At 47.2% G+C, this 115,343-nt stretch carries 95 protein-coding genes, 3 pseudogenes and 1 riboswitch (2 of these 99 running past the window's edge); of the genes and pseudogenes, 22 read left to right on the plus strand and 76 right to left on the minus strand.

From position 1 onward, the window contains the following. The 5 genes from DCC85_RS16035 to DCC85_RS16055 form a co-directional block, all read right to left on the minus strand. Nucleotides 1-92, minus strand: partial view of an ATPase gene (locus DCC85_RS16035; RefSeq protein WP_108466486.1) — the 5' portion only. Its footprint begins 514 nt before the window's first position; only the first 92 of its 606 coding nucleotides appear in the window; its start codon is at nt 90-92; its stop codon lies off the left edge, out of view. Continuing rightward, nucleotides 85-264: a hypothetical protein gene (locus DCC85_RS16040; RefSeq protein ID WP_108467916.1), complete on the minus strand. Its 180-nt coding sequence runs from the start codon at nt 262-264 to the stop codon at nt 85-87. The genes DCC85_RS16035 and DCC85_RS16040 overlap by 8 nt, the downstream gene beginning before the upstream one ends. Before the next feature lie 265 nt (nt 265-529). Then, nucleotides 530-1,228: an RNA polymerase sporulation sigma factor SigK gene (gene sigK / locus DCC85_RS16045; protein ID WP_108466487.1), complete on the minus strand. Its 699-nt coding sequence runs from the start codon at nt 1,226-1,228 to the stop codon at nt 530-532. 257 nt (nt 1,229-1,485) lie between these two features. Further along, nucleotides 1,486-2,019 carry an MFS transporter gene (locus DCC85_RS16050; protein WP_108466488.1) on the minus strand — a complete coding sequence of 178 codons (534 nt, stop codon included), beginning with the start codon at nt 2,017-2,019 and terminating at the stop codon, nt 1,486-1,488. Between the two features lie 12 nt (nt 2,020-2,031). Continuing rightward, nucleotides 2,032-2,385, minus strand: a complete 354-nt coding sequence (locus DCC85_RS16055; RefSeq protein ID WP_159081899.1) for a hypothetical protein — start codon at nt 2,383-2,385, stop codon at nt 2,032-2,034. A gap of 291 nt (nt 2,386-2,676) precedes the next feature. Between DCC85_RS16055 and DCC85_RS16060 the strand changes: the two genes are divergently transcribed. After that, nucleotides 2,677-4,107 carry a S8 family serine peptidase gene (locus tag DCC85_RS16060; RefSeq protein ID WP_108466490.1) on the plus strand — a complete coding sequence of 477 codons (1,431 nt, stop codon included), beginning with the start codon at nt 2,677-2,679 and terminating at the stop codon, nt 4,105-4,107. Between the two features lie 39 nt (nt 4,108-4,146). On the opposite strand, the gene DCC85_RS16065 is transcribed toward DCC85_RS16060, so the two are convergent. The 6 genes from DCC85_RS16065 to DCC85_RS23735 all read right to left on the minus strand — a co-directional run bounded on the left by DCC85_RS16065 (nt 4,147) and on the right by DCC85_RS23735 (nt 10,015). Further along, nucleotides 4,147-4,995 (minus strand): hypothetical protein, encoded by an 849-nt coding sequence (locus tag DCC85_RS16065; protein WP_159081900.1) that lies wholly within the window; start codon nt 4,993-4,995, stop codon nt 4,147-4,149. Nucleotides 4,996-5,075: 80 nt separating this feature from the next. Next, complete coding sequence (locus tag DCC85_RS16070) at nt 5,076-6,866, minus strand: ABC transporter ATP-binding protein (RefSeq protein WP_159081901.1); 1,791 nt, start codon at nt 6,864-6,866, stop codon at nt 5,076-5,078. 25 nt (nt 6,867-6,891) lie between these two features. Further along, nucleotides 6,892-7,149, minus strand: a complete 258-nt coding sequence (locus DCC85_RS16075) for a hypothetical protein (RefSeq protein WP_108466493.1) — start codon at nt 7,147-7,149, stop codon at nt 6,892-6,894. Nucleotides 7,150-7,161: 12 nt separating this feature from the next. Next, nucleotides 7,162-8,241 carry a TIGR04066 family peptide maturation system protein gene (locus tag DCC85_RS16080; RefSeq protein WP_159081902.1) on the minus strand — a complete coding sequence of 360 codons (1,080 nt, stop codon included), beginning with the start codon at nt 8,239-8,241 and terminating at the stop codon, nt 7,162-7,164. A gap of 17 nt (nt 8,242-8,258) precedes the next feature. Next, entirely contained in the window at nt 8,259-9,704 is a 1,446-nt protein-coding gene (gene ccpM, locus DCC85_RS16085) for a Cys-rich peptide radical SAM maturase CcpM (protein ID WP_108466495.1), read from the minus strand. An 80-nt stretch (nt 9,705-9,784) separates the two neighbouring features. Then, entirely contained in the window at nt 9,785-10,015 is a 231-nt protein-coding gene (locus DCC85_RS23735; RefSeq protein ID WP_442789499.1) for a CLI_3235 family bacteriocin precursor, read from the minus strand. Nucleotides 10,016-10,305: 290 nt separating this feature from the next. Here DCC85_RS23735 and DCC85_RS16095 point away from each other — a divergent pair. Continuing rightward, a pseudogene (locus DCC85_RS16095) lies at nt 10,306-11,240 on the plus strand (IS630 family transposase). A 67-nt stretch (nt 11,241-11,307) separates the two neighbouring features. Here the strand turns inward: DCC85_RS16095 and DCC85_RS16100 are convergent. From DCC85_RS16100 to DCC85_RS16110, 3 genes are read right to left on the minus strand one after another with little or no spacing between them, the layout of a single operon-like run. Further along, entirely contained in the window at nt 11,308-12,042 is a 735-nt protein-coding gene (locus DCC85_RS16100) for an ABC transporter permease (RefSeq protein ID WP_108466497.1), read from the minus strand. Nucleotides 12,043-12,054: 12 nt separating this feature from the next. Beyond that, nucleotides 12,055-12,813: an ABC transporter permease gene (locus DCC85_RS16105; RefSeq protein ID WP_108466498.1), complete on the minus strand. Its 759-nt coding sequence runs from the start codon at nt 12,811-12,813 to the stop codon at nt 12,055-12,057. After that, a complete protein-coding gene (locus DCC85_RS16110; RefSeq protein ID WP_108466499.1) occupies nt 12,810-13,721 on the minus strand; it encodes an ABC transporter ATP-binding protein in 912 nt (303 codons plus the stop codon). Before DCC85_RS16110 ends, DCC85_RS16105 begins: the two co-directional genes overlap by 4 nt. Nucleotides 13,722-14,001: 280 nt before the next feature. On the opposite strand from DCC85_RS16110, the gene DCC85_RS16115 reads away from it, so the two are divergent. Both DCC85_RS16115 and DCC85_RS16120 read left to right on the plus strand, forming a co-directional pair. Then, nucleotides 14,002-14,694 (plus strand): response regulator transcription factor, encoded by a 693-nt coding sequence (locus tag DCC85_RS16115; protein ID WP_108467917.1) that lies wholly within the window; start codon nt 14,002-14,004, stop codon nt 14,692-14,694. Further along, entirely contained in the window at nt 14,691-16,109 is a 1,419-nt protein-coding gene (locus DCC85_RS16120; protein WP_108466500.1) for a sensor histidine kinase, read from the plus strand. Before DCC85_RS16115 ends, DCC85_RS16120 begins: the two co-directional genes overlap by 4 nt. A gap of 376 nt (nt 16,110-16,485) precedes the next feature. Here the strand turns inward: DCC85_RS16120 and DCC85_RS16125 are convergent, their stop codons facing one another. The 7 genes and pseudogenes from DCC85_RS16125 to DCC85_RS16155 all read right to left on the minus strand — a co-directional run bounded on the left by DCC85_RS16125 (nt 16,486) and on the right by DCC85_RS16155 (nt 25,093). Further along, entirely contained in the window at nt 16,486-17,112 is a 627-nt protein-coding gene (locus DCC85_RS16125; protein ID WP_108466501.1) for a polysaccharide deacetylase family protein, read from the minus strand. Nucleotides 17,113-17,136: 24 nt separating this feature from the next. Next, nucleotides 17,137-18,445 (minus strand): annotated as a pseudogene (locus tag DCC85_RS16130) (alpha-N-arabinofuranosidase); the annotation flags it as partial. Nucleotides 18,446-18,449: 4 nt separating this feature from the next. Then, entirely contained in the window at nt 18,450-19,307 is an 858-nt protein-coding gene (locus tag DCC85_RS16135) for a carbohydrate ABC transporter permease (RefSeq protein WP_199909930.1), read from the minus strand. A gap of 11 nt (nt 19,308-19,318) precedes the next feature. After that, nucleotides 19,319-20,188 carry a carbohydrate ABC transporter permease gene (locus DCC85_RS16140; protein ID WP_108466502.1) on the minus strand — a complete coding sequence of 290 codons (870 nt, stop codon included), beginning with the start codon at nt 20,186-20,188 and terminating at the stop codon, nt 19,319-19,321. A 74-nt stretch (nt 20,189-20,262) separates the two neighbouring features. Next, nucleotides 20,263-21,576: an extracellular solute-binding protein gene (locus DCC85_RS16145; protein ID WP_108466503.1), complete on the minus strand. Its 1,314-nt coding sequence runs from the start codon at nt 21,574-21,576 to the stop codon at nt 20,263-20,265. A 116-nt stretch (nt 21,577-21,692) separates the two neighbouring features. Then, nucleotides 21,693-23,276 carry a response regulator gene (locus tag DCC85_RS16150; protein WP_108466504.1) on the minus strand — a complete coding sequence of 528 codons (1,584 nt, stop codon included), beginning with the start codon at nt 23,274-23,276 and terminating at the stop codon, nt 21,693-21,695. Continuing rightward, nucleotides 23,264-25,093: a sensor histidine kinase gene (locus DCC85_RS16155; RefSeq protein ID WP_234414207.1), complete on the minus strand. Its 1,830-nt coding sequence runs from the start codon at nt 25,091-25,093 to the stop codon at nt 23,264-23,266. Before DCC85_RS16155 ends, DCC85_RS16150 begins: the two co-directional genes overlap by 13 nt. A gap of 214 nt (nt 25,094-25,307) precedes the next feature. Between DCC85_RS16155 and DCC85_RS16160 the strand changes: the two are divergent. Then, nucleotides 25,308-26,266, plus strand: a pseudogene (locus DCC85_RS16160) (cation diffusion facilitator family transporter). A 121-nt stretch (nt 26,267-26,387) separates the two neighbouring features. Here the strand turns inward: DCC85_RS16160 and DCC85_RS16165 are convergent. From DCC85_RS16165 to DCC85_RS16175, 3 genes are all read right to left on the minus strand, one after another. After that, a complete protein-coding gene (locus tag DCC85_RS16165; protein WP_108467920.1) occupies nt 26,388-27,452 on the minus strand; it encodes a flavin-containing monooxygenase in 1,065 nt (354 codons plus the stop codon). A gap of 157 nt (nt 27,453-27,609) precedes the next feature. Further along, nucleotides 27,610-27,966: an ArsR/SmtB family transcription factor gene (locus DCC85_RS16170; RefSeq protein WP_108466505.1), complete on the minus strand. Its 357-nt coding sequence runs from the start codon at nt 27,964-27,966 to the stop codon at nt 27,610-27,612. A 273-nt stretch (nt 27,967-28,239) separates the two neighbouring features. Further along, entirely contained in the window at nt 28,240-30,324 is a 2,085-nt protein-coding gene (locus tag DCC85_RS16175) for a methyl-accepting chemotaxis protein (RefSeq protein ID WP_108466506.1), read from the minus strand. A gap of 241 nt (nt 30,325-30,565) precedes the next feature. On the opposite strand from DCC85_RS16175, the gene DCC85_RS16180 reads away from it, so the two are divergent. Together DCC85_RS16180 and DCC85_RS16185 are read left to right on the plus strand one after the other, a co-directional pair. Beyond that, complete coding sequence (locus tag DCC85_RS16180; protein WP_108466507.1) at nt 30,566-31,420, plus strand: AraC family transcriptional regulator; 855 nt, start codon at nt 30,566-30,568, stop codon at nt 31,418-31,420. Between the two features lie 131 nt (nt 31,421-31,551). Continuing rightward, entirely contained in the window at nt 31,552-32,529 is a 978-nt protein-coding gene (locus DCC85_RS16185; protein WP_108466508.1) for an alpha/beta hydrolase family protein, read from the plus strand. A 522-nt stretch (nt 32,530-33,051) separates the two neighbouring features. Here the strand turns inward: DCC85_RS16185 and DCC85_RS16195 are convergent. Next, nucleotides 33,052-33,354: a hypothetical protein gene (locus tag DCC85_RS16195; protein WP_108466509.1), complete on the minus strand. Its 303-nt coding sequence runs from the start codon at nt 33,352-33,354 to the stop codon at nt 33,052-33,054. 14 nt (nt 33,355-33,368) lie between these two features. Then, nucleotides 33,369-34,145, minus strand: coding sequence for a polymorphic toxin-type HINT domain-containing protein (locus DCC85_RS16200; RefSeq protein WP_442789500.1), 777 nt, complete (start codon nt 34,143-34,145; stop codon nt 33,369-33,371). Between the two features lie 991 nt (nt 34,146-35,136). On the opposite strand from DCC85_RS16200, the gene DCC85_RS16210 reads away from it, so the two are divergent. Then, on the plus strand, nt 35,137-35,940 hold the full coding sequence (locus tag DCC85_RS16210; protein ID WP_108466510.1) for an IclR family transcriptional regulator: 804 nt from the start codon (nt 35,137-35,139) through the stop codon (nt 35,938-35,940). A 38-nt stretch (nt 35,941-35,978) separates the two neighbouring features. Here the strand turns inward: DCC85_RS16210 and DCC85_RS16215 are convergent, their stop codons facing one another. From DCC85_RS16215 to DCC85_RS16250, 8 genes are all read right to left on the minus strand, one after another. Next, nucleotides 35,979-37,220, minus strand: coding sequence for a Zn-dependent hydrolase (locus DCC85_RS16215; RefSeq protein ID WP_199910028.1), 1,242 nt, complete (start codon nt 37,218-37,220; stop codon nt 35,979-35,981). Then, on the minus strand, nt 37,210-37,797 hold the full coding sequence (locus DCC85_RS16220) for an L-2-amino-thiazoline-4-carboxylic acid hydrolase (protein ID WP_108466511.1): 588 nt from the start codon (nt 37,795-37,797) through the stop codon (nt 37,210-37,212). Before DCC85_RS16220 ends, DCC85_RS16215 begins: the two co-directional genes overlap by 11 nt. Nucleotides 37,798-37,827: 30 nt before the next feature. Continuing rightward, nucleotides 37,828-38,538 (minus strand): ABC transporter ATP-binding protein, encoded by a 711-nt coding sequence (locus DCC85_RS16225; protein ID WP_108467923.1) that lies wholly within the window; start codon nt 38,536-38,538, stop codon nt 37,828-37,830. Nucleotides 38,539-38,561: 23 nt separating this feature from the next. Then, complete coding sequence (locus DCC85_RS16230) at nt 38,562-39,341, minus strand: ABC transporter ATP-binding protein (RefSeq protein ID WP_108466512.1); 780 nt, start codon at nt 39,339-39,341, stop codon at nt 38,562-38,564. Beyond that, nucleotides 39,341-40,303 (minus strand): branched-chain amino acid ABC transporter permease, encoded by a 963-nt coding sequence (locus tag DCC85_RS16235; RefSeq protein ID WP_108466513.1) that lies wholly within the window; start codon nt 40,301-40,303, stop codon nt 39,341-39,343. Before DCC85_RS16235 ends, DCC85_RS16230 begins: the two co-directional genes overlap by 1 nt. Nucleotides 40,304-40,312: 9 nt before the next feature. Then, complete coding sequence (locus DCC85_RS16240; protein ID WP_108466514.1) at nt 40,313-41,185, minus strand: branched-chain amino acid ABC transporter permease; 873 nt, start codon at nt 41,183-41,185, stop codon at nt 40,313-40,315. Between the two features lie 63 nt (nt 41,186-41,248). Beyond that, nucleotides 41,249-42,376, minus strand: a complete 1,128-nt coding sequence (locus DCC85_RS16245) for an ABC transporter substrate-binding protein (RefSeq protein ID WP_108466515.1) — start codon at nt 42,374-42,376, stop codon at nt 41,249-41,251. Between the two features lie 353 nt (nt 42,377-42,729). Further along, nucleotides 42,730-44,805 carry a serine hydrolase domain-containing protein gene (locus DCC85_RS16250; RefSeq protein WP_108466516.1) on the minus strand — a complete coding sequence of 692 codons (2,076 nt, stop codon included), beginning with the start codon at nt 44,803-44,805 and terminating at the stop codon, nt 42,730-42,732. 205 nt (nt 44,806-45,010) lie between these two features. Between DCC85_RS16250 and DCC85_RS16255 the strand changes: the two genes are divergently transcribed. Then, on the plus strand, nt 45,011-45,352 hold the full coding sequence (locus DCC85_RS16255; RefSeq protein ID WP_108466517.1) for a cupin domain-containing protein: 342 nt from the start codon (nt 45,011-45,013) through the stop codon (nt 45,350-45,352). A 31-nt stretch (nt 45,353-45,383) separates the two neighbouring features. Then, the gene (locus tag DCC85_RS23040) at nt 45,384-45,659 is read left to right on the plus strand and encodes a hypothetical protein (RefSeq protein ID WP_159081905.1); all 276 of its coding nucleotides are present in this window, start codon (nt 45,384-45,386) and stop codon (nt 45,657-45,659) included. Nucleotides 45,660-45,722: 63 nt separating this feature from the next. Here the strand turns inward: DCC85_RS23040 and DCC85_RS16265 are convergent, their stop codons facing one another. Then, nucleotides 45,723-46,250: a hypothetical protein gene (locus tag DCC85_RS16265; RefSeq protein WP_108466518.1), complete on the minus strand. Its 528-nt coding sequence runs from the start codon at nt 46,248-46,250 to the stop codon at nt 45,723-45,725. A 117-nt stretch (nt 46,251-46,367) separates the two neighbouring features. Between DCC85_RS16265 and DCC85_RS16270 the strand changes: the two genes are divergently transcribed. Then, nucleotides 46,368-46,913: a GNAT family N-acetyltransferase gene (locus DCC85_RS16270; protein ID WP_108466519.1), complete on the plus strand. Its 546-nt coding sequence runs from the start codon at nt 46,368-46,370 to the stop codon at nt 46,911-46,913. Between the two features lie 194 nt (nt 46,914-47,107). Here the strand turns inward: DCC85_RS16270 and DCC85_RS16275 are convergent, their stop codons facing one another. The 4 genes from DCC85_RS16275 to DCC85_RS16290 form a co-directional block, all read right to left on the minus strand. Beyond that, nucleotides 47,108-47,392 (minus strand): histidine phosphatase family protein, encoded by a 285-nt coding sequence (locus tag DCC85_RS16275; RefSeq protein WP_108466520.1) that lies wholly within the window; start codon nt 47,390-47,392, stop codon nt 47,108-47,110. Between the two features lie 53 nt (nt 47,393-47,445). Then, nucleotides 47,446-49,059, minus strand: coding sequence for a hypothetical protein (locus DCC85_RS16280; RefSeq protein WP_108466521.1), 1,614 nt, complete (start codon nt 49,057-49,059; stop codon nt 47,446-47,448). Beyond that, entirely contained in the window at nt 49,043-49,759 is a 717-nt protein-coding gene (locus DCC85_RS16285) for an ABC transporter ATP-binding protein (protein WP_108466522.1), read from the minus strand. The genes DCC85_RS16280 and DCC85_RS16285 overlap by 17 nt, the downstream gene beginning before the upstream one ends. Before the next feature lie 117 nt (nt 49,760-49,876). Then, entirely contained in the window at nt 49,877-50,770 is an 894-nt protein-coding gene (locus DCC85_RS16290; RefSeq protein WP_108466523.1) for an AraC family transcriptional regulator, read from the minus strand. 145 nt (nt 50,771-50,915) lie between these two features. Between DCC85_RS16290 and DCC85_RS16295 the strand changes: the two genes are divergently transcribed. The 3 genes from DCC85_RS16295 to DCC85_RS16305 all read left to right on the plus strand — a co-directional run bounded on the left by DCC85_RS16295 (nt 50,916) and on the right by DCC85_RS16305 (nt 57,950). After that, nucleotides 50,916-53,165 (plus strand): glycoside hydrolase family 127 protein, encoded by a 2,250-nt coding sequence (locus tag DCC85_RS16295; RefSeq protein ID WP_108466524.1) that lies wholly within the window; start codon nt 50,916-50,918, stop codon nt 53,163-53,165. 544 nt (nt 53,166-53,709) lie between these two features. Then, a complete protein-coding gene (locus tag DCC85_RS16300; protein WP_159081906.1) occupies nt 53,710-54,636 on the plus strand; it encodes a copper amine oxidase N-terminal domain-containing protein in 927 nt (308 codons plus the stop codon). 269 nt (nt 54,637-54,905) lie between these two features. Then, nucleotides 54,906-57,950, plus strand: a complete 3,045-nt coding sequence (locus tag DCC85_RS16305; protein ID WP_234414208.1) for a DUF5704 domain-containing protein — start codon at nt 54,906-54,908, stop codon at nt 57,948-57,950. Between the two features lie 148 nt (nt 57,951-58,098). Here the strand turns inward: DCC85_RS16305 and DCC85_RS16310 are convergent, their stop codons facing one another. From DCC85_RS16310 to DCC85_RS16370, 13 genes are all read right to left on the minus strand, one after another. Continuing rightward, nucleotides 58,099-60,078, minus strand: a complete 1,980-nt coding sequence (locus DCC85_RS16310) for an Mbeg1-like protein (protein WP_108466527.1) — start codon at nt 60,076-60,078, stop codon at nt 58,099-58,101. A 13-nt stretch (nt 60,079-60,091) separates the two neighbouring features. Next, complete coding sequence (locus DCC85_RS16315; protein ID WP_159081907.1) at nt 60,092-60,799, minus strand: hypothetical protein; 708 nt, start codon at nt 60,797-60,799, stop codon at nt 60,092-60,094. A gap of 98 nt (nt 60,800-60,897) precedes the next feature. Then, the gene (locus DCC85_RS16320; RefSeq protein ID WP_108466529.1) at nt 60,898-62,067 is read right to left on the minus strand and encodes a hypothetical protein; all 1,170 of its coding nucleotides are present in this window, start codon (nt 62,065-62,067) and stop codon (nt 60,898-60,900) included. A gap of 31 nt (nt 62,068-62,098) precedes the next feature. Further along, complete coding sequence (locus tag DCC85_RS16325) at nt 62,099-62,410, minus strand: WXG100 family type VII secretion target (RefSeq protein WP_159081908.1); 312 nt, start codon at nt 62,408-62,410, stop codon at nt 62,099-62,101. Nucleotides 62,411-62,722: 312 nt separating this feature from the next. Continuing rightward, nucleotides 62,723-63,931 carry an alginate O-acetyltransferase AlgX-related protein gene (locus DCC85_RS16330; RefSeq protein ID WP_108466531.1) on the minus strand — a complete coding sequence of 403 codons (1,209 nt, stop codon included), beginning with the start codon at nt 63,929-63,931 and terminating at the stop codon, nt 62,723-62,725. Nucleotides 63,932-63,948: 17 nt separating this feature from the next. Further along, complete coding sequence (locus DCC85_RS16335) at nt 63,949-65,370, minus strand: MBOAT family O-acyltransferase (RefSeq protein WP_108466532.1); 1,422 nt, start codon at nt 65,368-65,370, stop codon at nt 63,949-63,951. A 49-nt stretch (nt 65,371-65,419) separates the two neighbouring features. Further along, nucleotides 65,420-66,550: a hypothetical protein gene (locus DCC85_RS16340; RefSeq protein ID WP_108466533.1), complete on the minus strand. Its 1,131-nt coding sequence runs from the start codon at nt 66,548-66,550 to the stop codon at nt 65,420-65,422. A gap of 13 nt (nt 66,551-66,563) precedes the next feature. Further along, a complete protein-coding gene (locus DCC85_RS16345; RefSeq protein ID WP_108466534.1) occupies nt 66,564-68,864 on the minus strand; it encodes a glycosyltransferase in 2,301 nt (766 codons plus the stop codon). 249 nt (nt 68,865-69,113) lie between these two features. Beyond that, complete coding sequence (locus DCC85_RS16350; RefSeq protein WP_108466535.1) at nt 69,114-70,070, minus strand: 3'-5' exoribonuclease YhaM family protein; 957 nt, start codon at nt 70,068-70,070, stop codon at nt 69,114-69,116. Between the two features lie 269 nt (nt 70,071-70,339). After that, entirely contained in the window at nt 70,340-71,206 is an 867-nt protein-coding gene (locus DCC85_RS16355) for a formate/nitrite transporter family protein (protein ID WP_108466536.1), read from the minus strand. 286 nt (nt 71,207-71,492) lie between these two features. Continuing rightward, complete coding sequence (gene moaA, locus DCC85_RS16360) at nt 71,493-72,512, minus strand: GTP 3',8-cyclase MoaA (protein ID WP_108466537.1); 1,020 nt, start codon at nt 72,510-72,512, stop codon at nt 71,493-71,495. A gap of 55 nt (nt 72,513-72,567) precedes the next feature. Then, complete coding sequence (fdhD, locus tag DCC85_RS16365) at nt 72,568-73,371, minus strand: formate dehydrogenase accessory sulfurtransferase FdhD (RefSeq protein WP_108466538.1); 804 nt, start codon at nt 73,369-73,371, stop codon at nt 72,568-72,570. Nucleotides 73,372-73,377: 6 nt separating this feature from the next. Continuing rightward, the gene (locus tag DCC85_RS16370; RefSeq protein ID WP_442789546.1) at nt 73,378-73,731 is read right to left on the minus strand and encodes a Na-translocating system protein MpsC family protein; all 354 of its coding nucleotides are present in this window, start codon (nt 73,729-73,731) and stop codon (nt 73,378-73,380) included. 302 nt (nt 73,732-74,033) lie between these two features. Between DCC85_RS16370 and fdhF the strand changes: the two genes are divergently transcribed. The 3 genes from fdhF to DCC85_RS16385 all read left to right on the plus strand — a co-directional run bounded on the left by fdhF (nt 74,034) and on the right by DCC85_RS16385 (nt 79,007). After that, nucleotides 74,034-76,970, plus strand: a complete 2,937-nt coding sequence (gene fdhF, locus DCC85_RS16375) for a formate dehydrogenase subunit alpha (RefSeq protein ID WP_108466540.1) — start codon at nt 74,034-74,036, stop codon at nt 76,968-76,970. Between the two features lie 21 nt (nt 76,971-76,991). Then, nucleotides 76,992-77,489, plus strand: coding sequence for a helical membrane plugin domain-containing protein (locus DCC85_RS16380; RefSeq protein ID WP_108466541.1), 498 nt, complete (start codon nt 76,992-76,994; stop codon nt 77,487-77,489). A gap of 258 nt (nt 77,490-77,747) precedes the next feature. Beyond that, nucleotides 77,748-79,007, plus strand: a complete 1,260-nt coding sequence (locus DCC85_RS16385; RefSeq protein WP_159081909.1) for a helix-turn-helix domain-containing protein — start codon at nt 77,748-77,750, stop codon at nt 79,005-79,007. Between the two features lies 1 nt (nt 79,008). Here the strand turns inward: DCC85_RS16385 and DCC85_RS16390 are convergent, their stop codons facing one another. From DCC85_RS16390 to DCC85_RS16430, 9 genes are all read right to left on the minus strand, one after another. Beyond that, nucleotides 79,009-79,371: a hypothetical protein gene (locus DCC85_RS16390; protein ID WP_108466543.1), complete on the minus strand. Its 363-nt coding sequence runs from the start codon at nt 79,369-79,371 to the stop codon at nt 79,009-79,011. Nucleotides 79,372-79,410: 39 nt separating this feature from the next. Then, nucleotides 79,411-81,348 (minus strand): AMP-binding protein, encoded by a 1,938-nt coding sequence (locus tag DCC85_RS16395; RefSeq protein WP_159081910.1) that lies wholly within the window; start codon nt 81,346-81,348, stop codon nt 79,411-79,413. 95 nt (nt 81,349-81,443) lie between these two features. Beyond that, a riboswitch (cyclic di-GMP riboswitch) is annotated at nt 81,444-81,534 on the minus strand. A 257-nt stretch (nt 81,535-81,791) separates the two neighbouring features. Continuing rightward, nucleotides 81,792-82,094 (minus strand): hypothetical protein, encoded by a 303-nt coding sequence (locus DCC85_RS16400; RefSeq protein WP_108466545.1) that lies wholly within the window; start codon nt 82,092-82,094, stop codon nt 81,792-81,794. Nucleotides 82,095-82,507: 413 nt separating this feature from the next. After that, nucleotides 82,508-83,326, minus strand: a complete 819-nt coding sequence (locus DCC85_RS16405; protein ID WP_108466546.1) for a helix-turn-helix domain-containing protein — start codon at nt 83,324-83,326, stop codon at nt 82,508-82,510. 231 nt (nt 83,327-83,557) lie between these two features. Beyond that, nucleotides 83,558-84,061: a PTS sugar transporter subunit IIA gene (locus DCC85_RS16410; RefSeq protein WP_108466547.1), complete on the minus strand. Its 504-nt coding sequence runs from the start codon at nt 84,059-84,061 to the stop codon at nt 83,558-83,560. Between the two features lie 13 nt (nt 84,062-84,074). Then, a complete protein-coding gene (locus DCC85_RS16415) occupies nt 84,075-85,448 on the minus strand; it encodes a glycoside hydrolase family 32 protein (protein ID WP_108467924.1) in 1,374 nt (457 codons plus the stop codon). Nucleotides 85,449-85,450: 2 nt separating this feature from the next. Beyond that, a complete protein-coding gene (gene bglX, locus DCC85_RS16420; RefSeq protein WP_108466548.1) occupies nt 85,451-87,697 on the minus strand; it encodes a beta-glucosidase BglX in 2,247 nt (748 codons plus the stop codon). Between the two features lie 26 nt (nt 87,698-87,723). Next, nucleotides 87,724-89,133 carry a sucrose-specific PTS transporter subunit IIBC gene (locus DCC85_RS16425; RefSeq protein ID WP_108466549.1) on the minus strand — a complete coding sequence of 470 codons (1,410 nt, stop codon included), beginning with the start codon at nt 89,131-89,133 and terminating at the stop codon, nt 87,724-87,726. A 294-nt stretch (nt 89,134-89,427) separates the two neighbouring features. Then, entirely contained in the window at nt 89,428-90,264 is an 837-nt protein-coding gene (locus DCC85_RS16430) for a helix-turn-helix transcriptional regulator (protein ID WP_108466550.1), read from the minus strand. A 122-nt stretch (nt 90,265-90,386) separates the two neighbouring features. On the opposite strand from DCC85_RS16430, the gene DCC85_RS16435 reads away from it, so the two are divergent. After that, on the plus strand, nt 90,387-91,613 hold the full coding sequence (locus DCC85_RS16435) for an MFS transporter (protein ID WP_108466551.1): 1,227 nt from the start codon (nt 90,387-90,389) through the stop codon (nt 91,611-91,613). Between the two features lie 6 nt (nt 91,614-91,619). Next, complete coding sequence (locus DCC85_RS16440; protein ID WP_108466552.1) at nt 91,620-92,015, plus strand: carboxymuconolactone decarboxylase family protein; 396 nt, start codon at nt 91,620-91,622, stop codon at nt 92,013-92,015. A gap of 207 nt (nt 92,016-92,222) precedes the next feature. On the opposite strand, the gene DCC85_RS16445 is transcribed toward DCC85_RS16440, so the two are convergent. From DCC85_RS16445 to DCC85_RS16475, 7 genes are all read right to left on the minus strand, one after another. Further along, on the minus strand, nt 92,223-92,591 hold the full coding sequence (locus DCC85_RS16445) for a winged helix-turn-helix transcriptional regulator (RefSeq protein ID WP_108466553.1): 369 nt from the start codon (nt 92,589-92,591) through the stop codon (nt 92,223-92,225). A 153-nt stretch (nt 92,592-92,744) separates the two neighbouring features. Further along, a complete protein-coding gene (hxlB, locus tag DCC85_RS16450; protein ID WP_108466554.1) occupies nt 92,745-93,299 on the minus strand; it encodes a 6-phospho-3-hexuloisomerase in 555 nt (184 codons plus the stop codon). 11 nt (nt 93,300-93,310) lie between these two features. Then, the gene (gene hxlA / locus DCC85_RS16455) at nt 93,311-93,943 is read right to left on the minus strand and encodes a 3-hexulose-6-phosphate synthase (protein ID WP_108466555.1); all 633 of its coding nucleotides are present in this window, start codon (nt 93,941-93,943) and stop codon (nt 93,311-93,313) included. Nucleotides 93,944-94,092: 149 nt separating this feature from the next. Beyond that, nucleotides 94,093-95,412, minus strand: coding sequence for a F390 synthetase-related protein (locus DCC85_RS16460; protein ID WP_108466556.1), 1,320 nt, complete (start codon nt 95,410-95,412; stop codon nt 94,093-94,095). A 5-nt stretch (nt 95,413-95,417) separates the two neighbouring features. Then, entirely contained in the window at nt 95,418-96,257 is an 840-nt protein-coding gene (locus DCC85_RS16465; protein ID WP_108466557.1) for an MBL fold metallo-hydrolase, read from the minus strand. Then, nucleotides 96,254-97,255 carry an NAD-dependent epimerase/dehydratase family protein gene (locus DCC85_RS16470; protein ID WP_108466558.1) on the minus strand — a complete coding sequence of 334 codons (1,002 nt, stop codon included), beginning with the start codon at nt 97,253-97,255 and terminating at the stop codon, nt 96,254-96,256. Before DCC85_RS16470 ends, DCC85_RS16465 begins: the two co-directional genes overlap by 4 nt. A gap of 132 nt (nt 97,256-97,387) precedes the next feature. Continuing rightward, entirely contained in the window at nt 97,388-98,386 is a 999-nt protein-coding gene (locus DCC85_RS16475) for a beta-ketoacyl-ACP synthase III (protein WP_108466559.1), read from the minus strand. Between the two features lie 309 nt (nt 98,387-98,695). Between DCC85_RS16475 and DCC85_RS16480 the strand changes: the two genes are divergently transcribed. Next, nucleotides 98,696-99,343 carry a metal-dependent hydrolase gene (locus DCC85_RS16480; RefSeq protein WP_108466560.1) on the plus strand — a complete coding sequence of 216 codons (648 nt, stop codon included), beginning with the start codon at nt 98,696-98,698 and terminating at the stop codon, nt 99,341-99,343. Between the two features lie 117 nt (nt 99,344-99,460). On the opposite strand, the gene DCC85_RS16485 is transcribed toward DCC85_RS16480, so the two are convergent. After that, complete coding sequence (locus DCC85_RS16485; protein WP_108466561.1) at nt 99,461-100,372, minus strand: hypothetical protein; 912 nt, start codon at nt 100,370-100,372, stop codon at nt 99,461-99,463. A gap of 148 nt (nt 100,373-100,520) precedes the next feature. Here DCC85_RS16485 and DCC85_RS16490 point away from each other — a divergent pair, with 148 nt between their 5' ends. Then, nucleotides 100,521-100,820, plus strand: a complete 300-nt coding sequence (locus tag DCC85_RS16490; protein ID WP_108466562.1) for a hypothetical protein — start codon at nt 100,521-100,523, stop codon at nt 100,818-100,820. Nucleotides 100,821-100,844: 24 nt separating this feature from the next. On the opposite strand, the gene DCC85_RS16495 is transcribed toward DCC85_RS16490, so the two are convergent. From DCC85_RS16495 to DCC85_RS16515, 5 genes are all read right to left on the minus strand, one after another. Continuing rightward, entirely contained in the window at nt 100,845-101,615 is a 771-nt protein-coding gene (locus DCC85_RS16495) for a Cof-type HAD-IIB family hydrolase (RefSeq protein WP_108466563.1), read from the minus strand. Nucleotides 101,616-101,714: 99 nt separating this feature from the next. Next, complete coding sequence (locus tag DCC85_RS16500; RefSeq protein WP_108466564.1) at nt 101,715-102,194, minus strand: disulfide oxidoreductase; 480 nt, start codon at nt 102,192-102,194, stop codon at nt 101,715-101,717. After that, nucleotides 102,191-102,781, minus strand: a complete 591-nt coding sequence (locus DCC85_RS16505) for a DsbA family protein (RefSeq protein ID WP_234414210.1) — start codon at nt 102,779-102,781, stop codon at nt 102,191-102,193. Before DCC85_RS16505 ends, DCC85_RS16500 begins: the two co-directional genes overlap by 4 nt. Before the next feature lie 293 nt (nt 102,782-103,074). Beyond that, entirely contained in the window at nt 103,075-109,953 is a 6,879-nt protein-coding gene (locus DCC85_RS16510) for a WIAG-tail domain (RefSeq protein WP_108466566.1), read from the minus strand. 164 nt (nt 109,954-110,117) lie between these two features. Continuing rightward, nucleotides 110,118-110,741 carry a 50S ribosomal protein L25 gene (locus DCC85_RS16515; RefSeq protein WP_108466567.1) on the minus strand — a complete coding sequence of 208 codons (624 nt, stop codon included), beginning with the start codon at nt 110,739-110,741 and terminating at the stop codon, nt 110,118-110,120. 263 nt (nt 110,742-111,004) lie between these two features. Between DCC85_RS16515 and ppk1 the strand changes: the two genes are divergently transcribed. Continuing rightward, the gene (gene ppk1 / locus DCC85_RS16520; RefSeq protein ID WP_108466568.1) at nt 111,005-113,101 is read left to right on the plus strand and encodes a polyphosphate kinase 1; all 2,097 of its coding nucleotides are present in this window, start codon (nt 111,005-111,007) and stop codon (nt 113,099-113,101) included. Here ppk1 and DCC85_RS16525 read toward each other — a convergent pair. Then, entirely contained in the window at nt 113,061-114,593 is a 1,533-nt protein-coding gene (locus tag DCC85_RS16525; RefSeq protein WP_108466569.1) for a Ppx/GppA family phosphatase, read from the minus strand. The genes ppk1 and DCC85_RS16525 overlap by 41 nt on opposite strands. 235 nt (nt 114,594-114,828) lie before the next feature. Then, nucleotides 114,829-115,343, minus strand: the end of a protein-coding gene (ptsP, locus tag DCC85_RS16530) for a phosphoenolpyruvate--protein phosphotransferase (protein ID WP_108466570.1). Its footprint extends 1,198 nt past the window's final position; 515 of the gene's 1,713 nt are visible here — the last part of the coding sequence; its start codon lies beyond the right edge, outside the window; its stop codon occupies nt 114,829-114,831.

Here is a 115,343-nt window from a genome sequence, read left to right on the forward strand (position 1 = left end):
CCAATCCGGTCAACAATCAAGTTACGGATTGTGCTCTTACCGCTTCCATTATTACCAGCAAAAACAAACATCGTTGCAGTTGTCTCATTCATGAGTAAAGTCCCGTTCCTTCAATTTCTCAATTTTACCCGTGCTATATTCTTTAACGATTTGCCCCTCATTTGTCTTATATACAATATATGTCCCATTTGCTTTAGCATCCAATTTCGCACGTTCTCCCGTTAATCGAATCAATTTAGCAAGGTCCTGAGTAAAATTATTCATCATTATACATACACCTCATTTTCACTTATAATTCGATTATACCACAGCGTCATTTACATCAGCTTAATTCGTGTGCACCGGAGGATTCATACAATCGACAAAAGGGCCAAATTCTTGTCCCAAGAATAGAACAGGAATTTGACCACAAAATTTTATGGTATGCTCTCACCGACATGTTTTTGTGAAAAGTGTTTATTCTTCTTCTTGTAGAATCAGCAAGAATCCTTCTATATTCAACACAGAATCTGCAGCCCATTAAACTCCTTCACTTCTTCTTATAAAACTCATGATACAGCTTCATGAGCGCCCTCTTCTCAATCCGCGACACATAGCTGCGGCTGATGCCCAGCTCCTTGGCGATCTCGCGCTGCGTGCGCTCTTCCCCGCCATGCTCCAGGCCGAACCGGCCCTTGATTACCTCTTGCTCCCGCTCATCTAGAATATCAAGATTCTGATAAATCTTGCTCTTCTCCATCTTCAGCTGCACACGTTCGACGACATCATCTGCCTCTGTGCCAAGGATGTCAATCAATGTAATTTCATTTCCTTCTTTATCTGTCCCGATCGGATCGTGAAGGGAGACGTCCTTGCGGGTTTTCTTCAGAGAGCGAAGGTGCATGAGAATTTCATTCTCTATACAGCGGGCTGCGAACGTAGCCAGCTTAGTTCCCTTCCCCATGCGAAAGCTCTCAATGGCCTTGATCAGGCCAATCGTTCCGATGGAGATGAGGTCCTCGGCGTCTTCTCCGGTATTATCGAATTTTTTGACGATATGGGCTACAAGCCTCAAATTATGCTCAATCAGAATATTACGGCTGTCAGGATCTCCTTCAGCCATCCTCAGTAAATGCCTCGTCTCCTCCTCCTCTGTTAGAGGCTGGGGAAACGCATTATTTTTCACATACGAGACAAGCAGGGTAAGCTGTTTGATGAACAAGGCAATTGCGCTGAACAGTCCGGGCAATGTCGACACCTCCTGAAGAATACGTGCGGCTTTTGCTCTACGTCTGTTCATTGTATGTGGGCCCGTGCCTACTCGTGCCTGTACGGGGGAAAAAGAAATAACTGTATCAAAAAGTTATCGCTTTGGTATCGTATTGCATAAGTCTTGTTAGGGGCGTTGATCTATCGTCCGGTACACAAAAAAACAGAGAACCCCGTCCTAAACCAAGGACAGGGTTCCCGATGATTGCTCTACATTCGTGCAGGAGATTTTTTCGTTCAAAAATGGCCTGGCTTTATCACGCTGTCTTCCTTCATAACATGGGGCATCTTGGGAAGTGCGGCGAGCAGCAAGGGGATCAATACCGCCATTCCTACTGCAAACACAATATATGGGATCGTATGACCGAAGGAATCGAACAAAAATCCTCCTAGCGCTGCTCCGAGAATAGCCCCGATATTGGCGCCTGTTGAATATTTGCCGTAGTCATCACCAATGCTGTGCCCGGAAATACCCTTCATAAACATCGCATCCAGCGAAAAGGCAAGCATAGAAGAGGAGAGGTTAAAGAGCGTCCAAAACAAAGTGAACATGCTGAGCTTGGAGGACAACAGAACGGCGACAATTGTTACGACAGACAACACAGCGGATACAATGACCGCCCTGCGGTGCCCCATCCGATCGCCAAGTCTGCCAAGATATGTACCCGAGAATGAGAATATCAGCAAGGGCAGCAAGAAAGTAATGGCGATTTCTTCAATGTCAGCATCAAATACATCTTGCAAATAAGGGATCAATAAGACGGTGATCATGCTGGAGATAAGCTAGATCAGCAAATCCATCATCCAGATTCTGCGCTTCTCAGGGGATAAAACAACCCTTTGTGTTTGGGATTTCACCAATCGCTTTGGCTCCGCCGTTCTAATCGTTAAGGTGTACAAAAGGGTCAGTAAGGCGGCTGCTCCACAGACCGTATACAGTACCTTCCAGCCAGGTAGCAACTCATAATTGCTTAAGATGTAAAAGCTCAATCCGACACCGATGAGCCCGCCAAGATTGCTGTTGCTGCTGAAGCGTCCCAGCTGCTGGGCGTAATTCGTATTCGTATCAGCTATGATTCCATATATGGAGATGCCTAGAAAAATACTTGCAATCGCGCTCAGCACTCTTGCCGTCATTAGCAGCGAAAATTGATCGGCCCAAACCTTCCGAAGAATGCCTCCCTCATGTGATTGGTTGCCTATCTTAAGTATTTGTGTGCTTGAGCCTGCCACCTACCGTATAAACACTTCTATCTCTTCTTCCAAATCCGCCTCCCATACACTTCCCCTGAACAGAGTTAGTTGAGAATTTCAATATATTTCATGAAGCCATAAAATCAAAGGGATTATATATGTAATTCTCCCATTTTTATGCTATAGTTTGTTTCATACGGCATTAAAAAATTCAAATATACCCTAGGAGCTCATATGGTTATCGCTATTATAGATGACGGTGTTCATGCGCCCACACCGAATAATTTAATATTCTCCTTGGCCGTCGATGAGCATGGAGGAATTGCACCACATACCGGCTACACAGACGTTCTAAGCCACGGAAGCATATGCGCAGCCATTGTTCGGAAGTACGCTCCAGATGTAAGAATAGGAAGTATAAAAATCTTGGACAGCACAACAAGAAAAGGGGACTGCGCAAATCTCGTAACAGCAATCTATTGGTGCATTGAGCATCATATAACCATTATTCATTTAAGCTTAGGAACAGTAGCCGCCTATGATTATCCGCCCCTGCTAAATGCAGTCAATGCCGCGTATCAGCACGGAATCATCATCGTCTCTGCCTGTAAAAATGGTAGTCCCAGCTCCTACCCTGCCTCCTTCTCCAATGCTATTGGTGTTCAATGTGATTGTGCTCTTGAAGCTGATGACTACTACGCGCGCGAACCGAATGATCATGGCATTGATTTTTCCGCTAGTGCTAAGCATAAAATACAGGAACTTATTCCCACACCCTTTCAAGGATCAACCCCAGTTTGTAATAGCTACGCTGCTCCAGTAATTACTGCAAGGGTTTATAATATATTGTCGAACTATCCGAACCTGACTTTAGATCAAGTCAAAAGAGAACTGAATAACACCAGCAGACAGGTTGTCTCCTCGTATAACCCTTTGCTTTATAAGCAGTCAGATTGGTTCCATCGTGTCAAGCTACTGGTCGTAAGTGACGCACCTGTACCTCTAGACAATCTACGTCAATGGAATGTAGATCACATCGTACCTGTTCAATCCGAGTCAGCATTGCAGAATCTGCTTTCTTCCAGCTCAGACAGTTTACCTGCGGCCATTCACTCCAGCCAGCTCTTACACCCGGACCAATGGATCGCAGCGGCCACCTCTCCACTGATCTTTCTAAACAGACCACACATTCAAGACTGGAAAGCACAGAAGGATCGTATCTATATTCCAACCTTAATCGATGATTATGCTACGAGACAACCCATTCATAATGAACGTCCTGTCATCGCCATACTTCAGGATATTAGCCATTCAGATTATCCGCTCGGCTCCAGGCTAAAGGAAATGTTTATTCAAAATCATTACTCGGCTTTGTACTTTTCAGAATTCCCGATTGATATTCTTATTGGTGCTGTGTACATAGACAATCCGGAATTTTACTCCTACCACTGCTTGAATATGGCTGAGTGCTTAGGTGCGGATTTACTTCTTATGCATACGACGATGGAGAATATTCAAACACTCCATCCGGATGTTATCCTCTGTGATGATTCTCATGCTAGTTATCTAACCAATGAATTAAGGAACGACGCTCAAGTTATATTTACAAATTCCCATAGCCTCGAACAATTATTTCACAGCCTTTGTGCAGTCATTTGTGAATAAAAAAACAACGAGGATTAGTTTAATCCTCGCTGCTCATTTTTAAATGATAAATCCACTGTCGGTTTTACGATTTAGTCCGAAGTTATACAGCTCATATACATAGTTATAATTATATTCAAGAGCTGCTGTTTGGGTCTGATTTAGTGGTGTTGATAAGGCAGCCATAGAACCCAAATTAGATTCAGTCGCTAATAAGCCTAATTTCTTGTTTGTTTGGTTTGTCTTAACTCCTTCGTTCATGGTATCCTCGCCCGACTTTTTTTTGGACTTGGCAGGTCCATCACACACCGTTTCGTGAAATCCAATTTCACCATCAGCTGTAATCGTTACTAACTGCGACATACTTTTCACGGACTCTGGATCAATGGCGGCATTAAGACGAACATCATCATCGAAATATTTTTGAACCTTTGCGGCGATTTCTTTAGCGTATTCTGGATCTCTGTCCATTTTCCCTTGAACACTAGGATGGATCATAACAACATGAAGACCATTTGGAATCCTTTCCAAATCACTTTGTACCCAAGGCTCATATCCTGTAGCTAGGCTCGCTTTGGGCCTCCAGGATTTCAGTTCGTTAATCGTACTGTCTGTAATTTTATCCCCGTAAAGCTTAGAGGTTGGGAAATCCAGCCGGTTCCAGTATTTGAACTCAGAGGCATCCAGCACTTGATATTTCAAGCCAGGATACCGCTCCTTCAGGCTCTGTTCTGCACTCACCCATGGAGTTGTACTCTTTGTACTCTCTGTACTCTTTGCACTTTCTGCTTTCAAGATCGTGGCCTTCAACAAGTTTTGAAAATCAAGTGTAGACACGCTGCTGTTGAGATGATTCGTATGATTTAACAAGTTAGAATAATTGAAGGCGGTAATTCCTTGCATATTCACTTCTTTTCCTCCCTGTACAGAATCGTTACTCCCTCGATTACCATAAAAGCAGCTTGAATTACATATATTACATTTATCGGCTAAATTACGGAATTTGTTAAGTCATATTTATCAGCTTGTAAATGATATAGTCTGGCATACTCTCCGCTTAATCTCATGAGCTCCTCATGCGTGCCCTGTTCTGTAATCCTTCCTTCCTGCAAGAAAATAATCCGGTCAGCCATATGAACAGCAGATAGACGATGTGAGGTATAAAGGGCTGTCTTATCCAGCCAAAGAGAACGGATACTTTCAAACATCGCATGTTCTGCTTCCGGATCAAGCGAAGCGGAGGGTTCATCAAAAATAATGACAGAACATGAGCGATAAAGGGCTCTGGCAAGGGCTATTTTTTGACTCTGCCCCCCTGATAACTCCATCCCCTGCTCACTAAAAAATTTCGTTACATAAGAATCAAGTCCTTCAGGAGCTTGCTTAAAAATAGAATTCGCTCCAGCCTGTTTTAAAGTATCTATAATCTCTTGATCGCTGCTAGATTTATGTGAATCAGAGATTGTAACATTTTCTCTTAAGGAGAATGAGTAGTTTACATATTGCTGAAACAAAGTACTGAACTGCCTGCGCAAGCTGTCCAGATTATATTCCTGAATAGCTATACCATTAATATGGATGCTCCCTTCCGTGACATCGTAAAAGCGGAGCAACAGCTTGATGAGGGTACTCTTCCCGGCACCATTGGTTCCTACTAGACAGATTTTCTCACCTGCATGGACTGTAAAACTAAGGTTGCGCAGAATGTAATGATCTGTACCTGGATATTTGAAGCTAACGTCCCGAAATTCTATCGATACAGGGCCAACTAACTCTGCCTTTCCCTCGTCCAACACCGAATTACGGTATAGGCTAAACCGCTGCAAGGTGTCCATTTTTAATTTATCTCCGTAAATAGACATCCCCGTCTGAATAACTGAATACAATCCCCCTGTCAGCTGGGCTAACAGACCTGTATACAAGGCATAATCCCCGATCGTTCGCTCTCCTAATATAATGTCTTGTGCAAGAAGTACTAAGATAATTACGGAAACACATTCTGGCAGGACATTTAAAATGACGGTGATCGAGGTTTTTCGTTTTAACACTTTTCTTTTTCCCGCAAAATGCAAATCCCAGATCCCCTTGTATTTCTTCATCAGCATATCCCCCAAACGGAACAGCCTGATGTCGCTGGAGAACATTCTCTCACCCGATATCCACCGGATGTAATCCATTTGTCTTTCTCTTGGCGATTGCTCTAGACTCCACATATATAATAGTCTGGTGTATTTTTGGTTGGCTATTATTGTAGGTAGAATGGTTAAGGTGATCACGATCGCAAATAATATATTTTCTTTGGAGAAAAGTACCCAAGCGCTGACTAGGCCCACCATGGCCCCAATAAATTGAAACACATTCCAGACTACATTATTTAGAGCATAGACATCTCGTTCCACGGCATGAAGGGTATCCTGGTATTGGGGAGCATCGAAGAATTGAATATCCATTCCCAGCTTCTTGCTCATTAATTCTACATTTAAATGATTCTGCAATAAGCTTTCTTGCATTGTCTGCGTGTATTCATGGACCTTGGAAAGAATCACCGTAACTAGACTCACCATCCCTAAGGACATCAGGAAGAAAATAAGGTGCAAGCTTTGATCTTCCAAGCGAGTCAAGGCGTCGATCAAGTATTTATTCAGCACAACAGTAGCCAAAGGAAGCAGCGCAAGAATAACCTGTATGATGATATTGCAAGCTGCATAGCCCCTCGCCGCAGTCCAGCAAACCTTTAACGAGAATACAATAGCCCGGACAAGGCTTTTCGTTCCTTTCATAAGCATCGCCTCATGAACACTAGATTTATGAGACAACTTGCAGACTTGTTAAACGATTAATTTCACAGAGCAGTGCATGATACGTTACCAGTTTCATTTCATCGATCAGCTCATCTGGAAATCGGATATTAAAGGCCTTTTCCACCTCCAGAATTAACACTGCAAAATGTCTTGCTTTCATATAAACGGGCTCTTCAAAAAACAAATTGTCCTTGAAGTCTTTCGGAAATGAATATGAAAACAATTGAACAAATAACTCATCTAATTTCTGTTCATTATCCATTTTCTCACCTCATTAGATTGCTATATAGTTACCTAGCATTTGTAAGGTCTCAATCAGATGCTCACAAAGAGAGTTGCCGGAATTATCCGTATGATCAAAGTAAAAATTTCGCGGCAATTGCGCAGGTCTCTTCTCAGAAACATAGAACCTGAGCGCACTAGTTGAAATGCTGGCCGCATCTATGAGACTGTTCGATACTGCAAAAGCATTAATATCAATCTCAAACTTATATTTCGCAATTTCCTGTAGCTGATCTGCAAAGGATTGATCATAGAAATTATGAAAAAGCTTCATCACAGCATAGTCACAGTGAACAGCATTAGAAATAATATAAGGGAATACTCCAAAATTCCCGTTATGCCTTTCATCGAGCGGCATCATTTCACCGGGCAGACCGATAATCATAATGTCCGGCTTTTCCTCAAGCTCGAGTCTTCGGATGAAGTGGTTGAACAGGAATATTTTATCGGTAACTGAATACTGCTTAGCCTGCATAAAATTAGGAAACGAAATCAATTCGTCAAGATCCGTTTCATTCTTCCGCGTTAGAATCGTCTTCACTTTATATCCGGCTTGCCCTATGCCCTGATGCAGATATAAGATCGTATCGAGCTTCTCCGTATGCTCGAACATGCCGAACACAAATACAATGGGGGTCTGAATACGAAGAATAGTAGGCGTATAATCCGGTGAAGCCGGCTCCCGTTCCTGACTTTCTATAAGTGTTCCGTACGTCTTGCATAGCTGTGAGCATTCATAATACTCCTCAGCAGTTAGAGCACGGGTGATCCGGATAGTTTTCTTCTCTTTAGCTGCCTGTTCAATAATAGGCAAAATCGTGCTGGAGAAATCAATCTCGCCATTCGAGTTCACAATCCACACGGTGTCAAACTCTGAAAAATCAGTACATTCGCTGATATCCTTAACTGTAAGCGTTCTCTTATCATAAACAGATATCGTTTTATTGACATAGAACCACCCCTTGGGGGCATAGCAAGCTACACTCGATTTTCGTTCCAGCAGGTCCGAGTATTTCAAGAAGGGCAAGTACTCTCCATCAACGGGAAAAATCATCAACCGTTCGTTTGTCATCCTCGTTCCTCCCCCCATTAAAATTTTATATTTTCATACTTCTCAAACTCGCAGCCATACGTTTGCAAAACAATATAGTCCTTCATCATTTCCTCGACAGAGGTTTTCACTCGCTCACATTCACTTAGCCGTTTCTCCTTGGAAATCTCCGTAACCCCATCTGCAAAGGCAACACACTGCGTACAAAAGTGGAAGGCCCAGCATTCAGAGCATTCTTTTTCGGTAGCTTGTCCAACATTAAGCAGCCTTTTCGCTGCGGCGATGTCAAAACCACTCTCCAGACTTCCCATCTTCATTACCGGAGAGGTTTCACTGACCCTTTCACACGGATATAAATTCCCTTCTACATCCACGAACAATTTATGCTGACCCGGTACACATGGACCCCCGGGATGCAATTTTCTCCGCGTCATATCAATTGCGGTGCGATGACAAAAGGTATCCGCTAGTTGATTGGCATAAGCTTCTGCCATTCTTGAAGTCATTTCAATCGGGATTCGGCCTACTCCGTATAAGAAGATCTTGGCCTTCTCATATTCATTAATGATCTCATTCTGCTTACATGTAGGCAGCGGCCTCTGCTTCATATTCACATCATTGACTGAGGTCAATTGATAGGTAAATCTGCTGACCTGGCTATCTTCCTTGAAAAAGCGAACCACACTCTCCAGATCAGCGTCATTGGATACAACGGTGCTAATGATGAATTTTTCCGTAGGAACATCCGGAATAGATTCCAGCATACCTTGAAGATTGCCCATCACACTTTCAAAACTACCTTGACCATTCACATATACACGATTCAAATCGTGAATGGCTTGGGGACCGTCTATACTGATCGATATAGAAAAGTTGTTATCCAGCAAGTATTGTGCTACCTTCCTATGAAGAAGCGTGGCATTGGTCGTAATATTAAACTGTAAATTTTTACTCGGAAACAGCTTATAGCTGTACTCGACACATTTTTGAATTAAATCGAATTCCAGTAGAGGTTCTCCACCATAAAAACCAATCATAACTTCCTTATCACTTTCACCGCTATGCTCATATAGAAAATCCAATGCCCTCTTAGCCGTCTCCCAATCCATCCGTTTATTGTTATGTACTCTATTTACGTAGCTTCCGGAAAACACGCAATATTTACACCTTAGATTGCAATTTTGCGTGACCTGCAGACAAATCCGTGAAAGCTCATGCTCAAGAATATTCTCAAGCTGATCCGTCATCACATGTTCTATTTCCACATCGGCCTGCTGCTGCAGCAGCCCCGCCTGGAGCATGTCCTGCACGACATGCAAAAGCTGTGAATTGAGCTCCGGCACCGGGGATGCATTCTTCAGTACAGCATCCAAATAAGTATAAATCTCCTGATTCGTCTCAATAATCTTGTTCGAATTCACATCGTAAATATAATAGGCATTCATCACTTGGAATAGCTTTATAAATGGTTTTTCCTGAAACATTATTCGGGTCCCCCATTCATTTGCTGATTATGTTTAAGAGCTGCTAAAAATATAGCAGCCCTTAAGCAAAATCTTATAATTTAACTACCAATTTGAAGCCCGGCATACTGCATGTTAAATGTAGAGCTGCTAGCTGTAGTCAGTGCATTTCGATGTGTTGCGGAAGAATTCGTTCTGCAGGTACACTTTGATGTAGCACAAGGACAAGTACCGCAACTGCAGGCATAAGCCATTAATGTACCTTGTGTGCTGTTAATCTTTTTTCCTAATTTTTTCATGAGTCGCCCTCCTTCCCTATGATTTCCATTCATTCCGTAGAACAAATGAATTAATAGTGCAAAGATGACTGATTCTTGAAAAGCAACACAATTAAACCATATAATGGTTTTTATATCAATGATATTTTTAATTGAAAAAAGATGTTAATTTATGCAGACATAAAGGATCTATAATAGATTGCATTTCCTTTTATGATTTATATAGAACGCAATTAAAAAACAAACTCCTTTACTCTAACCTCCAAATCGGGTAATTAACAGTAAGACCAACCCAAGGTGGCGATAAAAATGAAAAACGAAGAAATTGAGCGTTTGAACTTACCATGAAAGATACATCAGATAAACGGCTTTACGAAAGGTACCTGGCCGTAAGGTTGCGATTAGAGGGACATACGTTTGCAGAGATCGGTAATTTACTCGGTCGCATTCGTCAAACCATCAGCAACTATTGGAGAAGTTATCAAACCCAGATCCTTTCTGGACTAGAAATGGGCCACTCCCCTGGACAACCGCCTAAGCTCACGGAAGAGCAACGCATCCAATTAGCCGCTATGCTGGAGCAGAACCAGCCAGCCGATGTAGGGTTTGAAGCTCGTTACACCTGGACCCTGCCACTCATGGATCAAGCGAGAGTTTGGGATCATGATGAGTGTGCGCGGAATCAGCTCTATGCTAAAGACGCATGAACTTCAGCTTCACCAAAGCAACCTATACGCTGGCCAACGCCGATGAGGAGGCCCAGGCGTTTTTCCGCAAGCACACCTTTGCCCAGCTTAAAAAGCGGGTGGAGGCCGAAGAAATCGATCATCTGCTGTTTGAAGACGAATCGATGATTCGTTCCTATGGGAAGCACGAAGGGGCAAAGATGCTTGGCGCGATCAATTATGAAACCGGACAGGTGCATCATCGTGAAGAAGAAAAGGCCGATGTGGCTGCCTTTATTCGGTTCCTCGAAGACCTTCCGTTGGCGTACCCGAACGGAAAAATTGCTATGATTTTAGATCACAATCGGATTCATCATGCCACCGGGTTGCAACCTTTTCTAAAGAAACATCCGCGCTTGCACTTGGTCTTACTGCCTCCGTACAGTCCAAATCTAAATCCAGTCGAAGGACTTTGGCTGTAGCTCAAATCAGATGTGGTCAACAACGTCTTTTTTGAGAAGTTCTATAGGATTAAGCTCCATGTTAGCCAGTTTATAAAGCGAATCAATAAGCATCCGATGGAAACTATCGATCGCCTATTAATTAGGTTTTAATCTTAATTGCGTTCTATATAAGGTTATAAAATAGAAAGGAAGCCGACTTAAAATCGGCCAGAATAAGTTAAGCTATATCCCTTTTTATAAAACTGCGTATACCATATATCAGTAAAACCATGAAAGTTCCAATAACTAGTGTATAAAATAAGAAATAAGATTGAATAGGCGATTCATCTTCAGGTGACATTGCTAGCATAGGTTGCGTCCAAGGATAAATCTGCCCTAAAGGTGTGCTAGCAACAATAATCGCTGGAAGAGTAAAAACAATACTAACAGCTAATGGTATACCAAATGTTTTTGCTCTTATAGAAATAATTAGTTGAAGTAGAATCAATGGCAAGCACGCTAAAATGCCCCTAATCATGAATCCAAGTATTTTAAAAAATGGAATACTACCTTCTACTCCTTTTAAATAACCAAATCCTATGAAAAAGATTAATAAGATTAGCATTGAGATAACAACCATTTTTACCACTGTTAGAAATTTCCCTAAAAAGATTTCTGAGTGTTTGATTGGTAATGCTAATAGCTGTTTCCATCCACCCCCGATATGTTCACTCCTACAAACAAGGGCTGCGTATATCCCAACCATGATTGGTAATACAAAAGGACCCATAAATAACGCTACTTGTGTCCATACTTCAATCCATTCATTATCTCCTGGCTGCATAAAAAGATCATAGTTTTTAAAGAAATTAATATAAGCCAGGAATACACCTAAAAGGGGACCTATGATGTAAAGTAGCCACAACTTGGAGCGTTTTAATTTTAATCGTTCAACATATAAGACATTTTTCAAAGTAATCTCCCCTTACTGGACATTCCGTTTAGCAAAATGTTTAGAACCTATAAACATAAGGATTATACCTAATATCAAATTGATGACGAGGTAGGTTGAAAAATCCGGGTTAGTCCCTATGCCCTCATATTGCAAAATAACCGTTGATGATTGGATTGGATAAGCCAGAGGGAACCACCGTGTCGTTTGAGCAGCAGCTAAAAACAGACCCATAATAGCCGAAACTGATCCAATAAGAATTGAGAATGCCTGATTTTTAATTGTCATGGATAACCAAAATTGAAAGGCCATAATTGGTAATACTGTAATTAACATACCGTAACAATCGCCTATCAATAAGCCCCATGGAATATCTCCTTCAAATGCTAATACTTTTCCTAGTAAAACCATGCCAATCAGAAAAATAGTGGTGGAAAGGAATAGGCTAATGGTTAGCCAAATAAATTTACTCAAATAAATTTTACCCCTTGATATAGGCATTGAAAGGGTTTGTTTCCATCCATTTGCCTGATGTTCGATATTTGCTATAACTGACGCAGCAAGTGTAACGGCCAATGGGAAACCTAGACCAAATAACAAACTATTGTCGTACAATACATACATCCACATAGAACCTGCACCGAACATCTCAACTTGTTTTTCAACAAACCCGGAACGATAGGTGAGATTTACCAACTCATATGCCAAGATAAGTAACGGAACCAATAAAACGATAATTAATAACGATGAACGTTTTAATTTTAATTTATCTGCCGATAATATATTTTTCATAAGCTTCCCTCGGTACCAGTTAATTCTAAGAAGATATCTTCAAGTGTTCTTTTCACTTCTTCAAGTCGATAAACAGATACACCCGAATGAACTAGAATAGAGTTAATTTCGGAAACAAATGCTGGTTCAGTTTTAGATAACCACAAGAAATCACCTTGTAAATCTGCCTTTAAGTTTCGTTCTTTTAATATTTCATTTGCTTTCATTACATCACTAACTCCAACTTTTAGTAGAGGCTTCCGTTTCTGCCTTAAGCATTGAATCGAATCTTGGAAAATTATTTTTCCATTATTAATGATCCCTACTTGTGTCGCCATTTGATCTATTTCACTCAACAAGTGACTAGAAACAAGGACACTCATTCCAGCCTCCGGTAATTCTTTAATCAACTCTCTAATCTCTTGGATACCAGATGGATCTAAACCATTGGTCGGTTCGTCCAGTATTAATAAATCCGGATTACTAAGCAATGCTGCAGCAATCCCTAGACGTTGCTTCATTCCAAGCGAATATTCCTTGGCTAGCCTATTAGCCACCTTGGTTAATCTCACGATTTCCAACACTTCATTTACACGTTTTTCTGGAAGATCACGTAACCGGCGAACGGCTTCTAAATTTTCACGTCCGGTTAAGTTTCCATAGTAGGTTGGGGACTCCACTAAAGATCCAATCCGTTGTAAAATTTGTAAACGGTTTTTGTTTAGGTTTTGACCAAAAATTTCAATATTACCCTTTGTAGGCTTTATCAAACCCAGCAACATCCGAATCGTTGTTGTTTTTCCAGCCCCATTAGGTCCAAGAAATCCATAAATTTGACCACGTTCAATTCGCAAATTTAATCCATCTACAGACGTGTGCTTTTTATACTTTTTGGTTAGATCATTAGTCATCAAAATTTGATCATTCATCTGTTCCTCACCTCGTTTCTATCGTAAACGAAATTTATTAAACGAGAATGAAACTTTTCCTAAACATTTGCTTAACGGCTTGTCCCAAATATTTTCCCTAAATTAATTTACATTCTTAGAACGCCAAGGGTTATATAATTATTTTGACTATTCAGAAACCTAAACAGGATATTAATTCTTATCTCAACAGCTTTTTTTATTTGGCTTTAATGTAAAATAATAATTGAGATAGGAAGGAGGGTTAAGTGTGACTTTAAAACTTGAGGATCATAAAATTTTGATGGTTGATGATGATCAGTACATTTTAGACTTATTAATAACCGTTTTTGAAAAGGAAGGTTTTCAAAACATCCTAACAGCTACTAATGGAGCAGAGGCACTTTTCATAACAACGCAAAATAACCCACACATTATCTTGTTAGATGTGATGTTACCTGATACAGATGGCTTTACTCTATGTAATAAAATTCGTTCGGAGACAGATGTACCTATACTGTTTCTTACTGCTAAAACCACAGATTTAGATAAATTGCAGGGGTTTAGTTTCGGAGGAGATGACTATATTACAAAGCCTTTTAATCCATTGGAAGTTGTTGCTCGAGTCAAAGCACAATTAAAACGTTCTACTAAAATTCCATCCCAGTATTCACGAAAAAGGATTTATGATTTTGGCTTTTTTAATATAAATCCTAATACAGGAAAACTTATTGTAAATGGTGAAAGAGTAGAATGTCCTACTCAAGAAATGAAACTTTTACTTTATTTTTGTGAACACCCTAACCAAATTTTGAGTAAACATCAAATCTATAAGGATGTATGGGGAGAATTGTATGGTGGGGATAGTACAGTGATGGTACATGTACGGCGTTTACGTGAAAAAATAGAAGAAGATCCTAGTAGACCTAAATGGTTAAAAACAGTTCGAGGACTAGGCTATATATTTGAAGTAGCTACAAATGAGGATTTATTGTGAAGTTAAGAAATCGTGTCGCCTATTACTTCGTATCACGTATTTTCTGGTTAATGCTTATTTGGGGTTTACTTATTGTGATCAGTATTTTTCTTTTCAGCTTCTTTCTTGGACATAACAAAACTGAGACTCCACGATTATCGATTAGTAAAATAGTGGAGCATACGAATGTCGTTGATCAAGGACTCTCAGTAAACTCCAAAATAAAAGAAAATTTAGTAAAAAATAAAATGTGGATACAAATATTGGATGAAAAAGGGAGTGAAGTCTTTTCCTTTAATAAACCCAAAAGTATTCCCATTCATTATATTCCTGGCGAACTAGTATCTGATTACTTGTATCCTGCCAAAAAGGGCTATCAGCTATCTACATGGTATAAAACTATTGGTGATCAAAAGTTAACATGGGTTTTAGGGAAACCAATGACAGATAATAATCCCTTTCTATACTGGGCGAATAATCTATGGAGTCTTGCCATTATTATAATTGGTATTTTAATTGCCTTATTTTTTGGAAGACAATTAGGTGCTCCTTTACTGTATATTGTATCTTGGATTGAAAATCTATCTAAAGGAAAATACGAGAAACCTTTTAATAATTGGAATCTAAAGTCAAAAAGACGCTGGCGAAATAAAACCAAATATAAAACATATGAGGAATTGATGCAAGCCCTTTCTGATCTTACGTCAACTCTTCAAAGAAATACAGAAGAACGAAAGTTATTAGAAAAAACAAGGGAAGAATGGCTTACAGGAGTATCACATGATCTTAAAACCCCTTTGTCTGTTATCAAGGGATATACTGTACTACTATCTTTACATGAATATGACTGGGAACAAGATAAGGTACGTCACTTTTCCAAAATCATGGAAGAGCGAGTAGAGTATATGGAGCAACTAATTGAAGACTTCAACTTAACTTTTCAATTGAAAAATGATGCTGTTCCGATACAGCTCGAGCAAAAAGACCTTGTAAATGTCCTTAAAGATATTTTGGAACAACTGAAGAGATTACCAGAATCAAAAAATAAGGCGTTTTTATTTGAGACGAATAAAGAACAAATATATTTTAATATGGATTCGAAATACTTAAATCGAGCATTTGAAAACTTAATTGCTAATAGTATCAAACATAATCCACCCGGAACAAAAATTAAGGTCATACTCCACGAAGACCGGTCTCAACCTGGACAAGTTCGCATTTTAATTGAAGATGATGGAGTCGGTATGGATCAAGAAACTGTTGAACACTTATTTGACCGGTACTTCCGAGGGACAAGTGCAACTTCCAATAATTCCGGAACAGGATTAGGAATGGCAATTGCAAGGCAAATCATTATAGCTCATAGTGGAGATATTAAAATAAACAGTAAGCTTCACCAAGGAACCCAGTATCAAATTACTTTCCTGCTTGAATAATTTAAGAAGGTGCTTATGGTAAGTTTGGTAATGGGACTTCCTCTATTTGGTGCTAAATGACTTTATTATCATTACACAATATTTATGTCTTTTTATCCAATAAAATAAAAGCCGATGATGCCTTAGCGTAGGAAATTCGGCTTTTTTCATGTCGAAATTTGCTTGGCGTATGTTTTGCGCTTGGATACCTGCAGTTGATCTACAAAAAGTCGTTCGGACTTTCATGCATGGATGATGTTTCCGGTAGTAATGCGGACTTTGGGACGTCTGTTTCTCAAGTTATATAGATTGACTAAAGTTTTACATTGAATTTTCTGTTATCACGGGCTAATACGGTCCTATAACGTTCATTTCTTTAGTTCATTCTATATAGGTATTAAGCATGTTCAGCAAGGCTGAGCAATTCTCTTACGGTAACAAACTGATATCCCTCAGCAGCCAACTCCTTCACCAGAATCCGAACAGCCTCTATCGTTTGTGACCGGCTGCCATATCCGTCATGAAAAATAAGAATACTACCGTTCTCAACGCTTCGCCGCGTTTGCTCTATAATAAAATCAGTGCCTGGCTGCTCCCAGTCCCTCGCTTCACCGTTAACACACCCTATGGACTGATACCCTAATTCCGCAGCAAGTGCAAGAACATAGTGGTTCACTGCAAAAAACGGTGGCCGAAAATTCGAGGCAAATGCTCCCGTCAATTGGCGAATTCGCTCGTTCGTAAGCTGCAGTTCCGCCCTTGCTTCCTCCGGAGTGAGCTTTGTCAAATCGGGATGCGTATAGGTATGATTGCCAATCTCATGTCCGGCCGCATAAACTTCCGCTGCAATGTCCTCATAAGCATCGATCTGCTGGCCAATCATAAAAAAGGTTGCTCTGCCGTTAACCTTGCGGAATATATCCAGCAACTGTCTTGTATATAACGGGTCAGGACCATCGTCAAACGTAAAGGCAACGGCTTTCTTCGAGATAGGAACCTTGTCTACCAATTTAAATTGGAACACTATGCTCACACTCCCTCTGTTCACTTATACACTATGTCCTAAAAACGAAAGCGTCAACACAGCAATGGACATCGGCGGCAGTGTGACAGACAAGCCGTCAGCCCCCGCCCCTTTGACCGCCCCGAATGCTTGCGGCTTCACCGTCTCCGGCTGCTTAAAAGTGTTATGCGCATTCATATCGCTGTGTGTAAGCACTCGTCCACTGATATCCGGGGTCCCAGGCAAACCTCGCAGCTACAGCGCTGCTTGTGCTTCACGGTTCGGGTCGACATTGCAAAAGCTGATGTCGATCGTACCGTCAGTCCGTCTGGATGCAGACGCGCTGACCTGAGGAATGGCTTCGCCCTCTACGGTGTACTCACCCGTCTCAAGGTGAAGCGCAAGCGCCTCAGCATCCTGATGGACCTTAAACATCTCGAATACATGATAAGTAGGAGTCAATACCATTTTATCGCCTTCTGTTAAAATCATGGCTTGGAGCACGTTGACCGTCTGAGCGATATTCGCCCTATGGACACGGCTTGCGTGACGCTGGAAAGCATGGAAATGCAGGCCTGCGACAAGGGCATCACGAAGTGAGTTCTGCTGGTACAGAAATCCAGGGTTCGTACCTGGTTCCACCTGGAACCAGGTGCCCCATTCGTCGATGATTAGGCCAACCCGTTTCTTTGGATCGTACTGATCCATGATCGCCGAGTGGCGAGCAATCAGTTCGTCCATCCGGAGCGCCTGCTGCATGGTTTCGAACCATTCTGCTTCGTCGAAGCCAACCGCCGGACGCTTGATCTCAAAACCGCCGGGTACGGTGTAATAGTGAAGACTGAGGCCGTCCATATGCCCGCCAGCTTCGCGCATCAGCGTTTCCGTCCAATTATAGTCATCCGCATTTGCACCCCCGGCTATCTTATAAATGCGATTCTCACCATAATTGCGTACATAGGTCTGAAACCTGCGGTATTCGTCGGCATAATAGTTGGGGCGCATATTGCCTTTCGCAGCCCCAGTTTTCATTTCCAACACCAAAGTACTTCAGCTTCCAAGGCTTCTCTCGGCCGTTTGCCTTCCTCCAATTAGCCATTGGCGACTCGCCGTCATAAGTCATGTATTCGACCCACTCCTGCATCTCCTGAACCGTCCCGCTGCCAACATTTCCACAGATGTAAGGCTCTGCACCGAGCAGCTCGCATAGGTCAAAAAATTCATGTGTGCCGAAATGGTTATTTTCCACAACACCGCCCCAGTGCGTATTAACCATGCGTTTGCGCTGCTCCCTTGGACCGATGCCATCCTTCCAGTGATACTCATCAGCAAAGCAGCCGCCCGGCCAGCGAAGGCCCTTAACCCTTGATCGCGCCGGCAATCATGCTTTTCTGAACCTGTTTATTGAGCAGCAAATAAATAACAATCGTCGGAATGGTTGTAATCATCAGCCCTGCCCCAATGATCCCCCACTGTGTAATATAAGTTCCTACCATCGACATCATCCCCACCGTCAGTGTCTGATAGGAAGTCTTGTTAATGAATGTGACTGCGAACATCAGCTCATTCCAGCAGGAAAGGAACGTAAAGATCGCGACCGTAGCTATGGCAGGCCGAACCAATGGTAATATAATGGAGAAGAATGTTCGATAGATGCCGCATCCGTCCATGACAGCGGCTTCCTCCAGCTCTCGGGGAATCCCTCTAAAAAAGCTGCCAAGAATAAACACGGCCATCGGAATTCCAAACGCAACATAAGGGATAATCAATGACCAATAACTGTTCAGCAAACTTAAGCTTTTCAAGACCATAAACAAAGGCAGCAAGGCTGCATGAATGGGTACCATCATCCCAAGCAGAATCGTCGTCATGGTTAAATTGCTTAACTTCCAGTTCATTCTCGTGATCGCGTAACCTGTCATAGAGGATAGGATCAACACAAGGATAATAGATACCGCTGTTACCAGCACACTATTGAAAAAATAAGTTAATACATGACCATCCGACAAGGCCTTGGTATAGTTACTCCAGAGAAATTTCTTAGGGAGTCCCACCACATCCCCGCTGAATATCTCGCTATTGTCCTTAAGTGAGAAAAAGGCCAGCCAAATGAGTGGATATATCTGCGTGATCGCAACAAGGACTAGCATCCCCTGCAGCAATATTCTTCCAATATATTGTGGTTTTTTGGGTAACACCACTTCGGCAGTACTCACATTTCTCACCCCTATTCTGTTTTGAAAAATTTATTAATGATAATTGTGAATACTAAACATTCCGCGATAATGAAGACGGATATTGCACTGCCATAGCCGTATCGGTAAGTATCGAAAATCGTTGTATACATTAAAGTGCTCGGTACTTCGGTGCTATAAAAGGGGCCGCCACCTGTCAGTACATAAATCAGATCAAACACTTTGAATGCACCAATGACCGAAAAGACAAGGCATACTTTAAGAATAGGCTTCATTAGCGGAATTGTGATCAAGAAGGCCGTACGCACGCGGGAAGCCCCGTCAATTTTGGCAGCTTCAAAAATGTCCTGCGATATCGACTTTGCACCAGCATACATAAGCAGCATATGATAGCCGATATACTGCCACAAGGTAGGAATAAACGAAGCGATAAGTGCCGTTTTCTTCTGTCCAAGCCAATCCTGCGCCAGATCGGAAAGACCTACGCTTTTCAGCAATGAATTCAAAAGACCATAATCCGCATTATAGATTTTAGACCAGAGCTGAGCGATAACTACAGTGGAGATCAATACGGGAATAAAATATACCGTACGGTAAAACCCCTCTCCCTTAACGTTGGAAGCGAGGATAAGCGCAAGCAACAAAGAGATGGGCAATTGAATAAAAATAGAGGCTGCTGCAAACAACAAGGAATTTTTCATGGAATTTAATGCCCTTGAATCCGTGAACATCTCAACATAGTTGTGAAGTCCGATAAATGTGCCTTTGCCGACACCATTCCAATCCAGCACACTATAATAACTGGAGACGAAGATCGGAACTAACACAATAGCACAAAAGATGAGAAGGGTAGGAAGAACAAATATAGCAATGGCTGTTTTATTAGAAAATACAGAATTCATTGTCGTTCTCCTCTCAAAAACGTGGTCAGGGGTGCCCCCTGACCACATCTCGTTTGGGTTTTATCAAAAAATGATCAGAGGCTTAGTTCTGTCGGTTTAAGCTGTGCCATCTGTTTGCAGAATTGTTCAGGGGTTATGTCGCCTGCCAAAAGCTGCGCAATTAAGTTTTTATGGGCTTCTGCGGAGTCAGCAGGGAGAATGTTATCCCACCATGCAATAAACGAAGTCGCTGTTTTCATAATATCTGCGCTAGACAGGTCAAGCGTGGAAAGCCCAGAGGTATCAAGTCCGTCCGTATTCCAGCTTGGGAGCCCTGCACCAGCTAGATACCCTTTCGTGCCAAGTTGTTCACTCAGGTACTTAAGGAATTCAACAGCTTCTTTGGGATGCTTGGTGTTTTTGCTGACATAGAAGCCGTCTACAGCTCCGCCAAATATTTCAGTGTTTTTGCCCTTACCATCCTCAAAGACAGGGAAGGGAATGACCTTGACCTTACCTTTGACGGCCGAGGACGGATCTTCTATCCCCGCATTCACCCAGTTGGCTTGGAACATCATGGCCCCGCTCCCTGCATTAAATGCGCCAAGCATTTCATCATAACTCATGCTGAACATGCTGGTGTTAAATGCGCCTTTCTTTGCCAGCTCTTGCATTTTCGTTGCTGCCGCCACAAAGTCCGGCGAATTCCATTTCGAAGGATCCTTAAATGCTTCCATAACCGCCGCATTGCCTGCCTGGCGCATTGCAATGATATCGTACCAATACATGCCGGGCCACCGATCCTTCTCTCCGATCAGAGCCGGTGTAATTCCCGCCGCTTTTAATTTATCCACGGCATCAAGCAGTTCCGAATAGGTTGTGGGCAGCTTAGCCCCCGCTTTTTCAAATAATTCAGTATTCACATACAGATTCGCGATATGGGTGTAGACAGGCAGTGTATAAATTTTCCCGTTGTTTTCAATGGCTTTCGCCATGCCTGGACCCATTCTGGATTTGATATCGTCTGTTAAATAGCTAGTAATTTCAAGAACATTACCGGAGTCAATATAGGGCTGCATAAAGCTGCCCCCGCCCATACCATAGAAGATGTCTGGAGCTTCACCTGCAGCGATAGATGTTTTAATTTTGGTCTTATATTGCTCCCCTGTCGTACCTGTTCGTTCAATTTGAATGCCGGGGTGTTCGCTGTTCCATTTCTCGATGATTTGCGGCAATAATTTTGCAGACGGGTCCGTGTTGCCTACAGACTGGTCCCAGAGTGTCAGCTTGATGGAATCGCTTTCATTAGATGGCGTGCTATCTGCTGATTCAGACGAACAAGCCGCGATGCTCCCTGCCAGTCCTACAGCCAAAATGATGCCGAACGTTCTTTTTATTAACGCTTTCATCCTTTGCCCTCCCTATGAATATTTGCTGTTTCTATAACAAATTCTAGGTAAATCTCCCCTCTATCTCCATTCAAAATACAGACATCTCCTTTTAAAATTCAAACATCTTTCTGTCATCATCTATTATTTCTATATTCATTAAGGGATCGGCCGGTATTCTTCTTAAATAAGATGCTGAAGTAGTGCGGATCTGTAATCCCAACCTGTACACCGATCTCGTATCCTTTCAGATTCGTCTGCTTTAGTAAGGTTTCTGCCCTTTTCATCCGTATATTCGTAAGATACTCGACAAAGGTCTGCCCGGTCTCCTTCTTCATAAGCCGCCCCAAATGGCCTGAACTGACAAAAAATGTTGCCGCCGTGCTCGCTAGTCCTACTTCTGGATTGCTTAGGTTGTTTTCAAGATACTCTTTCACCTGGCTTATTAGGTTGCCTTCTTTGGTTTGTCTCCTTGAGCCGATCGCCCTGGAAACATGAAGAATATAACTCTCCAATGTGCGGATTAATTCCGGAAGATGATCAGCTGTGAGGATAGAGATCAGAGACTCTTTATTAAAAACATAGTTTTCGTCTTCAATCTGCTGCTCTATCGCTGCCCGCTGACATGCTGTGATGACATCCATCGCCGCCATACGAAACTCCGATACACTGGAGAATGGAACGTTAAAAATATCACCCAATGCCTGAGACGCACGTTCAGAAGAACCGACGCTGATATAGAACTGAAGCTGCTGAAGAAGGCCCGGGTTGGACCGGTACTGCTGCTCACCGCGTTCAACGATATCTTCGAAGCAAATAACCTGGTTTACCCCTACGAAAGCTTGATAATTGAGGGCACGACAGGCTTCCTGATATCCCAAACATACTTTTTCTATGTCTTCATATTTCCGCCCGATACCGATGCTTACCACGCATTTATTAGTTCTAGTCAGACTCTCTGTTAACGATTCACATTCGGCAATTAGATTGGCATCTTCATTCCGGGAAACAATCACAATCTGGTCTCGGGTATCCGTTAAGATAATCACACCGGCATTTCCCCCATAAAATGCTTCAACTTGATTTCTACATTCCATCCTAAGGAGAATCAATTGTTCCTCGGTCTGCTTGGCTGATACAGAAGAAACTTCAATTACGGCTATTTGAAACGCTCCTATACCAAGGCCTAAGGGAACTTGAAAATACTCCGCTTTTTCGTGAATTTCCTCCTTGGATAGGGCCCCCTTCAACCAGTGGTATAAAAATTTCTCCTTGAGGTAAGGGAAGTTCTTCCTCAAATCTTCCTTCAACTTCTCCAATTCTTGATCACGCGAACGCTCCTCAACAATCATACGTTTTAGCTTTTCTGTCACACGGAGCAGCTCAGAGGCGTGAATGGGCTTTAAAATAAAATCAGCAATGCCTATTTTGATGCTTTTATGTGCGTATTCGAATTCATCATGACCGGTAACGACCACAACCTTAATATCGGGATACATTTGTAATACTCTTGTGCTAAATTCAATTCCATCAATAGAGGGCATATAAATATCCGTAAAAATAATATCGGGTCTATGTTTATCTACAAAATCTAGAGCATCACTTGCATTGGAAGCTTCCCCTATAATCTGCATACCTTGTTGTTCCCAATCAATGCGCATCTTGAGTAAATTTCGTATCAGGTATTCATCATCCACAATTAAAACCTTTAATTTTCCCATGCTGGAACAACTCCAATCGGTATCATTAATGTGACCCGCGTCCCTTTTTCAGGTTCGCTTTCGATCTGAATACAATCCTTGTCTCCATAAAAAATGCGCAGCCGTTCCATCGTCCCCCACAGTCCAAAACTTTTATTTTGACCTTTTCTCTCTGTGTACAGGATCTCTGCAATCTCTTCTTGAGACATCCCAACTCCATCATCAGATATAGTGATCTCCACAGCCTCTTTCATGGATCGTGCGCTGATTCGTATCGTTCCCGGGGACCCTTTAGGCCGTATCCCATGATAGAGAGAATTCTCTACCAGTGGCTGCAGCACAAGCTTTGGAATCGGGAACTGACAGCATTCCTCCTCCACTTCGATCTGAACCTCAAAGGCATCCTGATACCGTGTTTTCTGAATTTTCAAATAATTTCGTACGATATCAATTTCTTCGCCGACCGTAATAACATCTTGCCCTTTGCTAACACTAAGACGATAATAGCTCCCCAAAGCTTCGATCAACTCACATACCTGTTCGTTAAGTCCCGACAAGGCTAATGAAGTAATAGAGTCCAGCGTGTTATATAAAAAATGCGGCTTGATCTGGGCCTGAAGCGTATTTAGTTCTGCCTTGCGAATGGTGTTCTGCTCTTCAATAATTCGTTTGAGCATCTGATCAATTTGTTCAATCATCTGGTTGTATCCCATAAACAATTGTTCAAATTCATAGCTATTCAGTTCAACATTTACTTTTCTGAAATTACCGCTAGGCGCCTTGTCCATAGATCGCAAAAGTTTATGAATTGGTTTAATAATACTTCGGGAGATGATGAACGAACTCATAAAGAAAACGGTTCCATTTATGATAAGCAGAACCAGCGCCAACAGGACAAGCGACTTATTTTTGGAATCGATCGTATCGTATGATTTTATACTGACAAACTTCCAATTGTAGTTCCCGCCTGATAAATAAGAAACTGTATATTTCTGCGAACCTGAGTTCATGCTGAATACCCCTGAGCCACTCTCCTGGAATTTCTGCTGCAGTATATCTTTATTTGTTGTAATCAACTGCTGAACAGCTGGGCCACTCTGATCTTCAAAGGGATTGGCCACGATCAGTTGATTATTTTCATCCAAGACCGCTATTTGAAACGAATCCTGATTCAAGAGATTCGAATACGCCTGTACAAAAGAGTCGGCTTTTATGTTCATGACCAATACCCCTAGCCGGGATGTATTGTCAATGTCACGAATCAGACGAATAAACGATACGAAATTATCTTCTCCGGCACGCTCTGAGAAGGCCCCGCTTCCATTCAACCTCAAGATATACTTCCCTTTATTAAGAACTACCTGCTCATACCATGGGGCATCCTCTACATTGGCCTCCTTGAAATTTGGCAGCTCCTGAGTCCCAACTGAAAAACTGTGGCCTGAATTGTCAAAAATATAAACCGAATCAATAATTGGAACCGCTTGCATAAGATTATACAAATATGCGCTGACCTTTGATTGAGTTTCCAGATTGGCGTAGACCCCTCCTTCTCTGAGCAAATTTTGCAGATTATGATCCGAAAAGACCATCTTCGAGTAGTTATTCACATTCTCAATCATTAAATCAACATTGGTCTGGATCGATGTAATCGTCTGTAAAGATGCCTCGCTGATCTTCTTCTGTGCTGAATTTGACGATATTTTGTTCAGTACCAAATAACTGAATCCTACGGTAAATAAGATCACCAGGAAATACGCGAACGGTATTTTAAAAGCTAATTTTTTCGGTTTGCGGTGAAACAAAGATTTAAGAATAGTATTCTTTTGCAGGTTCACGACTTATCTCCCTCCAATGTATTTCTAATCCCCTATCTAGGTATAGCACCTTTCCTACTTTATCAAGTAAAGCATAATCTTCAAATATTAAAAACCCAAACTGCCCGGACATACGCTTGACAAGTATGATACTGCCTACATATAATGAGACCATAATACATATGAATGAATGATCATATGTTAATCAATAAGTTATGGAAGGTAGGTTTTTATTATGGAAGGACATAACCATAGCCACGATCACGTACATGGGAGCAATAACAAGAAAGTTTTGCTCATCTCATTTATGATCATAGCGAGTTATATGGTGGTTGAAGTTATTGGTGGATTTGTTACCAATAGCCTTGCTTTACTCTCTGATGCTGGTCATATGTTATCGGATGCTTTAGCGTTAGCTATTGCTCTCATTGCTTTTAAGTTTGGAGAGAAAGCTGTCAATATGGGAAAAACATTCGGTTACAGAAGATTTGAAATATTAGCTGCGACTCTGAACGGCATTACATTGATTGCGATTGCCTTATACATTTTTTACGAAGCCATTGATCGATTTCTGAATCCGCCAGAGGTTGCTTCAGTAGGGATGTTAGTTATCAGTATCATTGGCCTAATGGTTAATATACTTGTTGCGTGGATTATGATGCGCGGGAGCGATACAGAACATAATCTGAATATGCGAGGGGCTTATCTGCACGTTCTGAGCGATATGTTAGGATCTGTTGGAGCCATTCTTGCCGCTCTGCTGATGATGTTCTTCGGTTGGAACTGGGCGATCCTTTGGCCAGTGTAATTGTCGCAGTATTGGTTCTTCGTAGCGGATGGCATGTCAGCAAGTCTTCTCTGCATGTATTAATGGAGGGAGCTCCTGGGAACGTCAATGTCGAGGAAATCGTTCAGGAGATTTTGAGAGTAGAAGGCGTAAAATCAGTACATGATGTGCATATTTGGTCCATTACGAGTAATTTAAACGCACTTACAGCCCATATTGTAGTTGATGGAAAAAGAACCGTATATGAGAACGAGAATCTACTACAAACCATTGAACATATGTTAGCGCATAAGAACGTTCTACACTCCACGGTGCAAATCGAGTCTGAGAAGCACCAGCATGATGCGGGCATTTTGTGCACCATTAAAGCTAACGAGCCGGATGCACATGCCCATCATAATCACTAATAAAGATAGGTTATTCTAAGAAGCATCCGTTAATAAGGCCAGATTCTTGTCCTAAGCTAGGGACAAGAATCTGGCCTTTTCACACGCGCTCGTTGGTCAATCCCCTGTCAAATAACAAGCATTAATGGGCGACCATACTTTGAAAGATACCATTTACTATTTTCTGAGCATCATATTTGACCCAACCTAATAGTGCAGAACCTCGCGATGTTTGCCAAGGGAATCCGACAAAGAAAAGCCCCTTAACTGGAGATACACCCTCGTTATGTATAATGTTACCATTCAGGTCAAATGCGTTGGCGATTTGAATCCATTGGTCATTCCGCTTAAATCCAGTGGCCCAAATCACATTATCAACTACCAGCTCACTGCCATCCTCATAAATAATACGGTTATCTAACCCGTTTAATGCACGGGGGTATACTCTAACCTCCCCTCTTCTGATCAATTCTCTCAATTCATATCCATAAACGTATTCAGGCTGATTTCTCAACCATTTCCCAATCATACTCCGAGTATTAGCCCGCAATATCCCAAGCTTTTCAAAAAACCAAAATATACTTCGATTCATGATGTACAAAGGTTTAAACGTTATATTTCGGGCTACCGAAATGTATAGGGGTTGTTTGAGAACTTGTGCTAATTCTACTGTAATTTGAGCACCCGAATTCCCCCCTCCAACAACGACTGTGGTTCCAGGAACTAATTGTGAAGGATTCTTATACTCCGAAGAATGTAACTGAAGAACATTTTCTGATAATGACTTAGAGAACATAGGGACATTTTTGATCTGGAAAGGTCCGGTCGCTACAAGGATATTAGATGCCTTAAGAATCCCCTGTGTAGTTTCTAGATTGAAAATCTCCCCTTCTTTCCAAAGACGAAGTGCCATGCATTCTAATCTGACAGGGAGATCCATATGTTTAGCGTAAGTTTCCAGATAGTCCGAAATTTCATCTTTGCTTGGAAAACTATTCTTATCCCCTTCAAGTGGCATACCTGGCAAGCCGTCGTACATCCGCGGCGTAAAAAGAGTCAAAGAATCGTACCGTTTGCGCCAGGAATCCCCAATTGAGGAAGCCTCATCAATAATTAGAAATTCCAATCCTGTCTGCTTAAGATAGTACCCTGCGGCCAAGCCAGCTTGCCCAGCGCCAATAACCAATACATCATACATGTTTATCATCTCCGCCTGTGGTTTATTCACTGGAACATATGAACAAGTGATCATATGTATTATAAACTGACACCTTTCCGTAGGCAATAATCACTTTGTATACGTTTCTTCAAAGTTTCGCTACAATTGCAAATAAAAATGGATCAGCAACTGCTGATCCATTGAATTAGCTATGTTTTAAATGTTCCATGGTTTGCATAAAAATTTCTTGAACATGTTCATCATCCAAGGAATAAAAAACGGTTTTTCCCACTTTCCGGCGTTTAACAATCCGTAAATTACGCAAGAATCGCAGTTGATGTGAGACTGCTGATTGTCCCATATCCAGCACTTCTGTCAAATCATGAACACAAAGTTCACTTTGAGACAAGGCGTGAATAATTTTTATTCTGGTTGGATCCCCTAAGGTTTTATATAAATTTGCCATTTCAGCAGCTTTTCCGTCTTCAATTAATTTATCTTTAACTAATTTCACATTGATATCCGTTCCCTGACAAGGAATGTCACAAATTTCTTCACTCATGTATTTTCCCGCTTTCCTCACACAAAATGATCATGTTCCGTTATTATAACATACGGATATTTTAATTTCATAATTCAAGAAAACAAACCTCCAGGGAATCCCTCCCCTAGCTTGAAACCCTTTACAAGTATTCCCTAACTGTTCTACAACCAACAACATTTCAATAAAAATTAAACAACCTGAGTCCATATGAATATAGGACTCAGGTTGCTTAGAAGTGCTTTTTTATTTCTGTCTACTTGACAGGGATTAGTTCATTATACGTGCTCTCCATTATTCCAGCTCAAACCGCTTAACGAGCTCCTGCAGCTTGCGAGCCATATCGGACAGCCCCTGCGAAGCATGAGCAATCTCCTGGATTGATGCCAGCTGTTCCTCAACAGCCGCGGAAGTCGTCTGTGCGCTATCTGCAGATTGGTCGGACATCCGAGACAGCTCTACCACGGACGCTGAAGCTTCCTCAGTTCCTGCTGAAATTTGTTCGGATACCGCAGAAATGTCTTGAATCTGCTCGTTAATTGAATTCGTAGAATGCAGAATACTGGAGAAGACCGAAGCCGCTTCCCCACTGATTCGCAATCCTTCACTCACCTGGTTCCGGACGTTCCCATTCATCATCGCATTGGTACTTTCGATCAGGGTATTCATCTTCTCAATTGTAGCTCCAATGCCGTCCGCCGTCTGTTTGGATTGTTCCGACAGCTTGCGGACTTCTCCGGCAACGACAGCGAATCCGCGCCCTTGCTCCCCGGCTCTTGCAGCTTCAATAGCGGCATTAAGAGCTAGCAAATTGGTCTGGCTTGCAATATCCGTGATAGCCTCATTCATCATTCTGGCCTCGCCGGACAACTGCGCCAGTTGTTCGACCATCTCTGTCGATTCGGCTACCGCATCCAGAATCCGGTTCATTTGACTGCTGACGTCCTTGATGCTCTGGCTGCCCTGTTCCACATGCTGCTCTGTCAGCTCAGCAGAGTTTACAATCGTATTGGCAGATTCCGCAATGGACTGTACTCCCTTGGCCATTTCTTCTACCGTTGCAGCGGTCTGCTTGGAAGCCTCCGCACCTGTCAGCGCGGCTTCTGCCGTCTCCTGTACCGTAGCGGACACATGCTCCAAGGACTCGGCCGTCTGTTCCGTGCTCTCTTTAATCGTGTCGGAGGAGAGAGCCAGCTTGGAAGAAGTATCGCTCAGTTCCGATACCATCGTTCGCAGTGAATCGGTCATGTCGTTGAAGCCTTCAGCGAGCACGGCGAACTCATTTTTGCCTTTGACATGGAGCCTTCTGGACAAGTTGCCTCTGCGAATATCATTCATCCCTTGTTGCAGCTTCTTCAATGGACGAGCAAAAGCAAGAATGACGAAGGTCATCAGAATGGCAGCCAAGACGATGGACGCAGCAATTACCCAGAGCGTGGTGTGCATGATCGGTTTGGCGGCGGTTCCGTAATCACTGGTAGACAAGGAGGCAAAAATCTTCCATCCTGTGGCAGGTTCTGTAACGCTATACCCGTCCAAAGTTAATCCTACGGCAGTCATGGACGATTTGGAAATATCCTTGTATTTCTCGTCTGGTGCAACGAAGGAAGGATCTACCTCACCGGTAGCTTCGTAAGGAGCACCCGTTGTTAATACTCCATTCTCAAACAACACCCCTGCTCCCGTAACCACCTTCTTCTTAGCATCCGTTACAAACAAGGCGCCCGTGTCACCGATTTTGACATTCTTTACAACATCCGTCAGTTTGTCTATGTTCAAGCTGAAATTCAGAACGCCATTTCCATCCTTCAGCGTCTTCGACAGGTTGAACACTAGTGGACCGGCCAGAGAAGGTTCGCTCGTCTCCGCGATAGAAATCTTCCCTTGATTCGCTATGGCTCTGGTGTACCAGCCGGCCTTCAGCGGGTTGAAATCCGCCACCTTGGCTTTCGGAGATACCGTATATTTCCCGTCGCCGCTTGCTAAGATCACTTCGCTCAGCTCAGGGTGCATACGAGTAAACTCATCCAGCTGCTGCTGGAGATCACTGCTGCTTGCTCCGCCGGAGCTTAAGTTTGAGGCCAATACCTCCAAATTGCTCATTGCGTTAGTCATATGCATATTCACGACGCTGCGCACAAGAGCTGTATTAGATAGAATTCCATTCGTAATTTTGTGTTTAACCTCACCTTTAGCACTCTCGTAGGAAAAATAACCGATCAGTATGCTTGGAATCAGAAGTACAACCAGAAATGCTGCAATCAATAACGCTCGAAACTGTCTGGATGAATGTTTGCTTAACTCCCAAATCCTATGTACCCTTTCTTTCACACTGAGTTTTTGTTTAACTTCTGTTTTACTCTGTTTCTTCTGGTTCATATCGTTTTTTATGCCCTCCCCAAATAGTCATTTTATGTATGCTGTGAAAGCCTAATGACTTATTTCGGCAAATTTCATCGTTTTTTTATAGTGCTATTTTTATTTACATGAAATTCAGATCAATTTTCATATTCGTAGATGTGAAATGTAATTAGGGTTAATTTGGTTACACAAATAAGCATATAGCTGGTAAAGTGTTAGAATCTACCGTGAAAAATTATACGAAAGAGTGTGCAGCCAGATGGAATATGAGCTCATAACATTTAATCAAAATCTGCCGGTAAAAATTATTCTTCATCCCGTAGACGATACCCGGTTTATCCCGAGACATTGGCATGAAAGCATAGAGATTTCTTACGTACTTTCAGGAAGCATTGAATCCATCTATATCGAAGGGACAAATTATAGATCCGAACAGGGTGATATCGTTGTGATTAATTCGAACGAGGTTCATTCCTTTTCTGTGAATCCGCAAGAAGAGGGCTCGGCGCTGACGGTCATCATTTCCTACGAGTTCTTAAAGTCCAACTTTCCGGATATGGACCGCTTCACGTTCCAGTGTATCTCAAGAGAGGTGACAGACCAGAACCAGCTCTTAAATATTCAACAACTACGCGAAAATCTGGACACCCTCGTTACGACCTATCGGAATCGTGAGACAGACCCGCTTGCTCCGATCAAAATTAAAGGGCTAACCCATGAGCTGATTTATGTGCTGCTAAAGAATTTTGCCGTTGAGAAAAAAACTGCAGGGATCATTAAATCCCAGAAACATCTGATCCTGTTAACGGAAATCACGAACTTTATCAAGGAACAGTACAACCAGCCACTGTCTATTGATTTCATTTCTACCCATTTTGGGTTCAGCTCTGAGTATCTGTGTCGGTTCTTCCGCAAGCATATCGGAATGACGATTCTTCAGTACATCAACACGATCCGGCTGGAAAAAGCCTACCGTGATCTGGTGACAACAGACCATTCTATTACCCAAATTGCTTATGAGAACGGGTTCCCGAACTTAAAATCATTCAATCGAGTCTTTAAAGGCGTATACCTGGTCACGCCAGACCAATACCGCAAGTCAAAGCGACAATAGACCTAGAAAAATGTCGAATGATCAAGAAACGCCTCTATTTTAGCTAAGAATGAACCATATCCTTAGTAGGATTTTTGCTACAATAGCAGGGAGAACTCATACATAAGACACATTTTTGGAGGGGAAGAACCTTGTACAAGAAACTATTGATTTCTATGACTGCAGTGCTGGCCTTCGCTGGATTTGCTAATCTGGGAAGCCCCAATCAGGGAGCTTTCTCACCTGCAGCTGCATCCGCAGCATCGGTTCAAGCAAGCACAAATTCATCGGCTTATGATGATATCAATGAGAAGGTAGACGGCTCCTTAGTCCTTGAAGGGGATATCGCATTTGCATATCCGGGTTCCAACGGGGTTACGCTGCGCGGATCCATTCGACTGCCTAATTCCTATGAGAAGGGGAAAAAGTATCCTGTAGCGATTCTGTCCCATGGTGTATTGGGAGATCGGAATCAGCAAGGAATGTTTACCCAGCTTACAGATGCTTTGCAAAAAAAAGGGATGGTCACCGTCCGCTTTGACTTCGACGGTTATGGCGAAAGTGACGGAGAACTTAAATATAATTCGATCAAATCCGAGAAAGAAGACCTCAGCGCGATCATTGACTACGTAAAAACGCTCGATTATGTGGATACCAACAGAATTAATCTGGTAGGCTACAGCATGGGCGGAGCGGCAACCAGCTTGGTAGCTGGAGAAAGAGCCAATGAAATCCATAGTGTGGCACTCTGGTCGGCAGCAGCAATCTTGGTTGATGACGCTGAGAGAGGCAGCCTGCTCGGGGCAACCGTTGATGTGAATAACCTTCCGGATGAAATTCCGATCTTCGGCGGAGCTTATACGTTCGGCAAGAAATGGTTTGAAGACGCCATTGGCTTGGATATTTACGGTATTGCGCAGAAATATGAAGGCGATGTGCTGATTGTCCATGGCGATAAAGACCAAGTTGTACCTATGAGCTATTCCAAGAAATATGACAAAGTCTACGGCAAAGGCGCTAAGCTTGTTGTTGTCAAAGGCGGCGAGCATGTCTACGCAGGTGACGCTTTGGATATGGCTGTAAAGCGGACTGTGAACTTCCTTTACAAAGAGAATAAAGTGAAGAAATAAGGTTAGGTAATATCCCCTCTGAGTAGCGCTCCATAAAAGCCCCATGGTTCATGGGTGGAGGATGCTCGGAGGGGATTTTTGCATGCTTTAGATTTTGTTTTCCCATCAAGGAAATCAAAAATTTTGAACAGTATTATATAGATCATGATTATATCCGATGATATTGGGCTGTTGCATAGTAGGGAACTAATGATATAGGAGGAGATTTTCCAATTATTTTGCACATGGCCGCTCGATTCATTCGGCACTGGGTGGGGGTAAAAGAATAAACCTTGGAGGGAATTACCCTCACAAGGCTATTTGTCAAATATCTTTTTGATTCTTTCACGGTCAAAGTCGAGTATCCAATCATTGTATTTTTTATAATTGATTCTAATATCCCCTTGTTTTTAGCTAATATTATAATATAGTACGGAAATGTTGAGAGTTAAGTTATATTGAACGTAGCCCCTGAATTATTCAACACTGAGTGGGTAAAAAGAAAGACCTTGAGGATTACTGCCCCCAAGGCCTCTGAAAAGACTAATTTGAATCTCGATAATTCCCTGCCATTTTTTTTACTAACTCATGGATTTGGTCAATATGCCAAATATAATCTGAAAGTTTCAAGTGCAATTGTAGCAGAGTTTCAACAGTTTCATCTACTGAAAGCGAATCACTATTTTCAAGCTTGGATAAGGTATTCCGGAGTTCAGTAATCATTACTTGGAAATCTTTCAAATTAGTATGTTGTTCATTTAATTCTTCCTGAGTGATTACCTTCACTCGGCATGAATCATTTATACTGGAAAGGATGTTATATGTCCTGAATAATTCGTTTTGCATATATTCTCTCCTTTCTAAGGAATTCTTCGCCCTTCTTTCAACGCCGCTTCTGTATTTTTAGTATTAAACGAGCCGTCCAAATTTAAAACTGCTTTTACCTTTCCTCGACCATCAAATACTTCGATATGGTCACGATGTAACGTGTCTAAATAATATTGGTCACCTTTCTTCAAGTAACTATTACCTGTTTTCCCAGTAACCGTATAGACTGTAGCACCCTTCACCACAGTACTCGTTTTTTGCGATCGATTTTTCAGCGAAGAACCAAAGTCAAGCTTAAAGAACTCAGACATATTATTCGCTTTAAGAATCTCACAATTATGCACCCAAACTCCAAGATTAGAAACAAAATACGAGTTAAAATCAGCTACCTCAAAGTTATAAACCGTTGCTTCTCGCGGCTCTTTTTCAATCTTATCTATTGCCAGTTTAGAACCGTCACTCGAGACAAGCAAGTCGCCAACTTTCAGATCTTTAACGAACGTCCATCCCTTGCCATCCAACCAAAACGGATGCTCTCCAGTAACCTCAATGATTTCGTCTCCGATGTCGACATGGTAAATTTCGTTATCCTGTTTTTGGAACAGCCCCACGACCTCTTTATACGCGACTGCTCCAGTCTCGTCAGACTTAGCGAGAACCTTGTCCCCTACCTCGATTTCCTCGATAGGTTTCTCCCCTTCGTCTGTAAGCACCTTCGTTCCTGCAGTAAAACAGTTACATCCCTTTAACGCCTTGCTTGATGATGTACCATTCTTCCCTTTAACAAGACCACCTTGTGGATCTAACATTCCCAAATTACCTAAAAAACTTGAATAAACAGTAGGAGTAATGTAAGCACTATAGGCTTCTAATAGATAGGTTCTAGCCCAGTCCGAATTCCCTTTACTATTTTTGTAAGAGCTAGTTTGAGTCGCTAAATCAAATAGATAATTAAATGTATTGTTATTGTCATTAAAAACAGGCGTATGACATTCTTATCAAGTAGAAAAACTATTTTTTATTGGTTGTGCAATTTCCCAATTAATCAATTTAATACTATACTTTTGGAGTAATTCATCTGCAGTAATTAATTCGGTTGTAGTTATATCATCATCCTTTTGAATCATTAGAGCATTAGGAAATAGATTATGAGGTTGTTTATTGTTGAAGTCTCCCATATAATAATCTGCTCTTCCAGATGGGAAGTAAATTTCTATAGAGTTGTCATTTTTAATAAAGTTAATCTTTCTTTCCCACTAGCTAAGTATTGGTTCCACTTGCGGTACTTACCTCGACCCTCATCAGCACGTATACCAACATATTCACATATTAATGTATCTTCTATAACCATTCGTTTCCCATTTAACTCATATTCCAATCGAAATGGAAATTCCCCATATTTGAGTTTAGGACTCGGTGGGGTATCTTCAGACTGTATTCCAATAAATATAGCTAACCACGGGAACACAAAATAGGAAATAACTATAAGAATTAGAAGCAAGGGTATTCCGAACACGGCCATAAACTTAAAATTCATTTGGTTCTTACCTTTCTAATAGCGATATCACACAAACCCCTAATTTACTTATTTCATATCGGGAAATCCTGTTAGTTACTAAATAGGGAAAAAGACCCTTTGTATATTTTCCTAACTATATCTCTAGGGCCATATCGCCCTTTACCTCCCCCCATTGCCTCTCCAACCCGCTTTCTACATTGACAAAATTCTATTGACATTGTCATAGTTAAACTCAACTATAGTAATGTAGCAAAATATACATATGACTGGGAGGCGCGCTTGTGAGTGAGAAGAAACCTCGATTAATCCAATCCGTGCAGCGGGCGCTTGATATTATCAACTGCTTTGATTCTTTGCATGTTCAATTATCTCTGACCGAAATCAGTGAGAAGCTTAACTTGAATATTAGTACGGTCTATGGCTTAATTCATACGCTATGTGCTTATTCTTACATGGATAAGAATCCGGAGAACGGGAAATACAGACTGGGCTTAGAATTCCTGATCAAAGCGAATCTGGTCTCGCAGAGTCTTGATCTCAAGGAAATTGGCCATGCCCATTTAACCGAGCTGACCAAGAAATATCATGAAACTTCACATCTATATGTATACCAGCATGAACAAATTTTTTGCGTAGATAAGGTGGAGTCCCCGAACAACTATTTTATTGTCAGCTCCAGAGCGGGACACAAGCTGCCCATGCACGCTTCCGCTTCCGGCAAAGTATTCTTGGCCCATATGTCCGAAGCAGAGCTGCAGCAATTCTTGAGCAGCTATAGGCTCACTTCATTGACAGATAAGACCCTTACGAATGAAGAGAACCTGCTGCGCAACCTGCGGCAGATCAGAGAACAGGGGTATGGAATTGAGGATGAAGAGATTGAGACGGGCGCTTATAGTATTGCGGCTCCTGTCAAGGATGCAGGAAACAGGATTGTTGGAACCATCAGCGTGGTTGGGTCACTGGCGCGAATCAAAGAGCAGGAGGAACATATTCTCACGGATCTGCTCTCCGCTGCTGCTTCTATCTCGAATCAATTCGGTTACCAGCCAACGCCCACTTACGAGAAAGAAGCTCGCATTTAAGTGCGAGCTTCTTTGAATTATAAAATTTAATAGTTGTCTCACCGAGTATCCCCTTGAGCCAGCTGCAGCAAGGTATGATAAAGCACCTCGGTACCCTGTCCGCAATCTGCCTGGGAGCTCCATTCCTTCGGGCTGTGGCTGATTCCTTCCTCGGAACGCACAAAAATCATGCCTACCGGCCACTTCGAGCTGAACTGCATTCCGTCATGACCCGCACCGCTTACAAGCTCGGGTAACTGCGAACGTCCAGCCAGCGTTCCAGCCTGAACAATAGCCTCCTTCACTTCCGGAGCACTCGGCGCTGGAGCGACCCTCTGCAGCAAGCCGATCTCAAGCACTGTCTGGTGCTTCAGACAGGTCTGTTCTGCATACTCACGAATGCGGGATTCCAGTACATCTCGATCCGCTTCATCAATATCCCGCAAATCAAGGGAGAATTGAACCTGGCTCGGAATGACATTAATTCCGCCAGGCAGCGTATGGAACTTACCTACTGTGGCAACGGCGTTCGGAAATTTTTTAGTCTCTGCATAGATGAAATTCAGCACTTCCGCCGCTGCCTGCACCGGATCTCTTCTGATATTCATCGGGGTTGCCCCCGCATGTCCTGCCTGACCTGTGATGGTGAACTGCTGCCACAAGGGCCCCGCTATACCGGTAACTACTCCTACAGGTTCATTGAAGTTTTCAAGCACTTTGCCCTGTTCAATATGTAGTTCAACATAGGCCTTTACTTGGTCCGGCGCTTTAGCGGCTTCGTGCAGGCGCTCAGGCTCCAGCTTCACCGCCCGCATGGCTTCTTCTATCGAAATCTGATCTGCATCTCGGTGCTTCAGATCCTCCTGCCGCAGGGTTCCGGCAACGGCACGGCTTCCGATCATGCCGAATCCAAAGCGCGAGCCCTCCTCATCCGTAAAAGCAATAACCTCTATTGGATGAACCGTCTGAACCTGCTGCTCCTCCATGGATTGCAAAGCCTCTATGGCAGCCAGAACGCCCAAGGCTCCATCGAACTTCCCGCCATCCGGCACGGTATCAATATGCGAGCCTGTAAGGACAACAGAAGCCTGCGGATCCGTCCCCTCTCGGCGCCCGATCAGGTTGCCGGCTGCATCCTCATGCACGGAAAGTCCGGCTTCGCTCATATAGCGTGCGACTAGGCTCTTAGCCTGCCGCTCCTCTTCCGTGAACGAATAGCGGGTCACGCCTCCGCTCTCCTGAGCGCCAATCTCGCCTAATTCCATGAGCCTGTCCCAGAGGCGCTCTGCATTAATCACCATTAGGCTCGTCTCCGGCGCTTTCCTGCTGTGGGCTGCTTCCATCCTCAGCTTCTTCTTTCATTTTAAAGCGGAAATGGCAGTGCCCATCCTTCACCAAATACTTATCATGCTCGACTTCAAAGTTGGCATTATAGCCCCGGGCAATGGCCGGATCGATCATTTGACAATACAGAATTCCGTACTCTTCCATGCCATCCTTCTTCCACTGGTCACCGAAGGCGCAGCGCGTGAAATTCTGCTCAATTTCTAACGGATGGTATTCCGTAACATATTCAAACAGGTCGCTCCTCCCCATATCGTAATTCGGCAAATAGCTGTGAATATCGTTCGGCTGTCCAACTGCTGCGGCACGGCGGGCGATATCCCGTCCTCTTTCCTCGCCAAAAGTGCGAACACCCTCGCGGATAGCGTCTTGTCCCGCTTCCCCAAAGCGGTCGACCACCGCCTTGGACAAGTGAGCAAATAATTTGGCCATAATTGTATATGGCTCAACCGGCTCCAGACTCTCGTCATGATTTAGCTTTTGCTTGGCTTCCTTCTCGGCTTGATTCTGGTTCTGTTGCTGTCCCTGTCCCATGTTAGCTGCCTCCCCAATGATTTGCTTATTCTACTGGCTGATCCCCAAATAAATGGATTTCACCACATCGTTGTCTCTCAACTCCTCGGCAGTTCCTTGTACGACGATACTGCCTGTCTCCATCACGTAGCCGCGGGTAGCAACCGCCAGAGCCATCTTGGCATTTTGTTCAACCAGAAGCACTGACACGCCTTCCTTGTTAATTTGCCGAATGGCTGTAAATATCTCCTTCACGATGAGAGGAGCCAGTCCCATGGACGGCTCATCCAGCAGCAGCAGCTTAGGCCTAGCCATAAGTGCCCGCGCAATCGCCAGCATCTGCTGTTCGCCCCCGCTCATAGTGCCTGCCAATTGTTTCTTTCGCTCTTCTAAGCGCGGGAACAATTGATACATTTTGCGAATATCTTCAGCAATCACTGCTTTATCGCGGCGAACATAAGCGCCGAGCTTCAGATTCTCCAGCACGGTCAGATCGGGGAAGATCCCTCTTCCTTCAGGAACTTGGGAAATCCCAAGTTCTACAATACGATGGGGCGCAAGCTTAGTAATGTCTGCGCCCTCGAACTGAATTCTCCCCTGGATATGCCCGCTAAGTCCTGAAATACTGCGAAGAGTAGAGGTTTTCCCCGAGCCGTTCGTTCCGATCAGCGCAACGATCTCACCCGAATATACATCCAGGCTCAACTGCTTTACCGCCTGAATCACACCATAGCTGACCAATAGCTCCTGAAGCTCAAGGATCTTCTGCTTCTTAAGAACATCTGTCACAGCTCCACCTCCTCCCCGCCAAGATAAGCGTTGATCACATTCGGATCGTTCTGGATCTGCTGCGGAGTACCCTCCGCGATTTTCTCACCATAATTCAGTACGACAATACGGTCGGAAATATCCATAATCATCCCCATGTCATGCTCAATCAGAATGATCTCAATGCTGAACTCCTTCGCTAGCTGCTTGATTTTCTGGATCAAACCCGCTTTCTCGGCCGCATTCATCCCCGCTGCAGGCTCATCAAGCAGCAGCACCTCACAACCTGTGGCAAGTGCCCTGGCAATCTCCAGCAGACGCTGCTCACCGTAAGGCAAACTGCCGGCAAATACATCCAGCTTATGGTCCAGCCCAACGATGGCGAGCTTCTCCACACATGACTGAGCAATCGCCTCACGCTTGCGGCGAAGAGTGGTCTGCGGCTGAAATACGGACGAGAACAGTCCTTCTTTATTGCAGTCGGCATGTGCGACAAGCACATTTTCCAGCACCGTCATGTTCTTAAGCAATCTGGTGTTCTGGAAGGTTCGCGCGATTCCCATTCCTACTCTTTGATACGGCTTCAGCTTGTTAATGACCGTATCTTTGTAAGTAATTGTTCCGGAAGTAGGCCGGTAAATGCCCGTAAGCAGGTTGAAGAGAGTGGTCTTCCCTGCTCCATTCGGTCCAATGACCGACAATATTTCACCGCGGCGAACTTCCATATTCACCCCGTTCAAAGCAACCAATCCGCCGAATTTGACCGACACCTGATTCAATTCAAGCACCTTATCCATCACTTACTCTCGCCTTTCTGCACAGTACCATAGAAGTTAAACTTCCGGTGCTTCTCTCCCCAGAACCCGGACGGTTTAAAGATCATCATCATCACAATCGCCAGTCCCATCAAAATCATGCGGTAATCGCTGACGTATCTTAGAATTTCAGGAGTAACGACCATGATCACCGCTCCGAGAATCGAACCAGGCAGACTTGCGCTTCCTCCTAAGATCACCATCGCCAGAATATTCACAGAATCCATGTACCTGAATGCGTCCGGACTAATAAATGAAATGTAGGCAGCCCAGAACGCACCCGCCGCTCCCGCAAAAAATCCACCCAGCGTAAACGCCAGCAGCTTATAGCGGTTAGGACGAATGCCTATGGACGCTGACAGCGTCTCATCTTCACGCACTGTCAGCAGACTGAGCCCAATTCCTGAATGCACCACTCTATGAATCACAAAATAAGTAATCACCGCGAGAATCAGAATCAAATAATAGAATTCCAGCTTGCCGCTGAACGTATATCCAAATAAGGAAGGGGCAGGAATGCCAGGTAAGCCCATGGGCCCCCGGGTCACATCCACCCAATTGACAAAGATCAAGCGGACGATTTCCCCAAAGCCCAATGTAACGATCCCCAGATAATCTCCTCTAAGCCGGATGACAGGACTGCCTAAGATGAAGCCGAAGAAACCGGCAATGATCGCTGACGCAGGCAGCGCAATCCAGAAGGAGAGGCCCAAATGGATCATTAAGAGCGCTGCAGCATAGGCGCCGATTCCATAAAAAGCAGCATGTCCCAGCGCAAACTGTCCCGCATAGCCAATAATGATATTAAGACTCATGGATAATACGGAGAAAATACCGATCATAATTACGATATGAATGAAGTAATCATTGATTTGCTGCAGGATCACAGGCATGACAATGATGAATAGTGCAGCCACAAAGAGAAGGGCTGTTTTCTTTCTCATGGTTATCACCTACACCTTGTTGATATCTTTCTTGCCCAATATGCCTGAGGGTCTGATCAGCAGCACGATAATGAGAATAGCGAAGGAAATTACACTCTTATATTGAGTAGAAATATATGCGCCGCCGAGCGTTTCCACCAGACCAAGCAGCACGCCGCCCAGCATCGCTCCCGGGATGTTCCCGATCCCCCCAAGTACCGCTGCCGTAAAGGCATTGATTCCTGCCATATATCCCATGGTCGGATAAACTGCGTTGTAATAAATCCCCACCATAATCCCGGCGCAGGAGGCCAGAGCCGAACCAATGGCGAACGCCAGGCTGATCATTCGGTTTGTATTAATTCCCATCAGCGCTGCATTCGTGAGACTCATGGAGGTGGCCCGCATCGCCGTGCCTGTCTTTGTCTTCGTTACGAACAGCTGCAGGGCGAGCATCAAGATCAAGGACAATACCAGAATTAGAATTTGAATTTCCGAGAACGTAACGCTTCCGAGCGTATAAGTGCGGCTGCCAAAGGCCGTTGGAAAAGGATGCATCTCGGTTCCCCATAATTTCTGCGCCAGACTGATCAGCAGTGTCGATACCCCCAGCGCACTGATTAACGGAACAATCCGGTCCGCTGTTCTAAGCGGGCGGTAGGCAAGCCGCTCAATAATGATGCCGAGAAACGCCGTTCCCGCAGCCGACAGTAAAAATGCAAGATAGAGGGGAAGATGAAATTCCTGCATAAAGAAGAGGCCCAAAAAGCTGCCCACCATGTAAATATCACCATGCGCGAAATTAACAATTTTCAAGATTCCATATACCATCGTGTAGCCTAAAGCGATCAAAGCATAGATCATGCCGATGGTCAGTCCATTCGTTAATTGCTGGAGGAACATAGTAACATCCTTTCAAAGCCAGGGAGCAGGAAAGTGAATCTTCCCTGCTCCTAGTTCACAAAATTATTGATAAAGCTCAAATTTGCCGTCTTTCACCGTCAAGCGCGAAGGAACCGTGACCACATCGCCATTCTTATCAAAACTGATCGTACCGGTTGGACCCTTATAATCCTTCAAGGTCTCAAGGTACTGCTTAATGCTTTCACGATCAGCGCCCTTCTCCTGGATGGCCTTAATGATTACAGAGGTGGCCACATAGGAATAAGCTGCATACGTATCCGGCTTGCTGTTATATTTAGCTTGATACTGCTCGTCAAACTTAGTTGCTTCAGCATTATCCCCACCGGGATAGAAGAAACCGATCAGCTTAAAGCCTTCAACCGATTCTTTGCCGAGACCCAGCAGTGCTTGCGAGTAAAGGCTGTCTACCCCGATAAAATTAACATTTAGGTTCAGCTTTTTCGCCTGCTGGGAGATCAGAGCTGCTTCATTATAGAAGCCGCCGATAAAGATCGCGTCCGGCTGCTTGTCCTTGATCTTAGTTAGGGCCGTGCTGAAGTCCTTATCCCCTGGGTTGTAGGCTTCTGCTGCAACCACTTCGATCCCGTTCGCAGGGGCGGATTTCTTATAGACATCAAGAAGTCCCAGTCCAAAGTCAGATTGTTCATAGATCAGAGCCACTTTCTTGTAGCCCAGCTCCTTAGACCAGTTCGCAAGATAATCCGCTTGAAAGGCATCTGTCGTAATGACGCGGAACGTATAATTCCCTGCATCCGTAACCGCTGGAGCGCTAGAAGAAGGAGACACCTGAACGATTTTGCTCTTGTTATAAATTGGAGCCGTTGCTAATGTGGCCGAACTGTTAAAATGACCTACAACGCCCAAAATGCTCTTGTCCGATACAAATTTATTGGCAACGTTAACAGCTTCATTCGAGTCCCCCTTATCATCTTGGACGACGACCTCCACCTTCTTGCCATTAATGCCGCCTGCTTCGTTAATTTGAGCGGCTGCCAGTTCGGCTCCGTTCTTAAAAGCCGTTCCGTATTGCGCCTCTGTCCCGGATATTGGAGCCGCCAGACCGATGCGAATCGTATTGCTGTCCGCCTTGGATTCACTGCCGGCGCCGCATCCGCTGAGCACCCCTGCAAGCAATCCTGTTATGGCGAGTACACTTAACGTCTTCTTCATCTTTATCCCCCTCAATCAATAATTAATCCTATGAGTTAAGTTTGTTTTAATTATAGTGATTAATCTTGAAAAATCAACAATTATTTATCAATGTCATATCCATTTTGATAATATCAAAACCATCAGGTGTGATCATAATAAAAACGCCCGGTTTTCGGACGCTCAGGCCTATGGCTTTCATCATAGATCGTTAAGGCATTTAAAGAGATTCTTGCTTAAGCTAGTCTCAATTGGAACTGAACGACCGCATAACAAAAGGGGGATCCGCAAAGCCGTTTGGCTTCTCGCGGATCCCCCTTAAACTCATCATATATGAATCAAATAATATGAATGCTGTTGACCTCTGTTACTCATTACTTCTTCAACTGAATCTCAAAGGCAGCGTGCTCTTCACCAGCAAATACAATGGTTCCGTCCTTAGGAAGCGTGACTTCGTTATCGCCGCTAACGACAGTAAAGTTCACACATAACCCGTTCGCATCATATACCGCAAAGGCTCCGCGTTCAGGCATCTTCACCGTCATCGTCTTGCCAGCGGCTTCCTCAGGAACCGTGTACCATCTGGCCGTCTCTCCATTCTGCAGCTTCACAGAAGAACTGTTCCCAGCATACAGAGACTTGACCCCATCTTCGCTCATATAAATTGTACCGGCTGCCTCTATATATTCCACATTCCCTTTGGTGTAGAAGTGATATTCTGCCGTATCTCGGCTGCCCGTTGCAGGAATTTGGTGCTGACTTCCCGCCGTGTTCGCATCTTCAATCTTCTTATCGACCAAGTACCCTTTCAGCTCATCTGCCCGGGCAACTTGAACTGCTGGCAGCATCAGCTGATAGACGGCCGAGCTGTATTTCTCATTTACAGGATAGTAGACTTTACCTTCCCTCTTCGCCCAGGCGGCTTCTGTCTCAGGAGATAACGCTACTTCTTCCAACTTCTCAGCGGAGTAAGCATTTAATGCCAACTGTCCCAGCCCAGGGACCGTAGCATATTGTCTCTCCCACAAATAGGTGCGGCCATTCTTCTCGGTTACGAAGCTGATCTTGGCGCTCCCATCCTCGGAGACGAAGGTTCCTTCTGCGGTGTAGACAAGCTTTTGCGCAGGATCCTTAGGGTTAAGCGGTGTCGTTAACACCATTTCTCCATCCGCAAACGCTACCTTAATCTGCTGGCCGCTAGCCCCGTAATAGCCTGCATATTTGAGCATACTGCTTGGAATTTCAGCTTTCACTGGCTTGCCAAAGGACTTGGCCGGCTTAAGCTCTTTGATGATTCCCTTTTGCTTCAAATTCTGAAGCAGAAGCTCTGCCGCAAGCAGCTGGTCCACCGAGCTGGAACCGCCGGATGATAGGACGGCAGCCGCCATATTTTGCTCCGGAAGAACGATCAGAGAGGCATGATACAGCAAGGTATCTCCGCCCTTAGTCAGCGCCTTCATGCCGTAATCATTGAACGGGTACAGATTCACACTGTCCCAGCCCAGCCCGAAATTTACTGAATTATCGGAATCCTGCGGCCATAATCCCTTCTTATACTCGGCCTGAGCCATGGCCTGCACAGACTGTTCGGACAGGACGTCCTTAGAGCCCTTCATAAATACGTTCGCGAATTGCACGAGATCCTCAGCAGTGGAATAAATTCCTCCTGTTCCGATCACATTCACCGTCTCGTTAGGAAGCTGGCCTTGATAGGTTGGATAATATAGTGCGGCCATCTTGCTAACATCCACCTGATCCTTAGGTGTCTTGGTATGCTCCAGCTTCAGCGGTCCGGTCAGGAACTGATGAATGAATGCGGTATAATCCATTCCACTAACTCGTTCTACCAAAATCTCAGCCAGGGTAAAGCCGTCATTGCAATATACCGAGAAAGCACCCGGATCAGCCTTCAGGCTTTGGGTGGATAATTGCTTCAGCAAGGTATCATGGGCGTAGGAATCATTATCCTCAAACAGGAAGGCACTGCCCAGACTTGAACCGGGAAGCCCAGAGGAATGATTGAGCAGCATCCGAGGTGTGATCTGCTTATAGCGATCGTCCTTCATTTTGAATTCCGGTATGTACTGAATCAAAGGGGTATCCAGATTAATCTTCCCTTGATCTACCAGCTTCATCACAGCTGCGGCTGTGAACATTTTACTAGTTGATCCAATTCCGTACATCGTCTCTGACGTCAGTGGGACTTTCCCTTCTGCATCATTTAGTCCCGCCTGCCCGGATATCGTGATCTTGCCTTGATCAATCAGGGCATACTGTACGCTTGTTGTCTGGTATTTCTTGGTAATTAGCTCCGCCTTCTCGGCTACAAGCTTCTCAAGTGTTCCTCCTGAAGTGACAGGAACGGTAGTCTCCGCTGCAAATGCGCCTGCCGGCACGAGCAGCATGACGACGAGGACAGTTACCAGCATGCTTAGCAGTCTTTGTTTCAAAGAAAAACCTCCTTATTTTTGAAAATCCATAATTTAGTACGTATGAACATATAAGTAGGTTTCTTAAATTTGACGTGAACTGAACCCTGTACATAAGAAGAGTCGTCTTATTTTGTCCTCTTATCTTGTGAGCTGTATCACAAGCCCTGCTGTGAACGGAGTTTATATTGGGAAGTGTACAGAATCTCCACAGGAGGCGCTTAACATGAACAAGAAGGTTATTCAGGAATTTCAACAATATCAGGAAGACCGTTTTACAAAACGAATTATTTTTCACGAAGGAGAAAGCACCGTGTTCCTGCTGAATTTCATGCCAGGGCAGGAGCTTCCTGCCCATAATCATCCGGGAGCCGATGTATTTATTACAGCCCTCACGGGCAGCGGAACGATGGTGGTCGATGGAAAAGAGCATGCCTTAGCCCAAGGAGAAGCGATTCATATTGCGGGGAATGAGGTATTCGCTTACCGTAACAGCGGCGGGGAGCCGGTCTCTCTGTATGTCGTTCTCGCGAAGGTGCCGGATGAGCGATATGTGAAGGAGATCTAAGTTTAGACAGGTTGATGTCCTCTATAGCGTCTTGAATGATGCCCCGGTACTGCTCGTTATGCTTGAGCTCTCGCAGAAGTATTGGCTTCACGATCCGTTTATCCAAGCCGCCTTTGGTCCTCGCAGTGTGCGCAAGGCCGAGCAAGGCATTTCCCCGTATGCCAGCGTCTTCATGATCTGCGAGCCGAAGGCACAAATTCTGCGCGAACCGCGAACTGTGATGATACAGCCCCACCGTAAGCGGCAGCACCCGCAATTCATCGACCCGCTGACGTTCCACAATCTCTTCTATCTCAGGCTGACTTAAGGGTTCTATATGCTGATACATACGCTCCTTCATTTTATCACTCTCCTAGCAAAAATAGGCAGTTTAAGCCCTTTGCTGAATATATCTCCTGAAGCAGCCTTTAAACCTCTCATAGAGCGGTGTAATACCGCTAATTTCTTCCTTAAATTCATCATATATTGCTGCACGCTGCTGCTGCTCCAGTGCCGCATCAAACTCCGCATGCTCGTAAATGTTAAGCAGTTCATAGAAGAATTCACAAGGCTCCTTAACCGCCTGAACAGAATCGGCATAACTGCCCGCCGAATAAAGGAAGGTTGCCCAGGAAATCTCTCGGCGCTCATAGCGTAAATATAAGCAGGCTATATAGAGATCACATAAATAATCCGTATCCAAGGGCACAAAGGGCTCCGAATGAACAAATTTACTCACAATGCTAACAGCCTGCGGCTGAAACCGTGTCACAGACAAATCTATAATCCAATAAGGCGGATGGGGGTGTTCTTCAATGATCTCGTCGCAAAACAGCTGAAAATACTTGTAATTAATCAGCTCGCTCTCTAGTAAAATCAGCAATTGGCCTGCAAAGCCCTTATCTAGTTCCAACTCCATGCTGCCCCCCTCTATCATTCCAACTAAGATGACCATCATCGTGATTATTTTACTATACTCCTTGAAGTTTTTTCCGTTTATAATAGCTACTTAATAATACTAGAAGGGGTGATAGGATTGTTTCCGGTGTTAGAGACAGAAAGGCTCAGGCTTAGGGAAGTCACCTTAGAGGACGCAGACGGACTCTTTGCTTGTTTCTCCAATGACCAGGTCACGCGCTATTATGGACAGGAACCCTTACAGCATATAGAACAAGCTGAGAAGTTGGTTGAACACTTTGCAAATCTCTACAATGATACAAGGGGCATACGCTGGGGAATTGAGCGAAAAGAGATTCAAGGGATCATTGGAACCCTCGGTTACCATGCTTGGTCTCCTAAACATAAGCGGGCAGAAATAGGCTATGAAGTTCACCCAAGCCAGTGGGGACAGGGCTTTGCTACAGAAGCCTTGTCCAAGGCACTTGCCTATGGCTTTGAGGTAATGGAGCTCATTCGGATCAGTGCCGTAGTGTATACCCGCAATGAAGCTTCCCAGCAGCTGCTGGTCAAAGCAGGCTTCCAAAAGGAGGGACTTCTGCGAAAATATATGTTCCAAAACGGTGCGGCCCACGATACCTATATCTATTCCTTACTTAGAGAAGATTTTAGCGACACAGTGTAAATAACAGCTATCCTTAATCATAAAAAAACTGGGAAGGCTTGCTAGTATATCCACAACGCTGCAGCCTTCCCTTCATGCCATCACAGTATCGCTAGAAATACTCTGAACAGCGCCTTGCATCTATTGCTCTGCCAAATCCTCCTTTCCCTATAGCCGGGCTGCAGAGCCATCCCAAGCTCTAGGCTCGTCGTCCTTTAGGCTCGTCCTGAACCACACTCCCACAGCCGAGTAAGCCGCACAAGCTTCCGCAAATCCTCATACAGCTCGATGCGTTTAGATCCTCTTTCTGCCAGCGGCTCTAGTGTCTGCACCGCTCTCTCATAAGGACTTGATATAAACCGGTCAATCCTTTCATCCGCTAGAAGGGCTGCCACCTGAAGAGCATCTCTCCCGCCCTGTTCGGTTAATCCTCGCATTCTCTCCTGGCCTTCTATGTACTCGGATTCAGCATGCCTGACAAAATAAAGCATGGTATTCATCTCTGTTCCCCCTCTCCCTTATCACCTCGTTACTTCCCTTGCTTCCTTGATTTCTATTTCAACCGGAAAGTTCGGTTCCCCATTCGGCTGACCAGTACAACAGCTAGAGTAAGGTAGATAAGTGCAGCCGCGCATACGATCAGGGCAAACCAGCCTGGGGCTGCGTTAATCCTTAAGGAGATAATGCAGAGGATCGACAAAGCCCAGTTCACAATAAACATGAAAGGATTCTTCATATTGAACTCGGTCGTATAGGGCTGGAATATATAATAAACAAATAGATGGTGTACGCTGTAGAACACAGCTAGTCCAAGCGGCACCAACACTGCAGCTGCCATCTCGATGCCCGTCCATTCGGCGCCTGCCAGGATGAGGAGAACCGTAAGCGCTAAGCTAATAGCTGCTCCGGGAATCAGATTCAGGAGGATGATGCGGATAAGCCGCAGGCGGAAATTTTGCATTAACGCAGCCCGTTCACGGTAGAAGCCATAATGCAGCAGCTGCATGTCACAATTATAGAACATAGCCTTGCACACCTTTTCCCCGATCGATAGAAAGAACATGATGAAGACCAGTCCAGGCAGGCTGTTATGCAGAGCTGTGAACCGACTCCCAGCAAGGTCCGGCTGAATGAAGGTAAAGATAAGACCTGCCGCGAAGAGCGCGCCAATAATACGCAGTCTTGCGTAAAGGGGTCGAATGATGGTCCGGCTGTGTCTTTGAAAAAAAGCCGCGTTAAGCAGATGATATCCGGATTTGTTCCTAAGACTCCCATGTGCCCTTTTACTGGCTGAGAAGTCCTCTTCCTTCGTCTCTACATCCGCCTTCTGCGCATCCTTCATCATCTGACCCAGATTCAGCAGTGGCTCATCCTTCTGAGTGATTGCATAAACTGCAGCCCGGTAACGGGGATAGCGAGCCAAATACCAGATGCCCCATAGGCCAGCAGCGGTGAAGATGAGAGCAACAGGCAGGCTCAGGAACAGCCGGACAGACAAGACTGGCATCTCCAGCAGCAGCGGAAGATAAGCCAGCGCCGCCCCCGCGAAGATTCCCAGCCAGATGACAGCGTTATTTTTAATTAAGATAATCCCCTTCTTGTCAAAAACCCACAAATGCAGTGCCTCTGACGCCACTCTCCAAAGCACCATGAAGAGCGTGAGGAGTACACCCTGCCATACCGGGGCCCCCGTCAGGCCGAACAACACCGTAACTACTGGCAGGAAATAGACCAAGAAGGATACGTAACGAGAACTCATCAAGGCATGCATATACCGGTCGGCCGGCAGCCTCATGAGCCTTACCGCAACATACTTTTCCCGCTTCGGGTACAGAATTTGTGAGTTGCTCATGGCCCCCGCGAGAAAGCTCAGCATCACAAACATATGGAGGAACAAATTTTGCTGCTCTAACTGACTTAATCCTTCACTCATATAGACAGCAGGATAATAGATGAGTAACCCGACATAAAGCAGCTTGTTCAGGAACCCCCACAGAATGGTGAGGATTAGGGCGACTACAGCTGCAAAGCGTTTGACCCCAAGATTGGCGTACGCCCTATCCTTGATTTGCTTGCCGATCAATGGAAGCCTCTGAAGATAATAAATCAGGGCATTCGCGACCGAAGAAACCTTGATTCTCAGAGACGTATTAAGGGTTCGGAGCATGGTCTTCCTCCTTCAGCAGCTGGATGACACTCTCCTCAAATTCAGGACTGTGAAGCAAATGGGCTGGAACGGCATCCAGCTTCCCGTTATGTAAGACGACCAATTCATCGCATAGGTCTGAAGCAAGCTGTAAGATATGGGTGGAGAAGATAATAATATGCTCCTGCTTCATTTCGCGCAGCAATTTCTTCATTTCCAGAGCTACCACAACATCAAACGAGGTTAGAGGCTCATCCAGCAAAATCAGCGGCGGCCGGGTAATCATATAGCACAGCATTTGGATTTTATTCTTCATACCGTGGGAATAGCCCTTGATCAGCCGGTGCCGGTCCTCTTCCTCAATCTTAATCAAGCTCATATAGTCATCAATCGATCGGTCACCTTGAATATGATCATGATTGGCATCCATGAAAAATTTGAGGAATTCATACCCGGTCAGAAACTCCGGCAGAATCGGAAGCGAGTGCACATAGCCAACATGCTCCTCGCGCAGCACTTTAGACACATCACCCTCTACAAGCCGCGCGGCCCCCGCATCCGCAGCCAAATCGCCGCTAAGACAGTTGAACAAGGTGGTCTTCCCGGCACCATTGCGGCCTAGAAGGCCATAAATTTTGCCTTGTTCAAAACTATAATCAATGTTCTCCAAGACTCGCTTATCTCCAAAGCTCTTACGGATATTTTCCAAGATCAATTGCATATTTCCATTCCTCCCTCCTTAACCAAATAACAGACATATACACTCCATCATACGGCCTAAACTTGAATCCGTTGCATGAACAGCAGCTCCCCTTATCTGTAAAGCGCTCCCATCCCCCTAATCATTATTCATAAAGGTTCTATGATAGGCGTTGCGGAACTGCTTCGGCGTCATGTTCTCGTATCTTCTAAATAACCTCATAAAATATTTCTCATCTGAAAATCCAACCTCTGCAGCAATCTCCTTAATGGTCAGCGTAGTTCTGGACAACAGCTCCTTCGCTTTGCCAATACGGACGCTATGGATATACTCCAGCGGATTCTTAGAGGTATGCTGCTTGAACAGCCGGGTCAGATAATCCTTGTTATAGCTGAATCTGCAGGCGATTTCGCTGACGGTTAAGGGCTCCGCGGCATGAATGCGTGTCCACTCCAGAATTTTGGCAAATTGAATATCGCCCTTAGCCCCTCCCCCTCTTAAGCTGTAGCTGCTTAGAATCTGCTCGGAAATCTCAATCAACAGGGACGTAAACGGATAATTCACACTGTGGTAAGTCAAATAATTCGAATTGGCAATATGGAGGATTTGATTGATCAGCACACTGATCCGGTCATTGGCCCCGAGATGCATAAATTTAGGGATATACAGGTGGCGTATAGAGCAGCTGCGCGGAAGTGCCTTGTGAATAAGGGCCGCTTCACGCTTCATCTCTTCCTGGGTCAGCACGGTAAACTCTTCGGGCAAATCAAAATGGAACCAATAGAAGGACACCCCCGGAGTGGATGCCTGGTATCCGGCATGCCTGCGCCCTGGGGATAGCAGCAGGAGATCGCCGGGACCCACCTCATACTTATTCTCTTCTTCCTGAATATAGACGATCCCGTTAACGCCAAGGATCAACTCATAGCTGTCCATCACCCGGTCTGCATGGCTCCAGGCTGCTTCGGACAGGAACTCCCCAGCCGACGTAAATGGAATAGGCCAGTCCACATTAACCTTTATAAATGACATCCTAGCTTCGCTCCCAACAAGTCGGATTCATCCACCTTTTGTACGGATAGGCTACCGACAAATCCAACTTTGAATGTTAACTTAAGGATAAAATATACACCTGCCATCTCAACTGTGGCAAGGGACTAAAGGAGAGAAAATAGAAATGGCCGCACAAGCTTTTGACTTAAGTAAAGTCCGAATTCACTCAGGGCCTCTGAAGCATGCCATGGAACTAAATGGCGCCTATCTGCTGAAGCTGATCCCGGACCGCCTGCTGTCCCGGTTCAGAGAATACGCCGGGCTAACTCCCAAAGCCCCTCATTATGAGGGCTGGGAAGCGATGGGGATCAGCGGACATACGCTGGGACACTATTTATCAGGCTGTTCCTTGATGTATGCCTCCACGGGTGAACCCGCCTTTTTGGAGCGAGTGAACTATATCGTGGATGAGCTAGAGCTCTGTCAGCGCGCTCATGGAAACGGATTCATTTCCGGCATTCCCCGCGGCAAGGAGCTGTTTGAAGAGGTCAAGACCGGCGATATTCGCTCCCAGGGCTTTGACCTGAATGGCGGATGGGTGCCGCTGTACACGATGCACAAGCTGTTCGCCGGCCTGCGGGATGCCTACCGCCTTGCTGACAACAAGAAGGCGCTGGAGCTTGAGGTTCGATTAGGGGAATGGCTGGAGGATGTATTCGCGAACTTGAGCGACGAACAGGTACAACAGGTGCTGCACTGCGAATTCGGCGGAATGAATGAAGTCCTGACCGACCTGGCCAGCGATTCAGGCCAGCCCAAGTTCCTTAAGCTCGCAGAGAAATTTTATCATGGCGAAGTGCTGGACGACCTCGCCGGAGCCCGTGACACCTTATCCGGCCGCCATGCCAACACCCAGATCCCGAAGATTATCGGGGCAGCAAGACAGTACGAGGTAACCGGCAAAGAGATTTACAGTAATATCTCCCGCTTTTTCTGGGATCGCGTGGTGCACCACCATTCCTATGTCATCGGCGGCAACAGCTACAATGAGCATTTCGGCGACCCCGGGCATTTGAATGACCGGCTGGGTGAAGGCACCTGTGAGACCTGTAATACCTATAATATGCTTAAACTAACACGCCATATGTTTGCTTGGGATGAGCAAGCAGCCTATGCCGATTACTATGAGAGAGCTATGTTTAATCATATTTTGGCCTCCCAGCAGCCGGAGGACGGCAGCGTCTGTTATTTCGTCTCCCTGGAGATGGGCGGGCGCAAGTCGTTCAATTCCCAGTTCGACAGCTTCACCTGCTGTGTCGGGACCGGAATGGAGAGCCACGCCATGTATGGGGCGGCCCTATATTTCCATGCTGGGGATACGCTCTATGTCAATCAATATGTATCCTCCACCTTGGATTGGGAGCAGAAGGGCGTGAAGCTTACCCAAGAGACGACCTTCCCGGCTGATGGCAAAGGGAAACTCACGATTCGGCTGCAGGAACCTGGGCGCTTCACCCTTAAGCTGAGATGCCCTTACTGGGCAGAGCAAGGCATGAGCATCCGAGTCAATGGGCGCCAGCTGGACGGTCCATTCAAGCCTTCCACCTATGTCAGCATAGAACGCGAATGGCAGTCCGGCGATGTCGTGGAATACGACATTCCCATGACCGTGCGAACCGAATCTATGCCCGACAATCTGAAACGGATCGCCTTCCTGTACGGTCCGCTTGTCCTCGCTGGCGATCTAGGCCCACTAGAATCGGAGAAAATGCATACGAAGACGCTAGCCTCAGTGCTGATTGGAAGCGCAAACGGGCTGGCTGCGAAGATGACTCCGCTTGCCGGCGCGAAGAACCGCTTCCTCCTGGAAGATGGTGGGGTCGACGGAAACCTAGAGCTGCGCCCGTTCTATGAGATGTACGACCACCGCTATACGGTCTACTGGGATGTATTCACGCCGGAGGAATGGGCTCATGCCCAAGCCGAATACAAGGCGGCCATTGAGACCAATATCCGGCTGGAGCAGCGCACCGTGGACTTCGTCCAACCGGCCGAGATGCAGCCGGAACGGGATCACCAATTCGAAGGAGAACATGTGGGGCTTGGCTCCATCTATAACCGGAAGTATCGCGATACTTGGCCGAATGGATGGTTCTCCTTCGTTATGAAAGTTCTGCCTGATGAGCCGGCAGAGCTTGCGGTTACGTACTTGGTCGGAGGTACCCCGCTGGATGGATTTGATCTTACCGCAAGCGGACTGCCACTTGGCCCAGGAAAGCTAGAATCCAAAGAGATCGGTAAGTTCGAGACGTATATTTATGAGCTTCCCCTTCAGGTCACAGAGGGGCGATCGGAGGTAACCATCAAATTCGCCGCCCTTCCTGGCCGCAAGGTAGCCAGAGTTGCCGGCTTGCGGATTGTGCGCAAGGATTGATTCTTAAGGGAGGCTTACCCGGTAAGCCTCCTTGTTTCCCCTTATATACACAGAATCATGCGCCTCCCTGATCTAACTCCAGAACCAGTGCCTTCAGCACCCGGTAGATTTCCCACGTAGCAGAGAGAAGCAAGCTGCAGAGGGCGTTCCTCATCAGCTTATTCAACTCGGCTTCCTCTTCGGCCAACTTGTTGGTTGAGAGTTAGAGCCCGCCCCGTTCCTAACTCAAACTCGCCCCATTGTGTTCTCACTCCTTCCGGAGCAGATGATCTATTGAATACAGTGTAGCCCGCTTGTTTTTTCAAAAACAAGCTTAACTTTCAGTTATTACCCCACCGGATTGGCATTTTTCACACTCTATTCACCAAAAATGTAGTCAAATGTTAAATAAGGAGTTATAATACAAATCAGTTCATCGTTAATCTGAATATTCCTTACACAGGTGAAGCACACCTCCGCATATCATCAGGATGCCGGAGGTGTTTTTTTTGTGTAGAAATTGGCGATGACTATACTACGGAAAACGTTGGGAGAGAAATATGTGATGAAGAAACTACTAGCTTTTCTAACCGCTGCAGCTATGTTATCTGCTGTTCTAGCCGACTCGGCAGCAGCTGCCGCTTCGATCAAGCGTGTGAGTAAGCCACAGATTCAAGTGCTGCTAGATGGGAAGAAGATGAGCTTCGCCGATGCCAAGCCTTTCTCCGACAGCAGCAAGAGGGTTCTCGTTCCAATCCGCTTCGTCTCTGAAGCGCTTGGTGCCAAGGTCGACTGGAACAGTGCAAAGTCTACGGTGAATATCTCAATGAACAAGAAAGAGGTCACTCTGGTTCTGGGACAGTCATCAGCTAAGGTCAATGGAGTAACGATGAAATTTGATACCCAAGCGGTCTCAAGCCACTCCCGTATCTTTGTGCCACTGCGATTTGTATCCGAGGCATTAGGGCAGACCGTGAATTGGGATTCCCAGGGGAGCTGGGTTTGGATTGGGAAGCAGGAAGTGCCGAAGATTGAGGATGTTAGCGAGTTGAAGGACTTGGGAGAGTATAAGAAGTATTTTAGTGGGGACTACGGTAGGAGTTTAATTAGTTATGGGAAAGATAGTAAATTCAAATCAATAAGAATTATATCTGCAGCTCAATTACCCGTAAAAATTCTCGATCATACAATTTATGACATTTGGACTGTATCTGATGGGGATAATATTGGTCTACAAATTAGATATAAAGGACCAGACTTAGATATGTTCTTTATCTCTTCTAAATTTGAACCTAAACAAAGATCTGGCTACATAAAAAAAATTTCTGAGGGTTTTAAGATAGCTACATATGAGTTAAAGCATCCTGGAGATGGACTGTTCCACGGGGACAATAATTGGAGAACCCTTTCATTAAAGTCAATTGATTATTTTTGCTTTCGATCTTATATCGGAGAAGATAGCGTTCATCTCTTGTTTAACCCTTTTAAATGATTCATTACAGGAGAATCAATATGAAATTCAAAGCACTAATTTATTTTATTTTGTTATTATTTTTAATTTTACTTATTACACCGAGTACAAAAGTATTTAGTGCAATACAAGGACCTAACACACTAATAACAACTAAGAGTGCCCAAAATGAAAATGTGTACTACACTGTTGCACTCTTTTATGTTGATGTATGGACAGATTCTTCAAATAATTATATTGCCGACCCCTTTTCTGGTGAGATTTTAAGAAGGGGACAATATCTTGATCGAATGCATTACGATTGGATCTATGAATTTAACTTCCCTGGTAGAAAAATCAAAGATATTTCAGCTAGCGAATTTGAGAATAGTGTGCAAGGTGAAACCGACTTATGGGTAGATACAATGTTTTCCACTTCAAGGTTTGGTAAACACTTTACCGATTATGAAGAAAACCTTGGAAAAACTAATAAAGTTTATGTAATTAATAAGATTGGAAAAGGTACACCATCTGGACAAATTACTCTAAATCAAACAGCAACCTTATCAGGAACTCCGAAAAGTCTCCCAAGAGACGGACTTGCAAAAAACGTATATGGCTTCGAATATTACTTCCCAATCCTTATCCGCATCGAACTCGAACCCCTCTCCGGCAAAGCCGAAATCAGACACTTCACCAAAGACGGAAAGAGTCTTGACGGTGTGGATGGATTTAAGAATTACGAAGAGAAGCTGGAATTGAAGAAACCGTATACTCCTAAGCACACTCCTGAGCCAGCGAATTATAAGTATATTGGCTATAAGAAGAGCACGGTTAGCTTACCCTCCGGTGGTGAACGGCAAGAGGGCGAACCCCCGGCCATAAGTGAGTACGAAGGAGATTTCCCTGTTTACTACATAAATTATTACTATGAGAAAATCGGTCAGCAGTGCAAGCCTGGAGAACCGTCTTGCGGAGGAGAAGCTCCCCCACCTGATGTTAACTGCACCGAGCAAACCGGGCAGATTCTAAGCGGAGATATCTCCGATCCTGCAGCTAGTGCTGTCATAAGAGCAGATAGGCGTGGAAGCGAGCAGTTTAATGTGCTTGACGGAATTCCTACCTCCGAAAGCCTATACGGAAATGTATCGGCCAAGAATTACTTATATCGGGATAAGTTCGTCCAGAAGGTTGGAAGATGCACCTATACGGTTCCTGTGACCAAGACCTACAACCTGGAATGGACCGAGACGGAGGATGGCCCCCCTGATGCGAAGGGAAAGCCTACGAAAGTAGAGGTTCCCAAGACCGATTCAAAGACTGTAACCAAAACCTACACCGTGGAGCGATCTTATGCTTATTGGAAGATTGAAAATTTAGAGGTCTACCGAATTCGGGAAGCCGAGCTTCAGAATTATGCCTTTGCGAACAGCAGCATTCAAATACTTCCAAGCGGATATCTTCCTCCAGACTACGAGTTCTCCACTGGTGGCGGCTATACACCGGCGCCGAGTAAAGAGGTGACGCTTCCCTCCGAGAAGGCAGGCAAAAATGTGCCTGACCAAGACTTCAAGAGTGATGCGGAGAAGGCCATTGCGAAGATAAAGGTGCGCAGCGACTATTTGAAATTCAATGGCAGCCTGATTATGGATAATAGGGAAACAGAGGAGAACGCCCCGGTCCCTGGCCAAATCCCTGCTCCTGCCGCCATCGGCCAGGATATCTTGTACAGCACAGGCCATGTCATTCCGAGCACGAAAGTGAACAAGAAGGACCAGCCCAGCAGCGGAACCCTGCATTACAGTCTGATGAATGCAAGCATAGGCGGAGGCTCTGACCGAAGCTACCCGATTCAGGGCATCAACCCTGTCACTGTTCATACGCCAGTGGTGATGTATGCTTCCGTCTCTGACGACCAGGCTCATAACCAGAAAACAACCCCCACTGCGGGAAGGTCCGCTGTGATTCTGGATCGTCCGTTTACGGTTACTCTGCCCACTGCCGGGCAGCATGTTCAATATACCGGGTACGGTTACCGTGATTATGCGAAATATACTCGAACCAAACAGGTACAATTTCCGTTCGACGTATATACGGATTCCAGAGATAAGTACATCCCCAAGAATACTTGGATCGATGTCCCGGTCGGGCAAACTCAGGTTAGCTTCTTCCTCCCCGTCTGGGTAGACGAAGGCTATTACGATGTCCGGTTCCGCAGCATCGTGGAGAACGCGCCTTTTGACTATTCCGAGCAGCTCCTTGCCAACACTGCGCTGGTTCATCATGCCGCGGGAGATAGCATTCCGGTAGAAGTCATTGGGCGGCTGTATGATTTTCATGTGACAGACATCGCAGATTATCTATGGGAGCCGGTGTTCCGCTTACAGAAGGGCAGCAGCATGCCCACAGGCCATTCCTATTGGGTAGGACAATCGGGCATTGATGGCGCCTTAAGAGGGAATGACAGCCTGTTTACCCTTCCCATTCATCCTGGGAGCCACCCGGATACCGGTTATCGCAATGTCGCCGTTAAGACCGGATACCATTTTAAATTTGATTTTAAAACGAAAGGGAATATGTTTGACTTAGGGGACCAAATTCGGATTACGCCCTCGTTCTTCTTCGTCACCAAAGATGGGCGGACAAGAGTTCCGGTAGATCTGTACTATCATGATCCTATACGAAAATTCATCAAGATCGGGTCTCCCGAGGATACGGTCAAGCGCTATGTCCTGCTTGGGGATCGGCTGCGAAATGTTCCCGCCGAAGAGTTAACAGATACCGCTCTGTACCGCTACGACCATGATTATACCTTTGGCCAAATCGCTAATCTCAGCCGCAATCATTTTGTGTCCAGATATCTTTACCGTGCAGCCAACACCCGCATCCCCATTGGCTCCTTTAGCCTGCTGACGCTTCCCGGAGAAGCCCGAACCCTGATCGGTCCTAAAACGGGAGTCCCTGCTTCCGTGCAGCCTGACAGGGCCAATGCCGCCATCCAAAAATGGTACGGAGAATACAGTCTGCCGGCCGACGTCTACGCAGTAAGGGCCGGGACTCGCTTATCTGAGTACGGCCGGACACATCGCGGTTTGACAGATCGGTCCTCCGTCTTCCTAAGGAATGGTTATATCATCGTAAATTTCAATCTGGAGTCCCTCCCCATGGGAGACCCTGCCCGGCCGCGCCTGCAATACATTCATGCACCACTCATGAACCAGTGGAGACTGGAGGGGTTTAAATCTCTTGTAACAGATTCCTTCAAGCACACCTTTCAGCTGCAAGACGGAGATGTGGTCTTCTATGATGCCGATCTCTCCAGCCGAGATGACTTCCAAGCGAGTGTAACACATTAGCCTATTCGCTTATAGGAGTCTCCTAACCTAACTAACCCTACCTATACACCAAAAAAACAACTAAAGCCCAGCATAACCGTCTAAGCGGCCGAGCTGGGCTTCTTCGCTAATTTATTTCACATACCAAAGCAAACAAGGCAAGCAAAAGTCACACCACAGAGCTGCGGATGCCGCTCTTCAACATCATTTCGATCTTGATGTACTGCTCCTGGGCCTTGGCTAGGGAACGAGTCTTTCGCTGCAGCTCCGCAGACAGCCTTCTGCTGCGATCCCGAACGTCAGAACATGCTTTTTGAACCTGTCTCAGCTGGCTTTGAACATTCCCCTCGCTGTAAGCTCTACCTACTCCCGAGGTAATTCGTTGCGCCTCGCTTAGGATTTTAGTAACCTTCCCTTCCATACGGGAATCTAAGCTTCGCAGCTTGGCCTGCAGATCGCCCAGTCGTGAGACATTCACCAGCATAAGTCCCTGCGAAGCGGAGGCCAGACCTCTAGCCACCTTGCCCGCAAAATTTTTGACCGTTGCCGCCGTATGCTTGCCTGCACTCTTGATACCACTCTTCGTCAACTTCACCATCGATTGCATGCCTTCTTTGAAATCCTTGACCTTGGCCTTGGCTCCTTCTTTAACCTGATGAAACGTATGCTTAACCGCATCGACGGCACTGTTCCAAGTATCCTTCAAGGCCTGAATCGTTTTCTTGGCTCCTTCTACAATCGCATTGCAAAGATTCTTGATCGCCTGAGCCATTCTGGTCATGAACTGGCCAACCGCAGCAGCGGCCGCCTCTGCGCCATCCTTAATGGCCCGGGCTGTATCCTGAATACCCGCCCTCATTTGAGCCCAGCCATCCTTGACCTGCTGTGCGAATTTTGCCACCGCGGCACCGATATTGCCGGCTACTTCCTTCATTTTATCGACAGCCTGCTCAAACTTCTTCACAATCCAGTCCCCGAACTGCTGCAGCTTCTCCATGACGAACTGTCCCAAATTGGAGAGATTCTTACCCAGCGAATGAATGAAATCATCTGAGAACAAATAGGGCATTAGCGCACCTGCCGCAAAGGTCACGGCCAATTCAGCTTCATCTCCGTACTTCTCAGCAATGCTGGAGAAAGCGTAGTCGTCCAAATGGCTGAGAACCATCACGATTCCTGTTCCGGTCTGGAGAACGCCTTCTTTCTCAAAGCCCTCCGCTCCGCTTTCCATCAAGGCCAGCAGCCCGTCAATGGCATAGCTGCGGAACGGCTCCTCCATCGTCTTATTGATATAGACGGTATAATCGTTGATAAATTGCGCAATTGTCCCCTGCGGGGCTTTCTCCCGAAGCTGCCCTTGCTCATCAAGCACAATATTCGGACGGTGATTAAAGATAAATTTCTCTTGTTTGTCCGTGTCGATGTACTTGATCACTCCGGCAATGGGATTCAGCAGACAGTTCACGAAGTCATCTTCTGCCGAGATCGAGACGATCTTATGCTTATTCGCTGCAATCTCATCCTTGTATTTCTCCAGAAATTCCTTGGAGAAGCCTTGACCGTCAAACGAAACCGCCCGGTCTACCTTATCCGACAGAATCGCCACGTATTGGGTCTTATTGCCTCCCTTAGAATGGCCAGTTACCGTGATATTGTCGTATTCCAGACTCTCAATATACTTCAGCGCTGCCTTCTGCTGGACCGTATCGGATACATATCCCCCTTGGCCGTTATCATGCCATTCGTAGTCCCCGCCCGTGCCGCGGAAGACAACCGTTGCTTGCCCCTTGGGATCCACAAAGGTGGCTACGCGCATGCCTTTCTCCAACACCTGACCATCGCTGTCCTTGATGACCTGCCCGCTCTTGTTATACATAACCCCGGTTTGGCCGTGCTTGACCTTTAGTGCCTTCAATTCAGGGTCTTTTTCGATCGCTTTAAGTATCGTAACCCATTCTTTCTTAGACATTTTGCAGGGATACTCGTCTTCTCCACCGATATCATTAAGGTTGCGGCTTTGCTCTAATCCATCCTTGTACAGCATGGTTTTGACGATGGAGCCTACGGTCATATCCTCCCGGTTTACCACATTCTGAAGATAAATCAGGTTATCCAGCAGAAGCAGCTGGCTTTCGCTGAGCTCAGACATGCTATTAGCCCCCTTATTCCAAAATTTCGAGGTTATTGCTGATCATAATGATCTTATAGTCGCGTACAAAATACTCCCCGGTATCCTTAGCGCTTAACGCAGCCATGTTGATATCATCGAATTTGCTATCCTTGACTACATACAGCCTTACATCACCAACCATTTTGTGCTGAATCATACGTTTGGCAATTTGGTTCAAGCTTGCCTCATCATCCTTGCCCGCAGCCGAGGATTCCTTCACAAAGATTACGCTATCCGAATTGAACGTCTCTCCTTCACGATAGATCTCCTCAAGCTTCGTCGCCTTCGTCAGCCGGTCCGGGAAGACACCTTCCCCAAAGCTAACAAAGACCTTAGAGTCCTTATATATTTCCTGAGCAAACCGGGACATCATCTCTTCATATTGCGGCCTGATATATATGCCAAAGTACCCGTCACGAATGCTGTAGGTGCCATCTTTCATCCGGGTTCCCCAGATATCAAAGGCATCCTGCTCACTTCCCGATTTCGGATAGGCACGCAGTTGATCATAGCTATAGGCAAAGCCGCTTAAAGTTAGAGACAGAGGAACAAATTCCTCCCCATATTTCTTCTCCAGGTGTTCCATCATCTCCGCCTTAATCGCTTCCGGGTCCGGCTTCTTCTTCATGCATGCACTCACTCCTAGTAAAATGATCAATGCCAACAGCAACAGTACAGCTCGCTTTATCCAAGAATTCAATTGAAAGCTCCTCCCGGTTCACTGATCTGTCCGCCCGGGCAAGAATGCCCGCTGCATTTCATTTTGGCATTACATTTTGGGATTTCACACATCTAAATCTACCATTCCAAGCTAAGTTCAGGGGCTGAGAGCTGCCGTTCCAAATGCCGACTAATGGCTAAATCCAAGATTTCCTGCAGCTTCTCCTGCTCCTGTACCATCAGTTCACTGATCCGGCTTCCGAAGCCGGCCATCCAAGGCTCTACTTGGAGCATCTCTCTATCCAGCGTGAACAAAGCCGCTCCCATTAAGATAGTCTGTACACTGTCAAAAATAAGACCAACGCGCTCTGCCGCCTGCTGGGCATAAGCCTCTGCACACGCAGGCACGGCCTTTTGGTAATCCTCGTCTGTAATTTTCGCCAGCTCAAGCTCCAGTTCACAACGATTCGCCTCCAGCAGCTGTCGGGCGTGCCGAATCGTATGCTCGATAGACTGCGAGATCGTCCCTTCACTCAATTCTCCTATATGTAAATAGACCGAATAAACCCCTAAATCAGGCAGTACGCCCCCCTCTTCTTCCGCCTCCGAAAAAAAATATCTCCAGATTTCCGGCTCCACAGCTCCGGCTGAGCTGTAGAACCAGCTGACGAATCGGGAGAACTCGCTCTGCTCAGACAGAATCGGTCTTCCATCATCGCTGAACGCCAGCCGATTGGATAAAGGTCCCTCTGCCTCATCATCCTCTACACGCTGTTTGACGAATGCTACCTTCGCGGTGGCGTCTCCGACAGGATCATCCGCACAGACATAGTTGACCGCTTTGCCTGGCAGCTCCTCCACACTGGGCGCGCCAAAAACCACCGCCTCGATATCAAGAGCATCCGCAAGCTGTGCGGCACGCCAGCCGCTATACCCCATGCCCGTGCAGATGCATCTCGCTCCATCTATAAGACGAAGCTTGAGGTCCTGTGCAGCCCTGTTCATATCGTACACCGTATGCAGCCTTGCTGCCGGTAGATCCTGAAGTACAATAACCATCACATTCGCATCCTCATGATGGAACAGGTACAGCTCCGGGTAACTTGGCCCTTCAACAAGCTCCAGCAGCTTATACTTCATAAGTCTCTGCGAGCTGCGCATATTTTGTGCCAGATCAAGACAGCCCTTGGCCGCCATCTCCGGCTGTAGAATTGTCAGCAGCTCCAAGATCGAGGCGGACCGCTGTGTACGCAGCAGATTTGTATGAGCCAGCTCACATAGCCATAAATACTCCCTTTCGCTTAACATCGTCTAAAGTTCTCCCCGCATCCTTCTGGCATTATTTTTTACTCTTTTGCTTTTGCAGGAGTGCCTTCTTCTCTTCAGCCCGCTTGCGGTCATCCGCGGCCTGGACCTCATGGGCAAGTCTGTTCAGTCCTGTCTCAAGCTCACGAATCTCCGCGTACAGGCGCTGCATCTCGCCCCTTGTCTTGCCCAAGTAATCTTCCTTGAACGCCTCGCTGGCTTTCCCCTTCCACCAGGAGGAAGTGCCCTGCGCCACTGCTGTAAACTGCTTCTCCATACTTTTGAGGTCTGCCTCTCCCTCGGATATTCTTCTAGCCGCCGATCTAATCTCACTTGCGGAATACACGCTCTTCATTCCTCCTGTCCCTAATTCAACTCCGAACACGAATTCAATGATTTACCAAATATACTATCCTATCCCCCTTGAAATCTCCACTGAAAACAAGGAGTATAACTGTAAAATCCGGCTTATGTCCTACAAACCTCTGCTCCTGTGAACTAGATAAAAGTGATTTTTCAGCTTGACAATAGTCCCCAATTAGGACATGAGTAATAGACTTGATCATATGAAAAAAAGCCGCCCTAAGTTAGCAGTATAACCTGCTAAAAAGGCAGCCTTTTCTATCCGTAAATCCGTATAGTTCCAGTTTTCGAGTTATTACTTTCCCCCATAAGGGAAAAATTCACTGACTAAGTCTTGCGGAGAGATGGACACAAACACATGGTCCAGCTTCGTCTGTTCTGCAAACTTCATCACGTCGTCCTTATAATAACGAGGATCGATTAAATATATATCAGAGCATACCGTGGAGAGGAACGAAATCATCGGCACAGCCAGCGAATCTTTGACAAACATCACCTTAAGCCCATTCGGCCGGTCTTTGTTTGTAATATGCACCAGCCCCTGATTCCCATAAAGATAAGTAAAATATTTATCGCCGTTCAGCCCATATTCATCGCCTTTATAATTCAGCGGATAACTGGTCAGCAGCGCATCCTCAAACCGTCCGCTCAGGTTCGTCGTAAGCTCTCCTGTCTTGAAATAGAAGCTGTAATTCGTTCTGAATTTGGGATAGATCAGATCGAAATCATCAGCCCCGGCATAGTATTTGCCTGTCTTCCGTCCAAGTGATCCAATGAAGGCATCCTTATACGTAATCACATTATAGTTGCTGATATCCGTATAGAAGTGTTCCGGGTCCAGCGGCTTCTTGTACATCTCGTCCATGTGCTTGACCAGCTGCTCAAATCCCCAGAAGGCCGTGCGGATATGCCAGTGATGATCGGTATTGAAGAAGAGCTGCTCGGGAGGAATCCCGCTCTCCAGAAGGCCTTCACGTAAATCTAAAGTGTCAATACGATCCTGCTTCAGCTGAGCCAGAAATTGATCGGCAGTCTCGTTATTATAGTTATAAGGAATGCCTTTGGGCAAAGAGCTGTACCCCCGAACATACTTATCCGGTGTCATGACATAAGTGAGCTTGGTTCCAGATGGCAGGACTTCCTTAAGAGCGTTCACCCTACGGGCAAGATCGCCAGTTGGATTCGGCCCGGTTGCAAAATAGGTGAATTGAAGCTTGCCTTGAGCATCCTTAACAACCTCAAAATTCGATTCCTCGTTCTTATCCATCAGCGATTGCAGATAACCATAGCCCTCAATGAAGGCATATTTCTCATAGAAGTGATCGTTGATCGTGCTGTCCAGCTTATTAATGGTCCCTTTAAGGGCTGAGAAATGAAAATCGCTGGACTGCAGCGTCTCCTTGATTGGCTGAAAGGACAGCCTTATATTTTGAATCGCCAAGGCAAACAGAACGAGGATAAACAAGGCAGCCGTAATCTTCTTCTTGGTAAAATGTCTGTCCATAAGCTCTACTTCCCCTACTAGAAATTAAAGTAAATAAACGGATTATATGTACCCTTAACCAAATAAGCCACACAAACCAGGAAGATCATGATCATGCCGAGCGGGTACACAAGCTCAAACACCCGGCTGAAGCGTGCTCCCTCTACCGTAAACTTATTGATTTTCTTGGCAATAGGGGTCGAGAACAGCAGTCCAAGAATGAAGAATACGGCGTACTCTTTCATGAACATATAAGTAGTGTCACTCCAGAATCCCGTCCCATGAAGGCCAAACATGCTGGATAGGTAATTGCCAGCATCGACAAGGCTTGGCGAACGGAAGATAACCCAGCCGATGACCACCACGAACATGGCATACACATGGCGAAGCAATCGAAAGCGCGAAGTCTTGTCTACATTAAATACCTTCTCCAGTGCAATAAAGGCGAAATTGATCAGCCCCCAAATGACGAACGTCCATTCCGCACCATGCCACACCCCCGTCAGGCCCCATACAACCAGCAGGTTACGAATCATTTTATCCTTGTTCGCTACACGGGAACCGCCAAGCGGGAAATAGACATATTCTTTGAACCATGTTCCCAGAGATATATGCCATCTGCGCCAAAATTCCGAGATCGACTTGGAGATATAAGGGTAGTTGAAGTTCTCTTCAAATTTGAAGCCGAACATCAGCCCAAGGCCAATGGCCATATCAGAATACCCGGAGAAATCGAAATAAATTTGCAGCGTATAAGCAATTGCACCCAGCCAAGCCAGACTTACCGGAAGCCCGGAGTCAGAGCTCATGCTGAAGATGTGGTCGGCTACAATGGCCATGCTGTTGGACAGCAGTACCTTTTTCGAGAGGCCTGTAATAAACCGGCAGCACCCTACCGAGAACTTCTGCCAAGTCTCCTTGCGCTGTACCATTTGCTCCGCGATCGTCTTATAACGAAGGATCGGACCCGCCACCAGTTGGGGGAAGAAGGAGATATACAGTGCCACATAGAACAGATTTTTCTGTACCTTTCCCTGCTGACGATATACATCAATCACATAAGAAATCGCATGGAACGTAAAGAATGAAATCCCTAACGGTAGCGCAATGTTGGGAACATTAATATGGAACAGCGTATTCTCGTTCACAATGCTGAGTGCAAAGGCCAAATACTTGAATACAAACAGCAGGCCCAGATTGAAGATTAACATCAGGGTTAGTATCCATTTGGCCGCGGCCTTGCGCTGCCTGTATTTGTCCACCCAGAGGGCAAAGAAGTAATTGAATACGATGGAAGCCAGCATAATGAGTACAAACCAGGGCTCGCCCCATGCATAGAAAAACAGGCTGAATATCAGCAGTATGATGTTTTTTAGAATGAGAGAAAACCGCAGTGCATAATACAGCACCAGCACTACGGGGAGAAAATAAAATAAAAATACGACACTAGAAAACAGCAATTGGCGTCCTCCTTACTAACTTGCCATGTCAAAATCGCGGGAGCTATGCTTAAAAGCCAGAACGATCTTGGCTTTTTCGTCTCCAGAACACATAAAGGATAAGCACGAGAGCCAAGCTCAGTACCGATCCTATGCGGATAAATGACTTTAGTCCGCCGTGAAGCCAGGGATCAGATTCACGTGTTAAAGGCGACAGTTTATCCGGTGTAGGCAGCGAGAGGCTTGTCCCGTCTTTTTCCGTGCGCTTAAGAGTCCACGAAGGAACCAGCTTCACCTCAAAGGGGAAGCTCCATCTTGAGCCTACGTCCATCCGCATGGAGAGCTGGCCCGCGGTCACCCCCGCTTTCAGAGTCAGCTTTCCGTCAGCAGTAAGGCTGGCGTCCTGCTCAGGCTTGGCCAGTCTGAAGGACGCGGTCAGCTTATCCGGAAGTCCCTTCGGGCTGTAACCCGCGATAGATTCGCCCTGCACCGGCTTCTGAACCTCCAATTCGCCGTTTACGCGAACGCGTGCGATCTCATTGTCAGCTCGCGCCTCCGCTTTCGGGATTCCGCGAATATTCCCAAAGCGGAAGCTTTGCTCGGCCTTCTCTTCCAGACTCGTCGTAATTCCCCAAGAAGCGATTGCAGCAATCAGCTGGCTTGGATTCTCCCTCTCGGATGCAGAAGGGCCCTGCGGCAGCAAGCTCGCAAAAGGAACATGAACCGTCCCTTGAAAATGTCCCTTCAGCTCCAGGGAGCCATAGGTATTAAAAATAGCTTCGAGCCTCTCTTGTCCCGCCGTCTCCAGCAGGGCCATGCCGCCGATCGGTATGGTAAGACCGGTTCCATCCTGCAAGGTAGCCACAACATTCATCTTAAGCGGCTGGTCCGATCCATTTGCCAGGTTAAAGCTGATCTCCCCATAATTGTTCCAATTCCGCTGCCGATTCTCAAAGACATACGCTGAATAGCTTCCTTTAGCCAAATGCCGGGTACTGACGTGAACCTGTACAGTCCCCGCCTCCCCTTTCGGATTCACTGTCACCTTAGGCCCGTTAGACCACTGCTTGACCTGCTTCGGGTTCATATTTAGATCAAAATCTGCCGCTGCATGTGCCCGAAGCTCAGTTCCGTTCCCTAGTAAGAACAGCGCTGCCAGCAAGGCAGCGATCACAGCTTTAGAAAGGTTATACTTCCTCATACTAACCTCCTGTTTAAACATACAGCATCTCATTGAACTCATCCGAGCCCGGAGCATTCTTACTCCGGCTGCGCTGCTGCTGCTCCAGCACATATTGTCCGTACCACTGCCTCATAAGCTCTTCAAGCTGTCCGCTCTTTGCAAGGCTGCGGTAATTGTTCACCCGGTACAGAACGCCCTGCTTCGAACGGATGGATTCCGCGAAGCTTGTTTCCAAGACCAGATCGTTATCCAGCTGCAAGGTAAGCTCTGAAGGGATATGCTCTGAAGGCAGTTCAACAAGAATATATTCATAGTTGAAATCCATCAGCTTGACGGCGCCCCATTCTTTGGAATCCACCTCATGCTGCAGAGGAACTCGCGCCAGCTTGCGATTGGATGTCAGCTCCGTCTGACCTCTTTTCACAAAATTCAGACGAATGTCCTCAAAGGTGCTGATATCCTGATCCAGATGTTGTGGAAGGGTAGGCTCACGATCATAGACGATATGAAGCAGACTTCTCTGCTGCTCCTCGTCGATATCTGTAATTTGGAACGCGTACTTCCACCCGCCGTTTACTTTGGTGACGTGAGTCACCTTTGCCCCAAACGTGCTGCGGTCCCTTTCCGTAGATAATTGGATGTGAACTTCCTCGTCATACGGAATATACTTGGGAGACTCAAGAATCAGAGACAGCCCGCCTTCGGAAATATCGTGGGTTTTAGCCTTAATCACCTCAGCAGGGGCTGATATCTCGCAGTCAACGGATGCGAGGGTCCGTTCAAAGTTTCGAAGCACCTTTCTGCCCGTCATGAAGAAGATCGACATCAGGATGTTGTAGAAATTAATCAGCAGCCAGAACAAGACGACAATATACCCGATCGAACCTTCGGCAAACGTCATTCTCACACAGTTGACGATCCCGATGATCGATAACACCGCCAAAATAGTGTGAGGGATCAGCAGGGTGAGCTGATATTTACGCTCATTCCCCGCTCTGTCCTTGCGGGTTACAGCAAACTTCTTCTGCGTAATGCCGAACGTTTCTAGAATGACAGCCGGAAGCAAGGCCGGGAATAGAATAGTCTCATAGACATTGGTCCATTTGGTGGTTCGTATATTATGAGATAGCATCTTAAGACAAGTATTGGTTAGCAAATACATTGGAAGCCAGAAGACCAGAATCTCAAGAAGCGTACATTTCACAACAAGCACACTAAATACCGCAAATAAAATAGGGGACATAATATAAATCAATCGCTTGATACCGGAATACCAGTAGGTAATGGATGAAATATAATTCAATTTCTGGCCGAGCGTCAGCCCCTTCTTAAATGCGATGTGCAGCTTTCTGCCTGTCTGAATGCAGCCTCTGGCCCATCTTTGCCGCTGCTTGATCAAGCTTTTGAGATCAGAAGGAGCCAGCCCTGAGGCAAGCACCTCGCTCGTGGCATAACACGTATAGCCTTTGGCCTGAATCTCGATTCCGGTAGCGAAATCCTCCGTGATCACTCCTGTGAAGAAGCCCCCAATATCCTCAAGCGCCTGACGTGAGAGCATTGTATTGGTACCGCCGTAAATCACCGAATTGGTCTTATTTCTTCCAACCTGCACATCCCGGTAGAAATAATCCTGCTCGTTCGGAATGCGATTCTCCGAGTACAGGTTGTACTGGAATTGGTCCGGGTTATAGAAGCTCTGCGGCGCCTGAACAAAACCTACCTTCTCTTCCCCTAGAAAATAAGGAACGCATGAGGTGAGAAATTGATGACGTGGAATCATGTCCGCATCAAATGTCACGATCAGCGGAGAGCTTGAGTGCTTAAGAGCATTGTTCAAATTCCCGGCTTTAGCATGCTTGCGGTCTGTTCGGGTTAAATAGTTAATGTTCATCTGCGCGGCAAGCTCTTTCATCTCAGGCCGATTAGAGTCGTCGCATAAATAGATATGTACCTTCGACTTATCGGGATAATCCATATTCAAGCACCCATTGATCGTCTTGTAGAGCAGCGATACAGGCTCGTTATAGGTGGCGATGAATACATCGACATCCGGGTACTTGGATTCATCCACTGCCGGACGATCCGGATACTCAATACGGGTCATATTATAAAAATGAACCGCGAGCTCGAACATCCCGATCAGCTCTACGATGAGCAGCGCAAGGCCGGCGATCGTTGCTACCAGGCCATGGCCGAACGGCAGCGTGTAGACGATCCTCCAATAGATGTAAGCTAAGGATGATAGGATCGTGGCTGCAACCAGGATCTTATTGCGTGTTCTTGTAAAATTCAAATCATATCCAACCTCTCTTTCAGCCGGTTTATAACCCATGACTATATGACTATTTCCATATTATACTTAAGCACTGAACAATTTCTGAACAAGCCTAAGAAAAACAAGCAAAAAGACATATAAATGCCGCGGGCACCCATATGTCCATGATGAAAATAATCATTAGCCTTTCATTTCCATAGTACTTTTAGATTATAATAGAACCTCTTTATTGTAAAGTTACAAAAAAGTCAGCCATCCTATGAAATAGGCTTGACTGACCTGAATAATAACTGTTCTGTTTTAAGTTTAGACCTTCATCCGGTAAATCGCCTTGTTCTCCAGCCCGCGGATGAACGGCGTCCACGCCTCCGTATCCGGCGTCGTATTCAGGGCATCTTCTACCATCTGCAGCTTAGCATCCATCGCATCAATATGGTGCAGAGCTACCGCCTCTGCGGTTTGCGGTTGAACCGGGCTGCCCCATTCCCCCAGGTTGTGATGTGACAATACCAAATGCTGCAAGGCCATGACTTTAGGCGAATCCGGTTCAAGATTCAGACGGACGGCCGCTTCGGTAATCCAGCTTGAAGCCATAGCGATATGGCCGATCAGCTTGCCAGGAACGCTGTATTCGGACACGATGCCAAGCTGGGCGATCATCTCTTCGGGCTTGGCAATATCATGAAGCACGATGCCTGCCTTGAGCAGATCGGCATTCAGGAACGGCCGCTGCTTGCACAGAAATTCACCAAGCTCTAGCATGCGCACCATATGGTAGGCCAGGCCGGCAAAATAGGCATGATGGTGTGTTTTTGCAGCCGGGTAATGGGTCAGTTTGTCCTCCACCTTGGTTACGCAAAAATTGACGAGCGAGCGGATTTCCTCATCGGCAATGCTGTCAATCACCCGCTGGATTGCGTGGATCAGTTCATCCGGGCCAATTGGAGCAGATCTTACAAAATCGGTAAGACGAACCCCGTCTCCATCACTCGCAGGACGCATCTGAATGATCTTGATCTGCAGCCGTTCCCGGTATGTCTGTACAATCCCCCGAACCTTGACCAGTCCCATGGGGAAGAAGCTTTCTTTATCGGTAGACGAAGCATCCCACAGCTTGGCTGTCAGCTGCCCGCTGGCATCACATAATACAAGATCAAGGTAGTCCTTGGGAGGTGTTGCATTGGTCTGTTTAATTTCGAGCTCTTTGATCAGATAGAAGCCGACGAACTCATCCTGGCTTTTTAATTCCTTAATCAGTGTCAAAGCTTTGTTCCTCCTATAAATGATACTTCTATTATACTAGCATCTTTTGAAAAAGAACGTACCTTCTACAATGAACTTGCCTGCATATACCAAAAGGCCAGGGTCCATCGGCCCTGGCCTTGCGTTAGCATTCGTTCTGCCCGGAAGCGATGAGATCTACCCTACGGTCCTAAAGCCCGTCCCTCCTCAGTGTCGTTGAAGGCTGGAGCCTTTAGCTCATCATTTTATACCACGCCGAAAAAAAACCGGGCGGCAGCTTTTGCACCTGCTTATCCCTTATGAGATGATTCAGCAGCCAGGGTCTGGCGTCCGCCATTTCCGGCAGAAGCACGTCCTGATGCCGAAGCTTCATTGGGAGCATCGGCTGCAACTTGACGGCGGCGGTATGCGCCAAAGTAAGCAAGGGACACAAAGACTGCTCCGCCCACAAGATTGCCCAGCAGTACAGGCACAAAATTTGTGAAATAATCTCCCCAATTCAGCTCCCCTGCAAAAATAGCAGCCGGAATTACAAACATATTCGCCACGACGTGCTGAAAACCAATCGCAACAAATGCCATAACAGGGAACCAGATCCCGGCAAACTTGCCTACGGAATCTTTGCTGCCATTAGCCAACCAGATCGCCAGACAGACGAGCCAGTTACAGCCAATTGCCGAAATGAACGCCTCTGTAAAGCCTTCATGAACCTTGGCATGGGCAATGGCGAGGGTCTTGGCCAAATAATCCCCTTCGGTCAGGCCAACAATGTGGCCAAAGAAATAAGCTACAAAAATTGCGCCCACAAAATTCATTGCAAGAACAATAATCCAGTTCTTCAGTACATCAACAAACCGGATTTTACGAGCAAACCATGCCAGTGACATCGTCATCATATTGCCTGTCAGTAGTTCCCCTCCGGCCAGCACAGTCAGCACAAGCCCAATAGGAAACACCGAAGCTCCTATGAACCCAGTAATGGACCCCCAATCTTTGGGAGCGGTTCCAATAACTCGGATATCCAGAAGGAATCCTAAAGAGATGAACGCTCCGCCGAAAAAACCAAGGATCAACAGTGCGCTCCAAGGCAGCTTCGCCTTCTTCACCCCCGCCTCAGCGGTGATCTGCATAATTTGTTGTGGTGGATGAAAAGACATAAATAACCTCCAGATTATCATTAAAATGACAGCACAAAAAAACCACCATAAAGCTGGCCCTTTGCCTAAGTGGAAATTAAATTCCGCAGTGCAAATCGAGCTGCTTCCATGCCGGTTAACCTCCCTACAGCAACCTATAGGGGAATCAATCAACGATTGGTTTTTATTGTTTAAAGCAAAGACAATAACTTGAATTTGCTTCAAACCAGACTTTTGTCTGCTGCATGTTAAGATTATTCCAGCGTGTTATTTTTGTCAATATTGTGAACGAATTAAATTTGAAATTTTATCCGCCGATATGTGACATTTCTACCTTGGCTCCGCTGCCGTGGCCCATTCCGCGCTCCAGAGAATAGCGGTCATGCCGCATCTCCCAAATCCCGCGAACCCGCTCGGCCAATTCCAGATCACTGCCGCCACAGCGAAGCAGTTCCCGCAGATCATGTCCTTCTGAAGCGAACAGACAAGTATAGAGCTTCCCTTCAGCGGACAGGCGCGCACGTGTACAAGAAGAACAGAAAGCCTCAGACACGGACGAAATAAATCCGATTTCTCCCCCTCCGTCCGTAAAGCGATACCTCGTAGCAACCTCTCCCGGATAATTCGGCGCAAGCGCCTCTAGCGGCCATACGGCACCGATGCGCTCCAGCAGCTCCTGCTTGCTGACCACCTGCTGCCGATTCCATCCGTTGGTATTGCCAACATCCATATATTCAACCATCCGCAGAATAATGCCCTTATTGCGGAAATATTCCACCATGGGCAGGACGGACTGGTCATTTACACCTTTCTGGACCACCATGTTCACCTTCACCACGAGACCGGCTTCCTTCGCGGCATCAATCCCGGCAAGTACCGGATTTACTCCGGATCGCCCTCCGTTCATATACCTGAAGGTCTCCTCATCCAGTGAATCCAGGCTGATCGTCGCTCTCTGCAGACCTGCAGCCCGAAGAGCCGCTGCTTTCTTAGCCAGCAGACTTCCATTGGTCGTCAGCGAAATATCCTCCGCCCCCTCGATCCCGGCAAGCCTTGCCACAATCTCTGGCAAGTCCTTGCGCAGCAACGGCTCGCCGCCGGTAATTCGCAGCTTGCGAACCCCCAAGTTCACAAAAATCCGCCCCAGGCGCTCAATCTCCTCTGCAGTGAGTACACTCTCCCTCGGAAGAAACGCATAGTTCTCGTCAAAAATTTCTGCAGGCATGCAGTAACGGCAGCGGAAATTGCAGCGATCCGTTACCGAGATCCGCAGGTCCCGCATGATTCGGCTGTGTTTATCATATGCTGTCAAAGATGCCCTCTCCATTTCTCGCTACCAAGCGAAGCTTGTTATTGTGTAGTCCCTAGAATAACACAACACCTTAGTTCGTGTCTTCATAATCCGCAATTCGCTCCGGATGAGTGTAGACATTACAAGAGTCATTGCGGATAAAGCCTACGGTGGTGATGCCGAGCTGATCAGCGAGGTCCAGAGCCAGCGCTGTTGGCGCCGATTTGGACAGGACGACCTCACAGCCGATCTTGGCGACCTTGAGCAGAATTTCAGAGGAGATTCTGCCGCTGAATGCAATAATTTTGTCCTTCAGCTCAAGGCCGTGCTTTAAGCAGTGACCATAAATTTTGTCAAGCGCATTATGCCTCCCGATATCACAGCGAGCCAGCAGAATGCCCTGATGGTCACATAATGCGGCGTTGTGCACGCCCCCTGTACGGCGGAATAAATCAGCATGCATCAACACGTCATTCATCAGCCGGAAGCAATCCTCGAAGGTAAGCTTAACATTCACACCATCCATGATCCTCGCGTTTCGCGCATCGTTGAAGAACACGAATCCGGAGCGGCTCATACCGCAGCAGGATGTAATGTAGCGCTTTGCAGACATTTTCTGATGCAGCGGATTCCACCGCTCGGTCCGAATATGAACAAAGCCTTCCTCCTCCTGCACCCACAGCTCCTGGATATCGGCATACTCCTTGATCATTCCTTCGGATGCTAAATACCCGATAGCCATGTCTTCGATATATTCGGGAGAGCATACCAAAGTAGCTAGTTCCTCCCCGTTGACCTTCAAGGTAACCGGGTGTTCCGTTACGATCAGATCCTCTTCATGCGTAATTCGCCCACGCTGATAGCGCACTACATGATTGGCGCGCTGCATTTTCATGGCTTCTCATCCTTGCTCAATATTTTTTTCGAAAATAAAAACCGAGATGGCAACATCCTCATCCACTTTAATATCCGTGAACAAATGAACCAGCTTAGAGCCGCACAGCTCCTCCATCCCGTCAGGAACATGATTGTCGTACAGCTTCTTGATCATGTGTGTTCTTGCATTGTGCACCATCTGAATCCCTTCCGGCGTATTAGCTATAAACTTCTCCGTCGGGGTAAAGTTGCCGTACATCTTCGTGATCGCCATATTCTCAACAAAAGTCGTATGGATTCGCTCAGGTCCTTTGCCAAAGGTATCCTTCCGAACCTTCCTTACAATCTCATTGAAAGCGGCCTCTTTCTTCAAATGAATCCCTCCAAGGGATAACTCCCGTATTTAATCAAACTCCATTTTAGGCGTCTTACCATTAAAGATGCAGTCTTGTTTTTTTTTCGAAGAGGAGTATAATCTTGATAGTCATAAAATTGTCATATATTATTGGATTGATCCGTTAGTAGGTCATTGCTAATGAATTACTCCACTTTAAATATACGGTCCGAGACTTCGGGCTGTACATTTGAGGTGGAGTTTTTTTATGACTTTTTTTCCAGGGGAAACGAAACCGAACAAGAGTTAAGCGCCACTGAGGCAAAAAGAAGTAAAGGAGTATCCGTATGAACGAGCAATCTATCAAGATTAGTGTCAACGGGGAGAACTACGAGGCGAAGCAGGGGATGTCCGTACTGGAAGTTATTAACCTGGCGGAGATCGCCCATCCACAGATCTGCCATGTGCCGGAAGTCGACCCGATTCAGACCTGTGATACCTGTATCGTGGAGATTAATGGGCAGCTGAAGCGGGCCTGTTCCACCCCCGCAGCAGAAGGTATGAGGATCAGCACAAATTCAGAAGCCGCCAAAGCCGCACAGACAGAAGGCATGGATCGGCTGCTGGAGAATCACATGCTGTACTGTACCGTGTGTGACAATAACAACGGTAACTGTAAACTGCATAATACCGTGGAAATGATGGAGATTGAGCACCAGAAATATCCATACCGCCCAAAGGTATCGCCAGCGGAAGTAGATATGTCACATCCCTTCTATCGCTATGATCCGAATCAATGTATTGCCTGCGGACAATGCGTAGAGGTTTGTCAGAACCTCCAAGTTAATGAAACCCTTTCCATAGATTGGGAGGCCGATATCCCCCGTGTGATTTGGGATCAGGGCTCCGCGATTAATGATTCGTCCTGTGTAAGCTGCGGCCAGTGTGTCACGATTTGTCCGTGCAACGCACTGATGGAGAAATCCATGCTCGGCGAAGCCGGCTTCATGTCCGGTGTGGGCGAGGAAGTGCTGGAGCCGATGATCGACATCGTTAAGGCTGTTGAGCCTGGCTATAGCGGAGTGTTCGCTATCTCTGAGATCGAAGCTGCAATGCGGGACACTCGTACGCGTAAGACCAAGACGGTCTGCACCTTCTGCGGGGTAGGCTGCTCCTTCGAGGTCTGGACCAAGGGACGCAAGATTCTCAAGGTTCAGCCTTCTCATGATGCACCGGTCAATGCCATCTCTACCTGTGTGAAAGGAAAATTCGGATGGGACTTTGTGAACAGCGACCAGCGCCTGACTACCCCGCTGATCCGTCAGGGAGATGCATTTGTTGAAGCTACCTGGGACGAAGCTCTATCCCTAGTGGCGGAGCGCCTAGGCTCGATCAAGAAAGAGTACGGCTCTGACAAGATCGGCTTCATCTCTTCTTCCAAGATTACCAACGAAGAGAATTATGTCATCCAGAAGCTGGCCCGTCAGGTCTTCGAGACGAACAACATCGATAACTGCTCCCGCTACTGCCAGTCCCCGGCTTCAGACGGATTAATGTCAACCGTCGGCATTGGCGGCGACTCGGGCACGATCAAGGATATCGCATCAGCCGGACTCGTTATTCTGGTTGGCTGCGCCCCAGCCGAAGGACATCCCGTGCTGGCTACCCGCATCAAGCGGGCTCACAAGCTGCACGGCCAGAAGCTGATCGTTGCCGACCTGCGCAAGCATGAGATGGCGGAGCGCTCCGATCTGTTCATTCGTCCAAAGCAGGGAACCGACTTTGTATGGCTGACCGCCGTGACCAAATACATGATCGATCAAGGCTGGCATGATGCAAGCTTCATTACCGATCATGTCAACTTCTTCGCAGAATACGAGAAAGTCTTAGAGAAATACACCCTTGAATTTGCTGAGCAGGAGACTGGTCTCTCCCGCGCGGAGCTGATCTCGATTGCCGAGATGATCCGTGATGCGGACGGAACCGCTATCTGTTGGGGGATGGGCGTTACCCAGAATATCGCCGGCTCTCACACCTCTGCGGCAATCTCTAATCTTCTGCTGGCTACAGGCAACTATATGCGTCCTGGCGCTGGCGCTTATCCGCTCCGCGGACATAACAATGTACAGGGCGCCTGCGATATGGGCACACTGCCGCCATGGCTGCCGGGCTATCAGCATGTATCGGATGATGAAGCGCGCAAGCGGTTTGAGGAAGCCTATGGCACGCTGATTTCTCCCGTGCCGGGCAAAGACAACATCCGCATGCTCGATGATATCGAGCTTGGCGAGATGAAAGCCATGTACCTCGTTGGCGAAGATATGGCTTGGGTTGACTCCAATGCCAACCATGTGCATGAAGTGCTCAGCAAGCTGGATTTCTTCGTCGTTCAGGATGTCTTCCTGTCCACGACTGCGCAATTTGCGGACGTCATTCTTCCTGCGGCGCCTTCGCTCGAGAAAGAAGGAACCTTCTCGAATACAGAACGCCGGGTTCAGCGCCTCTACCAGGTATTCGAACCGCTTGGCGAATCCAAGCCGGACTGGTGGATTACAACCCAAATCGCCAAGCATATGGGCTTCGATTGGGGCTATACCCATCCGTCTGAGATTTTTGCCGAGATGGCGAGCTTGACTCCGTTCTTCTCTGGCTGCAGCTATGACATGCTGGAAGACTGGGGCAGCTTCCTGTGGGGCTCCGCATCCGGTGAAAGCACCCCGCTGCTCTATACGGACGGCTTCTACTTCCCGGATAAGAAGGCCCGCTTCTCGCTGGTGGAGTACGTTCCTCCCGTGGAATATCCAGCCGAGTTCGATCTCGTGCTGAACAACGGGCGCCTGCTGGAGCATTTCCATGAAGGCAACCTGACGAATAAGTCGCAGGGGATTAACCACAAGTTCCCAGACGTATTCGTAGAAGTATCTCCTGAGCTAGCGAAAGAACGAGGTGTCGAAGACGGCTCCCTGGTCCGGCTGGAATCGCCTTATGGTGCGATCAAGCTGCGGGCGCTTGTCACCGACCGGGTGCGCGGACATGAGGTTTATGTGCCCATGCACTCCAACAGTCATGAGAGTGCGGTCAACCTGCTTACCGGATCAGCCGTGGATGTACGGACACACACTCCTGCCTATAAGCAAACCAAAGTGCGCATGCAGATTCTTAACGTGAAGGGCGTTAACCCGCTGCCGCAGACAAATCCTCGCTATAAGAAGCGCAACCCGCAGAACGGGGTTGAAGTTCAGCGGAAGTGGAACCGTCAGGATTTCGTATCGCTGGTAGACTAGATCACGGAAGGAGACAGACCGATGGCAAAACCCATTTCCCTTGTCAAAAAGCGGATGATTACCGAGGAAGAACGCCAGGAACAGACCATTCAGCGTCTAAAACAGCAGCTTGCCGAGAGCAATGAGGCGCTAGAGAAGTCCTTGGTCATTCTGAATGAGCTGCATCAAAGCGGCATTCTTGAAGCAGCCGAATCCATGCTGAAGGCCAAAGCCAAAATTGCAGAAATTGCGCTGGGACAAATCTCGCGTAAAGAGGTTACTAACCTAATCAATAACGGCATGGCTGCAGCCGGGGCTCTCACGAATATTGATCCGGCCCAGACATCGAAGCTGATGAATGGCTTGACTTCAGGCATTCAGGAGGCGAATGCCTCGACCGGAGGCGCCAAGAAGATCGGATTGTTTACGCTCATGAAGTCCCTTAAGGATCCGGATGTGAACCGGGCTCTTGGGTTTGGGCTTAACTTCCTGAAGGGCCTCGGCCGAGGACTTCAGGACAAAGATGAACCGAACGCTTAAGGCTATTTCTTCTATTAATATAAAATGTGCAATCTTTTCTCAGATGCATACATGAAGGGGCATTCTCTTTGCAGGAATACTGCAGAGAGAACGCCCCTTTGTCTATCGTTGTGGCAGCTTCTTTACATCTAACTGGTTATGACTGCAACCTTTTTTTTGCAAAAATATGGTATAAAGCGAACAAAAATTGTATTATATAACCATATCGAAAATCAAGAGTATTTCATAGATGCAGATATAGAAAGGACGCTTCGCCCCATGAGTGCATTACCCCAGTTTGAAGAATCGGACATCATTTGCAAAATGATTACTGACAGCTTTGAAGTGAACATTTTCAAGTCAGATGAACAAGGAAAGCTTCTTTCCAGCACAGTGAAAGACTTGCCTGCCCACCCATTGAAAAAAAACTGGCAGGAGCTTTTGCACCCTTATCTTAGCCAAATAGCCCCATCACCCTATCCGCAGTGGGTATCAACCCCTTATCTCGAAAACTTTCTTATTATTCCGATCGTCCAGTTTGAGTGGAATTTCGGGCATTTAATCATCGGCCCAGTCCTGGAGGCTGTTCTCACAGATCAGGTCGTTGACGGCCTAATGTATGATCATCGGATTCCCCAGGAGCGCAGAAAAGAGCTATTGGAATATTACAGAAATATTCCGATTTATAGCGGCACCAAGCTTCTTCAGATAGGAATACTCCTCTATTACTCCATTTACCGAAAGCAGCTTGATATGAAAGAGTTGATAGAGCATATGGAGAAGGACAACTCCCACGCCATAAAAGTGAAGGACAGGCTAAATAACCATTTGAATAAGAGTTATCAGAACCCGCCACAGCAGCATAACTACTTACTTGAACAGCAGGTGTTACAGTGTATTCGGGAAGGGCGTAAGGATGAGCTGATGCAATTTGCAGAGCTGCACCGACAGCATGAGGGGATCGGCATACTTTCCCAGAAGAGCCACCTGCGGCATCTGAAGAATGTCGGCATTTGTTCTATTACACTTTACACGCGGGCGAGTATTGAGGGCGGGCTTCATCAAGAGGTCGCCTTTCCATTAAGTGATCTGTATATTCAAGAGCTTGAGGAGCTGCATACGGCTGAAGAGATCTATACCCTGCTAGACCATGCCTTATCTGACTTTACAGGCAAAGTTCAGGAGATCAAGGAGCTGCAGTACAGCAAGCCCGTCACGATATGCAGAAGGTATATTTTCAACCATATCTACCAGCCGATTACGCTGGAGCAGCTTGGAGAAGCATCAGGCCTTCATCCCGGTTATTTATCACGTTTGTTCAAACGAGAGGTCGGTATAGGAATCAACCAGTACATAAGACAGGAACGGATTGAGGAAGCCAAGAAGCTGTTAAAATTATCGGATTATCCACTATCCAAAATTTGCTTGATGCTAAACTTTAACGATCAGAGCTATTTCACCAAGACCTTTAAGGCGATGACAGGCGTCACGCCAGGACAATACCGTAACGCCGCGCATAACGAGCCGGCCACTAGCTAAGCTATCTTATCGTCTTCACAGGAGCGGTGAGATAGGCTTGCGCCTCCTCTAAGCTGTCAAAGGACGCTGCCATACTGCCAAACATCTGCTTCATCTGTATTCTTAATGTCACTGAAGGGGCGTAAAATGCCCACTTCGCAATGCCATGCTCTTGGCTGATGGGCCCCAATGATGCCAAGGCTACAGCAACTTGTTGGGGAAATCTACGGCTTAAGCTTAAATCACCCAGCACGATAAACCCGGGCTTGGCCTGCTGAACGGCTTGTTTATAATACTCTATGTAATGAATTACTTCTTCCATGGTGATGCTTCGGATTGCGCAAGTAATCTGGTTGCTCTGTTCATTGTATGTAATCTCAAACATTGTACTTGTCCTCCTGTAACAACTTGATGCTAGATCTTTCTATTTGCGGTCTCTTGTCCTTAGCAGCTGGACCGTTCCATCCGGCAGCCAGCGGGCCTGCCTGCCTGTTCTGTAACTCTTTCTCTGAGGTCTCCAATTCCAGGGATCATTCATAAAAACATCTGTATCTGCCTCCCTCTCCTTGTCTTCGTCTTCCCATTCGAATTCCTTACCTAGGATCATTAATTCTCCCGGAATGAAGGCAGGCTGTAGGTGGCCGCATGAATCCAGAATGGCCCACTGCACACCTGCAATAGGCTTGATGCGCGGGAAGCGCTCCTCTTCCCTGGATATCAGCTGTATGCCTGCGATCCCTCCGCTCTGCGCCAGGCTGTAGCCAGCATACACTCTATACGGAGGCAGGCTGCCCGGCAAGCTGCCGCATAGTCCCCAGGTAAGCAGTGCACGAAGCGAGCGATTCTCTAACTTCATGATAGGAATGCTGAGCTCCGGGGGAATCAAAGTACAGGTGATTGCATGTTCATCAAAATAATGATACAGCCCTTCTGCATCCTTCGCCAGTTCTTCAGACACGATATGAAGGGTTGCCCCTGAGGCCAAATAAGCGGGGTAGCTCCAGCTAGGAATGCCTGTCTCCCACTGCTCAACAATTACCCCACGGTCATCGGGACTCAGTTCAAAATGCTGCCGATGCCAGGAAGCAAGCTGGACCAGCGTACGATGATCATAAACCCTCCTTTTCGCCACCCCCTCTGTATCGAAACTGTACAGCACACAGGCTCTGTCAAAAGCGGCCGGGCTTTTAGCAGGAGCACAAACAGCAGCCGGCTTCTGTAGAGCCTCCGCTGCATGAAGGGTTGGAATCTGAGTCGCCTCTAAGCGGTCATCAGGCTTTAGGAGCAGCAGAAGCTTAGCTCTGCTATTCTTAATCACATGCTGCGCCTGCTTCGCAGTGAATGACAGTGGGATGGGAATATAAGCGGCCCCGGCGGCCAGTATCCCTAACATAAGGGGCAGCAGAAGCAGATGAGGTATAACCTGAAGTGCAACGAGATCACCTCTGCCGATCCCATACCCGGTGATCACTTCTGCTAAGCGTTTTACGGCATGGTCTAACTGAGTGTATGTCAGCTTCTCTGTCCCATGAACGACAGCAGAATGCCCCGGCGTCTGCTCAGCCTGATCATTCAATAAAGTAAGCAGCGTCGCCCCCGGCAGCTCCGGCGGAGATGAGGCACTGAATTTGGTGTCAAGCTGCCGCTTCTCCTCGGAAGTTAACATCTCAACAGCGCTAATCGGCGTCATCGGAGTTTGAAGACCAGCCTCCAGCATATGATCCAAATGGCAGATCAGCCGGTCCACCATAACCCGGTGATAGCGATCGCTTCGGAACAAGGCTTCTACTTGAATTCCACCTTCGGCGAATTTGACATTAAGCAGAAGCTCACATCCTGACTCTTGGACTCTCTCCTTCGTTGACTTCGTTAGTTTGAGTCCTAGGGCAGCCCGAATCGGCAAGTCCTTTCCAAGAGAAGCGGACAAATTAACAAATTCCTGCGGTGCTATAGCTCGCTGGCCTTCCTGATCTATGCTGTCCTTCATCTGCTCGAAGGCAAACCCCAGCGGCCAGTTCAAGCCGAATTGAAGCTCCAGTGGGATCACTTGATCAGGCTGAGTGGTGATGGCTGCCAGCCACACGGCATGGCTTCCGTAGTAACGCTGAAGCACAAGACCCAAAGCCGTGCAGCATGCTGCCAAACGGTGTTCTGCTGACATGGCCAGCAGGCGCTGCCCGCCGAGCGAATAGGCCTTAATTATCGAGCCTTCGGTTATTTCATAGCCTGGATCTGATGATAAAGCTGGCACTGGAAGATCATTTACAAGGCTATCCTGGGTCTCTGTGCTTTGAAGACGGTGCCTCCAATATTCCAAATTATTTAACGGCTTGTCAGCCTCAATTATATTTCCCGGAGACATAGGATCCCCCCATTCTCGCATTGCCGTTCTTCACATTAACATAAAAAAAATAACCCGCCGCCAAGGAGAGTTACAAACATGGTTACGCCCAAGGACTCGGCAGCTGGCTGGCTGATGCAACAATTTTGCATGTAAGCCCCTAAAGCTTTGCGTCACCGCCTTCCGACGGGTTTGCCTTTTATAGATAAATAAATAATAATATTGCCAATTATGTAAATATAAATTGTATATTTTGGACTACCGGACTATTTCAAAAAATGACTATAGTATAATATATCTATGTATTATATTACCATAATGAGCTTACTTTACAATACACTCCCCTGGGATTTTGTATTTTTATGTCGAAAAATATCTTAGGTATAGCAAAAAAAGACCGCATTTCTGCGGTCTATGCCTATATTCATGTTATATGAATCTATGAATTAAAGTTATCCTTCAGATTATTCAACGCCATCCTTGAAATGGCTGCTCCAATGTTTATCGCCTTTATGATTAAGGTCTTCCGCAGTCTTCTCCAAAGTTTGCAGCAGCGCTTCCTTTACTTTGGCCACAGTCTCACGAAATACGGTCACCTCAGAGCCTTTAATCTTCTCTCCGTACAAAGCTTGCGCGGCATTGTATTCCCGATGCTCTTCCACCAGGTTCTCAATCGAAGCAAGTGCGTGTTCAACAAAATGAGTGAGCGTGTGATGCTCCTTCGAAAGAGACTGCTTCAAATCCTGAACTTTTGCTAATGTTGCCATAACAGATCACCTCTATAATAAATTGTAAATTTACAATCTGAAAAATTTCACGAAATTTTCAACAAATTCATTTTAATATGTAATAATTTATATTGCAATTAGAAAATTATTGTTTTATGAAATTTTTTATAAATGAGACCTATTTGCAAATGCAAGCTCAAACGAAGCGTAAAGAGCTGATTCGAGAAGATGAGCGATGGTTTTTGGGAAGTACGCCGAATTTTGTTGAGCGCTTTCATGAGGAAGGGTTGCAGAATTCAGAAGGGTAGTTATGTTTCTTACCAGGGGGATGCTGTACAATATTTCGTGGACACTTGATTTCGATCCAGAGAATGAATATGGCGAAAGCCTTAATTTGAAATTCTGTATCGGTGAATCTGTCATGGAGGCTTATTCGGTAATCAGTCAGCTATTCAGTTGGACTTTTTGTATTCATAGGGCGTTTTCCCCATGACTTCCTTAAATGCTTTTCTAAAGGACTTCACGTTAGGGAACCCGGTCTCATAGGAAATCTCAGTAAGCGATTTGTTCGTTGTATCCAGCAGCTCGATCGCCTTTTCCAGGCAAAGGATCTGCTTGTATTCCATAAATGTCTGGCCAGTGTATTCATGAAACATCCGGGACAAATAAGCCTTGGAATAACCGCATGTGCGAGCTGTTTCAGCCAAGCTAATATTTTCAGTATAGTGCTCTTTTATAAAATCCAAAATATCTTGAATTTTTTGCTGTTTGGCACTGCTGGTAGCGGATGTAATCTCGGCTATCTGGCCAAAATGTTGCACCAACCAATATTTGAGCTCAATGACCCGGCTCTGGGCCAGAATATAGTCATAGGTTCCTGTAGATATTTGCAGGTTATATATTTCCATTAGCAACGCTCTCAGGTTGGAGAGGATCGACTCTTCCAGCTGTCCTTCAGATGTGTTCAACTGAATGATAATCTGTTCGCCGGCAAAAAAGGATTCCGAAAAATGCAGCACAAGCACACGGTTCTCCGTAAGACTTTGAGTCGAGTGAGGGACATTGCTGTTAATGAACAACAAATCCTGATCCGTCAAAGTGGTTACTTTCCCTTCATGCCATACTCGCAGGCTTCCGCTAATACAGTAAATCAGCTCCATATTGCTGTGAAAATGCATCGGAATAACTCTCTCTGTATTGCTGGCTTGAAAAATAAAAAGGTTTATCAGTTTTTTTCGATCTATTTCAATATGTTCATACATCTTTTTCATTTTAACACCCCGTTAACAAGCCATGAACAATGAACCTGCGTGTTTCCTTGAAACTATACCCTGTTTCTTTATCTATTACTATATCTATAGCAAAATGCGTAATCAAGCAACATCGTATTAAAATGAAGGAACAACAAAAAAGAAGGCAGCTTTCTGCATAAGCGGATCACTGCCTTCTCTGAATGGCTTGTACATTCCAAGGAAAGCCTCTATAGTACAAGCACTATCTGATTATGACTGTAAATGCACCGTCATGATTGGCTCCTTAGAACCGCTGGGTTTCTGACTGTTATGTATCTCTACACGTCCACCAGATTCCAGCCCATCCGGAACAATTACTGGGCTAATCACTGACAGGCCCGCTGCCTTGATAGTGTCGATATTGAACTCGAGCAGCAATTGTCCCTCTCTTACCTTGGAACCGGTACTCACATGCGCTGTGAACCCCTCTCCTTTTAGTGACACCGTTTCGATGCCAACATGAATCAGAACCTGGATGCCACTTTTGTGCTCAATAATGACGGCGTGATTGCTTTTATCTATAATATAAGCAATTTTTCCGTCAAATGGAGCGTATACCTTACCTTCCGTAGGTTCTATAGCCACGCCTTCGCCCATATGACCTCCGGCAAACGCGGGATCAGGCACTTGTGTTAGCTCTACCACTCTCCCAGGAATTGGAGCTGTAATCTCCAGTGAATCTAATGCCTTTTTGTTTTTTCCCCATTGGAACATCCGAATCCCCTCCCTAATCTATACTTCTTTGCAATGGATACATGCTAAAGACTACTTCACTGCTGTCAGACTCAAAGCGCATGCTTCGCTCAGTGGTATCCTCCAAGAAATATCGCAAAGAGAACACTTCCTCCCCTTGATTCACAAAAAGCTCTATACTGGAACTTTCCATAAACATTTGCAATTCTGCAAGTGGATGACGGAGCACAACTCTGCGGTGTTCCTTCTGGTTCGTTAACCAGTTGGTTCTCCATACTGTCAGGCTGTTCTGCTCATGATCAAAGTCAACTAGAACGGCGTTTCTGATTACAATTCGGAAGCTTGCCGATTGATTGTTAAACCTCATGACAACTTCCGCTGCCAGGGAAGGCAGGGTCCATTGACCTCTGCTGTGAATTTCTCCATGCACTCCATCTTGTCTTAACAGTTGCAGCTCACGTAACGGTTGCTGATGCAGCACACCATCTTTCAGAACCATTTCTCTGGGAAGGGTTAGTGTATGAACCCAGCCTTCCCGGATCGTTGGAACGGCTTGTTCTGATTCTTCAGTCATAGCGCTCATCCATCCGAACATGATGATTCGATTGTTAATCTTGAATGATTGAGGAGCATAAAAATCAAATCCCCGATCGAGTTCGTTGAATCCGGACAGCTCGCCAAGAAATTGTCCGGTCTCTGAAATGCGGCCCACTATATAACCTGATTGATTCGGATTTCTATATTTGTCGCCTTCCTCCGGCAACCCTTGAGGAGAAAATACAAAGACATCATTTTCCGGAAACCGCATCACATCCGGGCATTCCCACATATACCCAAAGGAATGCTCCTGTTCAAGGAAGGATCCCTCCCACGACCAGTTGATCAAGTCTTCAGACTTGTAGACAAGCGCATCTCCCGTAAGATCTTCCCGCTGTGCGCCTACGATCAGCCACCAGTTCCCCTCACTGTCCTGCCATACTTTCGGATCGCGGACATGTCTCGTGTAGCCGGGAGGATGTTCGAACAACGGACCAAGCTTTCGGAACTGCTCTCCATCTTCAGAAACCGCCGCGCATTGATAGCTTTCTCTGCTTCCATCGTCCCGGATCACATTGCCAGTATAGAACAGGTACAGCTTCCCGTCATGAACGATGCTCCCGCCGGAATAGATACCGTCTTTGTCGTACGGTTCCGAAGGTACCAGCGCAGCTTTTTTCCTCCGCCAGTTTACCAGATCACTCGACACAACATGCCCCCAGCTTTTGTTTTTGTGTTCTGTGCCATAGGGATTCCATTGATAGAATACATGATATTGGTCTTGAAAGTAGGCCAGCCCATTTGGGTCATTCAGCAGACCCTGCGGCGGAGTAATATGATACTTCAGCTGATAAGCTTCACTTTTGCTCATGATCATGATTGTTCCTCCGACCGTAAGGAGAAGCTGAAATGAAGCGGAGTTTCCTGTGAACTTGTGCCAATATAAACTTCAAAGTCACCCAGCTCGCTCTGGTATTTCATACTGCTTCCATAGAATCTGAGCATATCTTCACGAATGGAAAATTGTACTGTTCCCGTTTCGCCGCTCCGCAAGAAGATCTGCCGGAAATCGGTCAACACCTTTACCGGCCTCGTCACGCTCGCAAACCGATCGCGGATGTACAGCTGGATCGTTTCTTTTCCGTCGAACCTTCCTGTATTAGACACGGATACTTCGATATCCACAGACTCATCCGGGCCGATTTCCTTCCGACTGACGGAAAGCAAGCTGCAATCGAATGTAGTGTAAGACTTTCCATACCCGAACGGGTACAGCGGTTCGTTTGCTTCATCTATATACCTGGATGCAAACCGGTAAGCGCCGTTTTCCGGCAAGTTTGGCCGTCCAGAATTGAGCTCATTGTAATAGACCGGAATTTGTCCAACACTGCGCGGAAAGGTCATTGCCAGCTTACCGGACGGATTAACCGTACCGTAAAGGATATTCGCCAGCGCTTCCCCGCCCATCGTTCCCGGATACCAGGCCTGAATGAGGGCGTCGGCTTGTTTCGCAACCTCTGTAAGAATTAAAGGACGTCCGCTATATACGATCACAACAAGCTTTTTACCCAATTGGCTCAATTCATGGAGCAGCTTCGCTTGCGTCTCCGGCAGTGTTGGATTCGTGCGTGAACCGCCCTCACCGCTCTGATAGATGCTTTCTCCCAAGGCCAGAACCACAACATCCGATTCGTTAGCATGACGGATTGCTTCCTGTAACAGAATGTCCTCATTGACCGTTTCAACAGGCAGCTTGTCCACATACTTCCCGAGGGGTTCCCGCGCATGATCAGGCAGCAGGTGCGCGCCTCTGCATACAGACATTTGGTCTGAATCTATATGCTTTAACAGCCCCTCTTTCAAAGTTACCGTGTCCGCTTCGTCTCCCTTGATTGCCCACATACCGAGTGTGGAGTGTTCCTCTGCGTATGGACCAATCAAAGAGATCTTGGTTTTCTTCGATAACGGCAGCAGATCCTGTTCATTCTTCAGCAGAACGATGGACTGCTCTGCCAGGGACCGTGCAGCCGTCTTATGCTCATCTGACAAAATGCGGGTTCCCTGCTGAAGAGTAGCTTTTAAACCGCGGAACGGATCTTCAAACAATCCCAGATCGTTCTTCAGCTTTAGAACTCGGTACACGGCGTCATTCAGGAGCTGTTCCAAGTGCTCGTTACCAGATATCACGCTTTCCAGTTGGTTGGCATACACAGCTGTCTTCATATCAATGTCAACACCTGCCATCAAGGCCAGCTTAGCGGCAGTCGCTGCGTCTTCTGCGTAACCATGCATGATTAATTCTTCAACAGCAGCGTAATCAGAGATCAAAACCCCATCAAATTTCATCTCCTGTCTGAGGAGATCCCGATTCAGCCATTCGTTACCTGTAGCGGGAATGCCATTCAGCGTATTAAAAGCCGTCATAACAAGCTTGGCCCCAGCATCAATTGCAGCTTGATAACCCGGTAAATAATATTCACGCAGCATATGCTCCGACATGTCCACGGCGTTATATTCCCGTCCGGCTACAGGCGCTCCGTAGGCGGCAAAGTGCTTGACACAAGCAGCGATTTTATCTTGGGGAACGCTTCCCGGCTGCTTGCCCTGGAGCCCATGTACTGTGCTTTCCGCATATTTCTTGGCCAGCAGTGTATCCTCTCCGGGGGATTCCATCACCCGGCCCCAGCGGGGATCTCTAACGATATCCACCATAGGGGAGAAGGTAACATGTATGCCTTCGTCATAACATTCACGGGCCGAAATTGAAGCCGCCTGCTCAATCTCTTTAAAGTTCCAGCTACATGCCTGTGCAAGCGGGATCGGGAAGATCGTTCGGTACCCGTAGATGATGTCCGCCATGAACAGCAGTGGTACTTTATGATTGGATTGTTCCAGATAATCCGTTTGCAGCCGGATAATTCTCTTTGGATCCGTCACGTTGAGGATGGAACCCGTGTTATACACATTATAATCAGAATGAAGTCCAAGTTTTTTCAGCGGTCCCGTGACCACCGTATCCAGATCTTTTTCAAAAAAATCACCGGTCAACTGAACCAGCTGACCAATTTTTTCTTCAACAGTAAGGCTGTCCAACTTCTCAAGCAGCAAATTGATATGCATGGTTCTCTCCACCTGTTATTTATTATTTATTTAGAATTAGCAGCTTTTTCTTTGAAACCAAACAACCAGGTGAGCGCGAATGCTACCCCAAATCCGATAGCGCAGACTGCAATGTATGGAATAATCTGCGAGTTCAGATACAGCAGCATACCCGGAATGACTGTAATCGACATACCTGTTGCCTGAACATCAAAAATCCGAGCAATGAATCCGGCGATCGCACCACCGATCAAGGCCATTAGAAACGGCTTGCCGTAACGAATATTTACGCCGAAAACGGCCGGTTCCGTAATACCGAGCAGCGCAGACAGAGAAGAAGGATAGGCAATGGACTTGGTTTTAAGACTTTTAGCCTTCAGACCTACAGCCAGTGCAGCTCCTGCTTGTGCAGCGATTGAACCGGAACTGATCGCATTGACCATATTCCATCCGGTATCACTCAGCATTTGAATTTCAATTAAGTTCAAGGCATGATGCAGCCCAGTTACAACAATAATTTGGTTAATACCTCCATAGATGAATCCGCCAATTCCGAACGGCAGCTTCAGAATCCATGTGACTGCTTCCAAGATTAGAACCTCAACCTCATGGAACACAGGGCCGATTACGAATAGTCCAAGCACTAAGGAGACCAGCAAAGTCAGGAACGGCGTCAAAATTAGATCGAGCGCAGCGGGAACGATTTTCCGAATCCTTTTCTCCAGCAAGGCTCCGACTATACCGATAATAAACGCAGGCAGCACCGATCCCTGATAGCCGGCTACTTTAATAAATCCGAGAAACATCAGCGGGTCCTGAGCTTTCTGGGCAACATCCCAGGAGGTTGGCAGGGAAGGACTGACTAGCATTAAGCCGATCAGAATCCCGAGCAGCGGTGATCCGCCAAATACCCGGAAGGTCGACCAGCATACCAGGACAGGCAGGAAACCAAAAGCAGTATCGGTCAAAATTTGAGTGAACATTAAGAAATTAGCAGAAATGCTGTCCGGAGTAAGTCCGAACCATCCAAGAATATGCGGCTGAGTAATCAAGCCTCTGAGACCCATGAATAATCCAGTTGCTACCAATGCGGGAATAATGGGTACGAATATGTCACCGAACACCCGAATCATTCGTTTGAGGAAATTATCATCTTGCTCGGAGGCCTTTTCTTTCAAATCTGCCTTTGATGTCGAAGAGACATCCTCAGCGACCATCGCATCATAGACTCTATTGACGATACCGGTTCCAAAAATAATTTGATATTGTCCAGAGGTAAAAAACACGCCTTTGGCTTTGTCTACGCTCTCAATAAATTCATCATCAATAATGTCCCGATCCTTTACAATCAATCTGAGACGTGTGGCGCAATGTGCCATCGAAATGATATTGTCTTTTCCACCCAGCCCTTTAATAACATCCTGGGCAATTTTTTGATATTCCTTTTCAGGACCCATCAGCCTCTTCCTTTCGCTTAACAAGTATTTTCCTGCTTATAAGCATACCAAGATGGCGCTTTCAAACAGCGGTATTATTTTACGTGATTAAGGGCAAATTTTGATCTCTTTGCACCACTTTCTGAATAAAATGCTCGGAATAACAAAAATTGCAAAAAAATGCCCGCTAACATTAAGGGGGACTGCTACTTCCCCTAATCACAGCGAGTCGCTAACCTTATGCTTAAGCAATCACTATAGTGCGCGGAACAGATGGCTTAATAGGTTGGGGCTCCGGCCAATGCCGGCAGCCTCCTATTCGTTCAGTAATCGGATCATTTTCTGTACAGTATCATTCTCTTCAAGAGGGCGATAAACAGTTAGCTTTAGTTCGGGGGCATCGTAAACTCGAAAAGTGATATGTTCCATAACCATGGTTCCAACACGCGGATGATTGATCATTTTCTTACCGATTGGTGTACCCGAAATATCATAGCTCGGCCACCATTGCCTGAATTCAGGGCTGATCTCCATTAACTCTGCGACCAGATCCTTAAACCAGCTTTCCCCTACAAAAGGAGTGCTTGTTGACCGGAATTGTGCCAATAGCCGTTTTGCGTGGTTTTCCCAATCCCCTATTAGATTCCGGTAATCGGTCGAAGCAAAGCACCGCCAAATTGCGTTTCTCTCTTTTTTATCCATCTTTTCAAAATCCCCAAAGACCCGCTCGCCCGCTTTATTCCAAAGTAATATATCCCACCGCTGATCTGTAACATAAGCCGGACATCTCTCATATTCATTCATGAAGTTTTGTACGATCGGAATAAGGCTTTCCTCGATCGAAGCCGTTTGTTCTACTGGTAGCTGCCCGAGAGCTAGATTGTACAGATGATTCCTCTCCTCGGTATTAAGCTGCATGACGGTTACGAGACATTCAAGTACCTGGGTAGAAACTTGTATATTTTTGCCTTGCTCCAGCCATGTATACCAGGTAAGACCGATGCCTGCAATCTGGGCCAACTCTTCTCTGCGCAGGCCTTGGACTTTCCTCCGCGGCCCTACAGGTAATCCGAATTGTTCAGGAGTAAGTCTGGAACGTCTTGATTTTAAAAATTTTCCTAACTCCCTGCGTTTCTCTTCCTGGTCGCTCATGATCAACTTCCCTTCGTTAAAACCATTACTTTTAATACTATGATAAATACGATTCTATTCATAGTATTGCATCCTACATTAATCTTACCACTGTAGCAACTCTCCAATTTAAAGACAAAGGAATGATTGTATTGCAGAGTAACGTTAGTCCCGGGCTTACACAAGGTCTGATTGCACTTATGGCGGCAGCCTGTGGGTTTACCGTAGCGAACGTCTATTTGAACCAGACCCTTCTGGTCGATATAGCCGGAACATTCGGGGTGACTGAAGCTGCGGTGGGAATCGTGACAACACTCACTCAGGTTGGTTATGCCCTAGGGAACGTTATCATCGTACCGCTTGGGGACATTTTCGAAAGGCGCCGGCTAGTTCTTGCCTTGCTGTGTATGACATGCCTGTCACTGGTATCAGCGGCTCTCTCCGGTTCGATTACATGGTTGATCATCAGTAACTTTTGTCTTGGCTTAACCACGGTAATTCCGCAAATTATCGTACCCTTGGCAGCAGGGATGGCGGATGAACGCAGGCGCGGAAAAGTACTGGGGACGGTAGCCATCGGACTGGTCTGCGGCATACTGGGAGCCAGACTTGTCAGCGGCCTGGTGGATAGCTTATGGGGATGGAGAAGTATGTACTGGATTTCGTTCGGATGTATGCTTCTGCTTGCCCTACTGATTCGGATTCGCTTTCCCGTAAGCAAAGGAACGGCCTCATTACCTTATCGCAAACTTCTTCTTTCTTTGGGGCCTCTGTTTATGAAAGAAGGCGTACTTCGGCGTTCTTGTTTAAGTCAGGGAATGATTTTTGGATCATTTAGCTTATTTTTTACGACCATTGGATTCATGTTGCAAGCGCCCCCTTACTCCTATAACAGCGCTGTTGTCGGTCTGGTCGGTCTGGTAGGAATCGGTGGCACGATCGCTACACCTACAATCGGAAGGGTCATAGATAGGAAGGGTGCTTCTTTCGCCAACAAAATGTGTATGCTTGCGGCTATGATCTCCTTTCTGATCGCCGTGACAGCTGGACACCGGCTATCGGCTTTAATCTTGGCCGCCTTTTTGTTGACAGTCGGAACACAGGCGAACCAAGTGGCCTGTCAAGCCAACATTTTCAGCCTCTCCGCCGCTTCCGCGCGAAGTCGATTGAACGGGCTGTATATGGTTTGCACCTTCTTGGGGGGAGCATTGGGATCCTATTTAGGGGTATGGGCATGGACCCAGTGGCACTGGACAGGTGTTTGCATTTGCGGCATGGTCATGATTGCAACCGGGATGAGCGCTGCTCTGGGAAACAAAAAAACAGCGGGAACAGCCGCAAACGATAAGTTCATGAAGAAAGGGATGTAATCTAGAATGGCATTTGTTGATGAAAACTACAAAAAAGGAATGGAAGTTTTATCTAAAATTGATGGTGAAAATTATAAGGCCATTGTGGACAGCTTTCAGGATTCCGTAGCACCCGATCTGGGAAGACTGGCTGTGGAATTTAACTATGGGCAAATTTTTTCCCGTCCCGGCTTGGATTTGAAATCGCGCCTTCTTGCCGCCGTGGCTGGTCTTACAGCCATGGGAAATACGCAGCAGCTGAAATTTTATATCAATGGCGCGTTAAATGTAGGATGGACCGAAGAGGAGATCGTCGAATGCATGATGCAAATGATCATCTACGCGGGATTTCCGGCGGGGTTAAACACGATACTCACCATCGCAACAGAAGTGTTTGAAGAAAGAAGAAAAAAATCAAAATAACCTAATCATTAAACTGGAAAGGTAGAGGAAGCGAAGCTTGTACTAAGTTCCTTCTCCGAAGGGGAATGCAATGAACATGGGTCGGAACATGACAAGCAGGATTATATTCACAAGCTTCAACAGGAGAAATCCGTATATGAAGCGCGTTATGGGAACAAATCCTGACCGGCCATATTCCTGTCGGCATAACCATGCGGAGTATCAAGGCTAGCTCAGCTTCTCCTCCTTCCAGACCACCTTCTCACCGTAATGCTTTCCCCAATCATACATAAGTTCTAGCACAGGCATCAGGCTCTTGCCGTAATCCGTCAGGGAGTATTCTACCTTGGGCGGAACCTGAGCGTATACTTCACGGTGAACCAGCAGGTCCTCTTCAAGCTCGCGCAGCTGGTTTGTCAGCATTTTCTGGGTAATATGCGGAATCAACTGCTTCAGCTCACCAAAGCGCTTGGTGCCTTCCTTCCCCAAATGCCATAAGATAATGAGCTTCCATTTACCGCCGATGACAGCCAGCGTCAGCTCCTTCTCACAGTTGATGGTCTTTAGATCAATACGTTCTTTCACATCGTTTGCCATGGGACAATCCCTCCTTTTTGCTCCTATAGTATACATTGTATATCAAGGGGTTACAAAGATACTATGGAATATCCCGTACGAACGAAGTGACTTTATATCATAAGAAAAGAGACCTGACCTCATAGTTATAAGGCAGCTCTCTCTCCTGTACACCTATTCTAAATTGGCATGTCTTCCATACATCATTTGTGTCCCCAGCCCTTTAATCTCCATCAGGCGTAAGATAATGGCATCCAGCATCAAGAGCATGCTCTGCTCAAACCGCGAAGCCATCGGCTGGAGGGAAGCTGATCCCCCACTTTGATCCTTCGTGGCTGCCTCAAGCACCACCAGCTTGTCCGCCAGTCCGGCCAATGTTGACTCAGGAACAATAGTCAGGAGAGCCAGCTCTCCTCCCAGGGCCTTCGCTTTCTCAGCCATAGCCACAAGCCCTTTCGTCTCTCCCGAACCGGAGCCAAGGATCAACAGATCTTGATTGCCGAGCGAAGGCGTAACCGTCTCGCCCACCACATAAGCATGGATCCCCATCTGCATCAGCCGCATCGCGAAGGCCTTCATCATGAGCCCCGAGCGACCGGCACCGGCCGTAAAGACTTGATCGGCGCTGAGAATGGCTTGCACCAGCCCCTCCGCATCCGCTTCAGAGACCTGGGTTAAGGTCTGTTCAAGCTCTTCTAAGATCCGAGCTGTATATCTCGCGATTTCCATACAGCGCTGCCTTAAGCCTGCTTGACCAGCTTCTGAATTTCAGCAGCCGTCTGCCGCTTGTCCTCAGCCCCGGTAATTCCGCCGCCAACGATAACAAGATCAGGACTTGCCTTAATCGCCTCCGGCAGCGTATTCAGCTTGATGCCGCCAGCAATCGCCGTCTTGGCATTCTTCACTACGCCTTTGATAATTTCCAGCTCTTCGAAGGAATTTTTGCCTTCTGCCTGAAGATCATATCCGGTATGGACGCAGATGTAATCTACGCCGAGTGCGTCGATTTCTTTGGCACGTGTCTCAATATCCTTCACGTTAATCATATCCACCAGAATCGCTTTGTTCTGCTTCTTGGCTTCAGCAACAGCGCCCTTAATGGTCGAATCATCGGTGGCTCCGAGCACCGTAATAATATCAGCGCCTGCTTCTGCCGCCTTCATGATTTCATAACCGCCGGCATCCATAATTTTCAGATCTGCAAGCACCTTTAGATTCGGAAAAGCTTCCTTGATCTCTTTTACGGCTCTGAGCCCTTCATTAATAACGACGGGAGTACCTATTTCTACGATATCGATATAATCAGCTACTTCAGCTACCAGAGCCTTCGCTTCCGGAATATTTACAAGATCGAGTGCCAATTGCAGTTCCATTTGAATCATCCTCTCCTTTTTACCCTTTATTATGCTCCTTTAGGGTACCCCCACATTCTAAAGTCGTCGCTTACAAAAAGGAAGTACGCACTTTGAAGTAAGGTAGTTACCTGGACCATACTAAAGGCCTCATCAGAGAAGAGAATTAATTATTTCTTGGCGAATCGGCGCTCAATTCTTCTCAGCTTCACTGGGCCCGCCACGAAGCTATAAGGGACAAAACGAACATCCGGCGGACAGCAGCCTTGCGAAGTAAAGGCGCTGATTAGCTCAGTCTCCAGCGCCCCTTGAATATCTTCCAGCGGAACAGAGGCCCGAATTGCTGCCTCAACCTGTGTCTGCGAATGCTGGACAATACGGTATTCTAAAATCTGCGGCGAAGCCAGCATCACGGCACGGCGAATGAAATCCGGGAAGATCGGGGCAGTCTGCTCCTCGCTTCCAAGCACTCGCCCGTAGAATACATCATCCGTTCTGCCCCCAATGGACGAGATGGCTGTAAACACACAGCCGCAAGGGCAAGGTTCCGGCCGCTCGGTGAGCAAATCATTCAGCCTGTAGCGCACAATGGGCTGCGCCTGCCTGGAGAAATCGGTAATCACAGGCGAGAACAAGCCCGCAGCCTCATCCAAATAATCCTTTTGAATGACCAGAATATCTTCGTTCAGATGGAGGGTGCCATGCGAACAGGTGAAGGCCAGAAAGCCTTCCGTACACTGATAAATCTGGTGAAGCTTCGTGCCGAATATGTTCTCCACAAAGCGGCGATCCAGCTCCTCAAGTACCTCAGCCACTGAGATGATGCGCTCGGGAGCCGCAGCAAGCCGGCCATCCCGCTTAGCCTCTGCCAGCAGCCTGAGCATGGACGGAGGGCCAACCAGAATGGACGGAAGCAGCTCATTCAGCTGCTCGATATGCTCCTCCAGTGGACGGATCATATCGAAGAAACGAAAGGTGATCCGCTTTGACTTCACGCTCTGATACAAGTTGCTGTCTGCTCGAAGAAAGAAAGCTACCCGATGCTTTGCAAGCAGCGAGCCAGGCAGTGCTTTCGCCAGCACCGTACCCGCCCAAGCCGCCCTTTCCTCCTCACTAACAAGAAATATGCCGCGGTTGCCCGAGGTCCCGGAGGATAAGCCGACCGTCACCGAGCCGAGCTGTGGAGAGAAATCCCGCTCCCTCTCCGCGCGTAGAGCCACCTCGAAGGCTTCCTCCTTCGTAACTCCCACGGTATTGAGATCATCGAATCTATCCATCATCAGGTTCTTATCCAATGTTGGCCATTCGCGCCAGTCCTCAGGATCAAGAGTCTCCAGATACTCCGAATAGAGCCTTGATTTGCCCTTGAGCTGCTTCAGAAAGGACACCACACGACGGTGCTGCCACTGCTCCAGCTGCTCCCGGCTCTTCCAGTGTCTCTCCCGGTATTTCGCAAGTCCATAATGTTTGAGTAAAACTCCAAGCTTCATAATCCTTAGACCTCCATGGCCTTGCCGCACAGCGCAAGCGATTCTTCGCCGTGAGTGAAGAGCAGATTCAGCCCCGGCTCACGCTGCTTCAACTCATGCAGCCGCTCAAATGTCTGTTTATATTTGGAGCTGTGGTCAAAAATAAAGAACGCCAACGGATGCGGCAGCCGATTCTCTAGAACCGCCTGAAGCGACCAGCTTGCATCCGCCCCAAGAAAGACCGGGGATTTCAGGTTGGGGCCTATGATAAGCCCGTACTGCGGATCAGCATGCCCTGGCAGCGCTACGGCTGCAAGCTCCCCATCGCCAAATACATCATAGGCTTCTGTGAAAGGGGCGAATTGCGCAGGCAGTGCTAGCTTAGGAAGATCCTCCAGCCATACCGCCCGTTCCTTAAAATCTCCAGGTAAGAGGGCCGGGAGGAACGCTCGCTTGACGGCACGTACTCCCCGCAGAGACTCCAGCGATGTATATGCGTCATAGGAGCAGATGAACTGAGCCCCGGTAAAATCCGACAGTCCGCAAATATGGTCAGCATGGAAATGAGACAAAAACACGAACCGGATCTCTTCAGGCTTATAACCAGCCTGTCTTACATGCTCTGCTGCGGTCAGGAATCCATCCATATGTACGGGAGTAACCTTGCGGTACAAATTATACGGAAAGCTTCGCGTAGCTTCATTAAAGGCAGGAGAGTAGCCAGTGTCGAACAGAATGGGGCCGAGCTGCGGATGCTCGATCAAAGCAATAATGGCGTGGAACCGAATCGAACGCCAGCTGCCGCCAGAAATCGACAAGGCCTCACGCTGCTTACAATAACCTGTGCTGAACAAAGTAACCTTCATCGTTGCCCCTCCTTCCCGGTCTCTTCCCACCAATTACAGAACCGTATAATGCCTTCATCCAGGCTTACGATCGGACGATAGCCAAGCATTGCTCTGGCCTTGTCGATGTTCAACGTCTGGCTGAACGCCAGAAGCCCGGCCGTGTAACGGGTAAGCAGCGGCTCCTTGCGGCCTCCACCCAGCCGGGACGCTGTCTCGAGGATGAACGCCAGCCCCTGCACCGCCGAATAAGGGAGACGCCGGTACCGGAATGGCATTCCGAGCTGCTTGAACAGCTGCTCCAGCAGACCAAACAGCATCACCGGCTCCCCGTTCGTAATGTTGAATTTATGCCCGAAGGCTGCGGACGGTGCCGCAAGGCAGCACATCAGCGCTTCGGTCACATTATCAATATAAGTCACATCCAACACGGCCCGCCCCTGATGGAACAGCGGGACAAAGCCCTTCTCGTTGGCCCGGAGCAGGCGGGGAAATATCGCCGTATCTCCCGGCCCGAATAGCCCCCTTGGCCGAATGGTCAGCACCGGCAGGCCAGCTGCCGCCCCGGCGTCCGCTTCCTGCTCAGCCAGCAGCTTCGTAGCCGCATAGGCATTGACAGCTCTTGGAGGCAGCTTCGCATCCTCTCGAATATCCAGCCGATCACGAAATTCAAAGTATATCGAAGGCGTTGATACGTTAATCAAGCGGCCCACGCCATGCTTCAGAGCCCCTTGTACCATATGCCGTGTTCCCAGCACATTGGTACGGTAGAAATCCCGGTAGTCCCCCCAAGGAGACGACAGCGCTCCGCAATGAATGACGGCATCCTGACCCTGACAGGCTTCGGCAGCCAGCTCATCTCCAAGGTCCTGCTGCAAGAATCTTGCCCCTTGCTGCTGCAGCCGCTCGCCTTCCACCTTGCTGCGCCCCATTCCGGTCACCTCATGCCCTTCGCGCAGCAGCCGACCGATCAAATTTTTCCCCAGGAATCCTGTGGCTCCCGTAACAAGCACTTTCATACATCAACCATTCCATTCTATATAGATTGAACTAAAGTTTTACATTGAATTTTCTGTTATCACGGCCTAATACTGTTCTATAACGTTCATTTCTTTAGTTCATTCTACATATATCCGAATATAAATTAATCATTAGTACTCCATGATCATTCCGCCCAAGGAGACACCGGCCGAAATACCGATCAGCGCAAAGCGATCCCCCCGCTTCAGTCTTCCCCCCTGTACTGCCTCGTGCAGTCCCATCGGAATGGAAGCTGCGATTGTATTACCGTGATTCTCAATGATGTTCATCATTTGCCGGTCAGTAATGCCCAGCTTCTTCTGCAATAAGCGCATCGCCATGGCGCTGCCCTGATGAGGAATCACCAGATCAAGATCGGTCATCCTCATCTCTGCCTCTCCAAACAGGCGGGAGAGAAAATCCGGCAGTAATTTGGACGTTTTCTTAAAAATAGCCTCTCCCCGCATATCGAACAAATATTCCGCATCTGTCGCCGGCGAATAATGCCGTGGGGGGAATTTAGAGCCGCCTCCGCGGACTTCGGACAAGGCTTTCCCCGAACCATAAGTCTCCATGCGGGAAGCTAGAATACCTGCGCTTTCATTCTCTGCAGAAGTGCCGACAATGACAGCAGCGGCGCCATCCCCGAACAGAATAGAGCTCTCGGCATCTTTATAGTTCAGACCGATCGAGGCCTTCTCGGTAGCAACAATCAGGACGCGGCGGTATCGTCCAGCATCAACCAGATAGGAGATCAGATCCAGCGCAGCGACGAAAGACAGACAAGTAGAGTTTACGTCAAAGCAAGGAATCCCGGAATCCCCATACCCCATTTCATTCTGAATGATAGAAGCCGTACAAGGAATAGGCTGCTCCGGAATCGAGCTGGCACAGATCATGCAGTCCACATCGGACAAGCTGAGTCCCGCATGCTCAAGTGCGGCCATGGCCGCTTTAGCACCCATCTGGGATACTGTTTCCTCTTCGGCATAATGTCTGACTTTTACACCGGATTTCTTGTATACCCAGCCCGGCGACTTCCCTGTAATTATATCTAAATCTTCCGAAGTTACCTCTTTAGCAGGTAGGTACTTCCCCGTTCCTATTATGCGAATTCGTCTCATATCCATGAGCCCCCTAGAAATCTATCTATTTTTTTCCACTTAGAAATATTGTACTTGATTCGTCCATTCATAGGAAGATTCGACAATAAAAACAGCGCAAACCTCCTAAGTCCAGCATCAGCCCATCTGTGCCTTTACACCTAGTTCCAGGAACCTAACCTCAGCCTGCTGGTCGTTCCCGTGCGGCTTGGTTCTGACGGCATGGTTGTCTGCAAGGAGTAATCATGTATATAATATAAAAGCAAACATACGTTTGGTTTAGTATTGTTTGTTAGTGTTAACAGTCAGCTAGAGCATTTGTCAGAGGAGGTTTTCATGAAAGGATCCACACACCTTACCCTTGGTGTAGCTATCGGAACAGCTGCCGCAGTCTATTATCCGTTCAGTGTTCAACATGCTGCTATATACATAGCTACCTCAGCGGTATCGGCTCTGAGCGCAGATTTGGATGGGCCCAGCCTGCTCAGCTCGCGGATCGGGAAGGTATCGAAATGGCTGCACCGTTCCTTACCGGTAATCGGCATACTGCTGCTTGTTCTCCTGGCATATCAATATGCTGCTCATGGCGTGATTGACCCGGCACTAGGAGCTGCTACAGGGATAACGCTTCTGCCAGGCCTGATCCTGCAGGAAGGTACGCTTCGCAACCTGCTGGTCAGCCTCTGTGGAGGCGGGCTTATCTATGCAGGCTTAACGTACGGCATGCCCTGGCTTGCCGGTCTCGGTCTGTTCGCTGTATGCGCACCTTGGCTGAAGCATCGGGGACTAACCCATACCCTTTGGGCGTTAATCCTGTGGTGGTTTATTGGACGGGGGCTTGAAGAGCAGGTTCAAGTCCCTTCTTTGGGGCTGATCGCAGGGGCAGGCTACTTATCTCATTTAATCGCGGACACCCTAACACCAAGTGGTGTAAAGTGGCTGTATCCCATCTGGAAGAAGCCGTTTCGGCTGCCGTTTTTTTAAAAGCACCTTCAAAGGCCTTATTTCGTTCGTTCCACACTCAGGACGCTTAGAAGAAAACCCGGGATCGCAGGCGGTAGTTCCCCCTGCATCCCGGGTTTTGCTTAAAGCACAACCTATTTATTTTACTAAAGTTACTACAGAATTCAAGGAAGCAAAGGCCAGCGGACCGAAACCTTCAGCCGCTTCACCAACCGGTATCTCCAGCCGGAACACATAGCCCTGTCCGCCGATTTCCTTCACAATATACTCCTTGGTCCGTTTGGAGCCGTCTCCGAGCATGAACAGCTTGGCATCGCGCATAGGTTCAGCAATCGCATCCCCCTTAAGCGTCTTCACCCTGCCCACATCCGACAGCTCCTGGTCTGCTTCCAAGGCAAGATAATCAAGTTTGTAATCCGAAGGGAGCTTGGTTACGGTCGCAAAATAATCCGGGTCCGCATCCAATGTCAGCTTGCCGGCCTTGCTGTCAAAGCTGAAGCCCTCTGGTACATAAATGGCAAAGCCATCTCCCTGCGCCAGCTTGGCTGTCCGCTGTTCCTGATTTCCTTCCAGCGTGACGTTCAGCTGCTTGGTCTGCGGAAGCTCGCCGCTCTGTCCGCCTGCCGCTCCTGTTCCCTCGGCACCACTACCAGCCTTCTGAAGCTTCGTCAGGGTAAGCTGCTTGACCGTATTATCGCCTTCAATAGGTTCCTCTACATATTCGAACTCTACCGGATCATTAGGCTCAAGCTCGGCTAATACGCTCTCCGTATCACCGCCAAGCTGAAATACTTTAGGTTCCCCGTTGACTGTAATCTCAACCGAGGTCGTATCGGCCTGTCCAACATATTCTCCGGTACCTTTTAAGGTTTTAACCGTATTCTGATCTTTATCATTATGAGCAGGTTCATTTGGGGTGGTCTTATTTTGCGCCGGCGGAGTAGCCGCATTGTTTGTTGGAGCATCCGCTTTCTCCTTGCCGCAAGCGCTCAGCACCAGCATAAGCACCAGCGCTGCCGTCCATAGCATAGCTTTTCTGTGTTTGTTCAAAAGTAACACCTCCACTTATTATAACGGCTCACAAGCTGTAAAGTTGCATCCAGCTCTTGTGCCCCCATGTCATTGCCCTGGTGATCTTGCTATAATAACTTAATAGTCTGTACAATTTACATTACCCACGAACGAGGATGCGATAATTATGGCCTTTGGCATTAACCGACAAGAACTCTCCATGTGGAAACAGCAGGTTTCCTCCGGAAAGATTGCCTTCCTGACGCATTACTGGCTGGACCCGCGTTTCCCCGGAGTCCGTACTGTTACCAAGGTAGGCTGCTCTGATCTTGAACGGCTCTCGGCCTGGTGCCGCAAATATGAGCTTGACCCCAAATATATTCATCGCAGAAGGCCCTATCCGCATTTTGACCTGCTGGGTCCCAAGCAGCGGGAAATCCTGAGTCAAGAAGGCCTGAGCGAGCACATACGGCGGTTCAAACTATAATCGCCGTCCTACGCTGCTAGAGTATCAGATTAAGCCAAGCATACGCAAGCCATGCCAGATACCATCCTCATCTACGGGCTTGGTCACATGCTTGGCTTGTTTTTTGATGAAATCATCCGCATTCCCCATCGCCACGCTGTTCTTCACCCGTCTAAGCATCTCCAGATCATTCAGCGCATCACCGAACGCATAAACATCGTCTTCCGGGGTTTCGGACAATTGGATATACCGGGAAATGCCTTCTGCCTTAGAACCCCCTTTAGGAAGGACGTCCATGGACAAAGGATGCCAGCGGACAAATTTCAAATCCTTGTACTGCTCCTCATAATGCTTCTCCTGATCTTCCGTGCAGAACAGCAGGCACTGATAAATATTGCGCGTCAGAAAATAATCCGGATCAAGCTCCGGAAGCTCCAATCTCAAGGTTGAAATACTCTGATCGATATAAGCATGGTATTCCGTATTCGTGCGCATCCCTTCATGGTCCATATAGACAATTGGATTTTCACGGGTCAATGCGTCGACAGACAGCTGTTTAACCAGATCGGTATGTATCGGGTTGGCATAGATTACCTCTCCCTTGCGAACCACATATTGTCCGTTAAAACTTACGTAAGAATCAATCTCCAGCTCTTCCCTGATGTCCTTGAACATAAATGGCCCGCGACCTGTTGCAATGGCTACCTCATGTCCGTTCTCTCTAAGCTTGTTCACCGCTTCCTTCGTAGCTGGCGGAATCTTCTTATCGTGATCTAACAGGGTTCCGTCAATATCGAAAAAAATCAGTTTGTTCATAGCGTGAAGCCTCCTCAAGTTGTCAATTCTTCCATCATACACAAAAACGATGCCGGCCATCCACCGCATCGTTCTTGTGAATTCTATTCTTAGTATACCTTAATCCTGCCCCAAACTCCCGGCTTCTTCACGATCCGCTGCCCGCTCACGGCCCAGCCACAGCAAGGAGGCAATGAATATAAAGGCGATCAAAGCCAATAAAGGAATTGTAATAAAGCCAAGGAAATTAATATAATCCCGGTTGCACGGGACGCCTGTCCGACATGGCAGGGCTTGATCCAGCGCAGGAATCTTCTGCTTTCCGTAATGATACAAGGAGATGCACCCGCCAATAATCACCAGGGGAAGCACATAACCTGTGATCTGGCGGTCATTGCGGTAAGCTGCGATCCCAAGCAGGATCACTAAAGGGTACATAAAGATTCGCTGGAACCAGCATAGCGTGCAGGGCTGATAATGCAAAATCTCGCTTAGATAAAGGCTGCCCGCCGTAGCTATGATGGCTACAATCCAGGCAAAATAAATGGCATAAGTGCGAATAAAGGATTCCTTCGACTTAGCTTGAGCAGAGGATATCATGATCCTTTGACCGCCTCATCAATCGCTTTCTTCACATTGTCCGGTTTCATAAAGTCTGGGTACGCCTGTTCTTTACCGTTGATAAACAGGGAGGGCGTTCCTTCCAGCTTCTGCTTGCTTGCAAACTCATTCTGTTCATCGACTTCGTTCTGATAAGTCTTGTTCTCGATGTCCTTGCGAAGCAGATCGTAGTCAATGTCCAGCTTCTCCGACTTAGCCAGATTAACCAGAAAGTCTGTCGTGATCCAGCCGCTCTCTTCTTGCCCCTGGTCACGGTACAGCGCATCATGAAATTGCCAGAAGGCATCCTTGTTCTGATGATACACCGAACGGGCTGCAAGCGCAGCACGATTTGAATCGCCAGGTGCATTCTCTATGACGAGGAAATCCGAGAAATAGAAGGCCACCTTGCCCTCATCAATATAGGATTTCAGTTCTGGCTTAACCTCTTGATTAAAGGTTCGGCAATACGGACACTGATAATCCCCATACTCAACAATTTTAACAGGAGCATTTGGATTTCCCAGTACCGGAAGCTGATCATAGGCAAAATCAACTTTATTTTCAGACTTGGGCTGGAGCAGCAAAACAACGAGTACCGCAATAACCGCTACGGCAGCTATTGTAATCCATACAAGCAGGCGCCGTCGCTTCTGGGATTCTCTCTCCTTCTCACGTCTTCGTTCGGCCGCATAATTCGCTGATTTCTTCTTTGGCTTCAGTGAATATCCCTTCTTTCTATTATCGCATCGTTAATTCTCTATCCATCTTGCAATCATTCTAGTTACAAAGCAGGCATTCGTCAAGTTACAGAAAAGTGTAAATACAAACAAGGAACGCGAGCAAAAGCTGCCGCGTTCCTTGTTCGAAGCCTATTTAGCTATACTTCCTGATTGCCTATTGCAATCCAGGAAACAAATCCATAATTCTCTGTGCTGCCGGGCTGACGAGTCAGCTCCAGCGTAGCAGCGCCGGGATGCCGTGTCTTGAGTGAAGCGTGGACGGACGCCTGGTTCGTCATGGCGACAATTGCATAATGAGCATCTGCAAATGTCTCCTCGAAGCTGACGGTTACCTCGGATTTATTCTCATCATCCGGGAACAGAAATACCGTCATACCGAACTGCTGCATTGTCGGCCGCTCCCGGCAGCTTTGCACGGGCGAAATGGCCAAATGCTTGAGCTCCACAGACTTCTCTTGCAATTGGGCAGAGCCCACTGCTCCCTCAGTTAAATGGCTGCTGGTTACACTTTGCTCAGCCAAATGCTGGGAGCCAATGGCCGATAACTGGATGTGGTCAGGGCCTACTGCATCCAGCTTTAATATATCCCCATCGACGGCCTGATACTGCAGATGCGAACGGTCAATGGATCCTTTCTGCAGGTGGCTTCCGGTAATGCCATCCATCGGAAGCAGTCCGTTCATAATTAGCTCCTCGGACAGATGCTTCCGGTCAACCGCCTCGGCCTGGAGCTGGCTTCCCCCTACACTGCCAGCACTCAAATGCTGGCGCAGTACGGATTCTGCCGTCAGGTGCTGAGAATTTACAGCCCCTTCGCTTAAGTGCAGATCAGTGACGCTGCCTTCTGCCAAATGCTCGGAGCTTATGGCTTCTGGCTGAATGTGTTGGGAACCTATTGCTCCGTTTTGCAGAACCGTCTCATCCACGGAGCCTGCCTGAAGTTGAGTCCGGCCGATGCTGCCTTCTGCCAAGTGCTCAAAGCTTATGGCTTCTGGCTGAATATGCTGGGAACCCACGGCTCCGTTTTGTAGAACCGTCTCATCTACGGAACCTGCCTGAAGTTGAGTCCGGCCGATGCTGCCCTGCACGATATGTGATTCCGTGATGCCGCCTCTTGGCAGGATTCCCTTCTCCAGCAGCTCCTCGGACAGATGGCGCTCTTCCACCGCTTCAGCCTGAAGCTGGCTTCCGCCCACGCTGCCTACGCTTAAGTGCTCCTGCTTCACCGCTTCTTCCACCAGGTGCTGAGAATTTACAGCTCCTTCGCTTAAGTGCAGGTCAATGATGCTGCCTTCTGCCAAGTGCTCGAAGCTTACGGCTCCTGGCTGAATATGCTGGGAACCCACGGCTCCGTTTTGCAGAACCGTCTCATCCACGGAGCCTGCCTGAAGTTGAGTCCGGCCGATGCTCCCCTGCACGATATGTGCTTCTGTGATGCCGCCTCTTGGCAGAATTCCCTTCTCCAGCAGCTCCTCGGACAGATGCCGCTCTTCCACCGCTTCAGCCTGAAGCTGGCTTCCGCCCACGCTGCCTACGCTTAAGTGCTCCTGCTTCACCGCTTCTTCCACCAGGTGCTGAGAATTTACAGCTCCTTCGCTTAAGTGCAGGTCAATGATGCTGCCTTCTGCCAAGTGCTCGAAGCTTACGGCTCCTGGCTGAATATGCTGGGAACCCACGGCTCCATTTTGTAGAGCCGTCTCATCTACGGAGCCTGCCTGAAGATGAGTCCGGCCGATGCTGCCCTGCACGATATGTGCTTCTGTGATGCCGCCTCTTGGCAGGATTCCCTTCTCCAGCAGCTCCTCGGACAAGTGCTGCTCTTCCACCGCTTCAGCCTGAAGCTGGCTTCCGCCCACGCTGCCTACGCTTAAGTGCTCCTGCTTCACCGCTTCTCCTGCCAGGTGCTGAGAATTTACAGCCCCTTCGCTTAAGTGCAGGTCATTAATGCTGCCTTCCGCCAAGTGGGCAGCGTCGATCGCACCTGCCTGAATATGCTGCGAACCGACTACACCACCTTGCAGGATCGTCTCATCCACGGAGCCTGCCTGCAGGTGAGTCCGGCCGATGCTATCCGGTGCTACATGGACTCCGGTAATTCCGCCTCTTGGCAGGATTCCCTTCTCCAGCAGCTCCTCGGACAAGTGCTGCTCTTCCACCGCTTCGGCCTGAAGCTGAACTCCACCCACGCTGCCTACGCTTAAGTGCTCCTGCTTCACTGCTTCTCCTGCCAGGTGCTGAGAGTTTACAGCCCCTTCGCTTAAATGCAGGTCAGTGACGCTGCCTTCTGCCAAATGGGCGGAATCGACAGCTCCTAACTGAATATGCTGCGGACCGACCGCCTCGCTTTGCAGAACAATTTCATCCACGGAGCCTGCTTGAAGATGTGCGCGACCAAGCGTCCCTTTCTGCAGGTGAGCCCCGGTAACGCCGTCCATCGGAAGGAGCCCGTTCATAATCAGTTCCTCGGACAGATGCCTCCATTCCACGGCCTCAGCCTGAAGCTGGCTTCCCCCTACACTGCCAGCACTCAAATGCTGCCGCTTCACGGATTCCGCTGCCAGATGCCGTGAATTTACGGCACCTTCAGTCAAGTGCAGATCGTGGATACTGCCTTCCGTCAAATGTTCAGAGCTGATGGCTCCAGGCCGAATATGCTGCGATCCGACCGCTCCACTTTGCAGAACCGTCTCATCGACTGCATCTGCCTGCAGATGAGTCCGGTCTATGCTGCCTTCCACAAGATGCGATCCCTGGATGCCTCTTCTTGGTAGAATCCCCTTCTCCAGCAGCTCCTCCGACAGGTGCTGCTCTTCCACAGCCCCAGCCTGCAGGTGGCCTCCCCCTACACTGCCAGCGCTGAGGTGTTCCTGCTTCACCGCTTCATCAGCCAGATGCTGAGCATGCACCGCGCCTTCGGACAGATGCTCCTCCGCAACGCTGCCATGTATCAAGTGCTCGGAGCTTACGCTTTCCGGACGAATATGCTGCGAACCGACCGCTCCGCTTTGCAGAACCGTTTCATCGACTGCATCTGCCTGTAGATGAGTCCGGTCTATGCTGCCTTCCACAAGATGAGACCCCTGGATGCCTCTTCTTGGTAGAATCCCCTTCTCCAGCAGCTCCTCCGACAGGTGCTGCTCTTCCACAGCCCCAGCCTGCAGATGGCTCGCTCCTACACTGCCAGCGCTGAGGTGCTCCTGCTTCACGGCTTCTTCAGCCAGATGCTGAGCATGCACCGCACCTTCGGCCAGATGCTCCTCCGCAACGCTGCCATGTACCAAGTGCTCAGAGCTTACGCTTTCCGGACGAATATGCTGCGAACCGACGGCTCCGCTTTGCAGAACGTTTTCATCGACTGCATCTGCCTGCAGATGAGTCCGGGCTATGCTGCCTGTCACAAGATGGGCCCCCTGAATGCCTCCTCTTGGCAGAATTCCCTTCTCCAGCAGCTCCTCGGACAGATGGTACTCTTCTACTGCCTCAGCCTGCAGATGGCTCGCTCCTACACTGCCAGCACTGAGGTGCTCCTGCTTCACGGCTTCATCAGCCAGATGCTGAGCATGCACCGCGCCTTCGGCCAGATGCTCCTCCGCAACGCTGCCATGTACCAAGTGCTCGGAGCTTATGCTTTCCGGACGAATATGCTGCGAACCGACGGCCGCTGGCTGAATCACTTCACCATCTACTGCACTGGCCTTCAGATGCTCGCGGCCCAAACTGTTATAGCATATCTGGTTGCCGTGTACTCCGGCTTGCGGAAGAATCCCCTCCTCTGCAAGCTCCTTAGAAAGATGCCGCCGCTCAATAGTTTCGTCCGTAAGATGAACTGCATGAATAGCACCGGGCTCGATATGCTGGGAGCTGACCGCTTCGTGCTGAAGAACATTTCCGTCAACCGACTGATCTTGAAGATGCTGGCCCGTTAGACTATCCGGACGGATATGGGCTCCGGTAATTCCGCCTTTAGGAAGGAGTCCTCCAACAATTAATGATTCTGTAAAATGTGCAAGAGAAACCGCTCCCGGCTGCAGCTGTCTTGAACCAACTGCATTGGCTGACAGGTGCTCTGGCCCCACACTTTCTGGAGATAAATGCTGGGAGCTGACCGCACCATCGGCCAAATGTTGATCAGTTACACTGCCTTCCGCCAAGTGGTCCGATTCAACCGATCCTGGCTGAAGATGTTCTGAAGTGACAGCATGCTTCTGCAGAATATGGCTATCTACCGCATTCGGCTGCAGATGGTGCTGGCCTATGCTGCCCGGAACAATATGATCGCTGTTAATTCCTTCTTGCGGAAGCAAACCTTCCGTAAGAAGGTCTTCAGACAGATGAGGTAATGACACAGCTCCAGCTTGCAGCTGCATAGCTCCTACCGAGTCGGAAGCCAAATGGATCTTCTCAATGCTGCCTGCTTCCACATGGCGGGTTGTTACCGCTCCGTCCGCCAAATGCTGTTCTTGAACACTCAAGTCAGACAAATGCTGGGATTCTATTGCCCCTGGACGAATATGTCCGGTTCCCACTGCACTATCCTGTAAAACCTCTCCGTCCACAGCTCCCTTTTGAAGATGGGTCCGGCCCAGACTGTCAGGACGAACATGCGGCCCCTGAATCCCCCCCTTCGGAAGGAGCCCATTTGTGATCAGCTCTTCCGAGAGATGAGGCAAGGCCACGGCCCCAGCTTGAAGCTGAAGTGCCCCCACAGAATCAGAAGCCAGATGATATCTCTCTATACTGCCGGCTTTCAAATGGCGGGCGGAAACAGACTCATCAGCCAATTGGCGTTCTCCTACACTTTTTTCAGCCAATTGACGTGCTGTGACCGCACCGGCCTGGATATGCTCGGGACCTACGGCATCATTCTGCAGAACTTCTCCATCTACAGCTCCCTGACGCAGGTGGAAGCGTCCAAGGCTATCCGGACGAAGCTGTTCCCCTCTGATGCCATCTTTAGGCAGCAGCCCTGTAATTGCAAGCTCATCCGTAATATGATGGAAAGCTATGATTCCCTCCTGAAGGTGAGCTTTACCTACAGAGCCAGGTGCCAGATGAGCCGCTTCCACGCTCGACTCGGTCAAATGGTGGGAACGTACAGCCCCATCGGCAATCTTGGGCGAGGTTACCGCTAAATCGTTCAATTTATCGGTAGATACACTCTCTGGAGACAGCTTCAATGAAGTTACCGCATGATCCTGAAGATGGAAAGAGAATACAGAACCCTCGGTCAGATGGTTCTCCTGAACCGAACCTGCCTTGAGAATATCTCCGGTTACCGAACCTGGCCGTAATGCAGCTGTGCCAATGCTATTATGTTGAATATGCTCCTCATTAATTGCCCCCGGCTCAATATGAAGAGATGTAACTGCTCCGGCCTGAAGAGCTGCTCCGCTTACACTGTCTTCCGCCAAATGGTGTTCATGAACGGAGCCAAAGGCAATATGCCCATTCGTGACGCTTCCCTTAGCCAGCTTGCTTCCATTCACGGCCTCCTGCGCAATTTTGTCAGCGTTAACTGCACCATCAGCCAGCTTGCTGCTCGTGACCGCACCAGACTTGAGGTGATATTCTCCCACCGACTGCTTGGAGATGTGGTAATCCTGGACAGCCGAGGCTTCAATGCTGCCGCTCTTCACGGCTGCATCCTGCAGGTGACGATCATTGACGGAGGAGATGGCAAGATGCTCCTCATGCACCGCGCCGTGCTGAATATGGGTACCAGAAACTGCAGCAGGCGAGATGCGATCCCCCTGGATAGAAGCTTTGGCGATATGCCTTGACATGACGGCCTCATCGCTAATCTTATGCGGAAGAATGCTTTGATCCGCAATTTTGGATGAGGTGACCGACTGCTCAATCAGATGGGACGTACCTACAGATTGATCTGCCAGCTTAGTGGACAGAATGCTGCGGTCGGCCAAGTGACGGGTAGTAATCTCACCTGCCCCAATATGTCTATCGCTTATGCTTGAAGAACGAATATGGGACGATTCTACCGTATCGGGAGCCAAGTGATGTGACATGATTGATTGGTCCGACAGGTGTCGAGAGCTGACAGCCCCCTTCTCTAATTCTTCGCTTCCAATGCATTGTCCGGCCAGCAGCTCACGTACAATTGAACCAGGAGCCAAATGCAGGGAAGACAGTGCTTGTGGAGCCAGATGCTTGCCGGTCACAGAGCCCTCCTGCAGCTTGGAGCCCGTTACAGCTCCGTCCCTTAGTTTGGAGGTTGTCACCGACTGTTCGGCCAGCTTGGAGTGATCTACCGATTCGTTAGCCAGGTGAATGGTCTGCACTGCGCCGCTCCCGATCTTTTGGGAGGTGATGGAATGATCCTGCATAAGCTCAGGCGTGATGATCCAGTTGCTTAGATGGCGTCTTTCAATGGCACCGTCAGCCAGCTTCTCGGCACCAATGGTCTTGTCGGCTAACTTGTCAGGTGTGATCGAGCCATCCTTGATCTTCATCCCGTCAATAGAGCTGTTAGCCAGCTTGCTTCCTTGCACAGTTCCTTCCACTAGGTGACTGCCTGTAATTGCATTCTCAGCAATCTTAGCAGAAGTGACCGCTTCATCTGCCAGCTTGATGGAGGTTACCGCATAATCGGCCAGCCACGCGGTGCCTACCGTGCCTTGTTTGAGCCGGGAAGCATCAATCGTATAAGGAGCAATCTTGTCACCGGTTACCGATGCTTCAGATAAATCATCCGTATATATGATCGCCGTGGGTCCGGTAGGCGTCTTTCTAAGCTGAAGACGCTCATTCACTTCCTTGCGCGACTGCTCTTCCTGTGCGGGCTTGATCTCTTCCGGGGGAACGCTCTGTTCCATCACGGGAGCTTTCTCTTCCTCCACCTTCTCCTCTACAGGAGGGGCAACAGCCTGGTGGAGGCTTACCTCGCTTTCGGTTTCGCGGGCCTTCTCCTTATAATTTTCAAGCAGTTGAAGCTCGTCAAAAGAAGCATGGTAACGAGGCTTCGTTACCTTTACGGGTTTGGTTACTTTCGCCTTCTTCAAAACCGTTCTCTCCTCTCTCAAGTGCCCTCTTGTGGCATCATATGCAGGAGGATAGGCGGTTGTCACCGTTTTACTGCGCAGATTGGACTTCCAATTAAACTCAAAAAAACGGATCCCTTCGGGGATCCGTTAGATCACTGCCGCTTATCCAAACGGCACAAATTTTATTTCGCTTCTTCAGCGGCCTCTTCTTTAGCTGCTTCGGCATCTTCAGTCTCCTCAGCGGATTCAGCTGCACGTGTGAGCACAACAGAAGCCAACAAGCTGTCCTCTGAGGAAATTAGGCTGACTCCTTCCGGAAGCTGCACGTCTGCTGCAGTCAGCTTGTCCCCAACCTGAAGCGCGGTGATGTCCACATCGATTCCGGCTGGAAGCTGATCCGGCAAGCCCTCAACCTCAAGCTCAGTTTCCTGAAATTGCAGGATTCCTCCAGTCTTCGTACCCTCTGCTGTACCGTTATAATGAACGGGAATTTTAACGCGGATCGGCTTGTTGCGGGATACATGCTGGAAGTCAACATGGACAACCCGTCCGCCTCTCTGCTGAATTTCTTTGATAAGCGCCGGAAAGCCTTCGCCACCCGCCACATTTAATTGAAAGAATTCGGATCTGCCGGTACGAGCCACCTTGGCAAGCTCCTTCTCATCCACATGAAGAGACTGACTGCCAATCTGTGATCCGTAGATGACGCCTGGCACACGACCTTGCTGTCTCAGCTTACGCAGCTCCGCCCGCGTAGATCCTGTTCTTTTCTCAGCATTCAAAGTCACACTGTGTTCAGAACTCATACCGCAACGACCTCCTTAGAATTAACAACAAAAATAAATCAAGCGGCCAAGCATATCTTGGGCCATAGTATTTATTTACCCAAAAATCCCCTTTATCTTTCACTTTTTTAATCAATTCATGCATTTTTTACACTGCGTTAACAAAACCAACCCCCTCTCTTTGTTTCTTCCTCGTAAAATAAGATTAGTTATATAGAATGAACTAAAGAAAATTTAAGTTTTAAATCTTATAACCGCAGTACCATCATTCGGAGGAAGAAGCCATGACTAATTTGGAAATCAAAGAAAGCGGATCAAGATATATTAACCGTGACTTAAGCTGGGTCGAGTTCAACTGGAGAGTGCTTCAAGAAGCCCAGGATCCCGAGACTCCGCTGCTGGAGCGAGCCAAATTCCTATCCATTGTATCCAGCAATCTAGATGAATTTATTAGTGTTCGAGTAGCCGGAATTCAAGATCAAATCCGAGCAGGATATACCAAGAAGGATTTTACAGGCTATACGCCGGCTGGATTATACAAACGGCTCATTGGCAGAATTAATAAAATGGTAGCCGCCCAGTATCGGACCTTCAGGGACATTACGAAGCAGCTGCATAAAGCGAATATTCAATTTCTTGATTATGAGGATCTCAATACCACACAGCGAAAAGCCATGGATACTTATTTCCATGATATTGTGTTTCCTGTGCTCACGCCCATGGCGGTCGATCAGAGCCGCCCTTTCCCGCTCGTCCATACCCAATATGTCTACTTGGCGGTCGTTCTACAGAAAGAAGGAGGAGAAGCTGAGGAAGAGCCCTATTTTGCCGTAGTGCAAATTCCTAGCAATTTATCCCGGCTGTTGCGGCTGCCCCGCCACTCGAATAGCAAGAAGCAATCCTTCATGCTGCTGGAAGAGCTGATTAAGCACCATATCCATACGCTCTTCAGCGGGTATCTTCCACTTGCTGTCCATGAATTCAGGGTAACAAGAAATGCTGACCTGACCATTGATGAGGAGGGTGCTGAGGATTTACTTGAAGAAATTGAAAAGGAGCTGCGCAAGCGCCGCTGGGGGGCTCCGGTGCGTCTAGAGATTCAGAAGGGATTTCATCCTTACGCTTTGGATCTGCTGCAAGAGGAGTTTGAGATTGAGGAAGCGGTATTTGAAATTGACGGTCCGCTCGACTTGACATTCCTATCCAAGCTTCCAGGGGAAGTAAAGACCTCCCCTAAGCTCAAATATCCGCCTTTCGATCCGCCTTATCCGCAGGAGTTTGCCAATGATGAGGACTTTTTTACAAGGTTAAGCCAGCAGGATGTTCTCGTATATCACCCTTATGAGTGCTTTGACGCGCTGACTGACTTTGTGGTACAAGCAGCCGAGGACCCTTCTGTTATGGCGATCAAAATGACTCTGTACCGGGTCAGCGGTAATTCGCCGCTGATTCAGGCGCTCGCGGATGCCGCTGAGTCCGGTAAGCAGGTTACCGTCGTCGTGGAGCTGAAGGCTAGATTTGACGAGGAACGAAATATTGCCTGGGCAAGGAAGCTGGAGAAAGCCGGCTGCCATGTGGTATACGGCTTGGTCGGACTCAAGACCCATGCCAAAATCCTGCTGGTTGTCCGTCAGGAAGAGAAAGACCTGAAGCGGTACGTTCATGTCGGCACGGGCAACTATAACGATATTACAGCTCGGCTGTACACCGATATCGGACTGTTTACTACCCATCCTGCTATAGGAGAAGATGCCTCCGAGCTGTTTAATTTGATCACGGGATACTCACACAGCCACCGATGGCAGGCCTTTACGATTTCGCCACTGGATATGATGGACAAGCTCCAGAGCTTGATCCGCCGAGAGGCAGAGCATGCGGCTGCAGGCCGTCCAGCTCGGATCATTGCCAAGATGAACTCTCTCTCCAATCAGGAGATGATTGATGAGCTATATGGTGCCTCTGCAGCAGGCGTTCAGATCGACCTGATCGTCCGGGGAGTCTGCTGCCTCCGCCCAGGCATTGAAGGCCTCAGCGACCGAATTACCGTTAGAAGCATCGTGGATCGCTTTCTTGAACATTCGCGTATTTATTATTTTGAGAACGGCGGGCAGCCTGAGGTCTGGCTTTCCAGTGCAGATTGGATGACCCGGAATTTAACACGTCGTGTCGAGCTGATGTGCCCGATTTATGATCAGGGCATCCAGAACATGCTTATGCGAATTCTTCAGCTCTCCCTAGACGATAATGTCAAAGCCAAGGAGCTTGCAACCACCGGTAAATATGAAAAAGCGGAGGGCCATCCATCCCAGCCGCTCCGCAGTCAGTTTGCCGCCCTTCAGATTAATTCGTGGAAGTATCCTGAAAGCTCGCCTTTAATTTAAGATCCCACAGCTTTTTGAAAATTTTCTGGGCCGTGTCCAGCTCCCTACACTCAATAAAGGGCTGGGCGCGGCTCTTCAGCTTAAGATGGAGCGTCTTGTTCTCCAGCTCGAACTGAACCTCTTCGATCATCCCCGTCCCGCTGGCATCCAGGGCTGTAGCTAGCAGAAGCAGGGCGCCGAGCTTTAGAACCCGATCCTCATCCCCTGGAGAGAACATATCCTTATATTCCGCAAAGCTGACCCGTTTCCCCTCATTTGCCCGAAACTCTGTGATCAGCGAGCATAGTGCAATCTCACGATGTGTAAGTCCGGTTAGAGGCGCATGAGTTAACCAATACCTTGTATGTTTATCCGCATCAGGATAGCCAAGAGAACGACCCATTTTATACAGCATCGCGGCCGTATGGAGTACCCTCTTTTCGACAGGATCATCCTCCTTACTTAGGACCTTGCGCAGCTGCTGCGCATAATCGCTCACCCGCTGTAAATGCGCTGGCGGCTGAGTGGAATGGAAAAACAGCAAGGAAGCGATCTGTCTCTCGACCACCTGGTCGGCAGAAGGCATCTCAGCGCCAATCGTATCCAGCAGCAGGCCCTCTCTTAAGCCGGTTCCGCTAATCAGACAATATGTTGCTCCAATTCGGCCATAGATGGTATGCAGTATAATCAGACCCGGAACGATAATATCGGCCCGGCTCTTCGACAAACCCTCCATACGCTTGCGCTGCTCTAACGAGCGGGAGGCCAGTATTTTCATATAATAATCTATACTTTCCTCTGACAGCTCATAATGGTGTGTATTTCGCAGCGGATATTTGCGCCGCCGTTGGTCAAGCTTCCCTAACGCACGGATCGTGCCGCCAAGGCCGATCAAAGGTAGACCCGTATGACCCTTAAGCCAGGGCAAGCGGTCCAGTTCCCGCTCAACCCGGCTGCGCAGCTCGTGCGCTGCATCTTCCCCAAAGTCCACACCCTTCCCAAATTTCACATAGGAATTTACCGCTCCATAAGGCAAGGAGATACTGTGCTGAAGTGTGCGATCCTGAAAAAAAGTGATCTCCGTGCTTCCTCCGCCTATATCAATAATAAAACCATCCCTCACGCCTATGCTTGCCGCAACCCCTCGAAAGCCGAAGTAGGCTTCCTGCTCTCCGGATAGAAGCTCGATCCGAAGGCCCGTTCTATTATTCAGCAAAGCGACCACTTCCGCCGCATTGCCTGCATTGCGGATGGCTGCCGTTGCAGTAACTCGAACAATCCGGCAATGATAAACTTCAGCAATCTGTCTGAACTGGCTTAATACAGGAACGATGGTCAAGACCCCTTTCAGGTCCATGTCCCCATCCGGCTTTACCTTCTCGCTTAGCCTCGCTGATTCCTTGTACTCCTCAATTAGTCGATAATCCCCCTGCCTGCTTGTCTCATAAATGACAAGACGAATAGAGTTAGAACCGATATCAATGATAGCTATGTGCTCCGATGCTTGCTTCATATCCTGGTCTCCTTGCCGATATTGATCTGATGCTTAAGGTATTGGTGTAAGTTATACTCTCTTCAATGTAGCCCATCCGTTTACAAAAATAAACCTGCAGCAGAACCTCTGAATCATCTGACTACAAAAAAAAGCCGCTGTTCGGGTAAGAACAACGGCTTGAGCGGAACAACCTCTTCCGCAGATTGAGTGTTGGATTAAGACTAAGAGATAAACTTAAACAACGGATCAGGTGTTACTCTTCGATCGCGCGGACAAGCTCCACAACCTGTTCGGCTGTCTGCATTTCCAGCGCCTTCGCTGCCAGCTCCTGCATATCTGCTTTGGACAGCTTGGAGATTTGCGTACGCGCAGGCAGAATCGAAGTAGCGCTCATGCTGAACTCATCAAGACCGAGTCCAAGCAGAAGCGGAATGGCTGTAGAATCGCCTGCCATCTCACCGCACATGCCGGCCCAGCGGCCTTCTTTGTGTGCGGCATCGATGACCATCTTCACAAGGCGCAGAATCGCAGGATTGTACGGTTGGTATAAATACGATACGCGTTCGTTCATCCGGTCGGCAGCCATCGTGTATTGAATCAAATCATTAGTTCCGATACTGAAGAAGTCAACTTCTTTGGCGAACTGATCCGCCAGCACAGCAGTCGAAGGAATTTCGACCATGATACCAAGCTGAATTTCATCGGATACTTCGATTCCCTCATTTACCAGCTTCGCTTTCTCTTCCAGCAGCAGCTCTTTAGCTTGGC

The sequence above is a fragment of the Paenibacillus sp. CAA11 genome, assembly GCF_003060825.1.
GTDB lineage: Bacteria > Bacillota > Bacilli > Paenibacillales > Paenibacillaceae > Fontibacillus.

Coding starts and splice junctions, on each gene's coding strand:
- DCC85_RS16040 (WP_108467916.1), bottom strand. CDS start 264: ATGAATAATTTTACTCAGGACCTTGCTAAATTGATTCGATTAACGGGA.
- DCC85_RS16050 (WP_108466488.1), bottom strand. CDS start 2,019: ATGATCACCGTCTTATTGATCCCTTATTTGCAAGATGTATTTGATGCT.
- DCC85_RS16055 (WP_159081899.1), bottom strand. CDS start 2,385: ATGACGGCAAGAGTGCTGAGCGCGATTGCAAGTATTTTTCTAGGCATC.
- DCC85_RS16060 (WP_108466490.1), top strand. CDS start 2,677: ATGGTTATCGCTATTATAGATGACGGTGTTCATGCGCCCACACCGAAT.
- DCC85_RS16070 (WP_159081901.1), bottom strand. CDS start 6,866: ATGAAAGGAACGAAAAGCCTTGTCCGGGCTATTGTATTCTCGTTAAAG.
- DCC85_RS16075 (WP_108466493.1), bottom strand. CDS start 7,149: ATGGATAATGAACAGAAATTAGATGAGTTATTTGTTCAATTGTTTTCA.
- DCC85_RS16080 (WP_159081902.1), bottom strand. CDS start 8,241: ATGACAAACGAACGGTTGATGATTTTTCCCGTTGATGGAGAGTACTTG.
- ccpM (WP_108466495.1), bottom strand. CDS start 9,704: ATGTTTCAGGAAAAACCATTTATAAAGCTATTCCAAGTGATGAATGCC.
- DCC85_RS23735 (WP_442789499.1), bottom strand. CDS start 10,015: ATGAATGGAAATCATAGGGAAGGAGGGCGACTCATGAAAAAATTAGGA.
- DCC85_RS16105 (WP_108466498.1), bottom strand. CDS start 12,813: ATGAAAAATATATTATCGGCAGATAAATTAAAATTAAAACGTTCATCG.
- DCC85_RS16110 (WP_108466499.1), bottom strand. CDS start 13,721: ATGAATGATCAAATTTTGATGACTAATGATCTAACCAAAAAGTATAAA.
- DCC85_RS16115 (WP_108467917.1), top strand. CDS start 14,002: ATGGTTGATGATGATCAGTACATTTTAGACTTATTAATAACCGTTTTT.
- DCC85_RS16140 (WP_108466502.1), bottom strand. CDS start 20,188: ATGAATTCTGTATTTTCTAATAAAACAGCCATTGCTATATTTGTTCTT.
- DCC85_RS16145 (WP_108466503.1), bottom strand. CDS start 21,576: ATGAAAGCGTTAATAAAAAGAACGTTCGGCATCATTTTGGCTGTAGGA.
- DCC85_RS16150 (WP_108466504.1), bottom strand. CDS start 23,276: ATGGGAAAATTAAAGGTTTTAATTGTGGATGATGAATACCTGATACGA.
- DCC85_RS16165 (WP_108467920.1), bottom strand. CDS start 27,452: ATGATAAACATGTATGATGTATTGGTTATTGGCGCTGGGCAAGCTGGC.
- DCC85_RS16170 (WP_108466505.1), bottom strand. CDS start 27,966: ATGAGTGAAGAAATTTGTGACATTCCTTGTCAGGGAACGGATATCAAT.
- DCC85_RS16175 (WP_108466506.1), bottom strand. CDS start 30,324: ATGAACCAGAAGAAACAGAGTAAAACAGAAGTTAAACAAAAACTCAGT.
- DCC85_RS16180 (WP_108466507.1), top strand. CDS start 30,566: ATGGAATATGAGCTCATAACATTTAATCAAAATCTGCCGGTAAAAATT.
- DCC85_RS16195 (WP_108466509.1), bottom strand. CDS start 33,354: ATGCAAAACGAATTATTCAGGACATATAACATCCTTTCCAGTATAAAT.
- DCC85_RS16200 (WP_442789500.1), bottom strand. CDS start 34,145: ATGTTAGATCCACAAGGTGGTCTTGTTAAAGGGAAGAATGGTACATCA.
- DCC85_RS16215 (WP_199910028.1), bottom strand. CDS start 37,220: ATGGTGATTAATGCAGAGCGCCTCTGGGACAGGCTCATGGAATTAGGC.
- DCC85_RS16220 (WP_108466511.1), bottom strand. CDS start 37,797: ATGGGACAGGGACAGCAACAGAACCAGAATCAAGCCGAGAAGGAAGCC.
- DCC85_RS16230 (WP_108466512.1), bottom strand. CDS start 39,341: ATGGATAAGGTGCTTGAATTGAATCAGGTGTCGGTCAAATTCGGCGGA.
- DCC85_RS16235 (WP_108466513.1), bottom strand. CDS start 40,303: ATGAGAAAGAAAACAGCCCTTCTCTTTGTGGCTGCACTATTCATCATT.
- DCC85_RS16240 (WP_108466514.1), bottom strand. CDS start 41,185: ATGTTCCTCCAGCAATTAACGAATGGACTGACCATCGGCATGATCTAT.
- DCC85_RS16245 (WP_108466515.1), bottom strand. CDS start 42,376: ATGAAGAAGACGTTAAGTGTACTCGCCATAACAGGATTGCTTGCAGGG.
- DCC85_RS16255 (WP_108466517.1), top strand. CDS start 45,011: ATGAACAAGAAGGTTATTCAGGAATTTCAACAATATCAGGAAGACCGT.
- DCC85_RS16265 (WP_108466518.1), bottom strand. CDS start 46,250: ATGGAGTTGGAACTAGATAAGGGCTTTGCAGGCCAATTGCTGATTTTA.
- DCC85_RS16275 (WP_108466520.1), bottom strand. CDS start 47,392: ATGAATACCATGCTTTATTTTGTCAGGCATGCTGAATCCGAGTACATA.
- DCC85_RS16280 (WP_108466521.1), bottom strand. CDS start 49,059: ATGCTCCGAACCCTTAATACGTCTCTGAGAATCAAGGTTTCTTCGGTC.
- DCC85_RS16285 (WP_108466522.1), bottom strand. CDS start 49,759: ATGCAATTGATCTTGGAAAATATCCGTAAGAGCTTTGGAGATAAGCGA.
- DCC85_RS16290 (WP_108466523.1), bottom strand. CDS start 50,770: ATGTCATTTATAAAGGTTAATGTGGACTGGCCTATTCCATTTACGTCG.
- DCC85_RS16295 (WP_108466524.1), top strand. CDS start 50,916: ATGGCCGCACAAGCTTTTGACTTAAGTAAAGTCCGAATTCACTCAGGG.
- DCC85_RS16300 (WP_159081906.1), top strand. CDS start 53,710: ATGAAGAAACTACTAGCTTTTCTAACCGCTGCAGCTATGTTATCTGCT.
- DCC85_RS16305 (WP_234414208.1), top strand. CDS start 54,906: ATGCATTACGATTGGATCTATGAATTTAACTTCCCTGGTAGAAAAATC.
- DCC85_RS16310 (WP_108466527.1), bottom strand. CDS start 60,078: ATGTCTGAGCTCAGCGAAAGCCAGCTGCTTCTGCTGGATAACCTGATT.
- DCC85_RS16320 (WP_108466529.1), bottom strand. CDS start 62,067: ATGTTAAGCGAAAGGGAGTATTTATGGCTATGTGAGCTGGCTCATACA.
- DCC85_RS16330 (WP_108466531.1), bottom strand. CDS start 63,931: ATGGACAGACATTTTACCAAGAAGAAGATTACGGCTGCCTTGTTTATC.
- DCC85_RS16340 (WP_108466533.1), bottom strand. CDS start 66,550: ATGAGGAAGTATAACCTTTCTAAAGCTGTGATCGCTGCCTTGCTGGCA.
- DCC85_RS16345 (WP_108466534.1), bottom strand. CDS start 68,864: ATGGGTTATAAACCGGCTGAAAGAGAGGTTGGATATGATTTGAATTTT.
- DCC85_RS16355 (WP_108466536.1), bottom strand. CDS start 71,206: ATGTCTTTTCATCCACCACAACAAATTATGCAGATCACCGCTGAGGCG.
- moaA (WP_108466537.1), bottom strand. CDS start 72,512: ATGGAGAGGGCATCTTTGACAGCATATGATAAACACAGCCGAATCATG.
- fdhD (WP_108466538.1), bottom strand. CDS start 73,371: ATGAAAATGCAGCGCGCCAATCATGTAGTGCGCTATCAGCGTGGGCGA.
- fdhF (WP_108466540.1), top strand. CDS start 74,034: ATGAACGAGCAATCTATCAAGATTAGTGTCAACGGGGAGAACTACGAG.
- DCC85_RS16380 (WP_108466541.1), top strand. CDS start 76,992: ATGGCAAAACCCATTTCCCTTGTCAAAAAGCGGATGATTACCGAGGAA.
- DCC85_RS16385 (WP_159081909.1), top strand. CDS start 77,748: ATGAGTGCATTACCCCAGTTTGAAGAATCGGACATCATTTGCAAAATG.
- DCC85_RS16390 (WP_108466543.1), bottom strand. CDS start 79,371: ATGTTTGAGATTACATACAATGAACAGAGCAACCAGATTACTTGCGCA.
- DCC85_RS16395 (WP_159081910.1), bottom strand. CDS start 81,348: ATGTCTCCGGGAAATATAATTGAGGCTGACAAGCCGTTAAATAATTTG.
- DCC85_RS16400 (WP_108466545.1), bottom strand. CDS start 82,094: ATGGCAACATTAGCAAAAGTTCAGGATTTGAAGCAGTCTCTTTCGAAG.
- DCC85_RS16405 (WP_108466546.1), bottom strand. CDS start 83,326: ATGAAAAAGATGTATGAACATATTGAAATAGATCGAAAAAAACTGATA.
- DCC85_RS16410 (WP_108466547.1), bottom strand. CDS start 84,061: ATGTTCCAATGGGGAAAAAACAAAAAGGCATTAGATTCACTGGAGATT.
- DCC85_RS16415 (WP_108467924.1), bottom strand. CDS start 85,448: ATGAGCAAAAGTGAAGCTTATCAGCTGAAGTATCATATTACTCCGCCG.
- bglX (WP_108466548.1), bottom strand. CDS start 87,697: ATGCATATCAATTTGCTGCTTGAGAAGTTGGACAGCCTTACTGTTGAA.
- DCC85_RS16425 (WP_108466549.1), bottom strand. CDS start 89,133: ATGGGTCCTGAAAAGGAATATCAAAAAATTGCCCAGGATGTTATTAAA.
- DCC85_RS16430 (WP_108466550.1), bottom strand. CDS start 90,264: ATGAGCGACCAGGAAGAGAAACGCAGGGAGTTAGGAAAATTTTTAAAA.
- DCC85_RS16435 (WP_108466551.1), top strand. CDS start 90,387: ATGATTGTATTGCAGAGTAACGTTAGTCCCGGGCTTACACAAGGTCTG.
- DCC85_RS16440 (WP_108466552.1), top strand. CDS start 91,620: ATGGCATTTGTTGATGAAAACTACAAAAAAGGAATGGAAGTTTTATCT.
- DCC85_RS16445 (WP_108466553.1), bottom strand. CDS start 92,591: ATGGCAAACGATGTGAAAGAACGTATTGATCTAAAGACCATCAACTGT.
- hxlB (WP_108466554.1), bottom strand. CDS start 93,299: ATGGAAATCGCGAGATATACAGCTCGGATCTTAGAAGAGCTTGAACAG.
- hxlA (WP_108466555.1), bottom strand. CDS start 93,943: ATGGAACTGCAATTGGCACTCGATCTTGTAAATATTCCGGAAGCGAAG.
- DCC85_RS16460 (WP_108466556.1), bottom strand. CDS start 95,412: ATGAAGCTTGGAGTTTTACTCAAACATTATGGACTTGCGAAATACCGG.
- DCC85_RS16465 (WP_108466557.1), bottom strand. CDS start 96,257: ATGAAGGTTACTTTGTTCAGCACAGGTTATTGTAAGCAGCGTGAGGCC.
- DCC85_RS16470 (WP_108466558.1), bottom strand. CDS start 97,255: ATGAAAGTGCTTGTTACGGGAGCCACAGGATTCCTGGGGAAAAATTTG.
- DCC85_RS16475 (WP_108466559.1), bottom strand. CDS start 98,386: ATGGATATGAGACGAATTCGCATAATAGGAACGGGGAAGTACCTACCT.
- DCC85_RS16480 (WP_108466560.1), top strand. CDS start 98,696: ATGAAAGGATCCACACACCTTACCCTTGGTGTAGCTATCGGAACAGCT.
- DCC85_RS16490 (WP_108466562.1), top strand. CDS start 100,521: ATGGCCTTTGGCATTAACCGACAAGAACTCTCCATGTGGAAACAGCAG.
- DCC85_RS16495 (WP_108466563.1), bottom strand. CDS start 101,615: ATGAACAAACTGATTTTTTTCGATATTGACGGAACCCTGTTAGATCAC.
- DCC85_RS16500 (WP_108466564.1), bottom strand. CDS start 102,194: ATGATATCCTCTGCTCAAGCTAAGTCGAAGGAATCCTTTATTCGCACT.
- DCC85_RS16515 (WP_108466567.1), bottom strand. CDS start 110,741: ATGAGTTCTGAACACAGTGTGACTTTGAATGCTGAGAAAAGAACAGGA.
- ppk1 (WP_108466568.1), top strand. CDS start 111,005: ATGACTAATTTGGAAATCAAAGAAAGCGGATCAAGATATATTAACCGT.
- DCC85_RS16525 (WP_108466569.1), bottom strand. CDS start 114,593: ATGAAGCAAGCATCGGAGCACATAGCTATCATTGATATCGGTTCTAAC.